Below are 113666 nucleotides of genomic sequence, written 5' to 3'. Positions count from 1 at the left end.
CCGAAACTGACGGCCAAAACGATCGCCAACCTGATGACCAAATGGGCCTGGGGCATCGAGATGCTGGGCGCGAAACGGCGCGAGTTCGGCAATATCGTGGGCCATGTTCAGGGCATCTCGGATGCCTCGTCGCTGGGCGCCTGGACCGCCGAACAGTTCGACCCCAGTCTCGACTGGAAGAAGATCGAGAAACTGATGGAGCAATGGGGCGGCAAGGTGATCCTGAAGGGCATCCTTGATCCCGAAGACGCCAAGATGGCGGCCAAGCTGGGCGCCGACGCCATCGTGGTCTCGAACCACGGCGGGCGGCAGCTGGACGGTGCGCTCAGCTCGATCCGGATGCTGCCGCGGATCATGGATGCGGTGGCCGGCGACGTCGAGGTGCATCTCGACAGCGGCATCCGCTCGGGGCAGGACGTCCTCAAGGCGTTGGCTCTGGGGGCCAAGGGCACCTATATCGGGCGCGCTTTCGTCTACGGGCTGGGCGCGATGGGCCAAAAGGGGGTGACCACCGCGCTGGAAGTGATCCAGAAGGAACTGGACACCACCATGGCCCTGTGCGGCGAGCGCAACGTGGCCGATCTGGGGCCGCACAACCTGCTTGTCCCGCAGGATTTCTGCGGCCGCTGGCAGGAATGACGCGGGAATCGTTTTTACCCCTTTCCAAATGGCCGGATTCGGTCTAAGGACGCCGCTTCACGCGGGGTGACAGCCTTGGAGGCACCCTGCCCTAACATTGGAGATTTATCATGGCTGGTGAGATTCCTGATCTCGTGGCTCTGGAACGGACGGGGACGGGCAAGGGCGCCGCTCGTCAGGCACGCCGCGACGGCATGGTTCCGGGCATCGTATTCGGTGGCGACAAAGACCCGCTGCCGATCCAGATTCCGTTCAACGAACTGTTCAAGCGCCTGAAGGCGGGCCGCTTCAAGTCGACCCTGTGGAACCTGAAGGTCGAAGGCCACGAAGACGTCCGCGTCATCTGCCGCGACGTGCAGCGTGACGTCGTCAAGGACCTGCCGACCCACCTGGACCTGATGCGCCTGCGCCGCACCAGCAAGATCGCGCTGTACATCCCGGTCGAGTTCATCAACGAAGACGCGGCCCCCGGCATCAAGAAGGGCGGCGTTCTGACCGTCGTCCGCCCCGAGGTCGAACTGGTCTGCACCGCCGGTGACATTCCGGAAAAGATCACCGTCGATCTGACCGGCCTGAACATCAACGACGTCGTGACCATTTCGTCGGTCGAGCTGCCCAACGGCACCAAGCCGACCATCGACCGTGACTTCGTGATCGCCAACATCTCGGCCCCGACCGGCCTGGTCACCGATGATGACGAAGAGGGCGAAGACGTCGCAGCCGATGCCGTCGAAGTCGTCGGAGAGGACAAGGAATAAATCCCATCCGGGAATTGTCCGAATTTTGAACGGGGCGCTGCAGGGCGCCCCGTTTTTTTTGTTTGAACCAACGATTGGGCTTGTTTACCTGATCGGTGCAACCAACATGCCGTGCAACGCAAGGAACCAAGGATGAAACTGTTCGTCGGACTGGGCAACCCGGGCGCGAAATACGCCAGGAACCGGCACAATATCGGCTTCATGGCCGTGGACGCCATCGCCGACGCGCACGGCTTTGGCCCGTGGCGGTCCAAGTTCCAGGGCGAGGTTTCCGAAGGCCGGCTTGGCCGCGAAAAGGTTCTGCTGCTCAAGCCGATGACCTACATGAACCGGTCGGGCCAGTCCGTGGGCGAGGCGATGCGGTTCTACAAGCTCGATTCGACCGACGTGACCGTGTTCCACGACGAGCTGGACCTGGCCCCCGGCAAGGTGCGCGCCAAATCGGGCGGCGGACATGCGGGTCACAACGGCCTGCGGTCGATCCATGACCATATCGGCGCGGCCTATGACCGGGTGCGACTGGGCATCGGGCATCCCGGCCGCAAGGAACTGGTCTCGGCCTACGTGCTGGGCGACTTCGCCAAGGCTGATTCCCAGTGGCTGGAAGACGTTCTGCGCGGGGTTTCCGATGGCGCCGTGCATCTGGCCGAGGGCGACACGGCCAAGTTCATGAATGCCGTCGCCCTGCGCACCGCGCCGCCGCGCAGCTCGACCACGCCCCCCAAGCCCGCGCCCAAACCGGCCGCCCAGCCCACCGCGCCCGAGGCCGACACGCGCACTGCGATGCAGAAGCTGCTGGACAAGTTCAAATAGGCCCCGAAACCTGCCGCAACGTAGCGATTGCGGATTGAACGGCATCGCGCTCCAATGCCGTCAAAAGGGGAGGGAAGCATGAAAACGGTCCTGAAATGGCTGCTGCGCATCGTGCTGATGCTGGTGCTGGCCGCCGCGGTCGTCGGCGTCTGGAAACGGGAAGAGATCCAGCGGTTGCTGGCCGTGAACTCTCTGTTTTCCGAGGAAAAGATCGTCCACAACTTCTCGCATATGGATCAGGCTTTTCTGACCGTCCCCCTGCCCCGCGGCAATGGCCCCACATGGGAGCTGCCCTATGGCCCCGCCTACGACCTGCCCGAGGGCGGCCGGGACTGGATCGAGCAGAGGGCCGTGACATCCCTGCTGGTGATGCAGGACGGCCAGATCCGGTTCGAAGAATACTATCTGGGCACCGGGCCGGATGACCGGCGCATTTCCTGGTCGATGGCCAAAAGCTATCTGTCGGCGCTGTTCGGCATCGTGATGAACGAAGGGGCCATCGCGTCACTGGACGATCCGGTGGTCAAATACGCGCCCAAGCTGAAGGGCAGCGCCTACGAATCCGCCACGATCCGCAATGTGCTGAACATGGCCAGCGGCGTGACTTTTGACGAAGACTACCTGGACCCCAATTCCGACATCAACCGGATGGGGCGCGTGGTCGCCCTGGGCGGAGAGCTGGATGATTTCGCCGCCTCGCTCAAGGACAGTTTCGCCGCCCCCGGCGAGGTCTGGCAATATGTCTCCATCGACACCCATGTCGTGGGGATGGTGATCCGCGGCGCCACCGGTCGCAGCATTCCCGACCTGCTGACCGAGAAAATCGTGCAGCCGCTGGGGTTGGAGCGTGACGGCTATTATGTCACCGACGGGGCCGGCGTGGCCTTCGTGCTGGGCGGGCTGAACTTCACCACCCGCGACTATGCGCGGTTTGGGCAGATGATCCTGCAGAACGGGCTGCGCGAGGGCCGCCAGATCGTGCCGGCCGAGTGGATCAAAGAATCGACCTGGCCCAGCGCTCCGACCGAACCGGGAAAGATCGGCTATGGCTATCAATGGTGGATCCCGGTCGGGGCGCACGAAGGCGAGTTTCTGGCCCGCGGCGTCTATGGGCAATACATGTATTTCGACCAACCCCGCGGCGTGCTGATCGTGGCCACGGGGGCTGATCGGAAGTTCCGCGAGCCCGGCGTCAACGAACAGAACATCGAAATGTTCCGCAAGATCGCCCAAAGCCTGTAAGATGGGGTCATGCAGAAACAGGACAGCATCAACGTATTGGGCGGGGTACTGGCCCCGTGTTCGCGGAAACCGCTGACCGGGTTCTTTCGCGACGGGGCGTGCAATACCTGCCCCGAGGATCGCGGCAGCCACACGGTCTGCGCGGTGATGACGGCCGAGTTTCTGGCCTATTCGAAATATGTCGGCAACGATCTCAGCACGCCCCGGCCCGAATTCGATTTCCCGGGCCTGAAGCCCGGCGACCGCTGGTGCCTGTGCGCCGGTCGGTTCCTGCAGGCGCATGACGAGGGCTGCGCGCCAAAGGTTCATCTCGAGGCGACTCACCAGCGCGCGCTGGAAATCGTGCCGCTGCACGTTCTGGCCACCCACCGCGCAGATGGCGGACGGTGAACCGGGAATGAAAAACCCGGCACGATCACAGCGTGCCGGGTCCAAGTCATCAGATTGGCCTCAGCCCGCGTCGCGACCCTCGGTATCGGACATGTCGAAGTTTAGGTACTTGGCAACCGTTTGAACATCCTTGTCGCCGCGTCCACACATGTTCATGCAGATGATGTGATCCCTGGGCAGATCCGGCGCGATCTTCATGACATGCGCCAGCGCGTGGCTGGGTTCGAGCGCGGGGATGATGCCCTCGGTCGCACAGCACAGTTGGAACGCCTCGAGCGCCTCTTTGTCGGTGATCGACACGTATTGCGCGCGCCCGATTTCGTGCAGCCAGGAATGTTCGGGGCCGATGCCCGGATAGTCGAGCCCGGCCGAAATCGAGTACCCCTCGAGGATCTGGCCGTCGTCATCCTGCAGCAGATAAGTCCGGTTGCCATGCAGAACACCCGGCCGGCCGCCGGTGAGCGAGGCGCAGTGCTCCATCTTTTCGTTGACGCCCTTGCCGCCCGCTTCGACGCCGATGATGTTGACCGATTTGTCGTCAAGAAACGGATAGAACAACCCCATGGCGTTCGAACCGCCCCCGATCGCCGCGATGATCGTGTCGGGCAGGCGCCCCTCGGCCTTCATCATCTGTTCCTTGGCTTCCTTGCCGATGATCGACTGGAAGTCGCGCACCATCGCCGGATACGGGTGCGGCCCGGCGACCGTACCGATGCAGTAGAAAGTGTCGCGCACGTTGGTCACCCAGTCGCGCAGCGCGTCGTTCATCGCGTCCTTCAGGGTGCCGCGGCCCGAGGTCACCGGAACCACCTCGGCCCCCAGCAAGCGCATGCGGAACACGTTGGGCGCCTGCCGCTGGACGTCATGCGCGCCCATGTAAACCACGCATTTCAGGCCGAACTTGGCGCAGACGGTGGCGGTGGCGACACCGTGTTGCCCGGCCCCGGTCTCGGCGATGATCCGGGTTTTGCCCATGCGGCGCGCCAGGATGATCTGGCCCAGCACGTTGTTGATCTTGTGCGCGCCGGTGTGGTTCAGCTCGTCGCGCTTCATATAGATCTTGGCACCGCCCAGATGCTCGGTCAGGCGCTCGGCATGATACAGGGGCGAGGGACGGCCCACATAGTTGGCCCACAGATCGTCCATCTCGGCCCAGAAACTCGGGTCGGTCTTGGCCTTCTCGTATTCCTCCTCCAGCGACAGGATCAGCGGCATCAGCGTTTCGCTGACGAACCGCCCGCCGAAGATGCCGAAGCGGCCGTTTTCATCCGGGCCGGACATGAAGGAATTGAACAGATCATTGGCCATGGTGGTCTCCATCATCTTGCCCAACGTTCATAGGTGCTGGCGGCAGGATTTGCCATCGCAAATCGCGGCAATCGGGGGGAGGCAAACCGGTCAGCCCGGCGACAAAGGCCCCGGGGGCGGTCATCGCGTCGCGCGAATGAAAGCTTCGATCCGAGCCGGGTCCTTGACGCCCGGCGCCGATTCCACGCCCGACGAGACATCGACCTGCCGTGCGCCGGTCATCCGCACCGCTTCGACCACGTTGTCAGGCGTCAGCCCCCCGGCCAGCATCCAGGGTCGGCGCCAGTATTTGCGCCCGGCCAGCAGCCGCCAATCGAAGGCCAACCCATTGCCCCCCGGAAGATCGGCGTTCCTGGGAGGCTTGGCATCGATCAGCAACTGGTCGGCCACATCGGAATAGAGGTCGATCGCCGCCAGGTCCGCCGCGTCCGCGATGCCGATGGCCTTCATCACCGGCAGGCCGTAACGGCTGCGGATCTCGGCGACGCGCGCGGGGCTTTCCTTGCCGTGAAGCTGAAGCATGTCCAATGGAACAGTCTCCAGAAGCCGGTCCAGCTCGGCATCGGTGGCATCGACCGTCAAGGCCACCTTGGCCACCCCTACGGGCACTTGGCTTGCCAAATCGCGCGCTGCGGCGGGTTCCAGATGGCGCGGAGATTTCGGAAAAAACACGAATCCCACATAGCGCGCGCCCGCGTCAACGGCAGCAAGCAACGCATCCGGAGCGGTCAGGCCGCAGATCTTGACGCTGATTTCGCCGGACATGAGGACGCTCAGCTGGCCTCATCCAGCAGGGCAAGCACGTCGTCTTCGCCTTGATTCTGCTTTTTCTTCAGCTTTTTGACCTCGCGCTCAAGCTTGCGCACCTCGGTGGACTTCACCGACGCATCACGGCGATGCTTGTGCTCGCGCAGCCACTCCCACAGGAAACCGATGACAAGGCCGGCCACCACGCCGCCCAGAACCACAAGAAACAGGGGCAGGTTCGTCGAAAGGTTGAAGCCCAGCAACTCGGCCAAGGCATCCGGCATCAGCTTCAGTTGAACCATTTGCCTGTTGGCCAAAGAGACCGAGACCAGAACGATTCCCAGCGCGGCCAGGAACCCGTATCGAATGTAGCGCATCATGAGGTCACGCCTTACCGTTCAAACGGTCCCTTAGCAACTTCCCCGTCTTGAAAAACGGCACGCATTTTTCCTCGACCTGAACGGTTTCACCGGTGCGCGGATTGCGGCCGACGCGGGCATCCCGTTTCTTCACCGAAAAAGCGCCGAAACCGCGCAGCTCGACACGGTCGCCACGTGACATGGCATCCGTGATTTCTTCGAAAACGGTATTCACGATCCGCTCGACATCGCGCTGGTACAGATGCGGGTTTTCGTCGGCAATCTTCTGAATCAGTTCTGAACGGATCATGCGTGCTACCCTCCCAGGTCACCGTGTCGTCTCGTCTACTGGTTTGGGCAGTATAGGAAAAAACGCCGGCATGGGGAACGCAAACTCTGGCCGTCCAAGGCGCAATTTGCAGAAAAGAACAGGAAATTCGCGCGCCCGCATGTAATTTCGGGCAATCAGGCACGAACCTAATGCCGATTAACCCGGATTTTCAGAACGCATTGATTCGAAAAAGAAACGGCCCCGCACGGATGTGCGGGGCCGCCAATTCGGGTCTGTGCCGATGGGCCGGTCTTAGTCGCCCGACTTCAACGCGGCGCCCAGAATGTCGCCCAGCGATGCGCCCGAGTCCGACGAGCCGTACTGTTGAACGGCCTCTTTCTCTTCGGCGATTTCGCGCGCCTTGATCGACAGGCCCAGACGGCGGGTCTTGCTGTCGACGTTGGTGACGCGGACATCGACCTTGTCACCGACCGAGAAACGCTCGGGGCGCTGTTCGGCACGGTCGCGGCTCAGGTCCGAACGGCGGATGAAGGACTTCATGCCTTCGTATTCCACCTCGATGCCGCCATCTTCGATCGCGGTCACTTCGACGGTGATGACCGAGCCACGCTTCACGCCGCCCACGGCTTCGGCGAACTTGTCACCGCCCAGAGCTTTGATCGACAGCGAGATACGCTCTTTCTCGACGTCAACTTCCGAAACGACCGCCTGAACGACGTCGCCCTTGCGGTAGTTCTGGATGGCATCCTCGCCGCGCTCGTCCCACGACAGGTCCGACAGGTGAACCATGCCGTCGATGTCGCCTTCCAGGCCGATGAACAGACCGAATTCGGTGATGTTCTTGACCTCGCCTTCGACCTGAGTGCCCTCGGGGTGGGTTTCTGCGAACACTTCCCACGGGTTGCGCTGAGTCTGCTTGAGGCCCAGAGACACGCGACGCTTGGCGCTGTCGATCTCCAGAACCATGACGTCGACTTCCTGGCTGGTCGAAACGATCTTGCCGGGGTGGACGTTCTTCTTGGTCCAGGACATCTCGGACACGTGCACCAGACCTTCGACACCGGGCTCCAGCTCGACGAAGGCGCCGTAATCGGTGATGTTGGTGACGCGGCCCTTGTGTACCGAACCCAGCGGGTATTTGGCGGCAACCAGATCCCACGGATCTTCCTGCAGCTGTTTCATGCCCAGGCTGATGCGGTGGGTTTCCTTGTTGATCTTGATGACCTGAACCTTGATGGTTTCGCCGATCGACAGGATTTCCGACGGGTGGTTCACACGGCGCCATGCCATGTCGGTGACGTGCAGCAGGCCGTCAACGCCGCCCAAGTCAACGAAGGCACCGTATTCGGTGATGTTCTTGACGACACCCTCGACGGTCTGGCCTTCGGACAGGTTGCCGATGACTTCGGCGCGCTGTTCGGCACGCGATTCTTCCAGGATGGCGCGGCGCGACACGACGATGTTGCCACGGCGACGGTCCATTTTCAGAATCTGGAACGGCTGCTTCAGACCCATCAGCGGGCCGGCGTCGCGCACGGGGCGCACGTCAACCTGGCTGCCGGGCAGGAACGCGACTGCGCCGCCCAAATCCACGGTGAAGCCACCTTTGACGCGGCCGAAGATGGCACCTTCGACGCGCTCGTCGTTGGCATAGGCTTTTTCCAGACGGTCCCAGGCCTCTTCGCGGCGGGCCATCTCACGCGAGATGACGGCTTCGCCACGGGCGTTTTCTGCGGCGCGCAGGTACACTTCGACCTCGTCGCCGACAGCGATTTCAGGGGCTTCGCCGGGATTTGCGAATTCTTTCAGATCGACCCGGCCTTCCATCTTGTAGCCGACGTCGATGATGGCCTGGCCCGCTTCGATCGCGATGACCTTGCCTTTGACAACCGAACCCTCTTCGGGGGTGTCCATTTCGAAGCTTTCGTTCAGGAGGGCTTCGAATTCCTCCATGGTTGCGTTAGCCATGTGGCGTTGTTTTCCTTTGCATAACGTTTTTTCTGGCCGAGCGGTTGTCTCCGCCGGTCTTGGAGTTGGTCCGGCAACCTGAAACAGTGCCACAAAACAAAGAGGGCCGGCTGTGTCCGACCCTGCTCGTCTCATTGTTTTATGGCTCAAATTGCCTTGTCGACGGGCGCTCTGTAGCAACTTGGCGGCCGTACCGCAAGGGTTTCCGGGCGATTCCGGCGCATTCGGCGATGCTATGCAGGCACGGGCGGTCACCCTGTCGTTCGCAGTCTGCAAATTCCAACGGTTTGTCCGCGATCTCAGCCGCCTGCGGGCAGCTTCTCCTGAATGACGGCGATCGCCTTTTCCAAAGCGGCCTCGATGCTCAGGTCCGTGGTGTCCAAAAGAACGGCATCGTCGGCCGGTTTCATCGGGGCCGTGCTGCGCTCGGCATCCCGCGCGTCGCGCTCGCGGACATCGGCCAGAACCTGCGCGCGGGTCACATCCGCGCCCTTCCCCACAAGTTCCAGATAGCGCCGTTCAGCGCGCACTTCGGGGCTGGCGGTGACGAACAGTTTCACCTCGGCCTCGGGGCAGATCACCGTGCCAATATCGCGCCCGTCCAGCACCGCGCCGCCGGCCCGTCGGGCAAAGCTGCGCTGGAAATCGACCAGAGCTGCGCGCACCTCGGGAAGCACCGCCACTTTCGACGCCGCCTGCGCGATCTCGGCGGTGCGCAGGTCGCCCTGCTCCAACTCCTCGGCCGTCAGGGACCGCGCCGCCTCGACCGGGTCGGTGCCGTCCAGCGTGCGCCGACCGACCGCGCGATAGAGCAACCCGGTATCCAGATGCGCCAGCCCGAAATGCGCGGCCACAGCCTTGGAGATCGTGCCCTTGCCCGCCGCGGCCGGGCCGTCGATGGCGACGGTAAAGCTCATGTGCGTTCGACCTTGGCACCCAGGCCGTTCATCAACGGCTCGAAGATCGGGAACGAGGTCGCAATGGGGCCGCCGTCATCGACCGAGACCGCCTGTTGCGCGCCCATACCCATCACCATGAACGACATGGCGATGCGATGGTCCAGAAAGCTTTCGCAGGTGCCGCCGCCGGGAACGCCGCCGATGCCCAGCCCGTCGACCGACCACCAGTCATCGCCCTCGTCAACCGTGACACCGTTGGCCCGCAAGCCACGCGCCATGGCGTCGATGCGGTCGCTTTCCTTGACGCGCAGTTCCTTGACGCCGCCCATCATCGTCTTGCCGGTGGCGTTGGCCGCAACCACCGACAGCACCGGGTATTCGTCGATCATCGAGGCTGCGCGTTCGGGCGGGACGTCGATGCCCTTCATGTCGGGCGAGTAGCGCGCGCGCAGGTCGGCGACCGGCTCGCCACCTTCCTCGCGCATATTCTCATAGGTCAGATCGGCGCCCATCTCGCGCAGCGTGGTGAACAGGCCGGCGCGCGTGGGGTTCAGGCCGATGCCGGGCACCAGAACGTCCGATCCCGGCGTGATCAGCGCCGCGCAGACCGGGAAGGCCGCGCTGGAGGGGTCGCGCGGTACGGCGATCACCTGCGGTTTCAACTCAGGCCGGCCGGTCAATGTGATGACCCGGCCTTCGTCGGTATCCTCGACGGTGATTTCGGCGCCGAACCCGGCCAGCATCCGTTCGGAATGGTCTCGGGTGGCTTCCTTCTCGATCACCACGGTCTTGCCGGGCGCGTTCAGGCCGGCCAGCAGAACGGCGGATTTCACCTGGGCCGAGGGCACCGGCACCTCGTACCACACCGGCACCGGATCGGCCGCGCCGACGATGGTCATGGGCAGGCGCCCGCCCGAGCGGCCCACGGCCTGTGCCCCGAACAGCGCCAACGGATCGGTCACCCGCGCCATCGGGCGCTTGTTCAAGCTGGCATCGCCGGTGAAGGTCGCGCTGATCGGGCTGGTCGCCATCGCACCCATGATCAGGCGCACGCCCGTGCCCGAGTTGCCGCAGTCGATCACCTGATCCGGCTCGGCAAAGCCGCCCACGCCGACGCCATGCACCGTCCACTCGCCATTCCCGTGCGAGATCACCTCGGCCCCGAAGGCGCGCATCGCCTTGGCGGTGTCCAGAACGTCTTCGCCTTCCAGCAGGCCCGAGATCCGGGTCTCGCCCACGGCCATCGCCCCGAGGATCAGAGAGCGGTGCGAAATCGACTTGTCGCCCGGCACTTCGGCCGTGCCGGTCAGCGGGCCGCAGGGATGCGAGGTCATCGGGATGGGCGTGCCGTGTCCGGACATGAGGGCTCCTTTTGCGCTATCAGTGCCCCTGCCGATTAGCGAATTGGCGCCGCAGCGTCCAGCCGCAATCACCCGTTGCGGCGGAAGGTCAGGTAGTGCGGCGTGCGGCCTTCACGCAGGGCCTTCTGCTCGTAGCGGGTGGAAATCCAGTCGTCCCATGGCTTGCGCCAATCCTCGGGACCCTCGGCCAGCCATTCGAAACCGGCGCGGGGCACCTCTTCGAGCGTCTGGCGGACATAGTCCGGGATGTCGGTTGCCACGCGGAAAATCGCGCCCGGTTTCAGCACACGTGCCAGCGGCTCCAGATGCTCGGGCGTCACGAAGCGGCGGCGGTGGTGCCGCTTTTTGGGCCACGGATCGGGATAGAGCAAAAACGCGCGCGAAATGCTGGCATCGGGCAGCACGTCGAACAGGTCGCGCACATCGCCGGGATGCACCGCCAGGTTGGACACCTTGGCCCGGCGGATCTTGCCCAACAACATGGCCACGCCGTTGATGAACGGCTCGGCCCCTATGATGCCGATATCGGGGTTCCGCTGTGCCTGATGCACCAGATGCTCGCCGCCGCCGAACCCGACCTCAAGCCATACCGGTTTGCCGCCGAACAGCGCGTCCAGGTCGATCGGGGTGCGGTCAGGGTTGCTGTCCCAGTCCACCGCGCCGGGCGACAGGGCGGCCAGGTCCTCGGACAGATAGGTCTTTTGGCTGGGCTTCAGGGTCTTGCCCTTGAAGCGGCCATAAAAGTTTCTGCGGGGGCGTTCGGGTGGCTGGGTGCTCATGCCGGTGCCCTTACTGCGGTAAGGTTTGCGTTGCAAGGGGCGGACCGCGCCGGACGGGCGCCCTTCGGAACGGAAAAGGCGCGCCACATCGGACGCGCCCTGCCGTAGACTTTTACGAAATGCCGGCTCAGACCGCCTTTTTCAGCGCCTGCGCCAGATCGGTCCGCTCCCAGCTGAAGCCGCCATCGGCTTCGGGGTCGCGTCCGAAATGCCCATAGGCCGCGGTGCGCTGATAGATCGGCCTGTTCAGTTGCAGATGTTCGCGGATGCCGCGCGGGGTCAGGTCCATCACCTGCCCGACGGCCCGTTCGATCTCGGCGTCGGCAACCTGTCCGGTGCCATGGGTGTCGGCATAGATCGACAACGGCTTGGACACGCCGATCGCATAGCTCAGCTGGATGGTGCAACGCTCGGCCATGCCGGCGGCCACGACGTTCTTGGCCAGATACCGCGCGGCATAGGCCGCCGACCGGTCGACCTTGGTCGGGTCCTTGCCCGAAAACGCCCCGCCCCCATGCGGAGCCGCACCGCCATAGGTATCGACGATGATCTTGCGCCCCGTCAGGCCCGCATCGCCATCGGGGCCTCCGATGACGAACTTGCCGGTGGGGTTCACATGCCATTCGGTCTGATCGGTCAGCCAGCCTTCGGGCAGGATGTCCCGCACATAGGGTTCGACGATCCGGCGGATGTCGTCCGAGGTCAGCGCTTCGTCCAGATGCTGCGTGGACAGCACGATCGAGCTGACGCCCACCGGTTTGCCATCGCGGTAGATCACCGACAGCTGCGACTTGGCGTCGGGACCCAGCGCAGGCTCGGCCCCGCTTTTGCGGACCTCGGCCAGGCGGCGCAGGATTGCATGCGCATACTGGATCGGCGCCGGCATCAAGGCCGGGGTCTCCGTGGTGGCGTAACCGAACATGATACCCTGATCGCCCGCGCCTTCATCCTTGTCGCCCGAGGCATCCACCCCTTGTGCGATATGCGCGGATTGTTCATGCAGCAGGTTCGTCACCTCGACCGTTTCGTGGTGGAACTTGTCCTGCTCGTACCCGATATCCTTGATGCAGGCGCGCGCGATCTCTTCGATCCGGCCCATGAAGTCATGGAGCCGCTCCTGATCCGACAGCCCGACCTCGCCCCCGATCACCACGCGATCGGTGGTGGCAAAGGTTTCGCACGCGACGCGCGCTTCGGGCTCTTCGCTCAGAAAGGCATCGAGGACTGCATCGGAAATACGGTCACAGACCTTATCGGGATGCCCTTCGGAAACGGATTCCGAAGTAAAGGTGTAGTTCTGTCGGGACATGAAAGCGCTCCATTAAGATTTTCCCCGTCACGCCAGGAAGCCGTTGTGACGGGCATCCGACGGGATACGCCCCCAGAAACAGGCGGTCAATCGGTAATTATTCGCGGACAGACCGAACGTTGCGCCCAAGCAGCACGAACAGGCCCGCCACAAGCAGAAACACCGGCAAATCCCCGATCCGCGAATAGGGGGTCGGCGGCAGCGGCGCCGGCAGGCCGGCATCGACATGCCCCGCCTGGCCCAGCGGCAGCGCAGCGGTCACGTTTCCCAGCGGGTCGATCATCGCCGAAACGCCGGTATTGGCGGACCGGGCCAGCGGCAGCCCCTGTTCGATCGCACGCATCCTGGCCTGGGCCAGGTGCTGGAACGGGCCCGACCGCGTTCCGAACCAGGCGTCGTTGGTGACCTGCAACAGCAGGCTGGGCCGTTCGGGCGCGGCGGCGATCTGCGGAAAGATGGCCTCGTAGCAAATCAGCGGCAGAACGGCCCCCAGATCTCCGGCCCGCAACAGGCGCGGACCGGGGCCGGCGCTGAATCCGCTTCCGGTCGTGGCGGCCAGGCCGCTCAGTCCGAATTGCTCCAGCAAATCGCCCAAGGGGATGTATTCGCCGAACGGCACCAGATGATGTTTGTCATACAGGCCTGCCCGCTTTCCGGTTTCATCCAGATACACCAGCGAGTTGTAGATGCGCGGCCCATCGGCCCGCTGTATCCCCAGAACCACCGGGCTGCCCTGCGCGGCATCGGCAATGGTGTCGAGATAGGGCTGCGCGCTGTCCAGCCAGGCCGGCACCGAGGTTTCCGGCCAGACGATCAGGTCGGGCCTGGGTTCGGCGGCCGTGAACTCGATCTGGCGCGCAAAGAACACGGGCGTGAAGGCCGGGTCCCATTTCTGGTGCTGCGGGGCATTTGGCTGGTTCAGGCGTACGGTCTTGCCGGTCTGGGCAACCGGTGGCCGCATGGCGGCATAGGCCGCAGCCAGCCCGGCACAGACCGCAATCGCGACCAGAGGCCCCATCGCATCCCGCGCCGGACGATCGCCAGCCAGCGCAGCGCCCAGCGGCAGAAACAACAACAGGGTCAGCGCACCCAGACCATAAGGACCGACCAGAGCCAAGACCTGCGCGGCATACGTATCCACCCAGATCTGCGCCAGACCCGCCCAGGGGAACCCCGTCAGAACATATCCGCGCGCAAACTCGGCCAGGGACACGGCCAGCGCCAGCAAAATGGCCCGGCGGACCGCCGTTCCCCGCCCCCGATGCGCCAGCCCGAACGCCAGCGCCCAGAACAGGGCCAGCCCGCCCGCCATGAACACAAGCGCAAACGGCGCCATCCAGCCATGGCGTTCGGGCTCGACCAGAAACGGCTCGACGATCCACGAAAGCGCATGCGCGAAATAACCGGTCGCAAAAAACCAGCCGACCGCGGCCGCGCGCGCGCGGGACTCGCTGGCCAAGAACAGCGGAGTCAACAGAACCAACGATACCGCGGTGGCCCACCAATACCCGAAGGGTGCCAGACCGAATGCGGCACCCACACCCAGACCGGAGGCCACCAGGTACCGCACGGCGCGCGACCACCGCTTTGCTGGGTTCATGCAGCCATGTCCGGCACCATCACGCGCAAACGCTTGATCCGGCGCGGGTCGGCATCGATCACCTCGAATTCCGGCCCGTCGGGGTGCTGGACCACCTCGCCCCGCGCCGGTACGCGCCCTGAAAGCATGAAGACCAGACCGCCCAGAGTTTCGATTTCTTCCTCGTCCACGTCCTCGTGATTGGTCAAAGACCGGCCGATCTCGGCCTCGAATTCCTGAAGCGGCGCCTTGGCCTGCACGATGTAGCAGCCGGGCCGCTCCTGGACCCACATCTGGTCTTCGTCGGCGTCATGTTCATCTTCGATTTCGCCGACGACCTGTTCGATCAGGTCTTCGATGGTCACCAGGCCGTCAACACCGCCATATTCGTCGATCACCAGCGCCATGTGGCGCCGCTCGGTCTGCATCTTGGCCAGTAGAACGCCAATCGGCATCGACGGCGGCACGAACAGAAGCGGCCGCAGCATCGAGCGCAGGTCGAACGGCGTGGTACCGCCATTGAACCCGTGGGTCAGCGCGAAATCCTTCAGGTGGACAAAGCCAAGCGGCGTGTCCAACGTGCCCTCATAGACCGGGATACGCGACAGGCCGCTCTCGCGGAAGACCTGCGCCAGTTCATCCTTGCCGATCGTTACGGGAACCGAGACGATATCTGCCGACGGAATGGCCACGTCCTCTACCCGCATCCGCCGCAGGTTGATCATGCCGCGTGGCTGCGCCGTTTCGGCCGCGTGCCCGTTGACCGCGCCGCCCTTGTCATCGCTGTTTGCAGAGAAGGCTTCCAGCAATCGCGAGAAAAGCCCGCTTTTCTCTTTGGTTTCGTCGCCGTTCCGGGAATGCGCGCTTTGCGCTGCTCCAGAACTGCCGTCTATGTCGCCCATTTTCCTGTTCCAGTTGATCGGGCACAAGGCCCCATGTCACGCATTATATGGGTTACCGATACCCATTTTGCCAAGTATTTCGATTTCGCACCGCTCCATCACAGTGGCGTCCTGGTCACGAACGTGGTCATAGCCCAACAAATGCAACATTCCGTGAACGATCAGATGCGTGACATGGTCGTCCATCGATTTTCCGGCCTCTTCCGCCTCGCGCCGGCAGGTATCGAACGAGATCGCGATGTCGCCCAGCGCGATCTCGCCCGTGAAATCCGGTTCCGGCAAAGGCGGGGTGGCACCCGGACTTTCGGGGGCCAGTTCCTCGGCCGGCCAGCTCAGCACGTTCGTGGGTGCGGGTTTGCCTCGGAATTCGGCATTCAGCCCGGCGATCCGGGCATCGTCGCAGCCCAGAATGCTGACCTCGCACAAATCGGCATCCAGCCCCAGATGCGCAAGCGTTGCCGAAACCGCCCGGCGGGACAGCGCCTCCAACCGCTGCCAGCGGGTATCCTCGATGGAGATCTCCAGGTTCATGTCGCACTGCTCCACGGCCGACGGGCTGTCGGATTTCAGCCGGCTTCCCGGCCCGAGTCGGCCTCATACGCCTCGATGATCGCGGCGACAAGCGGGTGGCGCACAACGTCCTTCGAGGTGAAGTAGTTGAAGCCGATGTTCGGGATCGTCTTCAGCAACCGTTCCGCATCGGCAAGCCCCGAGGCAACCCCGCGCGGCAGGTCGACCTGCGACCGGTCCCCGGTGATGACCATCCGGCTGCCCTCGCCCAAGCGGGTCAGGAACATCTTCATCTGCATGGTCGTGGCGTTCTGCGCCTCGTCCAGAACGACGAAGGCATTCGACAGGGTGCGTCCGCGCATGAAGGCCAGCGGCGCGATCTCGATCCGCTTTTCTTCGATCAGCTTGGCCAGTTGCTTGCCCGGCAGAAAGTCGTTCAACGCGTCATACAGCGGCTGCATGTACGGGTCGACCTTGTCCTTCATGTCGCCCGGCAGATAGCCCAGCTTCTCGCCCGCCTCGACGGCCGGGCGGCTGAGGATGATCCGATCCACGTGCCCGCCGATGAACATCGACACACCGACCGCCACGGCCAGGTAGGTCTTGCCCGTTCCGGCCGGCCCGATGCCAAAGGCAAGCTCGTTCTGGAACAGGGACTGGACATAGGCCCTTTGTGCGTCGGTCCGGGGTTCAACCAGCTTCTTGCGCGTCTTGATCTCGACCGGTCCGCCCTTGAACATCTCGAGCTGGTCGCCATCGCGCGCGCCGGTTCCATCCTCGGAGTTGCCCATCCGCAATTCGCGATCCACATCGGCGGCTGCGACATCGCGGCCACCTTCCAGCCGGGCGTACAGGGCCTGCAGAACCTCGATCGCCTGTTTCTGCGCCTCCTCGTCGCCCATCACCACCAGTTGATTGCCGCGGCGGACGATTTGAACGGTCAGCTTGCTTTCGATGTCAGCCAGATTGCGATCATATTCACCGCAAAGATCAATCAACAGCCGGTTGTCGGGAAATTCCAGAAACGCCTCGCCTTGGGGCATTTCGTCTTGCGGTGGGGTCAGGGCACCGATGGCCAATCCGTTCTCCTGTCTTGGCGTTGTCATCCCAAGCGTAGACAACAAGGATCGGTGGGCGCAAGCCACAGTTTCAGGAAATTGCTCGGGTGTGAACAAATCCGCCGACACCGAATGCGCGGGCACAATGCCCGACACGGTGTCAGAACCGATAGTTCAGACCAAACCTGAGCCCCTTGTAGCTGGGTGTGGATTTCGTCGAGAAACCCGAACCGAAATCGACGACTTTCGACTGGAATTGAACATACTCGATCTCACCGGTGACGGACCAGTTGTTGCCCAACTGGTGCTCGGCGCCGATGCTGGCCGTGAAACCGTTTCGGCTGTCGGTGTTGTCGAATGATTGCGTGGTCCCACCGCTGGTGATGCTGTTGGTGGTCGTGATGTCGCCATAGACCAGCCCCAACGTCAGGAAGTAAAGCACCGTGCCACTGGGGTTGGTCAGGCCGTTCTTGAAACGAACGGACATCACGTTGCTGATTTCCGACCCGCCGCGAACCACCGTACCGGCAATATCCGTCACCGTGTCATCGTCCAGACCGGACCAGTCGTACCCGACCTCGAAACCGTAGACATAATCTCGCCCCCCCGTGGCGGGAACGACACCGCGCCAACCACCGCGGATCCCGCCATAGTACCCATTCAGATCCAGCGCTCCGATGGGGAAGGTACGGATGGGCGTGGTCAGACCAAACCGATCTGACCCGCCAGCCCCATAGGCCCCGCTGATCCCGACATAGAAGGCGCTGACATCGTCCGCGTAGCGCTGAGGTCCGACCACCTGAGGATCGCGGACATTTCCGCCCAGGTCACCGGCCGTCGTCGACGTTCCGGCCATTGCCACCACAACCGCGCCTGCCAGAAACACCCTCGCCTGCTGTGCGTACGCGCCCCATGCTCGCTTCACTCGCCACCTCCTTCGCCCCGTGACGGACACCGCCCCAGAGCGCCTAATCCCAAACCGGGCCATGCCAGCCCAACACTCGACTGGCCCTCCTCGGATCATAGGAGCAAAGGCTAAATCAAGGGTAAATTTGGAAACAGCGTGTCAAATCCCCGGGTGCGGCAACCTTTCAACACCGGATCAGAGCAGCGCGCCCGCAAGCGAGTTCGCCCCCGACGCCGTGATCCGAACCGGCCGGAGATCGCCGGCGGACAGTTCGCCTCCGCTGACATGCACCGCGTGCAGGTACTCGGATTTTCCGACCATCTGTCCCGGCAGCCGGCCGGGTTTCTCGAACAGGACGTTCACGGTGCGGCCGACCATGGCATCCTGAACTTCGCGCTGGTGCCGGGTGATCAGGGCCTGCAGGCGCTGCAGTCGGTCGTCCGCCTCCTGCGGATCGACCTGCGGGCGCTCGGCCGCGGGCGTGCCCGGCCGGGTCGAGTACTTGAACGAATACGCATAGCCGTAGCGGACCTGCTCGACCAGATCCAACGTGGCCTGGAAATCCTCTTCGGTCTCTTCGGGAAAGCCCACGATGAAATCGCCCGACATCAGGATATCGGGGCGCGCTTCCCGGATCCGCTCGATCAGATGCAGATAGCTTTCGGCGGTGTGGCTGCGGTTCATCCGCTTGAGGATCTTGTCCGAACCGGACTGCACCGGCAGGTGCAGATAGGGCATCAGCTTTTCGCAGGTGCCATGCGCCTCGATCAGGTCGTCGGTCATGTCGTTGGGATGCGATGTGGTGAAGCGGATGCGTTCCAGCCCGTCGATCTTGTTCAATTCCCAGATCAGCCCGGCCAGGGTCATGTCACCGTTCGGACCTGCCCCGTGATAGGCGTTGACGTTCTGGCCCAGCAGCGTGATCTCGCGCACGCCACGTTCGACCAGGTCCTGCGCCTCACGCAGGATACGGTCGGCGGGCCGGCTGACCTCGGCCCCGCGGGTATAGGGCACGACGCAGAAGGCGCAGAACTTGTCACAGCCTTCCTGCACGGTCAGAAACGCCGTCGGGCCGCGCTTGGCCTTGGGTCGGTTCTTGAGCTTCTCGAACTTGTCCTCTTCGGGGAAATCGGTATCCAGCGCCTTTTCGCCCGCACGCGCCTTGGCTTCCAGTTCGGGCAGGCGGTGGTAGCTTTGCGGCCCGACGACCAGATCGACCAGCGGCTGCCGGCGCATGATCTCTTCGCCCTCGGCCTGCGCAACACAGCCCGCCACGCCGATCTTCAGATCGGGCTTTTCGGCCTTCAACCCCTTGAAGCGGCCCAGTTCGGAATACACCTTTTCGGCCGCCTTTTCGCGGATGTGACAGGTGTTCAGCAGGATCATGTCCGCATCTTCGGGCGACTGCGTTTCCACATAGCCCTGCCCGCCCAATGCCTCGGACATGCGTTCGCTGTCATAGACGTTCATCTGACAGCCATAGGTCTTGATATACAGCTTTTTCGGTTCGGACATGGGCTGGGCCTTTTGCGTTCGCTGGACCGGCGTCGTCTATACGCATCGAACGCCGCTTGCAATGCCGGCGCAATTACCCGAATTTGGCAGACAATTCCAGCGAGGCAGACACAAACAGGCGATGCAGCACGATTCTCTCGATGATTTCCTCGGATCCGGGCGGGCGGCCCTGTCCAAGGGGCCGGTGGCTCTGATCTTTGCCGAGGACGACGTGGAAATCGACGGCACGCTGCGCCATCACCTCGACCTCGGGTTCAAATCGGTGATCGCCTTCATGCCGTCGGATTTCGCGATGGCCCCCGACCTTGCCCAGCGCGTCCACCGGGTGTCCATGCGCTGCACCCCGCGCGAAGCGGTCTTTGACGCCATCAACCGCATCATCCGCGCGGCGCCGTCGATCTGGATGTATTACTGCTACAACTCGGAATACCTGTTCTTTCCCTTCTGCGAAACGCGCTCGATCGGCGAGATGCTGACCTTTCACGCCGAAGAACGCCGCGATGCGATGCTGTGCCATGTCATCGACATCTATGCCGACGACCTGAACGCACATCCCAACGGGGTCGCCCCCGATCACGCCATGCTGGACAGCACCGGATACTACGCCCACAGCCGGCACGACCGGGACGGCACCCCGCTGGAACGCCAGCTGGACATGTCGGGCGGGCTGCGCTGGCGGTTCGAGGACCGCATCCCCTACGAGCGGCGACGCATCGACCGCATCGGCCTGTTCAAGACCCGCAAAGGGCTGACACTTCTGCCCGATCACAGCTTCAACGAGCCCGAACACAACACCTATGCCTGCCCCTGGCACCATAACCTGACCGCGGCCATCTGTTCGTTCCGCGCGGCCAAGGCGCTGTGCAGCACGTCCGGGCCGGGCGGCCCGATCACCAGCTTTCGCTGGCCCAACTCGGTTCCGTTCCAGTGGAATTCCAACCAACTGCTCGAACTGGGCCTGATCGAGCCGGGCCAGTGGTTCTGAAGCCGCGCCTTCAGCGCCTCAGCAGGATCGGAAACCAGTCCTCGCGCAGGCGCTGCCCCGGCCGCATGTCATGTCCCGGAAAAGGTGGCGAGGTCCGCCCCGGACGCGCGACATAGCGCGCGTCATCGCCCACCAGACGCACCGAAAACGCCCGCCGACGCCGGTCCGAGCGGTTGCCCCGCGCGCCGTGCAGGGTGCGGAAATGAAAGGCGACCGCGTCGCCCGGCTCCATCTCGAACTCGACGATCCGCATGCCTTCGGCCTCGGGGTCGGGCACCGGGATGTACTGGCCTTCGTCGGGGAAAAACCCCTCCTCCGAAACCCAGCGCGTCGGCAGAACCTCTTTTTCCCACAGATGCGAGCCGGCGACGCACCGCAGCGTGGCCTCGCGCACCGGATCCAGCGGCGACCAGAAACTGATCGTCTGCCGCCCCTCGACGAAATAGTAGGGCCCATCCTGATGCCACGGCGTGGCCATCGAGGTGCCCGGCTCTTTCACCAGCACATGGTCGTGGAACATCTGCACGGTTTCGGACTGCATCAGGTCGGCAGCGACCTCGGCCAGGGGCGAGGACTGGATGACCTCCTGAAACTGCGGAATGCGCGACCAGTTGCAGTAATCGTCGAAGAACCGGCCCGTCTCACCCTCTTTTCTGTTTTCCGAGGCATAGGGGCCGGGCTGCTCCATGTTCAGGGCCACCCCATCACGCAGGGATTGGACGTGGTCGGCGAACAGGCCTTTGACAAGAACCACGCCGTCCTTCTGAAAGGCGTCGATCATCTGAGGGGTGACAAGGGGGTGTGGCATTGTGAACTCCGGCTGACGTGCGCGGCGATCTGTGCATGATCGACGGCTCGGTTCAACTGAAAGTTCCGGGATGCAATGCCGCAGCCGCCAAGGACGAAGCAGCCGGGCTCTTCAGGCTTTCTTGCGCAGACGGATGACCACATCGACGGATGCGATCTCGACCCCTTCGGGCGCCTTGGGCAGACGTTGGATCACCAACTGGTCCGAGGGCGCATCGCTCAGCCGGCCCTCGTCTTCCCAGAAGAAATGGGGGTGGTCATGGGTGTTGGTGTCGAAATAGCTTCTGGACCCGTCCACCGTGATCTCTTGCAGCACACCCGCATCGCAGAAGGCGCGCAGCGTGTTGTAGACGGTGGCCAGGGAAACGGAATCGCCCCTCTTCTTGGCCGACTCGAACAGGCTTTCGGCCGTGACATGGCGGTGCTGCCCGTCTCCGACAAGCAGTTCGGCCAAGGCAACCCGTTGACGCGTCGGGCGCAGCCCGGCGTGCACCAACCAGTTCGTCGCAATGTCCCGGCTTTGATCCGTCATGAATTCGCAATCCGATTGTCTGATCCAATATATAAGTGCCGTCCGTCGGCAATTTCAATTGAAATTCATTCGCAATCCGACCACCCCCATCCGCCCGATGTGTTCGGGCGCTCTTGCAGGACCTTGCAAACGGGTGCTAGACGAGGCCAGATTGAACCAACTGACCCCAGGCAGGAGACGCGGCAGAATGGCCCAATTCCCTAGCAGCTTTGACAAGGACGATCTGCTGAAATGCGCCCGCGGCGAATTGTTCGGCCCCGGCAACGCCCAGCTGCCCGCTCCGCCGATGCTGATGATGGACCGGATCACCGAGATCTCGGCCGACGGGGGCGCGCACGGCAAGGGCCATGTGGTTGCCGAATTCGACATCACCCCCGACCTGTGGTTCTTTGAATGCCACTTCCCCGGCAACCCGATCATGCCCGGCTGTCTGGGCCTGGATGGCCTGTGGCAGCTGACCGGGTTCAACCTGGGCTGGCGGGGCTGGCAGGGTCGTGGCTATGCGCTGGGCGTGGGCGAGGTCAAGCTGACCGGCATGGTGCGCCCCGACCGCAAGATGCTGACCTACTACGTCGATTTCACCAAGGCCGTGCAGACCCGCCGCCTGACCATGGGAGTGGCCGATGGCCGGGTCGAGGCGGATGGCGAAGTCATCTATCAGGTCAAGGACATGAAGGTTGCATTGTCCGAAAGCTGACCCCAGCTGACGGCAATCGACAGGGAACGGAACACAGGAGTACGCTTATGCGTCGCGTCGTCGTCACCGGATTGGGGATCGTGTCCTCGATCGGGAACAATGCCGAGGAAGTTCTTGCCTCGCTCAAGGCTGGCAAGTCGGGCATCGAGGCCAACGCGCAGATGGCCGAACACGGCTTTCGCAGTCAGGTCGCCGGATCGCTCAAGATCGACGTGGCCGAACATGTCGACAAGCGGGCCCTGCGCTTCATGGGCCCCGGCGCCGCCTATGCGCATATCGCGATGAGCCAGGCGATCGCCGATGCCGGCCTGGCCGAAGACCAGGTCGTGAACCCGCGCACCGGCCTTGTCGCCGGGTCGGGCGGACCGTCGACCAGCGCCATGCTGACGGCGCATCAGACCGTTCTGAAGACCGGTGCGACCAAGCGGATCGGCCCGTTCGCCGTGCCGAAATGCATGTGCTCGACCATCTCGGCAAACCTGGCCACCGCCTTCAAGATCAAGGGCATCAACTATTCGATCACCTCGGCCTGCTCGACCTCGCTGCACTGCATCGGCAATGCAGCCGAGCAGATCATGATGGGCAAGCAGGACGTGATGTTCGCCGGCGGCGGCGAGGAGCTGGACTGGACCCTGTCCTGCCTGTTCGACGCGATGGGCGCGATGTCGTCCAAGTACAACGACACGCCCCAGAAAGCCTCGCGCGCGTTCGATCAGGACCGTGACGGCTTTGTCATTTCCGGCGGCGGAGGCATCGTCGTGCTGGAAGATCTGGACCACGCACTGGCGCGCGGCGCCAGGATCTATGCCGAGGTGACCGGCTTTGCCGCGACGTCCGACGGCCATGACATGGTCGCCCCGTCGGGCGAAGGCGGAGAGCGGGCCATGCGCCTGGCCCTGCAGACCCTGCCCGAAGGCCGGAAGGTTTCGTATATCAACGCGCACGGCACCTCGACCCCGGTCGGAGACGTGGGCGAAGTCGAGGCCGTGCGCCGCATTTTCGGCGAGGGCAGCGTGCCGCCGATTTCATCGACCAAGTCGATGACCGGCCATGCGCAGGGCGCGGCGGGCGCGCTCGAGGCGATCTTCAGCCTGCTGATGCTGGAACATGATTTCATTGCACCGTCGATCAACGTCGACACATTGGCCGAAGGCATTCAGCCCGGCGAAATTGCCACGCAAGTGGTTGAAAACGCAGGTTTGGACAGTGTCATGACCAACAGCTTCGGCTTTGGCGGCACGAATGGCTCCATGATTCTGTCCAAGTATAACGGGTGATCGACATGTCGAACTGTCTGAAGGGAAAACGCGGCCTGATCATGGGCGTGGCCAATGACCGCTCGATCGCCTGGGGCATCGCCAAGGCCATGCACGAGGCCGGGGCCGAACTGGCCTTCACCTATCAGGGCGAAGCCTTCGGCAAGCGGCTTGAACCGCTGGCGCAAAGCCTGGGCAGCGACTTCATGGTCGATGCCGACGTGACCGACGACGCCTCGCTGGACCGGGCCTTTGGCGAACTGTCCGCGCGCTGGCCGACGATCGACTTTCTGGTCCACGCCATCGCCTATTCGGACAAGACCGAACTGACCGGCCGGTTCCTGAACACGACGCGGGCCAATTTCAAGCACTCGCTGGATGTGTCGGCCTATTCCTTAATCGAAGTCGCGCGTCGCGCCTATCCGATGATGAAGGACAATGGCGGCACCCTGCTGACCCTGACCTATCAGGGGTCGAATCGGGTGGTTCCCAACTACAACGTGATGGGCGTGGCCAAGGCGGCGCTGGAATCGGCGACCCGCTATCTGGCCAACGACCTGGGCCCGGACGGCATTCGGGTCAACGCGATCTCGCCCGGCCCGATGAAGACGCTGGCCGGGGCGGCCATCGGTGGTGCGCGCAAGACCTACAAGTTCTGCGACCAGAACGCGCCGCTGCGCTCGAACGCCACGCTCGAAGCCGTGGGCGGCACCGCCGTCTACCTGGCGTCGGATGCCGGCGCCTGCACCAGCGGCGAGATCATCCGCGTCGATGGCGGGTTCCACGTTCTGGGCATGCCGCAGCCCGATTTCATGTGACTCGATCTTTCCCTGCCGCCGCCAAGTTTTGACCAATTTTCGGCGGCAGGTTTCGGCACATGAGCAAACTTGACCGGATAATCGCCAGCAGCCCACGCGCGCAACAGACCCGTCGAAAGGATGGGTTCCTCGGCGAGCGTGCGCGCAAACTGCTGCTGACCCTCACGACACTGTTGATCCTGTGGGTGTTCTATACCCAACCGCAGCTGCGGTCTGCGGTTGGGTCGCTGTTGGATCTGGTACCCGGGTTCTAAGCCCGGATCGATCAGTTGACCGAAACGACCTCGATGTCGAAGGTCAGGTCCTGCCCGGCCAGCGGATGGTTGGCATCCAGCGTGACGGTGGTGTCGGTGGCCTCGACCACGGTGACCGGCAAGGCTTGTCCGTCCGGGGTCTGCATCTGCAACTGGGTGCCCGGGTCCAGCGGAATGTCGGCCGGAATGCCTTCGCGCGGGATGTCCTGACGCATCGCCGGGTTCACCGGGCCATAGGCGTCTTCGCACGCCACTTCGACCCGCTTCTTGTCGCCGACTTCCATCCCCGGCAGGGCCGAATCCAGCCCCGGAATGATCTGGCCGGACCCGACCGCGAATTCCAGCGGCTCGCGCCCTTCCGAGCTGTCGAAGACTTTGCCGTCCTGCAAAGTGCCGGTGTAGTGAATGCGAACGGTGTCGCCTTGTTTGATTGCGGTCATGGTGGCCTCCGGCCTTGAAGTAGAAAGAGCCGCCCAACCTAGAGCCTGCCGCGCCGTTGTAAACCCTTTTGCGCTTTTCCCACTTGAGCGGTTGTGCAAACCTGCGCGCAACCACGGCGGAGGATCACATGGCAATCAAGACCTGCGTTTTCGACGCATACGGCACCCTGTTCGACGTGGCCGCCGCGGCGCGGCAGGCGGCGGCCGAGCCCGGCTTTGAAGCGTTGCAGGCCAAATGGCCCGCGCTTGCCAATCACTGGCGCCTGAAACAGTTGCAATACACATGGCTGCGCGCCGTCGCCGACGCCCATGCCGATTTCTGGGACGTCACGCAGGACGGGCTGGACTGGGCGCTCGAGGCGACCGGTCTGCAGGGCGACCCGAACCTGCGCCAGCGCCTGCTGGATCTGTATTGGGAGCTTCAGGCCTACCCCGAAGTGCCCGCGATGCTGAAGGCCCTGAAATCCGGCGGAATGCAGACCGCGATCCTGTCGAACGGCTCGCCACCGATGCTTGACGCCGCCGTCCGGTCGGCGGGCATCGGCGCGTTGCTGGACGATGTGCTGTCGGTCGAAAGCGTCGGCGTGTTCAAACCCCATGCCAGGGTCTATGATCTGGTCGCCGAGCGGTTCGGCTGCGACCGGTCCGAGGTGCTGTTCGTCAGCTCGAACGGCTGGGACGCCGCCGGCGCCAGCGGATACGGCTTCGTCACGGCCTGGGTGAACCGCGCCGGCGAACCGATGGACCGGCTGCCCTGGACACCGGCGCATGTGCTGTCCGATCTGACGCGCATCCCCGAACTGGCGGGCTTGTGATGCCGCGTTTCACGACTGCCGATGGCCTGAACCTTTACTACGCGGACACCGGCCAGGGGCAGCCGCTGCTGTGCCTGGCCGGGCTGACCCGCAACAGTCTCGATTTCTCGTTCCTGGCACCGCATGTCGCCGATCTGCGCATGATCGCGCTGGATTACCGCGGCCGGGGGCAATCGGACCACGACCCCGACTACCGCAACTATACCGTCGCGCAAGAGGCGCAGGACGTGGTCGCGTTGTTGGACCATCTGGGACTCGACCGGGTCAGCATCCTGGGCACCTCGCGCGGCGGGCTGATCGCCATGACGCTGGCCGCCACCCATCCCGACCGTCTGGCCGCCGTGATCCTGAACGATGTCGGCCCGGTGATCGAACCGCAGGGCATCGCCCGGATCATCGACTATGTGGGCCGCAAGCCGGTGTCGAAAACGCTCGATCAGGCGGCTGCGGTCCTGAAACAGATGATGGAGCCGCAATTCCCCGGCGTTCCGCTTGCGGTCTGGCGCAAACAGGCCGCGTTCCAGTACGAGGAAACGGCCGATGGTTTGGCCCTGCGCTATGACCCGGCCCTGCGCACCGCCCTGCTGGAACAGATCGAAACCGGCGAAACCCCGGACCTGTGGCCCCTGTTCGACGCCTTGCACGACACCCCCACCGGCGTGATCCGCGGCGCCAACTCGGACCTTCTGAGCCGCGAAACGGTCGATGCCATGCGCGCGCGCCATCCCGGCCTGATCACGGGCGACGTGCCCGATCGCGGCCATGTCCCGTTTCTGGACGAGCCGCAATCCCTCGACATCATCCGCAAGACATTGGAACTGGCATGAGCACCATTGACCTGATCGAAGCCGCCGCCGACCATCTGTCCGGCCATGTGCGCAGGACGCCTCTGCTGACTTCGCCCTTTCTGGACCAGATCGCGGGGCGCCGGGTGCTGGTGAAACCGGAATGCCTGCAGCACACCGGCAGCTTCAAGTTTCGCGGGGCCTGGTCGGCCATTTCCGCGCTGGACGACGCGGCCCGCAAACGCGGCGTGATCGCCTATTCCTCGGGCAATCACGCGCAGGGGGTGGCACACGCGGCAACGCTGCATGGCACCCGGTCGGTCATCGTGATGCCCTCGGACGCGCCCCGGCTGAAGATCGAGAACACCCGTGCGCTGGGGGCCGAGGTGGTGCTGTATGACCGTGCCTCCGAAAGCCGCGAGGACATCGGCGAGGCACTGGCCGCCGAGCGCGGCCTGACCCTGATCCGCCCCTATGACGAACCGCAGGTGATCGCCGGGCAAGGCACCGTCGGCCTGGAACTGGCGCAGCAGGCCCGCGATCTGGGGGTCGAGACCGCCGATGTTCTGGTGTGCTGCGGCGGCGGGGGGCTGACCGCAGGCGTGGCCCTGGCGCTGGACCGGCACGCGTCCGGCCTGCGCGCCCGCCCTTGCGAGCCCGAGGGGTTCGACGATGTGAAACGCTCGCTGGCCGCAGGCTGCATTCAGGCGAATGCGGCCACCGCCGGCAATATCTGCGACGCGATCCTGACGCCGCAACCCGGCGAGATCACCTTTCCCATCCTCAACCGCCTGTGCGGGCCCGGTCTGGCGGTGTCCGAGGCCGAAGCGCTGCAGGCGATGGCCCAGGCCTTTCTGCGCCTGAAGATCGTGCTGGAACCCGGCGGCGCAGTGTCTCTGGCGGCGGCGCTGTTCCGAAAGGACGAGATCGCGGGCGATGCGGTGATCGTCGTGGCCTCGGGCGGGAATGTCGATCCGCAGGTCTTTGCCAAGGCGTTGGAATTCCTGACCTGACAGGCGGTCAGGCCAAATGCCATAAGGTGCGGCAAACGCTGCAGAAACCCAATAAAAGGTCGCCCAGATGCACATCGCGGATTTCGGAGAGGTCAAGCTGCACTATCACGAGGACGGAGACCCCAAAGGGGCGCCCGTCGTCTTTGCAAACTCGCTGGGGACCGACATGCGCCTGTGGGACCCGATCCTGCCGCTGCTGCCCGATGGTCTGCGCATCATCCGCTATGACAAGCGCGGGCATGGATTGTCTTCGCAGCCGCCCGGCCCCTATTCGATGGGCGCATTGGTGCGCGATGCCGAGCGGTTGCTGGATCACCTTCAGGTCCGCGACTGCGTCTTCGTCGGGCTGTCCATCGGTGGCATGATCGCTCAGGGACTGGCCGTGAAACGGATGGACCAGATCCGGGCGATGGTGCTGTCGAACACGGCAGCCAAGATCGGCACGCCGGCAATCTGGGCCGACCGGATCGCGGCCGCGCGCAAAGGCGGGATCGAAGCCCTGGCCGACGCGACGATGGAGCGGTGGTTCTCCAAGGCGTTCCGGTCCTCGCCGGACGTCCACCTGTGGCGCAACATGATGGTTCGGCAGCCACTCGACGGATATCTGGGCTGTTGCGCCGCGATATCGGGAACCGATTTCTACACGCCCACCAGCGGGCTGCGCCTGCCGACCCTGGGCATCGCCGGGTCCGAGGACGGATCGACACCCCCGGACCTTGTGCGAGAAACGGTCGATCTGATCCCCGGCTCGCGGTTCGAGTTGATCCGCAAGGCCGGGCACCTGCCCTGCGTCGAACGGCCCGGCGACTACGCGGCGCTGCTGTCGAATTTTCTGGCCGAAACCGGGCACGTCTGAGAAGGAGGCTCCGGTGGCGAAGTTTCTGTTGATCCACGGGTCATGCCACGGCGCTTGGTGCTGGCGCGACCTGATCCCCGAACTCAGGGCGCTGGGACACGGCGCGCGCGCCATCGACCTGCCCAGCCACGGCGCGGACCCGACGCCGGTATCGGCCGTCACCCTTGAGGGTTGCCGCGACGCGGTGCTTGCGGCGTCCACGCCCGACACCATCCTGGTCGGGCATTCCTGGGGTGGTTATCCGATCAGCGCGGCAGCCGACCATGCGCCCGACCGGATGCGGGCGTTGATATATCTGTGTGCCTACGTGCCCCGGCCCGGCTTTTCGATGATCGACATGCGCCGGCAGTCTCCGCGGCAACTCATTGCGGATGCCGTTGAAAAATCGGCCGATGGCCTGTCCTACACCGTCCTGCCGGAACGGGTGCAGGGCATCTTCTATCATGACTGCGCGCCCGAAACGGTGCGCTATGCCCTTGCGCGGTTGTGCCCTCAGGCCATCCGCCCCCAGGACACGCCATTGGACCTGAACGGCGGGTTTGCCCGCGTTCCCAAGGCCTATATCCGCGCCACCGACGATCGGACCATTCCACCGGAATACCAAGAGGACATGAGCCGGATCGCACCACCGGATCTGCGCCTTTCCATCGACAGTTCACACTCGCCCTTCTTTTCGCGACCCGGACATCTTGCACAGCAACTGAGCGAATTGGCCGCCCGGCTCCAGCGCCCGTGAAATGACCGTACGTCACACGCCGTTTGCCGCCGGAAACCCGCCCGAGCGGGTTTCCAGACCGGCATGGCCTCACTAGGCTCGGCCCGAAAAACAACGATTGGCACAGGCATGCGGCTTCCATTTCTTTTTGCGTTCGGAACCGTGATGATCGATGCAATGGGCATCGGTCTGATCATGCCGATCATGCCGCAGCTGATCGTCGAGGTGCAGGGCGGGTCTCTGGCCTCGGCCGCCATCTGGGGCGGCATCCTCAGCACCGCCTTCGCGGCCATGCAATTCCTGTTCGGTCCGGTTCTGGGAAATCTGTCCGATGCCTATGGGCGCCGGGTCGTTCTGCTGGTGTCGCTGCTGATGATGGCACTGGACTATGTGGTGATGGCGATTGCGGGCAGCATCTGGCTGCTGCTGGCCGGGCGCATTCTGGGCGGCATCACGGCGGCCACGCATTCCACTGCCGCGGCTTTCATTGCGGACGTGTCGAAACCCCAGGAAAAGGCGGCCAATTTCGGGCTGTTGGGCGCGGCGTTCGGGGTCGGCTTCGTGCTGGGGCCGCTGATGGGCGGGCTGCTGGGCGAATATGGCACACGCGCGCCATTCTGGGCCGCCGCGGGGCTGTCGGTGCTGAATTTCTGCCTTGGGTTGCTGGTCATGCCGGAAACGGTGACCGACAGAAACCGCCGCCCGTTTCAGTGGCGTCGCGCCCGCCCCGACAGCGCCCTGCGCGCGATCGCCGGCCTGCCCGGTATCCGGCCGCTGCTGTGGGTCTATTTCCTGTATTCGGTGTCGATCTATGTCTATCCGGCCATCTGGTCTTATTTCACGGTCGAACGGTTCGGCTGGTCGACCCAGATGATCGGGCTGTCTCTGGCCGTCTACGGGCTGGGCATGGCTGCCGTTCAGGGCGGGCTGATCCGCCCGGCCACCCGGTATCTGGGCGAGCGCAGGACGATCCTGCTGGGCATGGTGTTCGAGATCGTCAGCTTTCTGCTGCTGGGTTTTCTGACCAATGGCATCATCGCCCTGATACTGATCCCGATCACGGCCTTGGGCGCAATGGTCACCCCGGCGCTGCAGGCGCAGATGTCGCGCGCCACGCCGGATTCGCAACAAGGCGAGTTGCAAGGCGTGCTGGCCGCCCTGCACGCGCTGTCGATGATCCTTTCTCCACTGGTCATGACGGCGGTGTTCGCGCAATTCGCCCGGTCCGATGCCGCGCTCTATCTGCCGGGGGCGCCGTTCCTGCTGGCGATGGGCCTGATGCTGGCCGGGTTCGCGTTGTTTTTGCGCGCAAGGGCTTCCGATACGTAACAACGACATGGGAATGACGTTTTCCGTCTTGCAGCCCACGGCTTCAAACGCCACCGTGGCCCAAACCAAACGAGGGATCCATGCAGACCATCAAAGCCGCCGTATGCCGCGCCTTCAACGAACCGCTTGTCATCGAAGACATCCAGATCGCACCGCCCGGCATGAGCGAGGTCGAGGTCACGCTGGATGCGGTGGCGATCTGCCACTCCGACATCACCTATGCCAGCGGTGCCTGGGGCGGCTTTCTGCCCGCCGTCTACGGGCACGAGGCCGCCGGTGTGGTCTCGGCCGTCGGAGAAGCGAGTGGAGGGTTCAAGGTGGGCGATGCGGTCGTGGTGACCCTGATCCGCGCCTGCGGGTCCTGCCCTTCCTGCGCCAGCGGCAAGCCGGTGATCTGCGAAACGCCCTATGACACGGTCAAGGGCCCGCTGCGCACGGCGGATGGCGGGCCGCTGGAACAGGCGATGGCCTGTGGTGCCTTTGCCGAAAAGGTGGTGGTCAGCCACCGCCAGATCGTCAAGCTTCCCGACACGATGCCCAAGGACGTGGCCAGCCTGCTGTCCTGCGGGGTGATCACCGGCGTGGGCGCAGCGGTCAACGCCGCGCAGTTGCGCCCGGGTCAGGATGTTGTGGTCATCGGCGCCGGCGGGGTGGGCCTGAACGCCATCCAGGGCGCGCGGCTGGCCGGGGCCCGGCGGATCGTGGCCGTGGACATGACCGAGGAAAAGCTGGAAATCGCCAAGGAATTCGGTGCCACGCATGGGGTTCTGGCCACGCTGAAAGAACCGTGGAAGGCGGCCTACAAGGCGCTGGGCGGTCGCGGGGCCGATGCGGCTCTGATCACCGTCGGTGCGATCCCCGCCTATGATCAGGCGCCCCGCTATCTGGGTCGCGGTGGCAAGGCGGTGATGATCGGCATGCCGCATTCCGGCGCGCAATCCAGCTATGAGCCGGTCATTCTGGCGGCTTTGGGTCAGGGCATGGTCGGGTCAAAGATGGGCGACGTGGTGATCCAGCGCGACATTCCATGGATGATCGACCTGTACGAACAGGGGCGACTGAAGCTGGACGAGCTGATCTCGGGGCGCTGGACGCTGGAACAGATCAACGAGGCCATCGAGGACACCAAGACCGGGTCGGCCAAGCGCAACGTCATCGTTTTCGACCGGGGCTGACGGCTCCGGACCACCGGCGGGAGGAGACCGGATGAAACTGCAGGATCTCGACATAATCGTGACCGCCCCGCCCGCGCCGGGCTGGGGCGGGCGCTATTGGATTCTGGTGAAACTCACCACCGATACCGGCATCACGGGCTGGGGCGAATGTTATGCCTCTTCGGTCGGTCCCGAGGCGATGAAACACGTCATCCGTGACGTGTTCGACCGCCACATGGCCGGCGAAAACCCCGAGAATATCGAGCTGATGTTCCGTCGCGCCTATTCCAGCGGCTTCACCCAGCGCCCCGACCTGACCGTGATGGGCGCATTCTCGGGGCTGGAAATCGCGTGTTGGGACATTCTGGGCAAGGACCGGGACCGCCCGGTATACGCTCTGATCGGCGGCCGGATGAACGACCGCATCCGCGCCTACACCTATCTGTACCCGCTGCCCCAGCACAATCTGACCGATTTCTGGACCTCGCCCGAACAGGCCGGGGAAAGCGCCGCCGAAATGGTCCGGCGCGGCTTTACCGCGGTCAAGTTCGACCCGGCCGGCCCCTACACGATGCGCGGCGGGCATATGCCCGCCATGTCCGACATCTCGATGTCGGTGGCCTTCTGCAAGGCGATCCGTGACGCCGTGGGCGACAAGGCCGACCTGCTGTTCGGCACCCATGGCCAGTTCAACACCGCGGGCGCCATCCGCCTTGGGCAGGCAATCGAGCCTTTCTCGCCGCTGTGGTTCGAAGAGCCTACCCCCCCGGACATGATCGAGGACATGGCCCGCGTCGCCCGCAATGTCCGCATCCCCGTGGCCACGGGCGAGCGGATGACCACCAAGGCCGAATTCGGCGCGGTTCTGCGCGCCGGTGCGGCCGAGATCCTGCAGCCCGCCTTGGGTCGGGCCGGTGGGATCTGGGAGATGAAGAAGGTCGCCGCCATGGCCGAGGTCTTCAACGCGCAGATGGCGCCGCATCTCTATGCCGGGCCGGTGGAATGGGCCGCCAACGTCCATCTCGCGACTTCGATCCCCAACCTGCTGCTGCTCGAGACCATCGAAACGCCGTTTCATGACCGGCTGATCAAGGGCTCGATCCGGGTCGAGAACGGCTTTGTCGAGCCGCCTTACGCCCCCGGCCTGGGCATCGAGGTCGACGAGGAACTGGCCCGTGCACACCCCTATTCCGGCGACGGCCTGCACCTGCAGATGCAGGAAGACCCCTGCGATTATGTCAACGGCAATGCTTTCCAGGGCGGCGCCCCGGCAACCGAGGGGTGACAAGGCCGGGCGGCTTGGTGCATACAGGCCCGGCCCGATCTTCAGCGCTGCAAGGTGTATCGTGACCCGTCCAGAAACAGACCGAACATTTCAGCCCGCCGAACCGGCCTCGGACATGGCCGCAAGCGCGACTCAGGCCGCCGCGTTCCTCAAGACCCTGGCCCATGAAGGGCGGCTTATGATCCTGTGCCACCTGAGCGCCGGCGAAAAATCGGTGGGAGAGCTGGAAAAACTGCTGAATCTGCGGCAGGCCGCGGTCAGCCAGATGTTGGCGCGGCTGCGGGCCGAAGGGCTGGTATCGACACGACGTCAGGGCAAGACGGTCTTTTATTCACTTGCAGACGGAAACACTTCGCAGGTCATCGATCTGCTGTATTCGCTGTACTGCAAGCCGCAAAGCTGACCGGGATCAGCGCGAGACATACCCCGCGATCACCTGCATCAACTTGAACGCCGTCGCAGCGTCGTTTTCGACCACGGCCAGGAACTCTTCTTCGCCGATGCGCAGACAGGTCAGATCGGTTTCGGCCACCATGCTCAGCGCGCGGGGTTCCTTGCGGATCAACCCCAGTTCGCCGACCAGAGTGCCCGGCCCGACGCGGGTCACCAATTGGCCGGGGCCGCCCTCTTGCGGCAGGTACAAGCCCGCCTCGCCCTCGATGATCATATAGGCCCCGTCGGTAGGCTGATCGTCCTTCAGAAACACGACCTCTCCGGCGCTGGCGCGATACCATTGCGCCCCGAAGGCCAGCAGGCGCAGCTGCCGCCGATCCAACCCGGAAAACAACGGCGTCTGTTCCAGCGCGCGCAGCTTGCGGACCAGATCCGCCGAGGCCGCGCCTTCGCCTTCGGATTCGGATGCACCTTGATCTGACACGACCCGACCTTGCCGGATTTCGACATACATGTCGAACACGTCGGGGTTCTGGAACTGATCGTTCAGGTAGATGATCGTGGTGTCGGGCAGAAGCGCCCGCAGGTTCCGGAACACCGCGATCTGGGTTTCCATGCCATAGCTGGCCAGCGCGTTTTCCAGGATCAGAATGTCGGGCTTCTTGATCGTGGCGCGGGTGAAGGCCAGCGGCTCGGACAAGGCCGCCGGCAGGTTCTGCCCACCCAGCGCGACCGGGATGTCATAGATCAGTTCGATTACCATCGGGCGCGCGCCGTTTTCGGCCAGCACATCGGCGACCAGTTTGCGCACCTCGTCCGAGCGGGCGCCGCCGATCTGGCTGACCTTGCCGAACAGCGCGTTCTCCAACACCGTCAGGCCCGGGGCGAATTGGCCGGGATCCAGCGGCGCAAACACGTCGTTCAACCGCTCCATCAGCTTGTGCGAATGGCTGTGGCGCAATTCCAGAATGCGGTTCTTCAATTCGTCAGAAAAGGCCGGCCCGATCTGCTCGGCCGAGATCACGAACGGCACCGCCAGCAAGCTGGCCAGTTGTTCGTCATCCAGCCCGGCAGCCCCGCTCTCGCGCGTGCGTTCGACCAGTTCGACCGCCGCCTCATAGGTCGCGGCCTCGAGCCCCAGTTTCCGGAACAGCGGGTGGTCGGTTCCATCCAACCCGAAGATCTGCCGCAGCATTTCGATCACGTCGCGCGTCAGCGCCACCAGCGTCTCGTCCAGCCCCAGGTCGCGCAACTGACCCAGAAAGACGGTCTGCCGCGCCAGCAACTGCTGGGTCACCGGAACGCGCGGAACCGCAAACAGCAGGTTTTCGGCCACGGGCAGCGCCGAATTGTAGGACGCACGGTCAAACAGCAGCGCCTGCTGTTCAAGACCGGCCTTCCGAATGGCATCCTGCACCACCGGCCGCAGTTCGATCAATCGGGCGGCCAGTTCGGGGTGCAGGTCCTGATCGAACACCTGCTCGGCCCCGCGTTGGAACAGGGTCGGCCCCGAACCCATCCCCTCGATCAGCTTCAGCCACCACTCGCGCAGGTCCTGGGTGGTTTCAAACCCGGCCAGCGACGGATCCAGCCATTCGGCGTCGAGCGAATCGGGGCTGTTGCCGGCGCGCAGCGTTTCCTGAAAGTCGGGATCGTCGGGCGGAGGAGTCAACGGTCGCTGCCGCAACGGCATCATCACGTTGTCGCCGAGGGTCCCCTGAAACATCACCGGGCGCGAGGTCGCATGTCCGATCCGAGCGGCGATCACCGCCTGATGCAGGCCCGACAAGTCCCGCCCCGCGACCGTGACCTTGCCCGATCCGGGCAGGATCTCGCGCGTCAGCAGATCGGCCAGCGCGCGGCGGTCCTCCTCGCTGGGGGCGGCGATGCCAATGGTCCGGCCGGCACCGAAGGTCAGGTTCAGATCGTCCAGAATCTGGTTCCCGTCCAGATCGCGCACCGTCACCTGATCCAGCACGATGTCGCCCTTCAGGCGCGGAACGTCCTCGGGCGTGCCCTCGAACAGCCTTTCATCCAGCATCCCCTGGGGGGCGAAGCGTTCGATCACCACCTCCCACCGCAGCGACATGTCCTGGGTCTGGTTGTAGTAGGTCAGCAGTTCCTTCCAGGGCGAACTCAGGTCCTTGTACGCGGCCAGGGCGGCCACCAGCGCGCCCAACGATACCGCCCCCTGCAGCACCAGCAGACCGCCCACCAGGTAAAACATGAACGGCGTCAGTTGGGTGATGAAGTTGTTGATGAACTTCATGAAGAATTTTTTCTGGTAGATCTCGAACCGGATGCCGAACAACCGGCCCAGCTGCGCCGAGATCAACGCCAGGCGATAGCGCCACCCGCCGTTCTGGCGCAGGGTGGCCGCGCCGGCCGCGTTTTCGCCGATCTGGGCGGCCAGAACGCGGACTTGTTGAATGCGGCGCTTGTTGAGCAGGTTGATCTGCCGTTGCAGCCGCGGGATCAGCCAGGCCTGCACCGGGATCAGCGCCACCGCGGCCAGACCGAACCAGACGCTTTGCAGAAACAGGAAGGACAGGATGGTCAGCATCTGCCCGGCCTGCAGCACCGGCTGGCTGATCGCGTCTCCCATCAGGCCGCCCATGGGCTCGCTTTCGGCGGTGATCATCGACACCAGCTCGCCCTGGCTGACCCGTTCGAAATAGGGCTGCGGGAATCGCAGCGCCCGCCGGATCAGCCGATAGCGGAGCCGGCGCAGCATACGCTCGCTCAGGACGCCCTTCATGGTGTTGATGCGCATTTTCATCAGGCCATGCGCCAGAACGGCGGCCAGAAAGGCAAAACACAGGATGACCAGGAATGTCGTCTGTTCCAGGGCAAAGCCCCAGACCTCGACCACCTCGCTCGAGGCGCCGATCGCATCGTTGATGATGCGTTTGGGCAGTTCCAGCGTCAGATACAGCAGCGGGAAAAGGGTCGCCGTCACGGCCAACAGGATCAGCTGATCGCGTTTGGAGTACTTCCAGATAAACCCGAAAATCGAACGTTCTATGGCGCCTGCCCCTGCTGATGAACCAAAACTCGAAACTGGCAACGTTCGTTTGAACAAAGCAGGCCGAAGATACAGCATACGCAATCGGCGACGCAAACGGTTTCAGGTGCCGGGCATCGAATTCGGCTTGTGTGAACTAGTTCATTTGCGAACGCGGGAATTTGCACCTAATCTGCGGTGGGGATGATATCGGGAGGGTTCATTTGCCTGCCACATTGGGCACAGTGCTGCTTTTGGTTGCGTTGCTTCAAGTCAAGCACATGTTTGCCGACTTCTACCTCCAGACCCCCAAGATGTTGTCGGGGCGCGGGGTTTATTTCCATGCCGGGCGCGCCCAGCATGCGCTGGTGCATGTCATCGGCTCGGTCATCGTGTTCGTGATCTTCGGCGCCCCGTGGTCCTTCATTCTGGTGATCGTGGCGCTGGAATGGATCATCCACTTCAACATCGACTTCGCCAAGGCCAGTTATTCCGACAAGAAACAGTTGCAACCCAACCAGGCGGCCTATTGGCGCGCGGCGGGGCTGGATCAGTTTCTGCACAACCTGACCTATGTCGGCATGGCCTGGGCATGGGTCGAGTTCGTGCCCGGATGATCACAGTTCGACAGGCCGGTTGCGCTTGACCGGACGCAGCACGACATTCGTCTGCGCACTGGCAACCGCCGGCAACCGAAACAGGAAATTCTCGAGAAACCCATTGTAGGCCGCCAGGTCGCGGCACAGGACCCGCAGGTGGTAATCGGCCTGGCCGGTGGTGGAATAGCACTCCTGCACTTCTTTGCACATCTCGATCGCGCGGATGAATTCCACGATCCTGTCCGGGTCGTGACGGGTCAGATGCACATGCACGATCGCCTCGAATCCCAACCCCATCGCGGCCGGGTTCACGACCGCGCCATAGCGTTCGATGACACCCGCCTCTTCCAGCGCGCGCACCCGCCGCCACAGGGCCGAGGCCGACATGCCGACGGCATCCGCCAGATCGGCATTCGACATACGACTGTTCTTCTGCAAAAGCGCCAGAATGCGGCGATCTCTGTCGTCCAGTTCCAACATGCGACCAGTTTATTTCCAAATTTCCTGATTTGTGAACAAATTCTTCAGATAACGCCCCTCACGCCGGACAAAATGAAACGATTTTTCGCGCAGATCGGTCCAGTATTCTCGGGTTCAACCCAACGCGCGGACCCCAGCCATGAGCCACCACGACAGCGCCCTTCGGACCTATCAACTTGCAGACCGCTATGACCAGACCACCGGCCGGGTATTCCTGACGGGCACGCAGGCGCTGGCGCGCATCCTGATGGATCAGGCGCGGCGCGACCGCGATGCCGGGCTGAACACGGGCGGGTTCGTCTCGGGCTATCGCGGTTCGCCGCTGGGCGGGCTGGACCTGGAGCTGTGGCGCGCGCGCGAACGGCTGAAATCCGACCGCATTACGTTCATGCCCGCCGTGAACGAAGACCTGGGCGCAACCGCCGTTCTGGGCGCGCAGCAGGCGACGCTGGACCCGCAGTGCGAATTCGAAGGCATCTTCTCGATGTGGTACGGCAAGGGGCCGGGAGTCGACCGCTCGGGCGATGCGCTGAAGCACGGCAACGCCTATGGCTCGGCGCCCAAGGGCGGCGTGCTGGTCGTGGCCGGCGACGACCATGGCTGCGTCAGCTCCTCGATGCCGCACCAGTCCGACGTGGCCTTCATGGCATGGTTCATGCCCACGCTGAACCCCGCCTCGGTCGAGGAGTATCTAGAATTCGGCGAATACGGCTTTGCGCTGTCGCGGTTCTCCGGCACCTGGGTCGGGTTCAAGGCGATCTCGGAGACCGTCGAAAGCGCCCGCTCGGTCGAGCTGCGCCCCGACCGTCAGTTCATCCTGCCCGAGATCGACCTGCCCCCCGGCGGGTTGCACGTGCGCGCCGCCGACCTGCCCTCGCCCGAGATCGAGACCCGCATCCAGCACAAGCTGCGCGCCGTACGCGCCTTTGCCGAGGCCAACCCGATCGACCAGCGCATCTATGACATCGACCACGCCAAGTTCGGCTTCGTCACCACCGGCAAGGCGCATCTGGACCTGATGGAGGCGCTGCGCCTGCTGGGGCTGGACGAGGCCGCCTGCCGCCGTCTGGGCATCGACATCTACAAGGTCGGCATGGTCTGGCCGCTGGCCCGGCGCAACGCGCTGCGCTTCGTGAAGGGCAAGGCCGAGGTTCTGGTGGTCGAGGAAAAGCGCGGCATCATCGAAAGCCAGTTCAAGGAGTATTTCTATGACTGGCCCGGCGACAAGCCGCACAGGATGGTGGGCAAATACGACAGCCACGGTGAGCCACTGATCCCCTGGACGGGTGAACTCAGCCCGCTGATGCTGGTGCCCATCGTGGCCGACCGTCTGCACCGGTTTTTCCCCGAGGAAGGCCTGCCCGCCAAGGCCAAGGCGCTGACGGACCAGCCGCCGCAACTGATCAACGTTCCCGGCGCGACCCGCACGCCCTATTTCTGCTCGGGCTGTCCGCACAACACCTCGACCAAAGTGCCCGACGGCTCGATCGCGGGCAGCGGCATCGGCTGTCACGTCATGGCTTCGTGGATGGACCGCCACACCGTCGGCTATGCCCAGATGGGCGGCGAAGGCGTGCCGCATGTGGTGGCGTCCAAGTTCAACGGCGGCAAGCACATCTTCCAGAACCTCGGCGAGGGCACCTGGTATCACTCGGGCTCGCTGGCGATCCGGCAGGCGGTCGCGGCCGGGACCAACATCACCTACAAGATCCTCTACAACGACGCCGTGGCCATGACCGGTGGCCAGCCGGTGGACGGCCCGGTCAGCGTGGCCGGCATCGCCCAGACCTGCCGCGCCGAGGGAGTGGAACGGATCGCCATCGTGTCTGACGACATCTCGAAATTCCACCACGCGGATTTCCCGTCGGAAACCACGTTCCACGACCGGGCGGAACTGGACAGCCTGCAACGCGAACTGCGCGAGACGCCGGGCGTCACCGTCCTGATCTACGAACAGACCTGCGCCACCGAAAAACGCCGCCGCCGCAAGCGCGGCACGATGGAGGACCCCAAGCGGTTCGTCTGGATCAACGATCTGGTCTGCGAAGGCTGCGGGGACTGCTCGGTCGAATCCAACTGCCTGAGCGTCGAGCCGCGCGAAACCCCGTTCGGGCGCAAGCGCAAGATCAACCTGTCCACCTGCAACAAGGACTATTCCTGCCTGGGCGGCTTCTGCCCCAGTTTCGTCACCGTCGAGGGCGCCACGCGGCGCAAGCGCGCGGTCAAGCTCGAGCTGAGCGCGCTCGAGGCCGACCTGCCCACCCCGCAACTGCCACCACTTACCGAGCCGTTCGACCTGCTCGTCACCGGGGTGGGCGGCACCGGCGTCGTCACCGTCGGTGCGCTGATCACCATGGCCGCGCATCTGGAGGGCAAGGGCGCGTCGGTGCTGGATTTCACCGGGTTTGCGCAGAAATTCGGAACCGTTCTCAGCTATATCCGTCTTGGCACCGCGCCCGAGGCGCTGAACCAGGTGCGGATCGACCAGGGCAGCGCGGATGCGGTGATCGGCTGTGATATCGTCGTCAGTTCGGCCCCAAAGGCCTCGGCCCACTATCGCAAGGGCACTCAGGTCGTGCTGAACCGGGCCGAGATGCCCACGGGCGACCTGGTTCTGCGCCGCGACGCGCAGCTGAAAGTGGACGCGCGCGAGACCGCCATCGCGAATGTCGTGGGCCCCGATCATGTCAGCGGCTTTGACGCCAACGCCGCCGCCGAGGCGTTGCTGGGCGACGCGGTGTTCGCCAACGTCATGATGCTGGGCTATGCGTGGCAGAAGGGGCTGGTTCCCGTCTCCGAGTCTGCCCTTGGGCAGGCGATCCTGCTCAACGGCGTGGCGGTCGAGAAGAACCGGCTGGCCTTTGCCATCGGCCGCTGCATCGCGGCCGACCCCGCACGGCTGGACGGCTACACGGACCCGCGGCCCGAGGTCGAAACGCTGGACCAGATGATCGACCGGCGCGCGGCCTTCCTGACCGAGTATCAGAACGCGGCCTATTCCAAGCAATACACCGACCGTATCGCCAGGTTCCGCGCGGCCCAGCCCGAGGCACCCGAGGATCTGATCCGCGCCGTCGCGCGCAACCTGTTCAAGCTGATGGCCTACAAAGACGAGTTCGAAGTGGCGCGGCTGATGACCGGGGCGGCCTTCGCCAAGGAACTGTCGGAACAGTTCGAGGGCGATTTCAAGGTCAAGTATCACATGGCGCCGCCGCTGCTGGTCGGACCCAAGGATGCGCGGGGACGGCCCCAAAAGCGGGTTTTCGGTCCGTGGCTACGCTCCGCGATGGGGCATCTGGCCCGGTTCAAGTCGCTGCGCGGAACGGCCTTGAACCCCTTCGGCTACCATGGCGAGGCACGTATGCACCGGGAAACGCTGGCCTGGTACCAAGCGCTGCTGGACCGCGCCGAGCGCGAGTTCACGCCTGACCGACAGGCGGCCTGGACCGACGCTCTGGCTGCCGCGGACGAAATCCGCGGCTATGGCCCGGTTCGGGAAGAGGCCGTGCGCAAGGCCCGCGCCGTCGTGGAACAGGCCCTGTCCTAACCCAGAACCGAAAAGCTGCTTTCGGTGTTGATGGGCCTCTTTCGGGAATAGAAGCCTACGTCGATGGTGCGTTTGATATAGGGCAGTTCGAATTGCAGGGGCCGGGCGTCATGATCCGCCCCGCCCTCGCAATACTCGACCAGCGCCGCCATCATCTTGCCCGCGATCGGTGCGTTCTTGTACTGGTTCCCGCTGGTCCCGCAGGCCATGTAGAAGCCCGGCAGGCTGGATGTGTCATAAATCGGGATCCAGTCGGTCGAGGCGTCATACAGATCCACCACCCCGCGCATCCGCGAGGGGATGCCCAGGCTTGGCACCCGCTGCGCATAGCGCATGGCCTGCGTCGTCCACTGGTCGGTGAAGTCGTGGTTGTAGTGCACATCGTCCTCGCACCACTGATGCGGGTCGCATTCCGGGTCTTCCGAGCCGATCAGGATGTGGTTACCGTGTTCCGGCCGGCAGTAGCAGGCGATGTCGCTGTCCGACACGATGGTGCCCTGACGCTCGAAATCGAACCCTTCGGGCGCGGGAACGTGGACCACCTCCTGCCGCAACGGGCGGGTTTCGATGGTCATGTCATCCAGCACCCCGGCCATGCGGTTGATGATCGACGATCCCGGCCCGGCCACGTTGATCACCACCGGCGCGTGAATCTCTTCGCCCGAGGCCAGCCGGACGCCTTTGACCTTGCCACCTTCCTGCAAGATTTCGACGACCTCGGCCCCGGTCAACACCTGCGCACCGCGCTGCATCGCCGCCTGCATCAGGTTCTGCGCTGACAGGGCCGGATCGGTGACATAGCCAGCCTTGGGCCAGAACACCGCCCCCTGCATCTTGCTGCCATTGGGCTGACCAAAGGCTGGGTCGTCCATCCGTTTGGCCGGGGCGAAACTGTCCAGAGAATAGATCGGCAGGCGGTCGAGTATCCTTTCGGCGGACCATTCCTCAAACGGGCAATCCAACTCGGCGCTGTATTTCATGTGCTTTGACAGGTGGCCGTTGGCCTCAGTCTTCATGACAAGGCACCCGGTCTCGCGGAACTGCGCCAAATCGGCCCCGTCGGGCAGGCCCAGATACTCGGCCCAGTCGCGCCAGTAGTGATAGCCCTCCCATGCAAAGGCGGTGCCGTCGAAGGTGGAATAATGCATCCGGATGATCGCGCAGGACCCGGCGGTCGAGCCATGCCCCACCTGCGCGTTGCGGTCCAGCGACAGGGTCTTCCAGCCGCCCTTGGCCATCTCGAACGCGATGGCCGCCCCGATCACGCCGGTTCCGATGATGATTGCATCAGGCTGGCTCATGGCTTGATCCTCCCTCCCAGCAGCGCTTGGCATAGGCGCTGAATTCCTCGATTTCCTCGGGCCGCGGCTCGACCCCGGTAAAGACGTACAGGTAGTGCGGCACCAGAGACAGGCGCGTCGCCAATGGCTCGTTCAACTGCGCCAGATCATAGCCGATCTGCATGTAGTACAGCACGCGCGCGCGGGTCTCGGCCTCGACCGCCTCGTAGCCATGGCGGGCGAACATGGCGCGCAGCGCGGCCAGGCGTCGCGCATCGGACTGGTCCAGCATGCGCCGCACCTTGCCCGACCGCCGCGCCCAGTCGCGCACGGCAAAGTCCAGCGCCGTGTCGAACAGGGCGGTGTTGACCACGCAGCGATGCACGTTGCAGACGGCGGCGGTGATGGTCTCGGCCGGGGCCTCGGCCTGCGCGATCAGGGCGGCGGTGTTGGTGGCCTGCCAGCGATCCAACAGCGCATCCAGCAGCTGCTGCCGGGATTTGAAGTACCAGTAGAACGAGGACCGCGACACCGCCATGCGGTCGGCCAGGTTCAGAACCTTGACCTGCTCGACCCCGTCCGAGATCAGCACGTCCATCGCCACGTTCAACCAATCGTCGCGCGTGACCTTGACGTTGCCGACCAGAGGCTCGGCCTTGGGGTCGTCACGATGCAGGATGGGTTTGCTGCTCATCTCAACTCTCCGGCGGCGCGCCGCCTTCGGCGGTTCGGCGGGCGATGAAGTCGCGCATGGCGTCCAGACCCGGCTGGACGTGTTCGGGCGGTTCGAAATTGTTCAGAATGTCGCGCCAGACCCCGGTTGCCCGGTGGTTCGCATCGACCGATCCGCGTTCGGTCCAGGTGCCGAAATTCGCATAGTCATGCAGGAGCGGTTCGTAGAACGCGGTGGTGTAGCGTTCCATCGTCTGGCTGGCGGCAAAGAAATGGCCGCCGGGCTCGACCTCGCGCAAGGCAGTGTCGAACCCGATCTCTGCCGAACCCGCCTGAGCCCCGGCGCACAGCTCGGCCACCATGTTCAGCACCTCGGCATCGCAGACCAGCTTTTCGAATGACACGGTCAGCCCCCCTTCCAGCCACCCGGCCGAATGGATGATCACCGTGGCCCCTGCCATCAGGCAACCCCACAGCCCGAACTGGTTTTCATTCGCGGCCTGCACGTCATTGACGTTCGAGGCCGACCCGGCCGCCGACCGCCACGGCAGCCCCAGATGCCGCGCCAGTTGCCCCGCCGCCAGAGAGGCCTGGAAATGCGAGGGCGTGCCAAAGGCCGGGGCGCCGGATTTCATGTCCACATTGCTGGTGAAGGTGCCATAGCAGACCGGCGCGCCGGGTTTTGCCAGTTGGGTCAGCGTCAGGGCCGCCAGCGCCTCGGCATGGGACAGGGTGATCGCGCCCGCGACCGTGATCGGCGCCATCGCTCCCATCAAAGTGAACGGCGTGATGATTGACATCTGCCCGTGGCGCGCAAAATCGATCAGCCCTTGCGCCATCGGAATGTCCAGCGTGCGCGGGCTGTTGGTGTTGATGATCGTGTAGCAATGCGGGTGGGCGTGGAACTCGTCGTCCGACAGGCCCCGCGCGACTGCCAGCATCTGGAAACAATCCATCACCTGCGGCGTCCCGCGCGAGAAGAAGAACGGGAACTTGTCGGTCAACTCCACCTGCGCCTGCGTGGTGAAATAGTGGCGCAGGTGGGTCGGCACATCCTGCGGCTCGACCTGTGGCGAGATCATCTGGAACACGTCGAAATGATGCGTGAGCTTCAGAAACTCCAGGTAATCCTGCCCGCTGGCCGGGCGGCGGCCGCGTTCCAGATCGGTGGCATTGGGCGCCCCTGCGCCGGGCTGGAAGACAAGGCTGCCCAGTTCCAGCGTAAAGTCGCGATGCCGCGCCCCTGCCCGGCAGGCGATGGATTTCGGGGCCGAGGCCACCGCAGCCTCGACCAGATCGCGGCCGATGAACACCATTTCGCTGTCTTCATCCACCCGCGCGCCTGCAGCGGCAAAGAGGCGCCGCGCCTCGGGCAGCAGGACCTTGACGCCCAGTTCCTCGAGCGTGCGCAGAGCGGTTTCGTGCATGTCGGCGATCTGGTCGGCGGGAAAGACCTCCATCACCGGAAACGGGTTGCGCAACTGGCGATAATTCACGTCCCGCTGTGTCGCGGGTGCGTCCTCCGCACCCCGGCCGCGCCGCCGGCGATCCCTGCCCCGCGCCGCCACGATCAGCCCCGCATCGCCTTGCCTTCGGGGTCATAGGGCGACGGCGCGATCACCCGCGCAGACCGCTCGACCCCGACCACATGCACCGACAGTTCGGTGCCCGGCTGCGCCTTGTCGCGGTCCACCAGCGCCATGGCCAGCGACTTGCCGATATAGTGGCCATACCCGCCGGAGGTCACGAAACCCACGCGCTGGTCGCCGGCCCAGACAGGTTCGTACCCGCTGGCGTCGGCATCCAGCGCGTCCACCTCGAGCGTGACCTGAACCTGCGCCGGGCCGTTGCCCTCACGCTCGGCCAGAGCCGCGTCCTTGCCTACGAAATCCTTGTTCCAGTCGATCCAGCGGTCCATGCCAGTCATGCCGGGGGTGTAGGCCTGAGTGAATTCGGCCGACCAGATGCCAAAGCTTTTCTCCAACCGGGTCGAGAGCATCGCGTTGAAGCCGCATTCGCGGATGCCTTCGCTGGCCCCGGCCTCGAGCAGCGCGCGGCGCAGGGCGATATGGTCGCCATAGCGGCAGTTGATCTCGTAGCCCTTTTCTCCGGTCACCGACATGCGGGCGACGCGGGCGCGCACGAGGCCGAGATCGAAATCGCCGCACCCCATGAACTTCAAGCCCGAGATATCCTGTTCCGCCAGTTTTTCCACAACCGCCTGTGACTTCGGCCCGACCACGGCAAAGCCGCAATATTCTTCGCCCAAATCACGGATATTGACGCCATCCATCATGTGATCGTCGAACCACCGCATATGCCAGGCCCGCAGGTAATAGCTGCCCATGATCCACCAGGTCCCGTCGCCCCAGTTCAGCACCGTCAGATCGCCCTTCAGCCGCCCATCCTCACCCAACATCGGGGCCAGTTTCGCACGACCCGCGCCGGGGAGCTTGGAGGCCATTACCATATCCAGCCAGGCTTCTGCGTTCGGACCGGAAACCTCGAACCGCGAAAAGCCCGAAATATCCAGCAAGCCCGCACCTTCGCGGATCACTTTGCATTCCTCGGCCACGATGTCATGCGCGTTCGAACGCTTGAGCGTCGGGGTTTCCTCGAACCCTTTCGGCGCGAAATAAAGCGGTACTTCAAGATCCCAGCTGACGCCCCATTTGCACCCTGCCTCGGTCATCGCATCATGCGCCGGTGCCATTTTCAGCGGCCGTCCGGCGGGCAGTTGCTCGTTCGGATAGGTCATCACGAAACGGCGGGAATAGAACTGGCCCGTCGTCTCGCGGATGTAGCGCTTGTTCTGGGCATAGTCGCCATAGCGCGCCACGTCCATCGGCCAGGCGTCGGCCTCGGGCTCGCCATGGATCATCCATTCGGCCAGTGTCTTGCCGACGCCGCCGCCCTGCAGGAATCCGGCCATCACCGCGCAGGCGCTCCAATAGCCGCGCTTGCCCGGCACCGGACCGACCAGAGGGTTGCCGTCGGGCGAGAAGGTGAACGCACCGTTCACCCAGGTCTTGATGCCCACGTTCTGGATCGCCGGATAGCGCTGGAAGCCCAGCATCAGCTCGTTCTCGATGCGGTCCAGCTGTTCCTGGAACAGCTCCTCGCCATAGTTCCACGGCGCGCCGTCCATGGCCCAGTGCTCGTGATCGACCTCGTAGATGCCGACCAGAACACCCTTCTGGTCCTGCCGCATGTAGGTGAAGCCCTCGAGATCCACGGTCATCGGCATCTCGAAATCGGCCGCCGCGACCTCGGGCACCGTGTCGGTGATCAGATAGTGGTGTTTCAGCGGCGAGACCGGCAGTTCGACCCCTGCCATGCGCCCCACCTGCTTGGCCCACAGGCCAGCGGCGTTGACCACATGTTCGCAGGTGATCGTGCCCCGGTCGGTCACCACCTGCCAGCCATCGGCGGTCTGGATCAGTTCCTCGACCTTGGTTTCCTCGTAGTATTCCGCCCCGCGCTTTTTCGCGGCACTGGCATAGGCCTGCACGGTGCCGGTGGTGTCGATATACCCCTCGCGGTCGGCCCACATCGCGCCCAGAATGCCGTCGGTGGACATGATCGGGCAGCGTTTCTGCGCCTCTTTCGGGCTCAGCAATTCGCAATCGTCGATGCCGATGGACTGGAAGATGCGGTAGTTCGCCTGCAACCACTCCCACCGTTCGGGGGTTCCCGCCAGCGTCAGGCCACCGGTCATGTGCAGACCGATATTCTGGCCCGATTCCTTCTCGATCTCGCTCAGCAGGTCGATCGTGTAGGCCTGCAGCGCCGCCATGTTCGGATCGGCGTTCAGCGCGTGGATGCCTCCCGCCGCGTGCCACGACGACCCCGAGGCCAGCCGCCGGCGTTCCATCATGACCACATCCGACCAGCCGAACTTGGCCAGATGATACAGAACCGAGGCGCCGACAACGCCGCCCCCGATGACAACAACGCGATACTGCGATTTCATCCCGACCTCCCCTGGACGATTCCCAAAGGACGCTAGGGGCACTGTTCACTTCTGTCTAGACATTTCTGTACAGTGCTGTCAGGCGCTGGCGCTGGGCCGCGCCTGCACGCTGTCGAACCAGGCTCGGGTTGCCGTGTTGCCCTCGGGGACGCGCATTTTGATGACGCGGGCGAAATCCACGAACACGAAGGTCGAGATATCGGCCAGCGAAAACGCCTCGCCCGCGATGAAGGGGCTGTCTTGCAGGCGCTCTTCGAGCAGGTCGAAGAACGCCCCGACGCGCGCGAGGCCGCGTTCGGCCAGCTCCGGGATCTGCGCGTGGTTCTGCGGGCCGGGAATGGCGCGGTCCTTGAAGGCCGGATGCGTGTTGCGCAGCGCGTCGGCGATGGGCGCCCCGCCCTGTTGTTCGACGATCGCGTTCCACATCAGCACCAGACCTTTTTCGTCCGGTGTCCGCCCCATCAACGGAGGCTCGGGGAAGCGCGCCTCGAGATAGGCGGCGATGCCGAGGTTCTCGGTCAGAACGGTCCCCTCGTCGGTGACCAGAACCGGAATGGTGGCGCGGGGGTTCACCTTTCGGAACGCCTCGCTCAACTGCTCGCCCTTGGCGATCGAGATGTCGCGGGTTTCGATCTGCAGCCCTTTTTCGGCGATGAACATGCGGGCGCGGCGCGGGTTCGGGGCGGTCGAGCAATCGTAAAACAGCATGGGCGATCCTTTGCGTGAACGTCACGCGAAGGTTAGACCGCTCACCATGCCGGGATCGAGTCCCCGCGCAATGTGACCCTGCGGAACGCCGCTCAGCGCCGGTAGATGAAGCAGCGCCCTGGCACCGCGCCTTCGGGAAGGGGCTGTTCCGTCAGCGTCTCGAAATACATCCGGTCGCTCGAGACCATCAGCCCGCCCTCGGCCAGCAGCGGTTCGATCAGGGGCGACACAAAGCGGGCGAAGGCATCGTTCTTTTCGCGGTTGTGGCCGCCCAGATCGGCGTGGATCAGGCTGGCGGTCGCGCCGAACCGATCCAGCGCGGCGGGCAGAGTCTCGCGCACATCGCCCAGGATCAGACGGTCTTCGGGCGGGGTGGAATCGGGGTGCGAGGCCACGGCGCGCTCGAACACATAGACCGGGCGATCCTGGATGCGCTGGATCATGTGGTGATAGGTCCGCCCGTTGCCCAGCCCCAGCTCGAACACCGGACCCGCCATGCCCGACGTCTGGGCAATGGCCGCATCCAGGCAGGCCCGTTGCGAAACCATGCGGTCGATGAACAGGTCCAGGCGGCTTTGCTGATGTGGCACGATCTGATCTCTCCGTGATACCTTGCGGGCCCGCTGGCGCAGACCGGTCGGGCCTTGGATGACAAAAACTCAAGCCTTTGTGTAGGGACAATGCGCCAAGGGACGCGATTCCGCGACGTTTTCCCCCAAGAAGGTGTTTGACTAGTCGCCCCCGAGCGCGCGAAACTGCGACCAAAAAAACAGGGAGTTGATCAAAGCCATGCCCACCGGCGGCCAAACGGGCGGAACCCCCGCATGACGGTCTTGCTGTCTGTCCGAGACCTGAGCATCGGTTTCGGGGACGGGGATTCCGTCGTCAAAGATGTGAGCTTCGATGTCGAGGCCGGGCAGACGCTGGCCTTGGTCGGAGAGTCCGGGTCGGGCAAGACCATATCATGCCGGGCGGTGCTTCGTATCCTGCCCCGCGCGGCGCAGATCCGGAAGGGCACGATCACCTTCGGCACCGGACAGGATCAGCTTGATCTCGCCACGCTCGGCGAGCGCAGGATGCGCGACATCCGGGGGAACCGGATCTCGATGATCTTTCAGGAGCCGATGCGGTCGCTGTCGCCGCTGCACAAGATCGGCAACCAGGTCAGCGAAGTCCTGTGGCTGCACCGCGGGGCCTCGGAATCCGAGGCGCGCAAGGAAGTTCTGAAACAGTTTGAACGCGTCGGCTTTCCCGATCCCGCGCGGGCTTACGACTCGTATCCTTTTGAAATGTCAGGCGGGATGCGGCAGCGGGCGATGATCGCGATGGCCATGGTGGCCAAGCCCGACCTGCTGATCGCCGACGAGCCCACCACCGCGCTGGACGTGACGACACAAGCGCAGGTTCTGGGGCTGATCAAGGACCTGCAGCAGGAAACCGGGATGGCGCTGATCCTTGTGACGCATGACCTGGGCGTGGTGGCCAACATGGCCGAACAGGTGGTCGTGATGCACAAGGGCCGCGTGATGGAGGCCGGCCCCGCCGAGTTGATCCTGAGCGAACCGGCGCATCCCTATACGCAGCAGTTGTTCGACGCCGCGCCGGAAATCCCCGACAAGGATGCCGTGGGCATCCCCATGCCAAACGAGGATCTGATCCTCGAGATGAAGGGCGTGTCCAAGACCTACACGATGCGGTCGGGCCGCGGGTGGAAGGCCGACAAGCTGATCCACGCCTGTCGTGGCATCGACCTCAAGCTGGCGCGGGGCAAGACCCTGGCCGTGGTCGGCGAAAGCGGGTCGGGCAAGACCACGGCCGCGCGCATCGCACTGGGCGCCGAACTGCCCGATCCCGGCGGCGAGGTTCTGTTTCGCGCCACGTCGCAGGACGATCCGATCCGGGTGCACCAGATGACGCGCACCGAACGCACGCTGTTTCAGCGCAAGGCGCAGATGGTGTTTCAGGACCCTTACAGCTCGCTCAGCCCGCGGATGCGCATTCAGGACGCGATGACCGAACCACTCGAGATTCACGGGATCGGCACCCCGGCGGAGCAACGCGAAAAGGCGGCCGAGATGCTCAAACGCGTCGGGCTGAACGCCGACATGCTGAAACGCTATCCGCATGCCTTTTCCGGCGGCCAGCGCCAGCGCCTGTCGATTGCCCGCGCAATGATGCTGGACCCCACGCTGATCATCTGCGACGAACCGACCTCGGCACTGGACGTCTCGGTGCAGGAACAGATCCTGACGCTGCTCGAGGACCTGCAGGACAGCCTGAACCTGTCCTATTTCTTCATCTCGCACGACCTGGCGGTGGTGGCCCGCATCGCGGACGAGGTCGCCGTGATGCGGCAGGGGCTGGTGGTCGAACAGGCCCCGCCCGAGACCCTGTTCTACAACCCCCGTCACCCCTACACCAAGGCGCTGATCGCGGCCCAGCCCGAGCCCGACATCAACCGCCCCATCGACCTGAAGCTCGTTGCCCTTGGCGCCGGATCACCGGACAGTTGGGATGACGCCTTTCGATTTACAGACTCCGTGATACCTTCGCTGGTAGAGATGGAGCCCGGCCATAAGGTACGTTGCCATGTTTAAGACCCCTCGATTGCTGACGCTGGCCACCGTTCTGGCCTCTGCCTTCGGGCTTGCCGCTCAGGCGGACAACCTGCCTGATCTGCAGGAAAGCACGTTCTGGAAAACCGAGGTCGATGCCGGGAACCTGCCACCGATACAGGACCGTATCCCGCAAGAGCCGCTGATCGTCGACCTCGAGGCCAAGGGCCGCGCCTTCGGCAAACAGGGCGGCACCCTGCGCACCATGGTCACCCGGTCCAAGGACATCCGTCAGATGGTGGTCTATGGCTATGCGCGGTTGGTGGGTTATGACGCCGACTACAATCTGGTGCCCGACCTGCTGGCCAGCTACGAGAACGAGGACAACCGCAAGTTCACGCTGCATCTGCGCAAGGGCCACAAATGGTCCAATGGCGCGCCTTTCACGTCTGAAGATTTCCGGTACTGGTGGGAAGACGTGGCCAACAACGAACTGCTCAGCCCCTCGGGTCCGCCCGATTTCCTGCGGGTCGAGGGCAAATTTCCCACGGTCTCGTTCCCTGATGAGACGACGGTGATCTATGAATGGGAAGATCCCAACCCGAACTTCCTTCAGTCGCTGGCGCAGGCGCGTCCGCCCTTCATCTATCGGCCGGCCGAGTTCCTGAAACGCTATCACGAGAAATACGCCGACAAGGAAGAGCTTGCATTCCTGGTGGAAGATGCCCGCGTCAAAAGCTGGGCCGCGCTGCACAACAAGCTGGACAACCTCTACAAGTACGACAACCACGAACTGCCGACGCTTCAGCCCTGGCTGAATGCCAGCTCGGGCAAGAAGATCCGGCACAATTTCGTACGCAATCCCTATTATCACCGCATCGACGCCAAGGGCGTGCAACTGCCCTATATCGACGTGGTCGAGATGGAAATCGTCGCCCCCGGCCTGGTCGCGGCCAAGGCCAATGCCGGCGAGACCGATCTGCAGGGTCGCGGGCTTGATTTCCGCGATGCCTCGATCTTGAAAAAGGGCGAGGCGCAGGGCAACTACAAGACCTTTCTGTGGAAGACCGGTGTCGCCTCGCAGATCGCGATCTATCCCAATCTGAACTATGAAGACGAGGTCTGGCGCAACGTGCTGCGCGATGTGCGCGTCCGCCGGGCGCTGTCGCTGGCGATCGACCGGCAGACCATCAATCAGGCCCTGTATTTCAAACTGGCGCATCCGGCGGCCATGTCGGTGCTGCCGGCCTCGCCCTTCTACAGTGAAGAAAACGCGCAGGCCTGGGCACAGTTCGATATCGACCAGGCCAATGCCCTGCTGGACGAGGCCGGGCTGGACAAGCGCGACAGGAACGGCATTCGCCTGCTGCCCGACGGCCGCCCGATGGAGCTGGTGATCGAGACCGCCGGCGAACGGCAAGAGGTCGAGAACGCGCTGCAGATCGTCACCGACACCTGGCGCGACATCGGCGTCAAGCTGGTGATGCGGCCGCTGGACCGGGACATTCTGCGCAACCGGGTGTTTGCCGGAAACACGATGGCCTCGGTCTGGTACGGATGGGACAACGGGATCCCGCAGGTCTATACCTCGCCGCTGTACGTGGCGCCCACCGATCAGGTGTTCCTGTCCTGGCCGAAATGGGGCCAGCACTATCAGACGGGCGGCGGTTCCGGCGAGCCGCCCGATCTGCCCGAGGCGCAGCGCCTTCTGGAACTGGCCCACGACTGGCAGGTCGCCACCGACGACGACCAGCGCCGCGCCGCGTGGGAAGAAATGCTGAAAATCCACGCCGATCAGGTCTATGCCATCGGCATCCTGAACGGGGCACCGCAACCGATCGTGGTGTCCAACCGTCTGCGCAACGTGCCGCAACAGGCGATGTGGGCCTGGGACCCGGGCGCGCATTTCGGGGTGCACCGTCCCGACGAATTCTTCTTCGCGGACTGACGGGGGCCGGCCGATGATCATGCTCCGCTATGCGGTGTATCGCTTTTTCACGATGCTGCTGACGCTTCTGGTGGTGTCGGTGATGATCTTCGTGATCATCAACCTGCCGCCGGGCGACTATCTCAGCAACCAGATCGCGGAGTTGCAGGCCTCGGGGCAGTCGGCGGGCGTGGCCAAGGCCGAGTTCCTGCGCAAAGAATATGCGCTGGACCGGCCGATGTGGCAACAATACCTGATCTGGATGGGGTTCTTCCCCGGCCCGCACGGGTTCGAAGGGCTGTTGCAAGGCAACTATGGCTGGTCCTTCGAATTCGACCGCCCCGTGGCCGAGATCGTGGGTGATACGCTGTGGCTGACGGTCGTGGTGAACCTGGCCGCCATCCTGTTCGTCTATGCGGTGGCCCTGCCGCTGGGCGTGATGGCGGCGGCCAAGTCCCGGACCTGGGTCGATTACACGACCGCTTTCGTGGGCTATCTGGGGCTGGCCACGCCCAACTTTCTGCTGGCGCTGATCCTGTTCTATTACGGCCACCGCTATTTCAACCTGCCCATCGGCGGGTTGATGGACCCGGTCTATGAAGGCCAGCCGATGAGCTGGGACAAAATGAAGTCGATCCTGGTGCACCTGATCGTGCCCACTTTCGTGATCGGGACCTCGGGCGCCTCGGCGATGATGCAGCGCCTGCGCGCCAACATGCTGGACGAGTTGGGCAAGCCCTATGTCGAAACCGCCATCGCCAAGGGCATGGCGCCGTCGCGGATGCTGACGAAATACCCGCTGCGCGTAGCCTTCAACCCGTTCGTGGCCGATATCGGCAACCTGCTGCCCTCGATGGTGTCGGGCTCGGTTCTGGTGTCGGTGGTGCTGGGCTTGCAGACCATCGGCCCCACCCTGCTGACGGCGCTGAAGACACAGGACCAGTTCCTGTCGGCCTTCATCCTGATGTTCGTGGCCCTGCTGACCCTGATCGGCACCATGATATCCGACATCCTGCTGGTCATGCTTGACCCGCGCATCCGCTACGAAGGGCGTGAGGCATGAGCAGACTTCCCGATGGCCGCTATGTCGATGACGCCCCCTTCGACCCGCAGGCCGCCCTGCAGGAGCTGGAGCGCAAGGACCTGGACGCCCCCAACTGGGTGCTGGTCTGGCGCAAGTTCAAGACCCACCGGCTGGGCCTGATCTCGGGCATCTTCCTGCTGTTGTGCTACCTGATGCTGCCCTTTGCCGGGTTCATTGCGCCCTACGGGCCGAATGACCGCAACGGCGAACACCTGTACGCCCCGCCTCAATCGATAAACTGGTTCCACGACGGAGAGTTCATCGGGCCCTTCGTCTATCCGACCGTGGCCGAGGCCGATCTGGAAACCTTCCAGTGGAAATTCGTGACCGACACGGACGACCCGCGCAAGATCCGGTTCTTCTGCGAGGGTTCGGAATACAAGCTGGCCGGGTTGATCCCGACCGACACGCATCTGTTCTGCCCGCCCGAGGGCACGACCCTGTTCCTGTGGGGGTCCGACCGGCTGGGCCGCGACGTGTTCAGCCGCATCCTCTATGGCGCGCAGCTGTCGCTGACGGTGGGCCTGATCGGCATTTCGGTCTCGTTCTTCCTGGGCATCCTGTTCGGATCGCTGGCCGGCTATTTCGGCGGGCGGATCGACTGGGTCATCAACCGCGTGATCGAGATCCTGCGGTCGCTGCCCGAACTGCCCCTTTGGCTGGCGCTGTCGGCGGCGGTGCCGTCGAACTGGTCGCCGGTGGCGGTGTTCTTCATCATCTCGATCATCCTCGGCATCCTCGACTGGCCCGGTCTGGCCCGTTCCGTGCGCGCCAAATTCCTGTCGCTGCGCGAAGAGGAATATGTGCGCGCCGCCGAGATGATGGGCGCCAGCTCTGGCCGGGTGATCCGCAAGCATCTGCTGCCCAACTTCATGTCGCATCTGATTGCCTCGGCCACACTGTCGATCCCGGCCATGATCCTGGGGGAAACGGCGCTCAGCTTCCTCGGCCTCGGACTGCGGGCACCGGCGGTCAGCTGGGGCGTGATGCTGAACGACGCGCAGAACCTTGCCTCGATCGAGATCTATCCATGGACGGCCATCCCGATGCTGCCGATCATCGTGGTGGTGCTGGCCTTCAATTTCCTGGGTGACGGGCTGCGCGACAGCCTGGACCCCTATCAACAATGAGCCTGCTGGCGGCGCTTCCGCCGGCCGAGGCCTATCGGGTCAGCGGGACCGGTGCGCTTGCCAGCGCCTTTGCCGTCTCGAACCTGGCCACTGCCAGCTTCGCCGCCGTCGGGATCGAACTTGCCCGGTTCATGCAGGCCGCCAACCTTGCCGCCACGGCGCCGGCCGTGTCGGTCGATCGGCGCCTGGCGTCCCTCTGGTTCGGGTATTCCTTCAAACCCGACGGGTGGGAAATGCCGAACCTCTGGGATCCAATCGCCGTCGACTATCAGGCCGCCGACGGCTGGATCCGGCTGCACACCAACCTGCCGCATCACCGGGCGGCCGCGCTCAGAGTGCTGGGCACCCCGGCCGACCGCACTGCGGTGACGCAGGCCATCCGCGGCTGGTCGATCTCGGACCTGGAAACCCGGATCGTGGCCGAGGGCGGCGTTGCGGCAGCCATGCGCAGCCGCACCGAGTGGCTCGACCACCCGCAGGGCCGCGCCGTCGCCCGCGACCCCTTGATCGGCTGGCACGGTCCGCGCCGGATCACTCTGCGCGACCGGCCCCGGGCAACCGCTGCCCGCCCCTTGTCGGGGCTGCGGGTTCTGGACCTGACCCGCGTTCTGGCCGGGCCGGTCTCGACCCGGACGCTGGCGGGGTTCGGGGCGCAGGTGTTGCGGATCGACCCTTCGGGCTGGGACGAGCCCGGGGTGATCCCCGACATCTCACTGGGCAAGCGCTGTGCCTATCTGGATCTGAAATCGCCGGCAGGAATGGATCGACTGCAGGAGCTGCTCGCCCAAGCCGACGTGTTCGTGCACGGCTATCGCCCGGGGGCGCTGGACGCACTGGGCCTCGACAAGGCCAAACGCGACGCGATTGCCCCCAACCGCATCGAGGTCACGCTGAACGCCTACGGCTGGCAGGGGCCTTGGGCGACCCGGCGCGGGTTCGACAGCCTGGTGCAGATGAGCGCGGGCATCGCCGATGCCGGCCGCCTGTGGGCCAAGGTTGAAAAACCGACCCCGCTGCCGGTTCAGGCTTTGGACCACGCGACCGGCTACCTGATGGCCGCCGCCGTCCTCTCGGCCCTGACCGAGGCCACCCTGGGCCGTTCCATCATGGATGCCCGGCTGTCGCTGGCCCGCACGGCCGAACTTCTGGCCAGCCTCGCCAAGACCGAGACCACCGAAGACATCACCAAGCCCGCCCCTGCGGACTATGCCCAAGACACCGAGCAATCGGGGTGGGGGCCGGGTCATCGCCTGAAGCCCGCACTGAACGTGGGGCCAGCCGGCATGCGCTGGCCGCTGCCCGCGTCCCGGCTGGGCACCTCCGATCCCGTGTGGGAGCCGTCCTGACATACGCGCGACCGCCGCGCGGCACGCGCGGCCCGGCCCAACGCCTCGGCGGTGTCTCTTAAAAGACGCCGGGCCGAGGGGGCGGGAGCCGCTTGGTCAGCGATCGTCGCCGCCCGGTCCGATATCATCCAGATAGTCTTCGTCGATCGCGGCCTGAACCGCACCGGTCACCGCCTCGCGCTGCTGCGGCGTCAGGTCGCCGGCCTCCTTGCCATCGGCCAGTCGCACCGTGACTTCGCGGTGGGCGAACTTGATGCCTTCGCGCGCGAACAGTTCCCTGATCTCCTGATAGACCCGCTTGCGCACCAACCATTGATCGCCCGGCTTGGTCATGAACTTGACCCGGATGATCATCGCGGAATCCTGCATCTCGATCACGCCCTGCGATTTGAGAGGCTGGATGAAATTGTCGCCGATCACCGGGTCGCTCAGCAATTCCTGCCCCAGCTTCTTGATCAGCTTGCGCACCTTTTCGACATCGGTGTCATAGGTCACCCGCAGCGGCAACTTCATGATGACCCAGTCGCGGGAATAGTTGGTCAGCACCTTGATCTCGCCGAAGGGAATGGTGTTCAGCGCCCCAAGATGGTGGCGCAGTTGCATCGACCGGACCGAGATCTTTTCAACCGTCCCCTTCACGTCGCCGATATCAACGTATTCGCCCTTGCGGAACGCATCATCCAACAGAAAGAACGCGCCCGAAAAGATGTCCCGCACCAGCGTCTGCGCCCCAAAGCCCACCGCCAGACCGACGACACCGGCACCGGCAAACAACGGGCTGACATTGATGCCGACCTCCATCAGGGCAATCAAACCGATCGAGACCACCACAATGGCCAGAATGGCGCCACGGAACAGCGGAAGCAGTGTTGCCAGCCGGCTCTGACCGCTTTCGCCGCCCTCGTCGCCCAATTCGGCCTGACCGCCACCATCCTCGACCTCTTCGGCGATTTTCGTGTCGATCCAGATGCGGAAGAAATGGAACAGGATATATCCGATGAACAGGATCACCATCACGTCCAGCGCGCGTCCGACGGGCAGATCCTCGCTCCAACTGGCATCTGGGTTCCAGATCACCACCAGCGCATAGATGCCGACCACGAAGGCCAGAATGCCGGCCACGCGCCGGGCCAGATCCTCGTAGGTGACCAGCGCGTGGCGCCGCTGCTCGGCCTCGGGCGTTTCCGAAGTCTGCCGCGCCTCATCATCCGTGTCGGCCTCGGCGTTCATCGCCTCGATCTGGCGATTGCGGTCGAAATACCGTTCCAGAACATAATTCATGGCCCCATAGGCGATGACCACGGACATGAAGATCAGATAGCTGCTGGCCACGATCGGAATCGAATCCTCGGTTTCCAGAACCAGATCCACCGCCAGCTTGAACCAGCTGAACACCAGGTAGATAATCAGCACCGGCGCCCAGCCGAAGGATACGAAGCGCAGCAGCCACGACACCTGGTCCGGCCTGCGCCCGCCCCGGATCGCGTTCGAGATCGCCCGCGCATTGAACAGGATCATCAGGATGTTTCCGACCAGCCCGATCAGGGTCAGGGTGCCATAGACCATGGCATAGACGTTGTAGTTGAGGCCGAAATCCGCCACCCAGGTCGAAAACAGAACCGCGGTGATGTCGTAGGTCGCCAGCACCGAGGCCCAGATGTACAGCCGCTTGGCGTCCCGGTCCGAAAACGGCGGCAGGCGATATTGGCTGAGATAGGGTGACAACACCATCCGCCACAGGTCCGAAACCGTGCGCGACAGGAAAAAGGCCGTGAAGATCGCGGTAATCGTGAACTGGATGGAAATATCCTCGGCCTCGCCGAAAACCAGATAGCCCACCAACAGCGCCATCAGCATGGCAAAGACGGTGGCCCCGATTCCCATCAGGAACCGGAACACCAGGAACGGCATCTTTTCTCGATACCCTTGCGGGTTTTCCTTGATCCGGGCGACGACCCACCGTCGGGCAAAACGCTTGCCGTACAGTTCGATCGACAGCCACCGGCCCAGCAGCAGGAACAGGATGTTCCAGCCCAGAACCTCGACATAGGTCATGATCCGGCCGTCGGGGCTGGTCTGTTCCAGGATGTATCGCACCTCGAAGATCGAATAGGGCAACGCCTCGAGCCGCGACCGGACGGCCTCGCTGAATTTGGCGACGCGCTCCTGCGCCTTCATCAACTGCGAGCTTTCCGACATCGGATCATGCGGCGCGTCCTCGGCCCGAGCGGTGGCCCCTGCACCCGAGGGCACCACATTTCCGGCACTGTCGATCACGATGACGCTGGCCCCCGCCTCGGTCGCCGCGCGGATGGCGGCGGCAATGTCCGAGTCACTGCTTGTCCCGGTCTGGTCGTCCGACCCCGTCGGATACCCCGGAATCAGCGGGGTCTGGGCCGAAGCCTGCATCGCACCTGCGACCATCATCGCCCAACACAGGCACATCACGCGGACAAGAACTGTCAAATTCATGGGGCTCGGCATCCAGTTTCATTTCGGCTGTCCGGCAGCCTACAGGCGCGCGCGGCCCTGTTCAAACCATCCGGCCGGGATTTCCCGACAACGTGTAGTGGCGTGTTTTTTGCAACATTCCTGACGGCCGGCATATTTTCAAATGCCTGATATCCGAGTAACACATCCGAAACCGGCCATCCCGCGCCTGCAAACACGTTTCGGGTTCATGTCGGCAGATGCCCGAGGGCTGTTGCCAAATCGCAATGCCTGACGCATTTGCGGCGCTGAAACAGCGCCTTTGGCAAGCGGACCCGGAAAAGATAAGCTATCAGGTGCGAACGCGCGGAAAATGCACCGAGACCAATGAAACGGGCGAAGGCATGGGCCTAGGCACAAAAGACCAAATCACCGGCCGCGCGCCGCGCATCCTGTTCTACAGCCACGACACGTTCGGTCTGGGCCATCTCAGACGTTCGCGCGCTCTGGCATCCGCGATCACCCAGGCCGATCCGCAGGCCTCGGCGCTGATCCTGACCGGATCCCCGGTCGCCGGCCGGTTCACCTTTCCACGACGCGTCGACCATGTGCGCCTGCCCGGCGTGACCAAACGCGCGGATGGCTCCTATGCGGCGCAGACCATCGGCATGGGCATCGACGAAGTGACCGAATTGCGGTCAGGCCTGATCCAGACCGCCGTGCGCCAGTTCGACCCCGACGTTCTGATCGTCGACAAAGAGCCCACCGGGTTCCGCGGCGAACTGCTGCCGACGCTTGAACACCTGCACGAAACCGGCCATGCCAAGTTGGTTCTGGGCCTGCGCGACGTACTTGATGAACCCGAAGTTCTGGCCGCCGAATGGGCCCGCAAGGATGCCGTTGCCACGACCGAGAAATTCTACCACGAAATCTGGGTCTATGGTCTGCGTTCGGTCTATGACCCGACCCGGGGTCTGCCGCTCAGCCCGGCGACCCAGGCCCGCATTCACTGGACCGGCTATCTGCGCCGCGATCTGGGACCGCTCGGCACTCCGCCGGATCAGCCCTACATCCTGATCACGCCCGGCGGCGGAGGGGATGGCAAGGCCATGGTCAACCTTGTGCTGTCGGCCTACGAGCAGGACCCAGACCTGTCGCCGCGCGCCGTGCTGGTCTATGGCCCCTTCCTGTCGGGCGAGTTGCGCGACGACTTCGAAGCCCGTGTCGCGGCCCTGAACGGGCGGGTGACGGCGGTGGGGTTCGAATCGCAGATCGAGACCCTGTTCGCGGGTGCGGCGGGGGTGGTCTGCATGGGCGGCTACAACACCTTCTGCGAGGTGTTGTCGTTTGACAAACGCGCGGTGATCGTTCCGCGCACCACGCCGCGGCTGGAACAATGGATCCGCGCCTCGCGCGCCGAAGACCTGGGCCTGGTCCGCATGCTGGACGAAACCCGCGATGGATTGACGCCCCAGGCGATGATCGCCGCCATCCGCGACCTGCCGAACCAGCCGCTGCCATCGCAGGCGATCCGCGCGGGCCTTCTGGACGGGCTGGACTATGTGACCGGCCGCGTCGATGCCCTGCTGTCGCAGGAACGGGAGCGCGCCACCGGATGAGCAGATCCGCACCCAGGCTGGCGGTGTTGGTCAAGGGCTGGCCACGCCTGTCCGAGACGTTCATCGCCCAGGAACTGGTCGCCCTGCAGGAGGCGGGCCACGAGTTCGACATCTGGTCGCTGCGCCACCCGACCGACACCAAACGCCACCCGCTGCATGACCGGTTCGCCGGCACGGTCCATTACCTGCCGGAATATCTGTACCAGGAACCCGAACGGGTCTGGGCGGCGCGCCGGGCCGCGCGGGCCATGCCGGGATACGACCGCGCCTATCGGCAGTGGCGGCAGGATTTGCGGCGCGACCCCACGCACAACCGCATCCGCCGGTTCGGTCAGGCCTGCGTTCTTGCCGCCGAACTGCCCGCCGAGACCCGCGCGCTGTATGCGCATTTCATGCATACGCCGTCCTCGGTCGCGCGCTATGCCGCGATCATGCGGGGCCTGCCGTGGAGCTTTTCGGCCCATGCCAAGGACATCTGGACCTCGCCCGACTGGGAAAAGCGCGAAAAGCTGCAGGCCAGCACCCACGGCGCGGCATTCGGCGCCACCTGCACCGCCGTCGGTGCCCGCCACCTGCGCGAGCTGGCCGACGATCCGGCCCGGGTCGATCTGATCTATCACGGGCTGGACCTGTCGCGGTTTCCGCCCGCCCCCGACCGCCCGTTGCGCGAGGTCGGCGCGCCGTTCCGCATGCTCTCGGTGGGCCGGCTGGTCGAAAAGAAAGGCTTTGACCGTCTGCTGCAGGCGCTGGCGCTTTTGCCTGCCGACCTCGACTGGCACTGGACCCATATCGGCGGTGGCGCCTTGTCGGACGGCCTGCGAGACCTGGCCGCAACCCTGGGTCTGTCGGACCGCATCACCTGGCGGGGCGCCTGCGACCAACCCGAGGTGATCGCGGCCATGCGCACGGCCGACCTGTTCGTTCTGCCCAGCCGCATCGCGGCGGATGGCGACCGGGATGGTCTGCCCAACGTGTTGATGGAGGCCGCCTCTCAGACGCTGCCGATCCTGTCCACGCCGATTTCGGCCATCCCCGAATTCATCCAGAGCGGGGTACACGGGATTTTGTCCGCCGACACGCCAGACGCACTGGCGGATGCGATCTCGGCACTGGCGGCAGACCCCGCGAAAGCCGCGGCGATGGCCGACGCGGCCCATGACCGGTTGATTTCCGAATTCCGCATGGAACCCGGCATCGCACGGCTGTCGGCCCGGCTGCGGGCGTTGTGCGCGGACCGGGACTGATGACGCGGGTCGCCTTCTACGCACCGATGAAAGCGCCGGACAGCCCGGTGCCGTCGGGCGACCGGCAGATGGCCCGCAACCTGATGGCCGCAATCGGGGCCAATGGAACACCGGTCGATCTGGTCTCGCGCCTGCGCATCTATGACAAGACGGGGGACGCATCGGTCCAGGCCGCGCTGCGTCGGGCCGCCCGATCCGAGGCCGAACGGTTGATCGCCGACCTGCCCGGCGATACCCGCCTGTGGGTGACCTACCACAACTATTACAAGGCGCCCGATCTGCTGGGGCCCGTGGTGGCCAAGGCCCGCGGCATTCCTTACGTGCAACTGGAAAGCACCCGCGCCCTGTCGCGCCTGACCGGGCCATGGGCCGGGTTCGCCCGCGCCGCCCATGACGCATGCGATGCAGCCCGGGTGATCTTCTATCACACGGCGAACGACTTCATCACGCTGAAGCGGGAAAGACATGGCGATCAGGCGCTGATCGAACTGCCCCCGTTCCTGCCGCGTACGGATCTGCCGCCCCTGTCGCGCTGCGACGGCCCGATGCTGGCCGTGGGCATGATGCGGCCGGGCGACAAGCTGGCCTCGTATGCGATCTTGGCCCAGACGCTGGCCCTGCTGAAAGGCGACTGGTCGCTGGACATCGCCGGCGACGGCCCGGACCGGCCGCAGGTTCAGGCCCTGATGGCCCCTTTCGGGGCGCGGGTGCGCTTTCTGGGGCAATTGGACGCCCCCGCGATGCAGGGCGCCTATGCGCGCGCCGCGCTCTTGGTCTGGCCGGGCGTGAACGAGGCCTACGGCATGACCTATCTCGAGGCGCAGGCCGCCGGAGTGCCGGTGGTGGCGCAGGATCGCCCCGGCGTGCGGGACGTGCTGGCGCCGTCGCACTATCCCAAGCCGGAGGACGGGCCGCAGGCGCTGGCCGCCCGCATCGACGTGTTGCTGGCCGACTCCGATCTGCGCCGGGCCGAGGGCGCAAGGGCCCGTCAGCGCATCGCCGACCGCCACCTGATGCCGGCGGCCTCGGACCGGTTCTGGGCCGGCGTCGCGCCCCTGCTGGAGGACCGCACGTGACACGTCTGGCCCTGCTGCGACACGGTCATACCGCCTGGAACCGCGCCGGCCGCATTCAGGGGCGCAGCGACATTCCTCTGGACGACGAAGCCCGCGCCCAACTGTCCGGCCTGCGCCTTCCGCCCCCTTGGGACAAGGCGGAGTTGTGGTCCAGCCTGCTGAGCCGCGCGACCGAAACGGCGCAATTGGTCGCGGGGCGGGCGCCGCGGACCGACCCGGCTCTGACCGAGATGGACTGGGGCGACTGGGAAGGACAGCGCGGTCTGGACCTGATCGCCGACCTCGACAGCGGTTACCGCCATATCGAGGATTGGGGCTGGGCCTACCGCCCCCCCGGCGGCGAAAGCCCGGCCGAGCTCTGGGCGCGGCTGGAACCCTGGCTGGCCGGTCTGCAAACCGATGCGGTCGCCGTTTGCCATATCGGGATCATGCGCGTCATTCTGGCCCGGACCTGGGGGTGGGAGTTTGCCGGCCCCGCGCCATTCCGCATCAAACGCAACCGCCTGTATGTCGTCGATCTGGACCGGATGCAGCCCGAACCCGAACCGGTCCGCCTGACCCCGCGCGAGGACATGCCATGAACGTCATGATCGCCGTCACCCATCTGTTGGGAACCGGGCATCTCAGCCGGGCGCTGACGCTGGGGCGGGCTTTTGCCCGGGCCGGGCACGCGGTCACGGTGGTCTCGGGCGGGATGCCCGCGCCGCAACTGGATCGTACCGGCCTGAGCCTTGTGCAACTGCCGCCGCTGCGCTCGGATGGCACCGATTTCACGCGGCTGCTGACCGAAAGTGACCAGCCCGCCGACGCCAACTATCTGGCGCAACGGACCGCAATGCTGGTGGATGCGGTGCAATCCGGTCGGCCCGACATCCTGATGACCGAGCTGTTCCCCTTCGGCCGCCGCAGCCTGAGCGCCGAGTTTCTTGCCCTGCTGTCGGCGGCTAGGGACCTGCCGGCGCGGCCGGTTGTCCTCAGTTCGATCCGCGACATCCTGGCACCGCCTTCCAAGCCCGCAAAGGCCGAACGGGCCGACGAGATCGTGGCCGAATTCTTCGACGGCGTGCTGGTGCATTCCGACCCGCAAGTCACACCCCTTGGCGTCAGCTGGCCGGTGTCTGAGCGGCTGGAAAGCCGCCTGCACTATACCGGTTTCGTCGCCCCGCCAGCGCCGCTGCCCCATTGCGACGGCATCGGCAAAGGCGAGGTTCTGGTAAGCGCCGGCGGCGGATCGGTGGGGCAGCCGATCTTTCGCGCGGCCATCGAGGCCGCCCGAAAGATGCCAGGCAGCCGCTGGCGGCTGCTGGTCGGCGGCGGCGACGCCGCTGTCCGCATGGAGGAACTGCGCACACGCGCCCAAGGCTGGCCGATCACGATCGAGCCGGTCCGCCCGGATTTTCGCAACATGCTGCCTCTGGCCGGGGCATCGGTCGGCATGTGCGGGTACAACACCGCGATGGACCTGTTGCAGGCGGGTACGCCGGGCGTCCTGATCCCGTTCGATGACGGCAAGGAGGTCGAACAGACCCTGCGGGCCCGCAGCCTCGCCCATTTGCCCGCCTTGCGCGTATTGTCCTCGGCGGAGCTGACCGGAGACGCCTTGGCCCGTTCGGTCGCAGCCGTCATGGACGAGGGCCGCCGCAGTCCGGCCAGGCAAGGTTTTGACGGTGCGCATCGGACGGTCCAAATCGCCCTGCAACTGCGGGAGGCGCGCGGATGACCTGGGACTGGACCCCGTTGGCGGAGGAACTTCGCGCCTGGGGACAGGCAGGGCAGACGCTGCCGCTGTGGTGGCGCGACGATGATGCCGTGGCGGCGACGCCGCAACTCGAACGCCTGTCGGACCTTTCGCGGCGGCTGGGCCTGCCGGTTCATCTGGCCGTCATTCCGCAGGCGGCCCGGCCGGATCTTGCCGCGCTGGTCGCTCAAACGCCCGAGCTGATTCCGGTGGTTCATGGCTGGGCCCACCACAACCACGCGCCTGCCGGTGAAAAAAAGGCCGAATTCCGCCTGCACCGCCCGCTGGAGGCCATCAAGGACGACGCCCGCCGTGGCCTTGCGCAACTGTGCGACCAGTTTCAGGATCGGCTGCGCCCGATGTTCGTGCCGCCTTGGAACCGGATCGCGCCCGAAGTCGCCGCGACGCTGCCCGAACTGGGCTATCGGTTCCTGTCGACGGCGACGCCGCGTGCCCAAAGGCTGGCAGCGCCGGGGCTGGAGCAAGTCAACACCCATCTGGACCCGATCGACTGGCGCGGCATACGCGGGCTGGCCGACCCAGACGCGCTGATTGGCCAAACCGTTGCGCTGCTGCGCGACCGCCGGCTGGGCCGCGCGGACCCCCAGGAACCTTTTGGCGTGTTGACCCACCATTTGGTCCATGATCAACAGATCTGGGATTTCACCGAAGCGCTGCTGATGCAGCTACTGCAGGGTCCGGTCCGTATCTGGACGGTACCCGTGCACTGAACGACCAAGGGAGACCCCGATGAGCCGACTGGATTCCATGCTGCGCCGTCTGACCGCCCAGCGCGACGGGTTGAACTGGGCCGCGGCGCAGATCGTGGATCTGGACGGCGACGTGCTGGACATGGGTCTGGGCAATGGCCGCACCTTCGATCATCTGCGCGAAATCCTGCCCCAAAGACGCATCTGGGTGATGGACCGGGTGCTACAATGCCACCCCGACAGCACGCCCCCCGCCGAGGATTTCCTGCAGGGCGAGGCCGAGCCGATGTTGGCCAAGCTGGCCGATCGCGGCCCGTGCGTAGCGCTGGCGCATTACGATTTCGGACGCGGCATCAAGCACGAAGACGTGGCCGAAGCCGCCCGGCTCAGCCCGCTGATCGCCCGGGTCATGGTTCCCGGCGGCTACCTGATCTCGGGTCAGCCGTTGGTAGGGTTCGAACAGATACGCGGGCCCGAAAGCATCGCGCCCGACCGCTATCTGTTCTATCGCGCCTGATCAGGCCACGCGGCGCCCGCGTGACCATACCGCGCGCAGCGCCGGCACTGTGTCCCGCATCCGGAACCGGATCAGATCGCCGCGCATTCCGACTTGAATCGCGCCCCGATCCGTCAACCCGGCCGCCCGCGCCGGGGCCAGGGTCACGGTCTTCAATCCGCGCGCCATGTCCCCCCACATTCGGCCCAGCTGCACGGCAGACAACAGCAAGGCCGAGGGCACATAGTCGGACGACAAGATGTCCAGATATCCGCGTCGGGCCAGGTCGCGCGCCGCCACGTTGCCGGAATGCGATCCGCCTCGGATCACGTTGGGCGCCCCCATCATCACCTGAATACCCAGGTCATGGCAGGCGCGGGCGGCCTCGACGGTGGTGGGGAACTCGGCCAGGCGAATGCCGTGACCCGCCGACACCTGCACCTGCTCGAGCGTGGTGTCGTCATGGCTGGCCAGAACCGCCCCGAACCGGCGCGCGGCACGCACGGCTTCGTGTTCGTGCCGGTCTCCGTTGCGGTCCCGCAGGGCCTTCAATTGGGCGACATGCTGCAGGAACATGTCGTCGTCCATCGCGTATTTACCCTTCAGATAGGCCTCGAACTTGGACAGGTCGCGGAATTGGCGCTGCCCCGGCGTGTGATCCATCAACGAGACGATGCCAACCCGGTCCTCGGGGCCGAAATCGTCCAACTCCTCGATCAGGGTTTCCGAGCAGACCTCGGCCCGCAGATGCAGAAAATGGCTGATCTTCAGTGCGTCCTGCGCCCGCAGATCCCACAGCTCGCGCGAGAGGCCGCGCGCATAGGGCAGATACCGCCGCGCACCCGACGGGATCGACCCGACCCGCATCGCATCGAACACCGTGGTGATGCCGGTGCCGGCCAGTTCGGCGTCATGTGCGATGATCGCGGCGGCATGGGGCCAGTCGACGCCCGGCCGCGGCTGGATGTGGCGCTCGAGATTGTCGGTATGCAGTTCGACCAGACCGGGACCGACGAAATCTCCCTCGCAATCGATTGCACCCTTTGGAACCTGAGGGCAGGGATCGACCGCGACGATGGTTCCGCCGGCGACCCGGACACAGCCGCGTACGATCTCGTCGGGCAGAACAAGCGCGGCATTGGCAAGGATCAGTTCATCTGTCATCGGAATTTCACACGGTTTGTTCTAACAAGAGGCCACGCAACAGGAGGCCAAGGTGAGATACAGGCGCTACGCGATCTATTTCGTTCCCCCCCGCAACGCGGATTGGGCCGCATTCGCAACGGCCTGGCTGGGCTGGGACGCCGAGACCGGGACCGAGGTTGGGCACCCTGCGGTCGATGGTCTGGATATTGCCAGCATCACCGAGGTTCCGCGCAAATACGGCCTGCACGCGACGTTGAAGCCGCCCTTTCGCCTGCGCGCCGGGCAGACGCTGCCCGCGCTCGAGGCCGCCTGCGCGCGCCTCGCGGCGGCACGGCGCGCGCTGACACTGGACGGGTTGGAAATCGCCCGGCTGGGCCGGTTCCTGGCCCTGCGCCCCGTGGGTGATACCGACGCGCTGAACGCGCTGGCCGCGGCCTGCGTCCGCGATCTGGACGGGTTTCGGGCCCCCTTGACCGATGCGGATCTGGCCCGCCGGCGCGCGGCCCGCCTGACGCCCGCGCAAGAGGCCAACCTGGCGGCCTGGGGCTATCCTTACGTGCTGGACGCCTTTCGGTTTCACATCACCCTGTCCGGCAAGCTGGACAAGGACACCCTTGCCCGAACCCAAGCGGCTCTGGAGCACCACCTTGCCCCCTTGTTGCCCGCCCCGTTCCACATTCCGGATCTGGCGCTGGTCGGCGAGGCCGAGGACGGGCGGTTTCACGTGATCCATCGCTATGCCCTTTCGCCCTGAAGCTGCTGCAGGATCTGATCGACGGTCCGCGCCAGCGGGCCGGAATTGTCCACGGTGATCACCCGCCGCAAGCCGTCCGGCAGCGGGGTCCCGGCCCGCCCCAACCGATCGGCCTGCGCGGACGTGCTTTCCCGCCCGCGATCTCTGAGCCGTTGCGCCAGAACCTCGGGGGCGGCCGTCAACGAGACGACCACCAGATCCTTGAACACGTCCTGCGCCTGCGTCAGGACCGAACGGGACAGGTTGACCAGAACGCCACGGGCCGCGCGCCGCCGGTCCAGGATCGAGGCCGGGATTCCGTAGAGCAACCCGTGCGCGGACCAGTGCAGTGCAAAGGCACCGTCGGACGCCATCAGATGGAACTGCGCCTCGGTCACGCGATCAAAGTCCTCACCCTGTTCGCCCATGGGTCGGGTGATCACCCGCCGAACCCGGCAATATCCCGGTTCCCGGTCCAGAAGTGCCCGGATCACGCTGTCCTTGCCCACGCCGGACGGCCCCACTACGGCAATGACCGGCGCCAGGCTCATTTCATCCGCTCCGGCGCGAATCTCGAGACATCCACCGCCCTGTCACAGACCCGATCGCGCGCCTCGGCGTCATGGAATATGCCGACGATGGCGGCCCCGCGCGCCTTTGCCTCGTCGATCAGCGACAACACGGTTTCGCGGTTCTCGGCATCCAGGCTGGCGGTCGGCTCGTCCAGCAACAGCGCCGGATAGTCATGCGCGAAGCCACGGGCGATGTTCACCCGCTGTTGCTCGCCGCCCGAAAAGGTCGTGGGGCTCAGCCCCCACAGATTTTCGGGAATGTTGAGCCGCCGCAGCAATGCGCTGGCCCGGCTGCGTGCGGCCTGCCGATCCACGCCCAGCGCCAGCAGCGGCTCGGCCACGACGTCCAGCGTCGGCACCCGCGGCACCACGCGCAGAAACTGACTGACATAGCCCAGGGTTTCGCGGCGCAGTTGCAGGATCTCGCGCGGTTGGCCCCGAGCGACGTCCAGGCCACCCACCCGCACCTGCCCCGAGGCCGCCAGGTAATTGCCGTAGATCACCCGCATCAGCGTGGACTTCCCGGCCCCGCTGGCGCCGGTCAGGGCCACGCATTCCCCGGCCCCGACCCGCAGCGACGCGCCAGCCATCACCGGGATCACGGCGCCGCCCTGGTTGTGCAGGATGAAACTCTTGCTCACATCGGTCAGTTCGATCATCGCGGTTGTTCCTTTCGCTGGGAGTCAGACCTGCAGAACGCTGGATACAAGCAGTTGCGTATAGGCATGCTGCGGGTCGTCCAGCACCTGATCGGTCAGCCCTGCCTCGACCACCTCGCCATCCTTCATCACCATCAACCGATCCGCCAGCAGCCGCACCACGGCCAGATCGTGGGTGACGATGATGGCGCTCAGCCCCATCTCGCGCACCAGACCGCGCAGCAGATCCAGCAGCCGCGCCTGTACCGAGACGTCCAGCCCGCCGGTCGGTTCATCCATGAAGACCAGCCTCGGACCGGTCACCAGGTTGCGCGCGATCTGCAACCGTTGCTGCATGCCGCCCGAAAACGCGCTGGGGCGGTCGTCCACGCGGCTTTCCGCTATCTCGACCCGGCCCAGCCAATCCAGGGCCTGCCCGCGGATCTGACCATAGTGCCGGCTCCCCACGGCCATCAGCCGCTCGCCGATATTGCCGCCGGCGCTGACCGACATGCGCAGCCCGTCGCGGGCATGCTGATGCACAAAGGCCCAATCCGTGCGCCCCAGCATCCGGCGGTCCGGCTCCGACATCGTGACCGTATCCACCGGCCCGTCGGCGCGGGTATCAAAAATCACCTGCCCGGCATCCGGTTCCAGATGCCCGACCAGACAGTTCAGCAGGGTCGATTTGCCCGACCCGCTTTCGCCGACGATCCCCATCACCTCGCCGGGGTAGAGGTCGAAACTGACATCCCGGCAGCCGATCCGCGCGCCATAGCGCTTCTCGATGCCTTTGACCTGCAAGAGCGGGGTCATGCCGTGCCCTCCTGCGCCAAACGGCCTTGGTGTCCGGCCTCGCGGCGGGACCGACAGTAATCGGTGTCCGAACACACGAACATCCGGTTGCCTGCATCGTCCGTAATTACCTCGTCCAGGTAACTGTCTTCGGCCCCACACAGATTGCAGGCGTGATCGGCCTTGCTGGCCTCGAACGGGTAGTCCTCGAAATCGAGGCTGACCACCCGCGTATGCGGCGGCAGTGCATAGATCCGCTGCTCGCGCCCGGCCCCGAACAGCTGGATCGCGTCCATCTCCAGTTTCGGATTGTCGAATTTCGGGATCGGAGACGGGTCCATCACATAGCGGTCGGCCACCCGGACCGGATAGGCATAGGCCGTGGAAATCGCGCCGTGCTGGCTGATGTCTTCGTAGAGTTTCACATGCATCAACCCGTATTCCTGCAGGCTGTGCATCTTGCGCGTCTCCGTCTCGCGCGGTTCCAGAAACCGCAACGGTTCGGGGATCGGGACCTGATAGACCAGGATCTGATCGGCGCGCAGCCGGGCCTCGGGGATACGATGGCGGGTTTGGATGATGGTGGCCTTCCCGGTCTCTTCGGTCGTGGCCACGCCCGCGGTCTTTTCAAAGAACTTTCGGATCGACACGGCGTTGGTCGTGTCATCGGCGCCCTGATCGATGACCTTGAACACATCATCCGGGGTCAGCGTCGCGGCCGAGACCTGAACCCCGCCCGTGCCCCAGCCATAGGGCATGGGCATCTCGCGGCTGGCAAATGGCACCTGATAGCCGGGCACCGCCAAAGCCTTGAGAATGGCCCGGCGGATCATCCGCTTGGTTTGTTCGTCCAAATATGCGAAGTTATACTCATTCATTTGATGTATCACTTTCGGTTCTTGGTGGTGTTGTGGACGGTTATTTGGTTGCTTCGGCCTTGGGGGTCGCCTTGTTGTATTTTCTCTGGCGCAGGGTTCATGCCCGGCGAAGGCGCCAGGCCATGCGGCGCGACACGCGTGGCGAATGGTCCGCGATTGGTACGGCCGCACCACGCCGGGCTGCGGCTGGCAGGACATCTCGGCCGGCGGACAGGATGCAGGAAGGTCACTGAAGTCATTCGGCGGCCTCGCGTGCTTCCAGACGTTCTTCGGCCTCGCGGCGCAATTTGCGCACCAGCTCCAGTTCGGACTGGAAATCTACGTAGTGCGGCAGCTTGATATGCTCCAGAAAGCCGGTCGCCTGAATGTTGTCGGCATGGCTGAGGACGAACTCCTGATCCTGCGCCGGAGCGCCCAGATCGTCTTCGCCCAATTCCTCCCAGCGCAAGGCGCGGTCCACCAGCGCCATGGCGATGGCTTTGCGCTCGGACTGGCCGAAGACCAGCCCATAGCCGCGTGTGAACTGCGGCGGCTCGGTCTTTGATCCCTTGAACTGGTTCACCGTTTCGCATTCGGTCAGGACGATCTCGCCGATCTCGATCGCGAAACCCAGTTCGGGAATCTCCATCTCGACAGCGACGGTGCCGATGCGCAGCTCGCCCACGAAAGCGTGGTTGCGGGCATAGCCGCGCTGGGTCGAATAGGCCATGCCCAGCACGAACCCCTCGTCCCCGCGCGTCAGTGCTTGCAGGCGCAGGGGGCGGTCGGCCGGGAACTCCATCGGTTCGCGCGTCAGGTCACCGGGCGGTTCATCGCTGGCGGGTTCGTCCTGGATCAGGCCTTCGTCCTTGAGGAATTCGGTGATGTGCGGGGTCGGCTCGTGACGCGGCGCGGCGGAGGGGGCCGCGGGCACCGCGCCATCGGCGGCCAGTTTGAAATCCAGCAGACGGTGCGTGTAGTCGAATGTCGGGCCCAGAACCTGCCCGCCCGGCGCATCCTTGAACGTGGCCGAGATCCGGCGGTCGCAGGCCATGCCGCCGGTATCGACCGGGGTCGAACAACCAAACCGCGGCAGGGTGGTACGGTAGGCGCGGATCAGAAAGATCGCCTCGATCAGATCACCGCGCGCCTGTTTGATCGCCAGTGCGGCCAGATCGGGATCGTAGAGAGAGCCCTCGGCCATCACGCGGTTCACCGCAAGGCTGAGCTGTTCGCGGATCTGCGCCAAGGACAATTCAGCCACGCCAGGATCGCCACGGCGTTCCTCGGCCAGCCAGGCATGGGCGTTTTCAATCGCCTTTTCGCCCCCTTTGACGGCTACGTACATGGCCTAACCCTTTGGCTCGATGCGGGTGCTGCGCGGCAGGGCCGCGACCGTATCCCCGCAGGTGAAGAAGAAATCGCACCCCAAGGGGTACAGGTCCGAATTGGCCTGCAGCGCCGCGACATCGGGCAGGGCAAGGCGTGCAGTGTCGCGAATGCCGGGCCCTCGCAGGGTGGCGCCGGATTGGTGCAATACGCCGCACTCCACGATCAGGGTGGCGGATCGGTCCGGATATTCCGGCGTGCCGATCCGGTACTGTTCCAGCGGCATCAGATCCTGCCAGAGACCGACGGCGAAGTCCGCCTGCGCGGCGGGCACGAGGGGCGCGCCGGTATGGAAGGTCAGCCACTGGCGAACGGCCGGGCTGTCGGCCGCGCCCGCCAGATAAACACCCGTGTCCGGGTCGCTCAGCGTCAGCAGCAGCGTTCCCGCAGCGACCGACAGGCCCTCGGGCGGAGTCGCGCCGACCAGCTGCCGAATCTCGCCCGGCCGCGCCATCACGGTCATGGCCGCACGAAAGGCGTGGGCCGCCTGAACCGGCGCATCGGTGAAGCCGCCTGAAAAACGGGTCTGTGGGGTCATTGATCTTCTCCCCGAACCATCGTGAAGAACTCGACCTTGGTGGCCGCGGCCTTGGCGGCCCGGGCCGATCTGGCCGCCTGAACCTGACGGGTCAGCGGCTCCAGGATTTTCGCCCGCACGGCGTCCGCGTCCCCGGTCTGCATCAGCGCGTCGATCAGAGCGGCGGTTTCGGCATGGGTCTTGTCGCGCCCCTGCACATATCCGTGGCCCTCGGTTCCGTCAGGCAGAACCAGAGCGCAGCGCGTGACCGTCATCTCACCCAGGTTGAAGGGCGCGCCCGTGCCGCCTGCCCGGCCGCGCACCATGACGCCGCCGATCTCGGGCGTGCGCAGCCATTGGAATTCGGGACGCGCGCCATAGTCCGACCACAAGGCCGCCAGCGCCTCGGCCGGCGCACGTGCCAGAAGGCCCAGCCAGGCCCGTCGATCACCGTTCGCGATTTTTGTCTGATCCGCCATCAAAGCCTCTTGGCCAAGTTGTCTACAACTACTATACAACTAGACAAATCATAGCGGGGCAAAGGGTGACTCGCAACGAATATGCTGTGAAGTTTTGATGACATGAGCCAAACACCGATCTGGAAGACCATCGCGCTGGCGCTGACCGCCGACATTGCCGAGGGGCGCTTTGCCACCGGCGACCGCCTGCCGACCGAGGCGCAGTTGGCCGCAACCCACGGCGTGAACCGCCACACGGTGCGCCGGGCCCTGGCCGAACTGGCGCGGCAGGGGCTGGTGCATCCACGTCGCGGGGCCGGCGTGTTCGTTTCGGCAGCAGCGACCGACTACCCGATCGGCAAGCGGGTCCGGTACCACCAGAACATCTCGGCCAGCGGCAAGATTCCGGGCAAGCGGGTGCTGTCGCTGATCACCCGCGCCGCCGACAAGACCGAGGCCGAGGCGCTGAACCTGGCCCCCGGCGACCCGGTGCATGTCTATGACGGGTTGTCGCTGGCAGATGGCCAGCCGATCGCGGTGTTCCAAAGCGTCTTTCCCGCCGCGCGCCTGCCCGACTTGCCCGAAGCGCTGGCCGAGAACGGCTCGGTCACAAGGGCGCTGCGGCGCTGCGGCGTGGCGGACTATACCCGGATCTCGACCCGCCTGACCGCCCGCGCGGCCGATGCGGTTCAGGCCCGGCACCTGCACCTGATCGAGGGCGCGCCGGTTCTGCATTCTGTCGGCATCAACGCCGATCCGCAGGGGCATCCGGTTGAATACGGCAAGACCGTCTTTGCGGGCGAACGGGTCACTCTGACGCTGGATGACGATCACGGGTGATGCCGGTCAATCCTCGTATTTCTCCAGAAACGCCTCGGCGGGCAATGCGCGGAAATCCGGCAGCGCCGCACGCAGGCGGGCAGTGTCCCAATCCCACCAGGCCAGAGCCATCATCCGCTCGGCGACGTGTTCGGGGAACCGGCGGCGGATGGGTTGGGCGGTGACACCCCCGACGATGGTATAAGGCGGCACATCCTTGGTCACGATCGCCCCGGAGGCGACGACTGCCCCGTGCCCGATCGTCACCTCGGGCTTGATGATGGCCGCATGGCCGATCCAGGTGTCGTGCCCGATATGCGCCAGCCGCCCGGCGCGCAGCGCGAACCAGTCCGCATCGTCCTCGGCATCGTCCCAATAGTCGGCCGAGCGGTAGTGGAAGTGATGCAGCGACGCTTTCTCGATCGGATGGTCGGTGGCGCCGATCCGGGTGAAACTGGCGATATTGGCGAATTTTCCGATCCGGGCATTGGCGATGTCGCAGGTGCGGTCACAATAGGAATAGTCCCCAAACACCGAATTCGTCACCCGCGTTCCGGCACCGATTTCGACAAAGGCGCCAAAGCAGCTGCCGGTTATCCGGCAATCGGGGTGGATGACGGGCTGGTCCGGTCGCAAGCGCGCCATGATCTGCAAGTCCTCGTATGCGGTTCAAGGCAACATCAGGGGCTTGGCCTGCGGGTCGCGCGGTTTGCGCGCCTTGGGCGGCCCGCCCTGGATCAGCCGCCTGCGCAGCCAGCCTGAGAACCAGTCCATCAGCATGACCATCAGGATAACCAATACGATGTAATAGGCCACCTCCTCCCAGTCTTTCTGGGTGATGATCGCCTGAGTCAGCAACAGACCGATCCCGCCACCGGTGATCGCCCCGATCACCGTCGCGCTGCGGGTGTTGGATTCCAGGAAGTACAGGACCTGGCTGAGCAGTACCGGCGTGATCTGCGGGATCACCCCGAACCGATATTTCTGCGGCGCGTTGGCCCCGGTGGACTGCACGCCTTCGATTTGTTTCTGGTCGACATTTTCCAGCGCCTCGGAGAAGATCTTGCCGAAGGTACCGGTATCGGTGACCAGGATGGCCAGCGCCCCGGTCAGCGGCCCGGGCCCGAAAGCGCGCGCCAGAACCACCGTCCAGATCAGGCCATCCACCCCGCGCAGAAAGTCGAAGACGCGGCGCGCCATGAACCGGGCCGAGCGTACCGGGTTGAAGTTCCGCGTCGCCACGAAGGCCAGCGGCAGGGCGATCAGCGCGGCGCCGAATGTCCCCAGAAAGGCCATCAGGATGGTTTCGAAAATCGCCCAGGCCACGTCCTGATGGCGCCACATCTTGTTGGTCCAGAAATCGTTGAATATGGCCCCGGCCTGACCGCTGGCGGCCAGCCCAGCCAACTGGGCAAAAGACTTGCCGTGATAGGGGCTGTCCAGCGTGAACCAGAACAGCTCCCAGCCGGTGAAGTACCGAAACACCTCGGCCCGGTTGCGCGTCACGGTCAGGCGCCCGGCATCGGTGGTGATCGCCAGCCGGTTGCGCGACAGGCTGATCCATTCGGGCACGGCATTCGAAGGCAGTTCGGCCTGCACTCCCGTCGACCGGCTGGGCGTGGCGCGCACCGTTCCATAGCCGGGGATGTCATACTCGACGGTTTCCGGCCCGAAGCGAACGACATGGCCACCCTCAAGGTCGATCACCGTGGTGTCGCCGAGGGTCACCCAGTCGGGCGCCTGACCCTCGGGATAGGCGCCCTTGCGCTCGCCCTCGATGGCGACCGACACGGCGCCGGTGCGGTTGTCGCGGGTCACATGGGTCTTGTAGCTAAAGCTGTCCGAAATCAAGGTCCGGCCGTTCTCCCAGTTCGCCCTCCCGGCAAGTCCGGGCATGTCGAAGGCGAAGAACACATAGGTCAGATAGACCAAAACCAGGCCGGGCAGCGCCAGACTGATGATGCGTTTGCGCGCGAACAGGCGGTCGGCCCCGGCTTTCAGCGCCCCGTGGGGCCGATCGGTGGCAAAAGTCGTCATGCGGCGGTTCCTTTCTGCGTGCCCTCGGTCAGGTGGGTCCGCACAGATCCCGAAATCTGGTCGACGATCACGATCGTGGCAAACAGCAGAAGAAAGATCGCCGCGGCGTCGTCATACCGCCCCTGTCCCCAGGACATCGCGTTGCGCAGCTCATAGCCAAGGCCGCCCGCGCCCACGAAACCCAGAATGGCCGAGGCGCGGATGTTGATTTCGAACCGCAGCAGGGCATAGCTGACATAGTTCGGGCCGACCTGCGGGATCACGCCCAGAACCATCCGCTGCGTCCAGGTGGCGCCGACCGACTGCAGCCCCTCGACCGGCTTCAGCGACGCGTTTTCGTTGACCTCCGAGAACAGCTTGCCCAGCGCACCGGCGGTGTGGATGGCGATGGCGATCATGGCCGGAACCGGACCGCCGCCCAGCACGAAGATCAGAACCAGCGCGATCACGATCTCGGGGACGGCCCGGCAGATATCGGCAAGGCGGCGAAACAGCGGGATCAGCCGGGGCCAGGGCGCCAGCCCCCGTGTCGAGACAAGCGCCAGAAATGCGCCGGCCAGCGTGCCGACCAGTGTGGCCGCCGCCGCGATGTTCAACGTTTCGACCAAGGCCGGAAAATACGTGACAAGGTTCGCGGGCATGTCCGCGATCTTGTCCCACGCCTCGGACAGCACCTCGGCCGGATAATCCAGAACGCGGTGCAGACCGTCGGTGAAACTGCCGGCGTTGCGCCTGTCGGCGGTGCGGAACCCCGCGGCCATCAAGGCCACGAACAGGATCAGAAGAATTCCGCCATAGACGCGCTTTCGGCGGGTCATCGCGACATAGCCGTCGCGGACATCATCCACGCTTTGGGCGCCGGCGGTCAGATCTGTCATGGAATTCTCCCGAATGGACGGCGAGGCCCGGCCTCAGGCCGGACCCCGGGACTGCAAGACTTGGCGTCAGTTCGACTTCAGCTTGCGGGCCTCGATGATGCTTTCATAGGCCGCGTGGGTGATCGGTTCGAACCCCTTGGTTTCACCTGCGGCGACGGCATACAGACAGTCACTGTCCTTGTCGGCCAATCCGGCCATCAGCGCGGTCATATTCGCCTTGACCTCGGCCGGCAGCGCCTTGCGCAGCACGATCGGACCTTCGGGGATGGGTTTCGAGCGCCAGATCTCGACCAGATCGTTCATGTCCACCAGACCGGCATCGACCGCCTTGCGCAGCGCACCCGAGTTGTAGCCGTCTTCCCATTCACCCAGACCGTCGGCCCAGGTCACGCCGGCATCCACGTCGCCATTGCTGACGGCCACGATGGTCTGTTCGTGCCCTCCGGTGAACTTGACCTCGCCGAAATAGTCGCCCGACTCCATCGTGGCGCCGATGGCCTGCGGGATCTCGATCGACGGGATCAGGTAGCCCGAGGTCGAGTTGGGATCGCCGAAGCCGAAGACCTTGCCCTTCATGTCGGCCAGCGACGCGATGCCGCTGTCCTTGCGGGCGAAACCGATGGAATGATAGCCGAACCCGCCATCGGTGTTGACCTTGACCAGAACCGGCTCGACCGCCTCGGGGTCGCTCAGATAGGTCTTGGCATAGGCCGAGGCCCCCAGCCAGGCCATGTCGATCGTACCGCCCAGCAGGCCCTGGATCACGCCGTCGTAGTCAGCCGGGGCGAACAGCTTGGTTTCGACGCCCAGCGTGTCCTCGGTGTACTCACGCAGACATTCGTTGTTGTTCAGCCGGTCCTGCGCGTTTTCTCCGCCCAGGATGCCGATACGGAATTCGCTGATCTCCTCGGCCGTGGCAGGTGCGCTCAGGGCAGTGGTCGCGACCAGGGCGGCAGCAAGTTTCTTCATCTGTGTCTCTCCGGGTTGATTGGCCCACCCCGTTTATCGGGCCGGGCGATGAATGAGGTGATTGGGGCTCAGATCGTGGCCTCGGCTTCCATCAGAGCCCGCCGAGCGGCATCCAGCGTTTCGATCTCGGTCGAGGTCGCGGCCTCGGAGAAGCTGGCATCAGCGCCGTAGATCTCGCGGGCGACACCGGTGGTCAGCTGCTCGGGCAGGCCGTCGAACACGATGCGCCCGTCGCGCATGCCGACCACGCGGTCGCAATAGCGGCGTGCGGTGTCCAGCGTGTGCAGATTGGCGATCACGGTACGGCCGTCCTCTTCGTGGATGCGGCGCAGGGCCTGCATCACGACTTGCGCATTCATCGGGTCCAGCGAGGCGATGGGTTCATCGGCCAGGATGATCTTGGGGTCCTGCATCAGCGCTCGCGCGATGGCGACACGCTGCTGCTGCCCGCCCGACAGCGCCTCGGCCCGTTTGGGGGCATGTTCGGCGATGCCAAGGCGGTCGAGAATGTCGATGGCGCGGTGGATGTCCGCGGTCGGGAACAGGTTGAACAGGGTGGCCAGGGTCGAGTGCCGGTTCAGCGTTCCATGCAACACGTTCGAAACCACGTCCATGCGAGGCACGAGGTTGAATTGCTGGAAGATCATCGCGCAATCGGCCTGCCACGCGCGTTTTTCGCGGCCTTTCAGCGTGGTCACGTCGCGCCCGTGAAACAGGATCTGCCCGGCGCTGGCATCGGTCAGGCGGTTGATCATACGCAGCAGGGTGGACTTGCCCGCGCCCGACCGCCCGATGACCCCGATCATGCATGGCTTGTCGACGTCCAGCGTTGCGGTGTCGACGGCGGTATTGTCGCCGAAGCGCTTGGTCAGTTTTTCGATGCGCAGCACGTGCCACCCCCAGTTCATGATGGAGGTCGTCTACAGCTGGTGCTCAACGGTGATGTGTCGTTCCGGTGAAGCTTTTGTAACGGGCTGAAAGCTGATGGCCTATGCAAGGGCTGGGCAATGCCGCTCGTCCCGTCTATACGCGGGCTCAACACCTGAACCGTCAGATCTGTCACATGAGGCCGCCATGAGCTTTGACCGCAAGATCAAGATCGCACCGTCGATCCTGTCCGCCGATTTCGCCAATTTCGGACAGGAAATCCAAGCTATCGAGGCCCAGGGCGCCGACTGGGTCCATGTTGACGTGATGGACGGGCATTTCGTACCGAACCTCACCTTCGGCCCACCGGCAGTCAAAGCCTTCCGCCCACATGTCAAGACGGTGATGGATGTGCACCTGATGATCACGCCGGTCGATCCCTACATCCAGGCCTATGCCGATGCCGGCGCGGACTATCTGACGGCCCATGTCGAGGCCGGCCCCCACACGCACCGCACGTTGCAGGCCATCCGTGCGGCGGGCATGAAGGCAGGCGTGGCGCTGAACCCGGGCACTCCGGCCGAAGCGGTCGAGCACCTGCTGGATCTGGCCGATCTGGTCTGCGTGATGACGGTGAACCCCGGCTTTGGCGGGCAGAAATTCATCGACATGACCGCGAAGGTCCGCCGCCTGCGCGAGATGATCGGCGACCGCCCGGTGCATATCGAAATCGACGGGGGGGTCGACCCCGCGACCGCCCCGCTGGTCGCAGCGGCCGGTGCCGACGTTCTTGTTGCCGGTTCCGCAGTCTTCAAGGGCGGGTCGGTTTCAAACCCGGACGTCTATGGCCAGAACATCCGCGCCATTCGCGCCGCGGCCGAAGGCCACGCGGTCTGACGGAGGCTCCCGCCAGTCGTCGACGTTTTTGGCAAAACGTCTCCTCCTGTTGGGCCCGGCATCGCGCATGGCGCGATGCCGGGCCCAAGGCCGCAAGCGGGATCGGCGCAGCCGATGTCGCGCGGGCGCGGGAGCGTTTTGCCGGCCCTGCCCCTAGGCCAGTTGATCCGCGAAATGCGTCAGCAGCCTGTGTTTTAGAATCTTGCCCGTGGGCGCGGCCGGCAGTGACGTGACCAGCACGATCCGGCTGGGCCGTTTGTAACCCGCAAGACGTTCCGCCACGAACTCCGCCAACTCTGCCTCGGAAACAGCGCCGGTTTCTGCCACCTGAACAAAGGCCAGCACCTGTTCGTCGCCGCCCACCCGGTGCCCGACCACCGCAGACTGGATCACCTGCGGATGGTCGTTCAGCGCGGCCTCGACCTCGGGCGGATAGACGTTGAAGCCACCGTGAATGATCAGTTCCTTGGCGCGGCCGACGACGTGCAGATTGCCCTTCGCGTCGAGGCGGCCGAGGTCACCCGTGCGCAGCCATCCCTGGGCCAGCACCCGGCCCGTTTCTTCCGCATTGCGATAGTACCCTTTCATCACATGCGGGCCGCGCGTCAGGATTTCGCCCACGCCACCTCCGCCGCCGGGTATGGTTTCGTCAATGCGCAAATCGACCCCCGGCAAGGGCGGGCCGACCGAGATATCCGGATCCCCGATCCGGTTGTGCGAGGCGCAGATCCCCGCCGTGCTTTCGGTCATGCCATAGCCATTCTGCAGCGCGACGCCATAAAACGCCTCGGCCTTGCGTTTCCACGCCGGATCCAGCGGGGCGGCCCCGGACGAGGTGTAGCGCAGGGCGCCCGAAGGCAACCGCTCCAACCCCTGTTCCTTGGCATATTGCATCAGCAGCGCATGCATCTGCGGCACACCCGAAAACACCGTGACGCCCGCATTCAACGCGGCAAAGGCGCGGTCCGCCGCGAACCGGGCATCCAACTGGACGAAGGCCCCGGCCAGAGCCGATCCGGTGACGATCGAGGCCAGTCCGAAGATGTGCGAAATCGGCAGCACGCCATAGACCACGTCATCCTGCGTCAACCCCCGGAAATTCGCCGAGGTCAGCCCGCCGAACCGCAGGTTTTCGTGGGTCAGCATCACGCCCTTGGGCGTTCCGGTCGTGCCGGTGGTGAACAGCATCGCCGCGACATCCGCCAGATCGGGGTCGGGCGCGCTCGGGTACGGCGCGGCCAGATGCATCTGCCCGAAGGCCCCGGAAACAGGCCGGGCCCTGGCAGTTTGCGCATGGTCGCGCGCTTCCGGCGACGCGGCCGATGTGAACAGGATCACCGCCGGGGTGACGTGATCCACGATGCGCGCCAACTCAGCCGCGGTCTGGCGGGCGTTCACAGGCACCACGCAAGCGCCAATCCGGGAACAGGCAAACAGCGCGGCCACCGCCGTACAGCAATTCTCGAGCACCAGCATGACCCGATCGCAGGGGCGCACCCCCGAGGCCAGCAGGATATCCGACAGCTCGGAAATCGCGCGGTCGAGGTCGGCAAAGCTCCAATCAGCGCCGAACCCGTCGGCAAAGGCGCGGGCCCGCGGGCGGGTCCGGATCTGGGCATCCGGATAGTCGTGCCATTTGTTCATGTCCCTTCGCCCTCCCCTGCGCCGGAACCCGTTTTTCGCTCAGCGTTTCGTGGTGCGCTTGAACACCCCCGCCGCCGTTGCGATCAGGGTTCCGTCGTCGCCGTGCAACTCTCCGGTCACATAGGCCAGCGTGCGCCCGCCACCCGTTGCGCGCCCCGTGGCCGTCACGCGCCCCTGACGCACCGCCGCCACATAGCTTGTGTTCAGTGACAGGGTCAGAACCAGCGGATGTTCGTCCCGGTCGAACCAGGCCGAGGCGGTGTTGCCGCAAGCCACGTCCAGCAGCATGGCGATGATGCCGCCATGCAGGATGCCCTGGCTGTTCAGGTGATCCGCCCGGATGGTCAAATGGCACCGGGCATGGCCGTCGGAGTCGGACAGATCCACCTCGAACCCGATCGCGTTCTGACAGCCCGACCGCCGGACCTTTGGGTCGCCTTCAGGCCGCGCCGAGTGCAATGAACCGCTCCAAATGATGATCCGCGTCGCCGAACCTGTGATCCGACATGACGATCCGCTTGGCAATATGCGCCAGCTCATATTCCTGCGTCAAGGCGATGCCGCCATGCATCTGGATCGTTTCCTCGGCCACCAACCGGCCCACCCGCGACACCAGGTTGCGGGCCGCGGCGATCTGCCGGTCGCGATCGGGTGCTTCAAGGTGACCGGCCGCGTTGATCACCGCCGAGCGCGCCTGTTCCAGCTCGATCAACATGTCCGCGAACCGGTGCTGCAGGGCCTGAAAGGTCCCGATCGGGCGGCCGAACTGCTTGCGCGTCATCAGGTATTGCCGCGTCAGTTCCACCGCGCTTTCCATCGCGCCCAGAACCTCGGCGACCAGCGCGACATTGGCTGCGGCCACAACGTTCATCAGCGGCTCGAACCCCTGCCCCGCGGCGCCCAGACGCGCGGCTTCCGGCAGGCGCACTTCGTCCAGAGTGACCTCGGCCGCGCGGCCCCCGGCCAGCATCGGATACCCGCGCAAGCCCAGACCCGGTGTGCCAGCAGGCACCAGAAACAGCGAAATACCGTCCAGATCGAACGGCCCGCCGGTTTCACGCGCGGATATGATCAGATGCCCGGCGGCCTCGGCATTCACGACCACGGCCTTGCGCCCGTTCAGGATCAGGTCCGTACCGTCGGTCCGCACGGTGGTCTCGACCCGGCTCAGGTCATACCGGCTGGCAGGCTCACCATGCGCCAGCGCCAGATGCAGCGCGCCCGAGATCACCTGATCCAGCAGGGTCCGTTGATCGGGGCTGCCCACCTGCGCGATCAGCCGACCGCCCAGAATGCAGCTGTCCAGAACCGGCTCGACCACCCCGGCCCGGCCCAGTTCCTCGAACACGGTGGCGATGTCAAAGCCCGCCCCGCCGAACCCGCCATCCGCTTCGTCGAACAACGCGCCCAGAACGCCCAGATCGGCCAGTTCGCGCCAGATGTCGGCGCTGAACCCCGCCGCGCTGGCCAGAATGTCGTTGCGCACCGGAGTCGTATATCGGTCGGCCAGATAGCGCCGCAGCGTGTCCTGCAGCATCTGCCGTTCTTCGGTCAGGTTGAAATCCATCTCAGCCCCCCATCTTGACCTTGGCGATGATCCCGCGTTGGATCTCGTTCGACCCGCCGAAGATCGACAGTTTCCGGTTGTTGAAATACTGGGCGGCGACCGGCGCGGCATAGTCCGGCCCGATCGGGTCGTTGTCGCCCGCCACCGCCTCGGAGGCGAAAGGCATCGCATAAGGCCCCACCGCGCGGCGGGCCAGGTCGTTGATCTCCTGCCGGATGATCGTGCCCTTGACCTTCAGCATCGAGCTTTCGACCCCCGGTGCCTGTCCGGCCGCAGCCTTGCTGATGATGCGCATGTTGGTGGTGGCCATGGCCATCAGGTCGATCTCGACCCGCGCCAGCCGAGCGGCGAAATGCGGGTTCTCGATCAGGGGGCGGCCATTTGCGGTTTCGATCCGGGCAATCCGTTTGACCATGTCCAGCCCCGCTTGGCTGAAGCCGACACCGGCAATGTTGGTGCGTTCATGCGTCAGCAGATACTTGGCATAGGTCCAGCCCTTGTTCTCTTCGCCCACCAGGTTTTCGACCGGGACACGCACATCGTCAAAGAACACCTCGTTGACCTCGGGCGTTCCGTCCAGCAGGACGATGGGGCGCACCTCGATCCCTGGCGTGTTCATGTCGATCAGCAGGAACGAGATCCCCTCCTGCGCCTTTGCCTCGGGGTCGGTGCGTACCAGGCAGAAGATCCAGTTGGCGTATTGCGCCAGCGTGGTCCAGGTCTTCTGGCCATTGACGACATAGTGGTCGCCGTCCCGCACCGCGCGGGTCTTCAGCGAGGCCAGGTCCGACCCGGCACCCGGCTCGGAATAGCCCTGGCACCACCAATGTTCACCATTCAAGATGCGCGGCAGGAAATAATCCTGCTGCGCCTTCGAGCCGAATTTCTGCAGCACCGGCCCCAGCATCGACAGGCCAAACGGCACGATACGCGGTGCATAGGCGGCGGCGCATTCCTCCTCGAAGATATGGCGCTGAATCGCGTTCCACTCGGCGCCGCCAAACTCCTTCGGCCAGTTGAAATTCAACCAGCCGCGCGCGTTCAGCGTGGCGTGCCACCACTCATACCCATCCTTGCCGATGTTCCGGCCAGCCCGGATCTTGTCCGAGATCTCCTTGGGCAGTTTCTCGGCCAGAAAACCGCGAACCTCGTCGCGAAAGGCCTTCTCCTCGTCCGTATAACTCAAGTCCACAGCCACCCTCCTCCTCGACGCGATCGGAACCTTGCCTGCTCGGCCCCACGGGCCGGGCTGCGCCGGGCCGGCCCTCGATGGGCTGGCCCGGCGCCCCTTTCTTCAATAGATCTCGAACAGACTGGCCGCGCCCATTCCGCCGCCGATGCACATGGTCACAACACCCAGCTTGGCCCCACGCCGACGCCCTTCGCGCAGCAGATGGCCGACCATCCGCGCGCCGGTCATGCCGAACGGATGCCCGATGGCGATCGAGCCGCCGTTCACGTTGCATTTCTCGTCATCGATCCCCAGACGGTTGCGGCAGTACAGCGCTTGCGAGGCGAAGGCCTCGTTCAACTCCCACAGATCGATGTCCTCGACGCTCAGACCATGCCGTTCCAGCAGGCGCGGCACCGCAAAGACCGGGCCGATGCCCATCTCGTCGGGCTCGCACCCCGCCACGCAGAACCCCTTGAACGCGCCCATGGGCTCCAGCCCCCGACGCTCGGCCTCGGCGCTGTCCATCACGACCACCGCGGCTGCGCCGTCCGACAGCTGGCTGGCATTTCCGGCAGTGATGTAGTTTCCGGGGCCGCGCACCGGCTCGAGTGAGGCCAGCCCTTCCAGGGTCGTGTTCGGCCGGTTGCATTCATCCCGGTCCACGGTGACCTGCCGGTGCGAGACCTCGCCGGTCTCTTTGTCCTTGACCGCCATGGCGGTCTGCATCGGCACGATCTCGTCGTCGAACTTGCCCGCCGCCTGCGCCGCCGCGATGCGCTGTTGCGACCGCAGACCATAGGCGTCCTGTTCTTCGCGGCTGATGCCATAGCGCTCGGCCACGATGTCGGCGGTCTCGATCATCGTCATGTAGATCGCCGGCTTGTGCTCCTGAATCCACGCCTCGGGCACAGGGCGGGTCTTCGGCTGAACCAGCGAGATGCTCTCGACACCGCCGGCCACGATGGGACCCGCGCCGCCCTCGGTGATGGCCTGCGCCGCCAGCGCCACGGTCTGCAGCCCCGACGAGCAGAACCGGTTCACGGTCATGCCCGAAACGCTGACCGGCAGCCCGGCCCGGATGGCGATCTGGCGGGCGATGTTGCCGCCGGTCTCGCCTTCGGGGAAACCGCAACCGATGATGCAATCCTCGATCTCGGCTCCATCCAGCCCCGAGCGTTCGACCGCGGCCTGAACCGCGTGGCCGCCCATCGTGGCGCCGTGGGTCATGTTGAATGAGCCCCGGAACGACTTGGCCGGCCCGGTGCGCGCGGCGCATACGATTACGGCTTGTTTCATCACTCGGCGTCCTTGTTCAGATCGTCAAAGCTGCGGCCCTCGGCCACCAGTTTTTCCAGCAGCGGCGCGGGTTGCCAGAAATAGTCATCCTCGGCCGACCAGGCGCGGATGTCGTCCAGAATACCCGGCAGGCCCTGCAGATCGGCCCATTTCAGCGGCCCGCCGCGATAGCGCGGGAACCCATAGCCATAGAGCAGCACCACATCCACGTCCAAGGGGCGGCGGGCGATGCCCTCGCCCACCACCTTGGCGGCCTCATTGACCATCGAGACCATATATCGCCGCACGATCTCGTCATCCGTGAACGTGCGCGGGGTGATGCCCTGCGCCGCGCGGTCGGCCGCGATCAGGTCCAGAACCTCGGGGTTCGGCGTGCCGCCGCGCTTGCCTTTTTCATAGACATAGAAGCCCTTGCCGGTCTTCTGCCCGAAATGCCCGGCCTCGCACAGTTTGTCGGCATAGCTGCTGTCGCGGGCGCGCGGGTCCAGCCCCTCGGCGCGTTTGCGTTTGCGCACCGCCCAGCCGATATCCAACCCGGCCAGATCGGACACGGCGAACGGCCCCATGGCAAAGCCGAAATCGGTCAGCGCCTTGTCGATCTGGAACGGGCTTGCCCCGTCCAGAACCATGTGGTCGGCGCAGGTGCGATAGGTGCTGAGGATCCGGTTGCCGATGAACCCGTCGCACACCCCCGCCCGCACCGAGACCTTCTTCAGCCGATGCCCCAGCGCAAAGCCGGTGGCGACCACCTCGGGCGCGGTCTTGTCGGCCACCACGATCTCGAGCAGCTTCATCACATGGGCGGGCGAGAAGAAATGCAGCCCGATCACGTCCTGCGGGCGCTTGGTGGCGGCGGCGATCTCGTTGACGTCCAGATACGAGGTGTTGGTCGCCAGAACCGCCCCCGGTTTGCAGACCGCATCCAGCTGGGCAAAAACCTGTTTCTTGACGTCCATATCCTCGAACACGGCCTCGATCACCAGATCGACGGCGCTCAGCGCGTCATAGCCGGTGGCAAGCTGCAGCTGGTCCGACAGGATCGCGTCGTGCTGCTGCTGGCTGATCTTGCCGCGCTTCAGGGCCCCGGCCAGGTTTCCGGCGATCCGGTCCTTGGCGGCATGGGCGGCCTCCTGCGTCATCTCCAGCAAGGTCACGGGCAGACCTGCCAACAAGGCGGCGGTGGCGATCCCCGCGCCCATCGTGCCGCCGCCGATGACCCCGATCTGATGCACCGGGCGCGGCTCGACCCCTTTCAGTTCGGGCAGCTTGCCCACGGCGCGTTCGGCAAAGAAGGCGTGGATCAGGCCCTTGCGCTGATCCGATTCCATCAACTGCATGAACAGTTCCCGCTCGCGCGCCATGCCCTCGGCAAAGCTGGGCGCCTCGCAGGCGGCTTGCACGGCGCGCACGGCAACGGCGGGGGACAGCTGGCCGCGGCCCTTCTTCAGAACGGCCTCGTAGACCGCATCGAAATCGACGGGGTCCGGCGCGGGCATCTCTCCGACCGCGCGGCGGGGCGCGCCCGAGTCGAGCAACTCCTGCGCATAGGCCAGCCCGATCTCGCGCGGGTCACCATCCTGCACCTTGTCGATCACGCCCAGCTTCAGCGCCTCGTCGGCGCGGACATGGCGGCCGGTGGTGATCATGTCCAGCGCGGCCTCGACCCCGGCCACGCGCGGCAGACGCTGGGTACCCCCGGCACCGGGCAGGATGCCCAGATTGACCTCGGGCAGGCCGACCTTGGCCGAGGGAACCGCGATGCGGTAGTGGCTGGACAGCGCAACCTCGAGCCCGCCGCCCAGCGCCGTGCCATGCAACGCCGAAACCACCAGCAGGGGCGAGGCCTCGATCCGGTCGCACAGGCCCGGCAGCCACGGTTCCTGCGGGGGTTTGCCGAACTCGCGGATGTCGGCCCCCGCGAAATAGGTCCGGCCCTTACCGTAGATCAGCACCGCCTTGGCGCCCTCGGCCTCGGCCCGTTCGATCCCGGCCAGCAGGCCCCGACGCACATCCACGCCCAGCGCATTGACCGGCGGGTTGTTCGCCGCCAGCACCGCGATATCGCCAATCCGTTCGTATTCCACCGCCTCGGACATCAGACTTGGTCTCCTCTTGCCAACCCCAGCTTGTTCCGCATTGCGGAACAATATTCCGCAACAGATTGAACCCGTCCGCGCGCGGGTTCAACCCCTTATACCCGACTGCGCCGCCGGGCCGCATTTGTTGCCGGCCAGCAGGACCCAAACAACTTGTGAACCGGATCGCGGAAAACCGTGCTAGGCTTTGCCGACCCGGCCAATGAATTCGGCCCGGAACGAAAACAGATTGCAGAACAGGGAGTTTTGAAATGTGTGACGTTTGCGTAATGAACGCGGTGAAAGACCGGATGCTGTCCCGCCGTTCCTTTTTCAAGGCTGGCGCGGCGATGGCGGCAGGCACGGCGCTTGGAACGGTGGCAGCACCCCCAGCGCTGGCCGCAGGCCATGGCGAGGTGCTGGACATGACCCATGTCTACGATGCCGACTTCCCCACCTATTTCGGCCAGCCGGGGATCGAGGCGACCCAGGCCTTCAATTTCAAGGAACATGGCTTCAACCTGTTCAACCTGGCCGTCAACGAACACACCGGCACGCATGTCGATGCCCCGCTGCATTTCTCGGCGGATGGACAGTCGGTGGACGAAATTCCGGTGTCGAACCTCGTCTGCCCTCTGTGCGTGGTGGACATTGCCGCCCGCGCGGCCGAGGACCCGGATGCGCAGGTCACGCCCGATGACCTGAAGGCGTGGATCGCCGCAAATGGCGACATTCCCGATGGCGCCTGCGTCGCCATGCATTCGGGATGGGCCGCCAAAACCGCGACTCCCGAATTCCGCAACGCCGACGGCGACGGCAAGATGCATTTCCCCGGCTTCCACGTCGAAGCGGCGCAGATGTTGATCGAAGGAACCGGCGCGGTTGCGCTGGCCGTCGACACGCTGTCGTTGGATCACGGCCCATCGGCCGATTTCGTGACGCATTACGCGTGGCTGCCCACCAACCGCTACGGCATCGAGAACCTGGCCAATCTCGACAAGGTGCCCGCCAGCGGAGCGACGCTGGTTGTCGGCGCGCCGGCCCATCGTGGCGGGTCGGGCGGCCCGGCGCGCATCTTTGCGATGGTCTGAGCATGGCAACGGTTCGCTCGTTGACAGGCGAAGAGGTCAGCGCCGAGGCGCTGGCCGTCTTCGATGACATCCGCGCCACCCGCAACACCGATTACATCAACAATTTTTGGCGCGCTCTGGCCCATGACCCGGCGCTGCTGAAAGCGACGTGGGAGCGACTCAAGACCGTCATGGCCCCCGGCGCGCTGGACCCGTTGACAAAGGAGATGCTGTATGTGGCGGTTTCGGTCGCCAACAATTGCGAATACTGCGTGCATTCCCACACTGCCGCAGCCCGCGCCAAGGGCATGACCGACCAGATGCAGGCCGAGCTGTTGGCGGTGATCGCGATGGCCAGCCAGACCAACGCGCTGGCCACCGCCTTGCAGGTGCCGGTCGACGACCGGTTCAAGGCCTGAAATCCTGCATCCTGCGCGCAGATTTGCATCAGACGCACGGCGGGTATTCGGGCAGAACCCTAGCTGCACCGCAGCATCGGGTCTAACTACGCAGGGTCAACTTCAGACCAGAGGGGTTCTGCCTATGGCACATACGACGCGCCGCCCGGCGGTCTTTAACCTGCTGTCGGCCGTGGCCGATGTGTTTCACGGCATCTACGAAGCGCTGATCCGCTTGGGCGAGGCCAACGCCAAAGTCGTCAAGATCAAGCAGTTGCACGCGCTGAGCGACGAAGAACTGGCCGCGCGCGGCCTCAAGCGCGAAGACATCGTTCGCCTGGTGATGGCGGGCGTCTACTAGGACACGCCCGCATCCTGCATCTCGGCCACGGCCTGCGCGGCCTTGGCATAGGCGGCTTTGCACAGATCAAAGTCCGCTTCGGTCAGCGCCAGGGACGGATAGGTCTTGCCCGGCGACTTGAACATCCCGTTCTGCATCAGAACCGCATTGAACCGGTTGGCCTTTGCCGTGTCCGCGCGGACCACATCGCGATAATCCCGCACCTTTGCTTCCGTGAACACGATTTCGAACAGGGTCGGATCGCCGATAATTCGATGGGCGATCCCCTGCCTGGTCAGCGCGGCCGAGGCCATGTCCATCAGACGCTGACCATTGGCACGCAGCCGGTCGTACTGACCGGGACGGCGCAGCACCTCCATCGTCTTGAGTCCGGCCACCGCGTCCACCGGATTGCCCGACAGGGTCCCCAGCTGCATCAGCCATTTCTCAGGCCCAACGGCAGGTTTGTCGAAATGGGTCATGATCTCGGCCCGCCCGGCGATTGCGGCCAGCGGACAGCCGCCGCCGATGATCTTGCCCAGCGTGGCGATGTCGGGGGTCACGCCATATAGCTCCTGCGCGCCGCCATAGGCGAAACGAAACCCGGTCACCACCTCGTCGAAGATCAGCACGATGCCGTACTTGTCGGCCTCGTCCCGCAGAAGCTGCAAGAAGCCGGGTTCGGGCGGGATGATGCGTTGCAGCGGCTCGACGATGATACCCGCAACCTGGTTGCCGTGCTCGGCCAGCAGCGAGCGGATGTAGTCCGGGTCGTTGAACGGCGCGATCAGCATTTCGGCCTGAACGCTGGCCGGTATGCCCGCGCTGTCGGGAACCGCCTGCGGGAAATTCACCATCCGTGACGGGGCCAGGCTCATCTGTGCCTCGGCGCTCATGCCGTGATAGCCACCTTCGAACTTCACGATCTTGTCGCGGCCGGTAAAGGCGCGGGCCAGCCGGATCGCGTACATGTCGGCCTCGCCGCCGGACGAGACATAGCGGATCTGATCGGCGCAGGGCACGGCGGCGCAGATTTCCTCGGCCAGTTCGACCGCGCGCGCGTTGTTGGCGAAGAACGTCATGCCCTTGGGCAACTGTTCGGCGACGGCCTCCAAGACCTCGGGGTGGCCGTGGCCCAGCAGCATCGGCCCCGAGCCGATCAGCAGGTCGACATATTCTTTGCCGTCTTCGTCCCAGACGCGGCTGCCCCGGCCCTCTCGGATGAAGACCGACGGGTCGAAATTGCCAAAGCCGCCGCCGGGCAGCACCGCGCGGGCGCGCTGGCCCCAATCGGATTGGCTGAGATGTCGCGGCATGGTCGCCTCCCTAATCCAGTATCACGTCCGGCGCGCCCAGGTATTCGCGGTCGGGCGCAACCCCCAGGCCGACCCCGTCGGGCGGCGCGATGCAGCCGTCCTTGCGGGTTGGGCCATCCGGCGCTAGCCGCGGCGCGACATAGCCCGACAGGTCGCACACGTTCATCAGGCGCGCGGGTTCAGTGGCCGCGCCCAGATGCAGCAGGGCGGCGGTGGTGATGTCAGACCCCCAGGTGTCTTCGACGCACATCTTCGCCCCCAGATGCAGGCACAGATCACGCGCGCAGCGCGCCGCCGACAGCCCGCCGAATTTCGACAGCTTCACCGCGACCGCGTCCATGCAGCCCAGCGCATGCGCGGCCAGCAGGCTGGCGGTGTCGTGTGCGCTTTCGTCCAGCTTCATCGGCAGGCCGGTGGCGGCGCGCACGCGGGCGCAATCCTCGATCGTGGCACAGGGTTGTTCCAGCATCACATCCAGATCCGCAACCGCCCGCCCCACCCGGCTGGCATCCAGAGACGTGGCGCCGCAGTTCCAGTCGCCATAGACCAGCGGCCCGTCGCCCACCGCCTCGCGCACCAGACGCAGGCGTTCGACATCGGCCTGCCAATCGGCATCCGCGCCCAGCTTGACCTGGAACTGGGTGATGCCCTGCGCCTGCGCCTCGCGGGCGATGCGGACCATCTCGGCCGGGGCGATGCAGGTGATCGAGTGATAGAGCGGCATCGTCTGCGCCCGCCGACCGCCCAGCAGCGCGTGCAGCGGCAGCCCTGCCACCTGCCCCGTCAGATCCCACAGCGCGATGTCGATCGCCGATTTGGCATAGACATGCCCCGGCAGGTGCCGGTCCAGCCGCGCCATCAACGCCTCGGGTCCGATCGGGTCGCCGCCCAGCAGAACCGCGGCCATGTCCTGAACCGCCGGGGCCACGCCGCGCGCATAGGCGGGCAGGTAATGCGGAATCGGGCAGACCTCGCCCCAGCCGGTCAGATCGTCATCGGTGTCCAGCGCCAGAACCACCGTTTCAACCGTGTCGCAGGCCTTGCCGTCGGCCATGTAATAGGCCTGATGGCTGGTCAGCGGCACATGCCAGAGCGAAATGCGGGTGATGCGGGTCATCGGTACACGGCCTTGGGATCGCCCAGTGCATCTTCATCCGGGGCCACGCCGAGGCCGGGGGCCTCGGGCAGTTCAAGATGGCCCTGGCGGTTGCGTGGGCCGCGCCCGCCCGCAACGTCCAGCGTCAGCATGTCCTGACAGGCCCAGACGCCAAGGCGGTTGTGGTCGGGGATGGTGGCGACCAGATGCAGCGCCTCGGTATCGGCCAGAACCGAGCCGCCGGTGGCCATCACATACATGTCGATGCCATGCGCCAGCGCGATGTCCCGCATCCGAGCAGCCTTGGTCAGGCCGCCGACACGGTTAAGCTTGATTCCGAAGACCTCGGCCAGCCCGTCGCGGGCAATGCGCGCGGCGTCCTGCAGGGTGACCAGGCTTTCATCCACGCTGACCGGCGCGGAATGCAGGGCCCGGATGGCGGCGATGTCGTCCAGCGTCTCGCCGGGTTGCTCGAACATCACGCCCAGATCCTCGGTGGCCTTCATCACCCGCAGCGCCTGTTGCCGCGTCCAGGCGCGGTTGACGTCATAAAGGATGCGCTCACCCGCCGGGCGGTGTGCCTCGACATCGCGGATGCGTTCTATGTCACGCTCCACGTCGCCGCCCACTTTGACCGAGTGCACCCAATAGCCGCGACCGCGATAGCGATCCATCACCGCGCGGGTTTCCTCGACGGTCTTGGCCCCGACCGAGGAGGCGATCGGCGCGGGGCTGCGCGACCCGCCGCCCATCAGATCGGCAATCGGCAACCCGGCCGCCTGTCCGGCAATGTCCCAGCAGGCCATGTCGATCGGCGATTTGGCATAAAGATGCCCGGGCAGCGCGTGGTCCATCGCCCGCTCGACCTCCAGAACCCGGCGCGGGTCCAGCCCCAGGACGAAGGGCGCCATGGTCTCGATCCCCGCCCGGATGCCCGGCCCATGCGCGGGCACATAGGTGTGGCCCCAGGGCGTGCCCTCGCCCCAGCCGGTCAGGCCGGCATCGGTTTCGATCTTGACGAAGGTGGCATCCAGCACCTCGAGTTTCAGACGTCCGCCGGACAGCCAATAGGGATGTTCAAGCGGCAGATCGACGTGAAAGACCGAGATGCGGGTGATCTTCATGCGGCGTCCATCCTTGGCAGGTCGTTCAACCCCTCGCCCCGCCACAGCACGAATGCCAGGATCGGCTGATCTCCCGTGGACATGGCGTGGCTTTGCCAACTGGCGTGCAGCCGCGTGCCTTCAGCGCCCACAAAGGCCCGATCTCCGTCAACCTTGAAGACCGCGCCGCCCGCCAGCGTCAGATACAGTTCTTCTGCCTGGTGGCTGTGCCAGCCATAGTCCAGCCCGGCGCCCCAATAGGCGACATAGCCCCGCAGCTGGGTCGAATGGAAATGACCGGTTGGCCCGAACAGCTCGAAATACCCATACCGATTGCGGAAATCCGCACCGACCTCAACCTCGGTATAGGTGCGTTTCCAGTGGGCAAGATGCGCCGCCGACCGGATCGCCTGAACCAACCCCGATGTCCGGGGTGATCCGGGTTGATCCAGCGCCTGCACCAGCGGCGTGGCGGGGATCGCTCGCGGCTGCAAACCGGTTGCGGTCAGGTCGGTGGGCCAGTTTCCGAATTCGGACAGCGCCGGCAGGGTCTGATGCAGGTGCCGAGCGGCTTCGAGAACGTTTTCCAGGGTCATGGGATCACCACGATGTTGCCGGTATGACGCTTGTCGATGAAGGCCTGCTGGGCCTCTCGCAGCTCAGTCAACGGGTAAGTGGCGGCCAATGCTGGCTTGATTTGCCCATTTTCTATGTATTTCACGACATCAAAGAAGTTCTGCGGCGTGTTCACGGTCGACCCGGTAAAGGTCAGATCGCGCAGATAGAAGGTGCGCAGGTCGAGTTGCACGATCGGACCGGCAATTGCGCCCGAACAGGTATAGCGCCCGCCACGCTCCAGCATGTCGATCAGTTTGGGCCACATCTCTCCGCCCACGACGTCGGCGACGACGGTGATCCGTTCGCCTTTCAGCTCGGCCCGCAGGTTCCCGGGGTTGCGCGGCAGAATGCGATCCGGGCCCAGTTTGGCGACCTCGGGGTGTTTGGCCGCGCTGGCCATGGCGATCACGCGGGCGCCGCGCAGCTTGGACAGCTGGATCAGCGCCCCGCCCACACCGCCCGAGGCACCGGGGATCAGAACCGTGTCGCCCTCGCCGACCTGCGCCCTATCCAACATGCCCTCGGCCGTCACGTACGAGCAGCTGAAGGTCGCCAGTTCGGCATCGCTCAGGTCGGAGTCGACCGGCGCCACGCCGCGGATGTCGGCCTTGGTGTATTCGGCAAAGCCGCCGTCGCATTCCGAGCCGAAATATCCGGCCTTGTCGCGGTTCATCGGATCGGACCAGTCGCGCAGCCAGCCCGCCACGATCACCCGCCGGCCGATGATCGCAGGATCGGCCCCCTCGCCCACGGCCACGACCGTGCCGACCGCGTCCGCGCCCTGAATGCGCGGGAAGGTCAGGGGCGCGCCGCCCCAGGTGCTGTCGGCGTCATCCACCTGAGAATAGGCGCTGCCGGTGGTTGCCTCGTCCACCGCCTTGGAATACCAGCCGGTGCGGGTGTTCACATCCGTGTTGTTCAGCCCGCAGGCGCCCACCTTGATCAACACCTCCATCGGGCCGGGTGTGGGCGTGGGCCAATCTTCATGCCATTCGTATTTGTCCAGATCGCCATGCCCGGTCAGGACCATGGCCTTCATCGTCTTCGGGATCATTCCGCAGCCTCCATCGCGGTATCGGTTCGGGGCCGGAGGCTTTGCGGGTCATAGGCGGGCGCGCCCAGGATCTGCCCGCGACGCGGCACGCCCGCGATCACCACCTGCACTTCGGTTCCCGGCACATTGGCCAGCGGTTTGACATAGGCGAAGGCAAGGATCTTGCCGACCGTGTGCCCGTAGGCCACCGAGGCGGTGGAGCCCACGACCTGGCCGTCCAGCAGGACCGCCTCGCCGCCGTGCCCATCGTTCTGACCATCCGGTTCGATCTCCAGATAGACGCAGACCCAGCGCAGATCGGGGTTCAGAGTCTGGTCCTTGCCCAGGTAGTCCTTGTCGGTGCGGGCAAAGCGCAGCACGTCGGCCTCGGCCAGGGTGACCTCGTTGGTCAACTCGCCCGCGCCCTTGAAGGCCTTCTCCATCCGCAGCGCGTTCATCGCGAACGACCCGTAATCGGCGATGCCATGCGGCGCGCCCGCGGCCCAGAGCGCATCATAGACGGCCAAGGCGCTGTCACGCGGCATGTGCAGCTCCCATCCCAATTCACCGGCATAGGACATGCGGAAAGCCCAGAGCCGGTGACCCGCCACGTCGATTTCCTGCGCTGTCAGCCATTTGAAACCGGTATTGCTCAGATCGGCTTCGGTGCAGGCGGCCAGAACCTCGCGCGCCCGGGGGCCATTGAGGCTGAGCGCGGCCCAGTCGTCGGATCGCAGGATGATCTCGACGTTGTCTTCGTCGCGTTGCTGGTTCAGGTGATCCAGCAGGCGCTGCTCGAAGAAGGCGGCACAAACGAGGTAGTACCGGTCCTCGGCCAGTTTCACGACCGTGGTCTCCAGCTCGATCCGACCACGGCGGTTCAGCATGTGGGTCAGCGCGATGCCGCCCACCTTTTGCGGCAGGCGGTTGGCAACCAGCCGGTCCAGCAGGGCCCTGGCATCCGGGCCGCTGACTTCGACCTTGGTGAAGGCCGAGATGTCCATGATGCCGACCGCCTCGCGCACGGCGCTGCATTCGGCGGCGACCATGTCATGCACCACATTGCGGCGGAACGAATAATGGTCGCGCTGTTCAACGCCATCCCTTGCGAACCAGCGGGGGCGTTCATGGCCATAGACCTCTTCGAACACCGCCCCCTTGGCATTCAGCCGGTCATACAGGGGGGACGGCTTGATCGGCCGCCCGGCAAGACGGTTGAAATGCGGAAACGGAATTTCGTGGCGCAGCTTGTAATCCTCATGCGCCTTGGTGACCTGCCAGTCCTTGGTGGCATAGGCCCCGAACCGGCGCGGATCATAGTCGCGCATCGAAATGTCGGCCGCCCCATGCACCATCCACCGCGCCAGTTCGCGCGTAAGCCCCGGGCCCCAGCCGATGCCGATCTGCGTGCCGCAGCAGCACCAGTAATTCTTCACCCCCGGCGCCGGGCCGATCAGCGGATTGCCGTCGGGTGGGTGCGAGATCGCCCCGTGAACCTCGCGCTGGATGCCCAGATCGGCGAAAATCGGCATCCGGTTCAGGCTCTCTTCAAGCCACGGCATGACCCGGTCGTAATCGGCATCGAACAGCCAGTTTTCATAGTCCCACGGGCAGTGGTCATGCCAGACCGAGTTCGAATTCTCCTTCTCGTAGATCCCGATCAGCCCGCGCTTCTGCTCCATGCGGATATAGCCCGAGACCTTGCGATCATCGCGGATCACCGGCAGCTCGTGGTCGAGGTCCTGGAACTGTGGCACCGGTTCGGTCACGAAATAGTGGTGGGTCATCGAGGTCATCGGCAGTTGCAGGCCCGACCATTCGCCCATCTGCCGGGCATAGGTGCCGCCCGCATTCACCACGTGTTCGCAGCGGATCGTGCCCCGTTCGGTCTCGACCACCCATTCGCCATTGGCCGCCTGGGTGATGTTGGTGGCCCGGCAGCGGCGGATGATCCGCGCGCCCAGCTGACGCGCCCCCGCCGCCATGGCCATGGTCACGTTCGTCGGGTCCACATGCCCGTCATCCGGCGTGTGCAGCGCGCCCAGAACCCCGTCGAGGTTGTAGAACGGGTGCAGTTCGGCCACGCGGTCGGGGCCGACCAGCTCAATGTTGAAGCCCAGCGACCGGCCCACCGACAGGGTGTGGCGCAGCCAGTCCATCTCGTCTTCGGTATAGGCCAGCCGGAACGAGCCGCATCCATGCCATGTCACCGCCTGCCCGGTCTCGGTCTCGAGCGCACCGGAATAGAGCCCGATGTTGTAGTCCACGCATTTGCCCAGACCAAAGGAACTGGTCGAGTGGGTGATCTGCCCGGCTGCGTGCCAGGTGCTGCCGCTGGTCAGCTCGGCCTTTTCCAGCAGAACGACATCCGTCCAGCCCTCATGCGCCAGGTGATAGGCCAGACCAACGCCCATAACACCTCCGCCCACGATCACCACGCGGGCCTGTGACGGCAGCTCCTTCCCGGACATGATTTTTCCTCTCACCGAGTCGCATTTCTTCTCGACAGGCTAAGGTCACATTTGTACCATCGTCAATCATGAATGACACAAATGTATCAACCACCGTTCTTGACCGGCTGACCCGTGAATGGCACGCCCTGACGCCCGAGGCGCAGAAGGCCGCCCGTTATGTGCTGGAGAACCCAACGGATGTGGGCGTTTCGACCGTGCGCGAGATCGCCGAGGCCGCGAACGTGAAACCCAACACCTTCGTCCGCATGGCGCGGCAGGTGGGGTTCGAGGGCTACGAGGATTTCCGCGCGCCATTCCGCGACGCCATCCGCCGAGGCACCGTGTCGTTCCCCGACCGCGCCCGCTGGCTGCAGGAGATCGGCAAATCCGGCGAGCTGGGCGGCCTCTATGCCGACATGGTCGGGGCAGCGATCCGAAACATCGAAGAAACCTTCGCGGGGATCGACGCCACCCGGTTGCAGGCGGCGGCCGAGGCGATCTGGACATCACGGCAGGTGTTCACGCTGGGTGTCGGCGTCAACAACGCGAACGCGCGCAACTTTACCTATCTGGCCTCGACCGGGATGAAGCAGTTCCACGCCATCCCCCGGCCCGGTTCGACCCCGGTGGACGATCTGGCCTGGGCCGATGAACAGGACGTGCTGATCGCGATGACCTGCCACCCCTACCGGACCGAGGTGATCGAGGCGGTGAAGCTGGCCCGCGAACAGGGCATGACCGTGGTCGGCATATCCGACAGCCCCGCCAGCCCGGTCATTCTGAACGCGCAACATGGGTTTGTCGTCGCCGCCGACACGCCCCAGTTCTTTCCGTCATCGGTTTCGACCATCGCGTTGCTGGAGACGCTTCTGTCCTTCGTGGTCGCCCTGTCCAGCGATGAAATCGTCGAGCGTGTCGAGCGGTTTCACCGCCGCCGGCACCAACTTGGCCTCTATGCGGAGGAGCCTGAATGACCGCACCGCTGACCCGCTCGCTGGAAGCCCGCTACTACACCGACCCGGCGGTATTCGAGCGAGAGAAACAGGGCCTTCTGGCCCGCACCTGGCAATTTGCCGGCCATGTGGCGCAGGTGCGCGAGCCGGGCGACTATTTCGCCTTTGAAATCGCAGGCCAGAACCTGTTCTGCATCCGCGGGCGTGATGGCAAAATCCGCACCTTCTACAATGTCTGCCAGCACCGCGCGCATGAGATGGTGACCGGGGCCGGCAACACCCGCGTCGTCGTCTGCCCCTATCACGCATGGACCTATGAACTCACCGGGCAACTGCGCGCCGGGCCGAACATCAAGTCGGTTCCGGGCTTCGACCGCAGCGCGATCTGTCTGACCCCGGTGCGGACCGAGCTGTTCAACGGTTTCATCTTCGTCAACCTCGACGATGACGCTGCCCCGATGGACCACTGGTACCCCGGCGTGCGTGCGGAAATTCGCGCCTTTGTCCCGCAGATCGACGATCTTGAGCCGCTGGAATGGGTCGAAATCCCCGAGAACTGCAACTGGAAGGTCAGTATCGAGAACTACTCGGAATGCTATCACTGCCCGACCAATCACCCGACCTTTGCCACAGGTGTGGTCAAACCCGAAACCTATGACATTCAACCCGACGCAGGCGGCGGATACGTCCTGCGCCATACGACCGAGTGTCAGAGCCTCGACAAGATGACCTATCCCATCGACCTTTCGGTGCCCCATGCGGGCGACTATCAGTCGTGGTTTCTGTGGCCGATGTTCTCGTTCCAGTGCTATCCCGGCAATGTGCTGAACACCTATCACTGGCGCGCGCAGGATGCCGATCACTGCACCGTCTGGCGCGGATGGTACACCGAGGGCGGGTCCGAAAGCGCGGTGATCCGCCAACTGGCGGTGCAGGACCGGGAAACCACGGTCGAAGAAGACATCCGGCTGGTTGAAAGCGTGCATCGCGGCTTGAAATCGCGCGGCTATCGCCCCGGCCCGCTGGTGCTGGACCCGGCTTGCGGCGTAATGTCGGAACACTCGATCGCCCGCTTGCAGCAATGGATGCGCGAGGCGGTGGATACAGATGCGAGCGGAGTGGACGATGTCCGACATCTTTGACGAAGACCTGTTCCTGAAGGGACTGGCGCAGCGCAAGGCGACGCTGGGCGACGAATACGTGGAAAAGAACCTGGCCGCGGCGGATGATTTCACCCGCCCGTTTCAGGAGGCCATGACCGCCTGGTGCTGGGGCTTTGGCTGGGGGGACGAGGTGATCGACCCCAAGACCCGCTCGATGATGAACCTGTCGATGATCGGCGCCCTGGGCAAGATGCACGAGTGGGAGATCCACTGTCGTGGAGCCTTGAACAACGGCGTCAGCAAGGAGGAAATCCGGGCGATCATCCATGTCGTCGGTATCTATTGCGGCGTCCCGCTGGCGCTGGAATGCTTTCGCGTGGCACGCAAGGTTCTGACCGAAGCCGGTCAGCTTTAGCCGGTTCCTGCCCCGAAGATCGAGATCGCCCGCCTTCATGCGGGTTTTCTCATGTCGGCACAAATACGTTACTGAATTTCGATTTGGCGCACGATTGCGTTACATTTTCCTTGCCGCGAATCGCTTCCGGGCGTATTACCCGACCAAGCGGTCACTTTTTGACCCGGACGCAAGACACGAGGTTCTGACGCATGGACGCTTTCATCTGCGACGCACAGCGCACCCCGATCGGACGCTATGGCGGGGCTTTGTCCCAGGTTCGCACCGACGATCTGGCCGCAATCCCGCTGGCTGCGCTGAAAGAGCGGAACCCGCAGGTGGACTGGGCCAGCCTGGATGACGTGATCCTGGGCGATGCCAACCAGGCCGGCGAAAGCAACCGGAACGTGGCGCGCATGGCCGCCCTGCTGGCCGGTTTCCCGGTTCAGGTGCCCGGCACCACCATCAACCGCCTGTGCGCCAGCGGCATGGATGCGGTCGGCATGGCCGCGCGGGCCATCAAGGCGGGCGACTATGACATGGCGATCGCCGGTGGCGTCGAAAGCATGTCGCGCGCGCCCTTCGTGATGCCCAAGGCCACCAGCGCCTTTTCCCGCGCCAACGCGGTCTATGACACCACGATCGGCTGGCGTTTCGTAAACCCTAAGATGCAGCAGATGTACGGCACGGATTCGATGCCGCAGACCGCCGACAACGTGGCCGAGGACTATGACATCAGCCGCGCCGATCAGGATGCCTTTGCCGCGCGCAGCCAGGCCCGCTGGGCGGCCGCGCATCAAGCCGGCGTTTTTGCCGAGGAAATCACCCCCGTCACCATCCCCCAACGCAAGGGCGACCCGCTGTTGGTGGACACCGACGAACATCCCCGCCCCGGCACCACGGCCGAAAAGCTGGCGGGCCTGAAAGGCGTCAACGGGCCGGACAAGACGGTGACGGCGGGCAACGCCTCGGGCGTCAATGACGGCGCTGCGGCCATTCTGCTGGCCAACGAGGCCGCCGCGCAGAAGAACGGCCTGACCCCGATGGCCCGCGTCGTGGGCATGGCAGTTGCCGGGGTCGAACCCCGTGTCATGGGGATCGGTCCGGTTCCGGCCACCCGCAAGGTGCTGGCCCGCACGGGGCTGAGCATCGAGCAGATGGATGTGATAGAATTGAACGAGGCCTTCGCCGCCCAGGGTCTGGCCACCCTGCGTGAACTTGGCGTGGCCGATGACGCCCCCCATGTGAATCCCAATGGCGGCGCCATCGCCATCGGCCATCCGCTGGGCATGTCCGGCGCGCGGCTGGTCATGACGGCGGCCTATCAGCTGCGCCGCACCGGCGGGCGCTATGCCTTGTGCACCATGTGCGTGGGCGTAGGCCAGGGCGCCGCGCTTATTCTTGAACGCGTGTAAGGGAGGAGACCCGACATGTACGCTCAGATGATCAAGACGGCAGGAACAGGCGTCAAATCCCGCGAGGAAATGACCGAGCAGGAACGCGCCTTTCAGGACAAGATCGACGCCGACATCAAGATCGAGCCCAAGGACTGGATGCCCGACGACTATCGCGCGACGCTGATTCGCCAGATCGGCCAGCACGCCCATTCCGAGATCGTCGGCCAGCTGCCCGAAGGCAACTGGATCACCCGCGCGCCCACGCTGGAACGCAAGGCGATCCTGCTGGCCAAGGTTCAGGACGAGGCCGGGCATGGCCTGTACCTGTACTGCGCCGCCGAAACCCTGGGCGTCAGCCGCGACGAACTGACCGAGATGCTGCTGGACGGGCGGATGAAATACAGCTCGATCTTCAACTATCCCACGTTGAACTGGGCCGATATCGGCGCGGTGGGCTGGCTGGTCGACGGGGCGGCGATCATGAACCAGGTGCCGCTGCAGCGCACCTCGTACGGGCCGTATTCGCGGGCGATGATCCGCATCTGCAAGGAAGAAAGCTTTCACCAGCGCCAGGGCTATGACGCGATCCGCAAGATGGCCGAGGGCACGCCCGAACAGCGCAAGATGGCGCAGGACGCGCTGAACCGGTTCTGGTACCCGTCGCTGATGATGTTCGGCCCGTCCGACAAGGACTCGGTGCATTCGGCCCAGTCGATGGCGTGGAAGATCAAGATCAACACCAATGACGAACTGCGCCAGAAATTCGTGGATCAGACCGTACCGCAGGCCGAGTATCTGGGCCTGACCATCCCCGACCCCGACCTGAAATGGAACGAAGAGCGCGGGCATTACGATTTCACCCAACCCGACTGGTCGGAATTCTTTGACGTGATCAAGGGCAACGGCCCCTGCAACACCGACCGCCTGGCCGCCCGCAACAAGGCCTGGGACGACGGCAAATGGGTGCGTGATGGTCTGCTGGAACATGCCCGCAAGAAACGCGCCCGCAAGGTCGCAGCCGAATAACCCACCCGATAGGAGGACACCTGATGAAAAACGAATGGCCCCTGTGGGAAATCTTCATCCGCGGCCAGCACGGCATGAGCCACCGCCATGTCGGCTCGCTGCACGCGCCCGACGCCGAAATGGCGATCAAGAACGCCCGCGACGTCTATACCCGCCGCAACGAGGGCGTCTCGATCTGGGTGGTCGAGGCCAACAACATCACCGCCAGTTCGCCCAGCGACAAAGGCCCGCTGTACGAGCCCAGCGAAAGCAAGGTCTATCGTCATCCGACCTTTTTCGACATCCCCGAAGAAGTGGGGGCGATGTGATGACCCGCGACGAGACATTCCTGCAATTCCTGCTGCGGATGGGCGACAACACGCTGATCCTGGGCCATCGCGTCAGCGAATGGTGCGGCCACGCGCCGGTTCTGGAAGAGGACATCGCCCTGGCCAACACCGCGCTGGACCTGATCGGCCAGACGCAGATGTGGCTGGGCCTGGCCGGAGAGGTCCAGGGCGAAGGCAAGTCTGCCGATGATCTGGCCTTTCTGCGCGACGCCTGGGATTTCCGCAACGTGCTGCTGGTCGAGGTGCCCAACGGCGACTTCGGCCGCACCCTTATGCGCCAGTTCCTGTTTGATGCGTGGCACTCGATCATGCTGGGCCGGTTGCTGAAATCGTCCGATGACCGGGTCGCGGCGATTGCCGAGAAGGCCAGCAAAGAGGTCGCCTATCATCTGGAACGGTCCAGCGACACGGTGGTCGGGCTGGGCGACGGCACCGAGGAAAGCCACAGGCGCATGCAGGAGGCGCTGGATTACCTCTGGCCCTATGTGGGCGAGATGTTCGCCAGCGACGAGGTCGATGCCGAGATGGCCGCCGCGGGCGTCGCCCCCGATCCGGCCAGCCTGCGCGAGGAATATGACTCGCTTGTTCAGCGCGTACTGACCGAGGCCACCCTGACCATTCCCGACAGCCGCTTTGCCCACAAGGGCGGCCGCGACGGGCGCATGCATACCGAACATCTGGGCCACCTGTTGACCCAGATGCAATGGCTGCAGCGGGCCTATCCGGGCGCAACCTGGTAAAGGCCGATGGATCGCGCCACCGTAGAGCAGGTCTGGGAATGGCTCGACGCCGTGCCCGACCCCGAGATCCCCGTGATCTCGGTCGTCGATCTGGGCATCGTGCGGGACGTGACCTGGGAGGGCGACACGCTGAAGGTTGCCGTGACGCCCACCTATTCGGGCTGCCCGGCGACCTCGGTCATCGCGATGGACATCGAAACCGCCCTGCGCGACCACGGTATCGACAAGATCAAGTTGGAAACCCGCATCTCTCCGGCCTGGACGACCGATTGGCTCAGCGACAAGGGGCGTGCGAAGCTGAAGGACTATGGCATCGCGCCGCCGCAGCCCGCAGGCGGACCCGACCGCTGCCCGCATTGCGGCAGCACGGCAGTGGAAAAGGTCAGCCAGTTCGGCTCGACCCCGTGCAAGGCGCATTGGCGCTGCACCGACTGCCGGGAACCCTTCGACTATTTCAAGTGCATCTGAGGAGGACCGGATGGCACGTTTTCACGATCTGGAAGTCACCGACATCCACAAGACCATCCGCGACGCGGTCGTGGTGACGCTGAAGCCGGTGAACGGCGCGGCCGAGGAATTCGACTTTGTCCAGGGCCAGTACCTGACCTTCCGCCGCGAATTTGACGGGGAAGAGCTGCGCCGCTCCTACTCGATCTGCGCAGGCAAGGATGACGGCGTTCTGCAGGTGGGCATCAAACGGGTCGAGGGCGGCGCCTTTTCGACCTGGGCCAACACCGAGCTGAAAGTGGGCGACAGGCTGCAGTCGATGCCGCCGATGGGGGCCTTCCACACGCCGCTGGATCCGGCCGCGCACCGGCAGTATCTGGGCTTTGCCGGCGGGTCGGGCATCACGCCGGTGCTGTCGATCCTCAAGACCACGCTGGCGCGCGAGCCGCATTCGCGCTTCACGCTGGTCTATGCCAACAAGGGCGTGAACACGATCATGTTCCGCGAAGAGCTGGAAGACCTGAAGAACCAGTACATGGGCCGCCTGAACGTGATCCATATCCTGGAAACCGACGCGCAGGAGATCGACCTGTTCACCGGGTTGGTGACCAAGGAAAAATGCGCCGAACTGTTCCAGCATTGGATCGACGTCGAAAACACCGACACCGCCTTCATCTGCGGCCCCGAGCCTATGATGCTGGGCATTGCCGAGGCGTTGCGCGAACACGGGCTGGACGACAGCCAGATCAAGTTCGAGCTGTTCGCCAGCGCCCAACCCGGCCGCGCCAAACGCAAGCAGGGCGATGCGGCAACAGCTGCACAGGCCAACCAGACCCAGGCGCGGGTCACGCTGGACGGCGCCACCCAGACCATCACCATGCCCAAAGACCAGACCATTCTGGACGCGGCGCTGGAAAACGCGATGGACGCCCCCTATGCCTGCAAGGCCGGGGTCTGTTCGACCTGCCGCTGCAAGGTGATCGAGGGCGAGGTCGAGATGGTCGCCAACCACGCGCTCGAGGATTACGAGGTCGAGAAAGGCTATGTGCTCAGCTGCCAGGCCTACCCGCTGACCGACAATGTCGTCGTCGACTACGACCAGTAAAGGGACAGGGACCATGGCCGAAGACATGAGCATCGAAAGCTACCTGGCGGCAGGCGGCGTTCTGACCAACCCGACCAACGTGCCGCCCCGATACCGGGCCGAGCTGATGAAGCTGATGGCGACCTTCGTCGACAGCGAACTGGCCGGTGCGGCGGGGTTTGCGGACATCATCAACCACGGCCCGGGCATCAAGGAACGCATCGCGGCGGCAAAGATCGTTCTGGAAAAGACCGACAATGCCGATCGCGTCCTGAAGATCATGGGCGAGTTCGGCGCGGATACCGACCGCTATGCCACGCATCACCCGTGGACCGCGCGGCTGGATCGTGCCGCCGATATCGGGGCCACGCGCAGCGAACATGACATGCGGCTTGCGGTCTTCAACTATCCGATCGAAGGCTGGACCGATGCGGTGGTGATGAACCTGCTGATGAGCCGGGCCGTGGGCGTGCAACTGGCCGAGTTCGCGCTGGTGTCCTATCAGCCGCTGGCCGAGGCGTTCCGCGCCATCGCCCCGATCGAGGCGCATCACGGTGAATTGGCCCTGGAAGGCGCGGTCAAGCTGTTGGAACAGGGCGCGGCGCCGGCGATGCAGGACTCGGTCGATTACTGGTGGCCCCGCGTGGCCGCAAGTTTCGGCGCGGGCAACCCCGAGCGGATGGAAAAGCTGCGCCAGATGGGCCTGCGCCGGGCTTCGGGGGCCGAACTGAAGAACCGCTGGCTGGCCGAGGCCGCCGAGGTCGTCACGCGGCTGGGCCTGCGTACCCCGTGATCACCGCCCGCTGGGGCGGCTGATCAGGCCGTATTTCAGGGCAAGCGATCGCAGGCCGCGACGCCGTGGCCGGGCCACCTTGCCCGTGCCCGCGTCACGCGCACCCGCTTTGCGGTTGAATTCATAGACGTCGATGATGCGCTCGGCGCAGCCGCAGGCCTCGCCCATCCCGATCTTGGCGAAATAGAATTTGTCGAAACGTTCCGGGTTTTGCATGGCGCCCTCCGACCGCAAGTAAACGCCGGGACACAAGCAAAAGCCAAATCACATTGCCGGCAGGGCCAGAGCTACAGCGCCTTGACGCCCGAAAGGGTCAGGTTGCTGACCAGCGCGGCATAGTCCCGGCGTGCCTGCGCATCGGCGCCGGAATTCCACATGTAATACCAGTTCAGCATGCCGAAGACCGACATCGTGGCCGACCGCAGCTTGGCCCCGTCGCCCTGGAACACTTCGGGCGCGACCTCGGACAGGATCGCGCTGAGGAAACTCACCATGTCGCGCTGATACCCGCGCAACAGGCGCTGCTGATCCTCGGGCAGGGCCGACATGCCGCTGGTCTGGACCCGGTGCTCGTCATCCACGCCCTGATAGGCCAGCAGGATCTCGGCCACCACGCGGTGCAGCTTTTCGGGCGGGCTGAGGCCGTCCATCTCGAGCCCGCAGATCAGGTCGCGCAGTTCCCGCAGATAGGTCTCGAGAATGTCGAACAGGATCGCGTCTTTGCTGTCATAATAGTGATAGATGTTGGCCTTCGAGATCCCGCATTCGCGCGCAAGCTGGGTCATCGAGGCGCGGTCGAACCCTTCGCGGGCAAAGACCCGCGCCGCCGATTTCAGGATCTGCGCGCGTTTCTGGTCGTGATCTTTTGCAATCGTACGGGCCAAACCTCACTCCTTGTCTCGGTTGTCGACGACGCGCTTGGCCTTGCCCTGGCTGCGCTCGACATCGCCGGGGTCCCCTACAACGATCTCGGTGGAAACGCCAACGATGTCCTTGATCCGCTTGGTCAGCATCCGCGCGGCGGCGGTCTTGCTGAGTTCATCCGCCGCGTCGGGCATCGCCTCGACATAGACGCGCATCGCGTCCATGCGGCCGGATTTGTACAGCTCGATCTGGTAATGCGCGGCGATGCCGCCGGTGGCCATGACTTGCTCCTCGATCTGGCTGGGGAAGACGTTGACCCCGCGCAGGATGATCATGTCGTCGCTGCGGCCGGTGATCTTCTCCATCCGCCGCATCGAGCGTGCGGTGCCCGGCAGCAGCCGCGTCAGGTCGCGGGTGCGGTAGCGGATCATCGGCAGACCTTCCTTGGTCAGCGTGGTAAAGACCAACTCGCCCATTTCGCCGTCGGGCAGAACCTCGCCGGTCTGCGGGTCGATGATCTCGGGGTAGAAGTGATCCTCCCAGATGACCGGGCCGTCCTTGGTTTCCACGCATTCGTTGGCGACGCCCGGCCCCATGATCTCGGACAGACCGTAGATGTCGACCGCGTGCATGTCAAAGGCCTGCTCGACCTCTTTGCGCATCGCATCCGTCCAGGGTTCGGCCCCGAATACGCCCACCGACAGAGAGCTTTCGCGTGGATCCATCCCGACCTTGTGATACTGCTCGAGGATGTTGAGCATGTAGGACGGCGTGACCATGATGCCGTCGGGTTTGAAATCGGTGATCAGGGCCACTTGTTTCTCGGTCTGCCCGCCGGACATGGGAACGACCGTGGCGCCCAGCCGCTCGATTCCGTAATGCGCGCCCAGACCGCCGGTGAACAGGCCATAGCCATAGGCGTTGTGGATCATGTCGCCCTTGCGCAGACCGCTGGCGCGCAGGCTGCGGGCCACCAGATCGGCCCAGTTGTCGATGTCGTTCTTCGTATAGCCCACCACGGTCGGCTTGCCCGTGGTGCCGGACGAGGCATGCAGGCGGATGATCTGCTCGCGCGGCACGGCAAACAGGCCGAACGGATAGTGGTCACGCAGATCGTTCTTGTAGGTGAAGGGGAACTTGGCCAGATCGCTCAGCGTCTGCAGATCGTCGGGATGCACCCCGGCCTCGTCGAACCGCTGCTTGTACATTGGCACGTTATCATAGGCATGGCGCAGCGACCATTTCAGGCGGTCCAGCTGCAAGCTGCGGATTTCATCGATCGACGCGATCTCGATCGGGTCAAGATCCGCTTTGTTCGGGGTCAGATCCTTCATGATGTCCTCCTCACCTCAAGATTCTGGAAACAGGGTGCCATTGATCGCGCGGGAAAAGCCCCGGAACTCGGCGATCTTGCGGCCGTCCTGGTTGGTCACTGTCACGTCATAGATGCCACTGCGGCCGGTCAGGCTCTGCTCGGTCGCGCGGGCGGTCAGCCGGTCGCCCAGCCGGCCCGGCGCGACATAGCTGATCAAGTTGTGCTGGGCCACGGTCGACTGGTTGCGGCTGTTGCAGGCAAAGGCAAAGGCGCTGTCGGCCAGCATGAAGGTCACGCCGCCATGGCAGATCCCGTGCCCGTTGCAATGGTGCTGCTGCACGGTCAGCGCCAGCGTCGCGGTGCCCTCGTCGACCTCGACCAGGTCCATCCCGGCCCATTTCGAGGCATGGTCCTGCGCCCACATCGCGGCGGCGGCTTTTTCGGCGCGTTCTTTCGGCGTCATGCTCATTTGCCCCGAAACTCCGGGCTGCGCTTTTCCAGAAAGGCTGCGACGCCTTCGGCATAGTCGGCGGATTCACCGCAGATCTTCATGGCGTCGGCCTCGATCTCCAGATGATCGGTCAGGCTGTTGGTCGCGGCGGCCTGGATGGTCTGCTTGGTCAGACCCAGGCCCAGCGTCGGGCCGTTCGACAGACGCTCAGCCAAGGCGCGCGCCTCGGTCATCAGATCGGCATCGGGCAGGGCTTTCCAGATCAGCCCCCAGTCCTCGGCCGTCTTCGCCATCAAGGGCTCGCCGGTCAGGGCCAGCCCCTTGGCCCGCGCCTCGCCCAGCAGATGCGGCAGGTGCCAGCTGCCTCCGGTATCGGGAATCAGCCCGACCTTGGCGAAGGACTGGATGAATTTCGCAGACTCGGCGGCCAACACGATATCGCAGGCCAGCGCCAGATTGGCCCCCGCGCCCGCGGCCACGCCATTGACCGCGCAGATCACCGGAAAGTTCAGCGACCGGATCAACCGCACCAGCGGCGCATAGAAGGTGCGCACCGTGTGGCCCAGATCTGGCGGGCCGTCCATTTTCGACGGGTCGCGATCGGCCAGATCCTGCCCCGCGCAGAACCCGCGCCCAGCCCCGGTCAGCAGGATCGCCCGCGCGCCCTCGTCGCGCGCGCCTTCGATGGCGCGGCGCAGGGCGTGGTGCATTTCCTCGGTGAAACTGTTCAGGCGATCAGGGCGGTTGAGGGTGATTTCCACATAATTTCCACGCCGCTGCGCAAGAATCGTATCGCTCATGGGCCGCTCGCTTTGCATTCGTTTCGATATTCTTCTTGCATTAACCGAACGGTTGGTCAATAAATTTCTCCGACGAAGTGCCGAATCCGGCTTTCGGCCGGTTGATGGTTACAAAAGTGACCATTAACGCATTAATGACTCATGTTTTGGAGGAGGAAACCAGTCATGAAACTCAACGGGATCAAAACGCTGTTGGCGACTGCTGCCCTGGCAGTGTCTGGCGGCGTGGCATTTGCGGCGGATTACACCCTGACGATTTCCAGCTGGGCGCCGCCGACCCACGGGATCAACGCCAAGATGTGGCCCAAATTCGTCGAGATGGTCGAAGAGGCCACCGACGGCAAGGTGACCGCCGAGCTGAAGCTGGGCATCGCCCCGCCCCCGGCCCAGATGGACCTGATCATGGACGGTGCAGCGGATGCGTCGATCATCTTCCACGGCTATCAGCCGGGCCGTTTCGTGACCACCAAACTGATCGAACTGCCGGGCTATGAAGGCTCGGCCGAGGCCGCCTCGGTGGCATACTGGCGCGCCTATGACAAGTATCTGAAGGCGGCCGACGAACACCGCGGCGTCAAGGTCATCGCCCTGCATACCCACGGCCCGGCCCAGCTGCACACCAGCAGCCCGGTGACCTCGCTGGACCAGATCTCGGGCCTCAAGGTGCGGATCCCCGGTGGCGTCGGTGGTGACGTGGGCGCCGCGCTGGGTGCGACCGGCATCCAGGTTCCGGCCCCCAAGGTCTATGAGACGCTGGCCTCGAAGGCCGCCGACGGCGTGGTCATGCCGTTCGAATCGCGCAAGGGCTTCAAGCTGACCGAGGTGGCCCCGAACGTCTATGAGATGCCGGGCGGCCTGTATCGCGGGTCGTTTGCCTTCATCATGAACGAGGACACCTTCGCCGACCTGCCCGAGGACTTCCAGAAAGCGCTGGAAGAAAACGTGTTTGGCGAACCGCTGAGCCGCGAAATCGGCAAGATCTGGGACGAGATCGACGCCATCGGCCGGGAAGCGACCGAAAACACCGAGGGCAACGCGATCCATGAGGCCAGCGCCGAGGACATGGAGAAGTTCTCGAAGATCGCCGAGGACGTGCGCGCCAAGGTGATTGCCGAGGTCAACGAAGCCGGCGTCGATGCGCAAGCCGCCTATGACATGATCAAGTCGGAAATGTCCTCGAACTGATCCCTGATGCGGGGCGGCACTGGCCGCCCCCACCCAGCCCCACCCGGAGCCACCCGATGACCCCTCTCATCCAGCTTGTACGGCGCGCCAGCGTCCTGCCGGTGATCGTCGCCTGCACGGCCCTGTTCATCCTGATGGTGATGACCTTCTGCGACGTGATCCTGCGGTCAGTCTTCAATGCACCGATCGAGGCCGCCACCGAACTGACGCGGATCCTGATGGCTGTTCTGGTGTTCTCGGTGCTGCCGATCATCTCGGTCACCAACGGGCATATCGCCGTGGACCTGACCGACGGTATCTTCCACCGCCTGCGGCTCAGCCGCCTGCGCGATGCTGTGATCTATGTCCTCAGCGGCGCCATGCTGTATTGGCCGGTCCAGCGCGTGTGGATTTTGGCCGAACGCGCCCGCGACTATGGCGATGTCACCGAATACCTCGGCATCCCGACCTACCTCGTCGGCTGGTTCATCACTGCGTCGGTGGCGATCACCGCCGTGGTGATGATCCTCACCGGACTGCTGCACCTGTTTGCCCCCAAGACCCTGACGGAATCCACTCAATGACCGCTGCTCTCATCGGATTTGCCCTTGTCCTGATCCTGGTGCTGATGCGCCTGCCCATCGTCTTTGCCATGGGGCTGGTCGGCACGTTGGGCTTTGCGTATGAACGCGGCGGCTCGATCTTTGACGAGCGCGGGCTGAAGGCCGCGATGTCGATGGTCGGCCGCCAGATCACCGATACCGCGCAGGATTACGGCCTGTCGGTCGTGCCGCTGTTCATCCTGATGGGCCTGTTCGTCAACAAGGGCGGCATGGCGCGCGAGCTTTATGCCGTTTCCAACGCCTTTCTGGGGCATATGCGCGGCGGCATCGCCATGGCGACCGTCGCGGCCTGCGGCGGGTTCTCGGCCATCTGCGGATCGTCGCTGGCCACCGCCGCGACCATGTCCAAAGTCGCGATGCCGCAGATGCGCCGCTATGGCTATTCCGACGAACTGTCGACCGCCTCGATCGCGGCCGGCGGCACGCTGGGCATCCTGATCCCGCCCTCGGTCATCCTGGTCATCTACGGGCTGCTGACCGAAACTTCGATCGGCAAGTTGTTCATGGCCGGCATCATCCCCGGCATTCTGGGCATCCTGTTCTACCTGTTCGCCGTGCGCTGGACCGTCTGGCGCAACCCTCAGGCCGGCCCGGCTGGTGAACGCGCCAGCTGGGGCGAGCGCATCAGCGCGCTGGGGTCCGTCTGGGCGGTGCTGCTGCTGTTTTTCCTGGTGATCGGCGGGCTGTATGGCGTGTTCGATTTCGAACCGCTGAATCTGACCTTTTCGCCGACCGAGGCCGCAGGCATGGGCGCCGCCGGCGCCTTTCTGATCGCGCTGTTCCGCGGCGGGCTGACCGTGGGATCGACCTTCGAAGTGCTGAAGGAAACCTGCTTTACCGCCGCCGCGCTGTTCGCGGTGCTGATCGGCGCGCAGATCTTTTCGAACTTCATCAACCTGGCCGGCCTGCCCGAGGCGCTGATCGCCATGGTCACCGCCTATGACGTGGCACCTTTCGTCGTGATCCTGATGATCCTGGGCATCTACATCATCCTGGGCTGCGTGTTCGAATCCCTGTCGATGCTGCTGCTGACGGTTCCGATCTTTTTCCCGCTGGTGACCTCGCTGGGCTATGACCCGATCTGGTTCGGCATCGTCGTGGTAGTGGTGACCGAGATTTCGCTGATTACCCCGCCGGTGGGCCTGAACGTGTTCATCCTGAAAGGCGTGGTGGGCGACGTGTCGACCGGCACGATCTTTCGCGGCGTGACCCCGTTCTGGGTGGCCGACATCTTCCGCCTGGCGCTGATCGTTCTGGTTCCGATCGTGGTTCTGTACCTGCCGCAACAGATGGGCGCGTTGGGTCATTGAGCACATTTCGCCGCGCAAGGCGGCCCCAATACAGGAGCACTTCATGTCTCTGAAACAGATTTCCAGTTTCGCCGCGGGCCAGTGGGTTGCGCCCGGCGCCGGGGCCCGCACCATCGCCTCGGCCATCACCGGAGAGCCCTTCGCCACCGCCGGCAACGACGCGCTGGACGTGCAGGCGATGCTGGCCCATGCCCGCGATGTGGGCGGGCCTGCCTTGCGAAGGCTGACTTTCCATGAACGCGCCAAGATGCTCAAGGCGCTGGCGCAGGCGCTGTCGGAACGCAAACAGGCGCTCTATGACCTGAGTTTTGAAACCGGTGCCACGCAGAAGGATCATCTGATCGACATCGATGGCGGTATCGGCACCATGTTCGTCTTTGCCTCGAAAGGGCGGCGCGAGATGCCCGACGGCCATGTCTATCTGGATGGCGATGTCGAGCAGCTGTCGCGGAACGGCACCTTCCTGGGCCAACATGTCTGCACCCCGCTGCAGGGCGTCGCGGTGCATATCAACGCCTTCAACTTCCCGGTCTGGGGCATGCTGGAGAAACTGGCCCCCACCCTGCTGGCCGGGGTTCCGGCGATCGTGAAACCCGCCACCAACAGCTGCTATGTCACCGAATTGGCCGTGCGGATCATGCTCGACAGCGGCATCCTGCCCGACGGCGCACTGCAGCTGGTCTCGGGCGGGCTGGGCGACATGCTGGATCATCTGACCTGTCAGGACGTGGTCAGCTTTACCGGATCGGCCGACACCGCGATGAAGCTGCGGCAGAACCCGGTGATCGTGACCAACTCGGTGCGGTTCGTGGCCGAGCAGGACAGCCTCAACGCCTCGATCCTGGGCCCCGACGCGGCACTCGGCACGCCCGAATTCGACCTGTTCGTCAAGGAAGTCGTGCGCGAGATGACGACGAAGGCCGGACAGAAATGCACCGCCATTCGCCGCATCATCGCCCCCCAGGCGCAGGTCGAGGCGCTGATCGCCGCGATCTCGGCCAAGTTGGCGCAGACCACGATCGGCGATCCGCGGCTGGAGACCACGCGCATGGGCGCGCTGGTGTCGAACGGGCAAAAGGCCGACGTTCTGGCCAAGGCCCGCCTGATCGGGCAAGAGGCACAGCGCGTATTCGGCGACCCGGATGCCTTCGAAGTGGTCGGCGCCGATGCCGAAAAAGGCGCCTTCGTCCCGCCGATGCTGTTTCATTGCGCCGATCCCGATGCCGCCCGGCACGTGCATGACACCGAGGCGTTCGGCCCGGTCTCGACCATCATGGGCTATCGCGATCTGGACCACGCCATCGCGCTGGCCAATCGCGGCCGGGGGTCGCTGGTCACCTCGCTGATCACCCATGACCCCGAGGTCGCGCGCCAGGTGGTGATGGGCGCGGCCGCCTTCAACGGGCGGATCTACATCAACGACCGCGACTCGATGCAGGAATCCACCGGCCATGGCTCGCCCCTGCCGCACATGGTCCATGGCGGCCCCGGCCGCGCCGGCGGCGGTGAAGAGATGGGCGGCGTACGCGGCGTGAAACACTACATGCAGCGCACGGCCCTGCAGGGCTCGCCCCGGATGCTGGCGACGATCGGCGCGAAATGGATCCCCGGCGCGCCCGAGATCCAAGGCCCCGCGCATCCCTTCACCCGCAAGTTCACGGAGCTGCAGATCGGCGAGACGCTGCACACGGTGCCCCGAACCATCACGCTGGACGACATCGAACATTTCGCCCATTTCACCGGCGACACCTTCTATGCCCACATGGACGAGGACGCGGCGGCCAGAAACCCGTTCTTTCCGGGCCGCGTGGCGCATGGCTATCTGCTGCTGAGCTTTGCCGCCGGCCTGTTCGTCGAGCCGAACGAAGGGCCGGTGCTGGCCAATACCGGGCTGGACGGCCTGCGCTTCATGAAGCCGGTCGTGGCCGGCGACTGCATCAAGGTCCGGCTGACGGTCAAGCAAAAGACCCGCCGCACCGACGACTATGGCGAGGTGCGCTGGCACGTGACCCTGACCAACCAGGATGACGAGAAGGTCGCCGAATACGAACTGCTGACCATGAACGCCTACTGAGCGCACGGCAAAGTGTTTTTCTTGCACCGCCGGGCCGGATAGACTGGGCGCATGACCAACGCGCATCCTTGGTTCACCCAGGCCGTCGCCGAACTGGCCGACCCGCAGAATCAGCGGGTCTGGTCGATCATCGTGTCGCTGTTCGGCGACATGGCGCAGGAGCGCGGCGCCAAGATCTCGGGCGGGGCGCTGGGCCGCATCATCGAACCGATGGGCATCAAGCCCGAGGCGATCCGCGTGGCCCTGCACCGTCTGCGCAAGGATGGCTGGATCGAGAGCGACCGGGTCGGGCGCGTTTCGATGCATTTCCTGACCGAATATGGCCGCACGCAGTCGGCCCGGGTCACGCCGCGCATCTATGCGCGTGACCCCGCGCCGGATACGCCGCTGCACCTGCTGATCGCCGAGGATGGCACCGGCACCCGGCTGCTGGAAGACATCCTGCTCAGCCACGACTACACGCCGATCGGGCGCAACGCCGCGTTGGGATCGGGGGCACCGCCCGTGGACCAGGACGATCTGCTGATCCTTGAGGTCACCGCCCGCTCGGTCCCGCGCTGGGTGCATGAAAAGCTGTTCCCGCCTGATCTGCGCGCGGCTTGCCGGTCCCTGCACGAGGCCGTGCGCCACGTGTCCCACGGCCGCCCGGCCAGTTGGGAGCCCACGCCCTGTCAGGTCGCCACGCTGCGCACGTTGATCGTGCACCGGTGGCGGCGCGTCGTTCTGCGTCTGCCCGACCTGCCCGACGGATTCTGCCCGCCGGACTGGACCGGCCCGGCCTGTCGCACGCAGGTGTTCCGCCTGCTGGACCAACTGCCGCGCCCCCTGCCCGCCGACCTGAATGACTGTCCGTCGTCAGAGTTTTTCGGACAGCGCAAGCAGTTTCGTAACGGAGGCTCTGGTTCGGTTTCTGTCTGAGTTTAGGCGGCAGCGGCTTGATGTTGCAACCGGCGTTTT

Annotated in this window: 111 protein-coding genes and 1 riboswitch (1 of these 112 running past the window's edge); of the genes, 54 read left to right on the top strand and 57 right to left on the bottom strand. The window is 64.7% G+C overall.

The genetic code is table 11. The features are described from left to right. The 5 genes from F3H26_RS08660 to F3H26_RS08640 all read left to right on the top strand — a co-directional run. Positions 1-639, top strand: the 3' portion of a protein-coding gene (locus tag F3H26_RS08660) for an alpha-hydroxy acid oxidase (RefSeq protein WP_149775656.1). It extends 528 nt beyond the left edge of the window; only the last 639 of its 1167 coding nucleotides appear in the window; the start codon falls outside the window, past its left edge; it ends in the stop codon at positions 637-639. Positions 640-749: 110 nt separating this feature from the next. After that, entirely contained in the window at positions 750-1397 is a 648-nt protein-coding gene (locus F3H26_RS08655) for a 50S ribosomal protein L25/general stress protein Ctc (protein WP_149775655.1), read from the top strand. 132 nt (positions 1398-1529) lie between these two features. Beyond that, the gene (gene pth / locus F3H26_RS08650) at positions 1530-2210 is read left to right on the top strand and encodes an aminoacyl-tRNA hydrolase (protein WP_149775654.1); all 681 of its coding nucleotides are present in this window, start codon (positions 1530-1532) and stop codon (positions 2208-2210) included. Positions 2211-2288: 78 nt separating this feature from the next. Then, entirely contained in the window at positions 2289-3452 is a 1164-nt protein-coding gene (locus F3H26_RS08645; RefSeq protein WP_149775653.1) for a serine hydrolase domain-containing protein, read from the top strand. 9 nt (positions 3453-3461) lie between these two features. Beyond that, a complete protein-coding gene (locus F3H26_RS08640) occupies positions 3462-3842 on the top strand; it encodes a DUF2237 family protein (RefSeq protein ID WP_149775652.1) in 381 nt (126 codons plus the stop codon). Between the two features lie 60 nt (positions 3843-3902). Here the strand turns inward: F3H26_RS08640 and trpB are convergent, their stop codons facing one another. The 15 genes from trpB to miaB all read right to left on the bottom strand — a co-directional run bounded on the left by trpB (position 3903) and on the right by miaB (position 19335). Further along, positions 3903-5150, bottom strand: coding sequence for a tryptophan synthase subunit beta (gene trpB / locus F3H26_RS08635; protein ID WP_149775675.1), 1248 nt, complete (start codon positions 5148-5150; stop codon positions 3903-3905). A gap of 120 nt (positions 5151-5270) precedes the next feature. Next, complete coding sequence (locus F3H26_RS08630) at positions 5271-5915, bottom strand: phosphoribosylanthranilate isomerase (protein ID WP_149775651.1); 645 nt, start codon at positions 5913-5915, stop codon at positions 5271-5273. 8 nt (positions 5916-5923) lie between these two features. Continuing rightward, positions 5924-6274: a LapA family protein gene (locus tag F3H26_RS08625; protein WP_188127732.1), complete on the bottom strand. Its 351-nt coding sequence runs from the start codon at positions 6272-6274 to the stop codon at positions 5924-5926. Positions 6275-6281: 7 nt separating this feature from the next. Further along, complete coding sequence (gene ihfB, locus F3H26_RS08620; RefSeq protein ID WP_149775649.1) at positions 6282-6566, bottom strand: integration host factor subunit beta; 285 nt, start codon at positions 6564-6566, stop codon at positions 6282-6284. Positions 6567-6839: 273 nt separating this feature from the next. Then, the gene (rpsA, locus tag F3H26_RS08615; RefSeq protein ID WP_149775648.1) at positions 6840-8516 is read right to left on the bottom strand and encodes a 30S ribosomal protein S1; all 1677 of its coding nucleotides are present in this window, start codon (positions 8514-8516) and stop codon (positions 6840-6842) included. A 299-nt stretch (positions 8517-8815) separates the two neighbouring features. After that, a complete protein-coding gene (gene cmk / locus F3H26_RS08610; protein ID WP_149775647.1) occupies positions 8816-9433 on the bottom strand; it encodes a (d)CMP kinase in 618 nt (205 codons plus the stop codon). Beyond that, the gene (gene aroA / locus F3H26_RS08605; protein ID WP_149775646.1) at positions 9430-10776 is read right to left on the bottom strand and encodes a 3-phosphoshikimate 1-carboxyvinyltransferase; all 1347 of its coding nucleotides are present in this window, start codon (positions 10774-10776) and stop codon (positions 9430-9432) included. Before aroA ends, cmk begins: the two co-directional genes overlap by 4 nt. A gap of 68 nt (positions 10777-10844) precedes the next feature. Beyond that, complete coding sequence (gene trmB, locus F3H26_RS08600; RefSeq protein WP_188127727.1) at positions 10845-11555, bottom strand: tRNA (guanosine(46)-N7)-methyltransferase TrmB; 711 nt, start codon at positions 11553-11555, stop codon at positions 10845-10847. A gap of 127 nt (positions 11556-11682) precedes the next feature. Further along, a complete protein-coding gene (metK, locus tag F3H26_RS08595) occupies positions 11683-12864 on the bottom strand; it encodes a methionine adenosyltransferase (RefSeq protein ID WP_149775644.1) in 1182 nt (393 codons plus the stop codon). 5 nt (positions 12865-12869) lie between these two features. After that, positions 12870-12919, bottom strand: a riboswitch (SAM-SAH riboswitch). A gap of 42 nt (positions 12920-12961) precedes the next feature. Next, complete coding sequence (gene lnt / locus F3H26_RS08590; RefSeq protein ID WP_149775643.1) at positions 12962-14464, bottom strand: apolipoprotein N-acyltransferase; 1503 nt, start codon at positions 14462-14464, stop codon at positions 12962-12964. Then, the gene (locus F3H26_RS08585; RefSeq protein ID WP_149775642.1) at positions 14461-15345 is read right to left on the bottom strand and encodes a hemolysin family protein; all 885 of its coding nucleotides are present in this window, start codon (positions 15343-15345) and stop codon (positions 14461-14463) included. The genes lnt and F3H26_RS08585 overlap by 4 nt, the downstream gene beginning before the upstream one ends. A 36-nt stretch (positions 15346-15381) precedes the next feature. Beyond that, positions 15382-15876: an rRNA maturation RNase YbeY gene (gene ybeY / locus F3H26_RS08580; RefSeq protein WP_149775641.1), complete on the bottom strand. Its 495-nt coding sequence runs from the start codon at positions 15874-15876 to the stop codon at positions 15382-15384. 35 nt (positions 15877-15911) lie between these two features. Then, positions 15912-16934: a PhoH family protein gene (locus F3H26_RS08575; protein WP_149775640.1), complete on the bottom strand. Its 1023-nt coding sequence runs from the start codon at positions 16932-16934 to the stop codon at positions 15912-15914. 139 nt (positions 16935-17073) lie between these two features. Next, the gene (locus F3H26_RS08570) at positions 17074-17838 is read right to left on the bottom strand and encodes an outer membrane protein (protein ID WP_223162466.1); all 765 of its coding nucleotides are present in this window, start codon (positions 17836-17838) and stop codon (positions 17074-17076) included. Positions 17839-18015: 177 nt separating this feature from the next. Further along, a complete protein-coding gene (gene miaB / locus F3H26_RS08565; protein ID WP_149775639.1) occupies positions 18016-19335 on the bottom strand; it encodes a tRNA (N6-isopentenyl adenosine(37)-C2)-methylthiotransferase MiaB in 1320 nt (439 codons plus the stop codon). A 121-nt stretch (positions 19336-19456) separates the two neighbouring features. On the opposite strand from miaB, the gene F3H26_RS08560 reads away from it, so the two are divergent. Then, positions 19457-20320 (top strand): hypothetical protein, encoded by an 864-nt coding sequence (locus F3H26_RS08560; protein ID WP_149775638.1) that lies wholly within the window; start codon positions 19457-19459, stop codon positions 20318-20320. Positions 20321-20330: 10 nt separating this feature from the next. On the opposite strand, the gene F3H26_RS08555 is transcribed toward F3H26_RS08560, so the two are convergent. Together F3H26_RS08555 and irrA are read right to left on the bottom strand one after the other, a co-directional pair. Beyond that, positions 20331-21128, bottom strand: a complete 798-nt coding sequence (locus tag F3H26_RS08555) for a phytanoyl-CoA dioxygenase family protein (RefSeq protein WP_149775637.1) — start codon at positions 21126-21128, stop codon at positions 20331-20333. Positions 21129-21239: 111 nt separating this feature from the next. Beyond that, the gene (irrA, locus tag F3H26_RS08550) at positions 21240-21659 is read right to left on the bottom strand and encodes an iron response transcriptional regulator IrrA (protein WP_149775636.1); all 420 of its coding nucleotides are present in this window, start codon (positions 21657-21659) and stop codon (positions 21240-21242) included. Between the two features lie 187 nt (positions 21660-21846). Here irrA and fabA point away from each other — a divergent pair, with 187 nt between their 5' ends. Genes fabA through F3H26_RS08530 form a run of 4 tightly spaced genes read left to right on the top strand, consistent with a single transcriptional unit; the run spans position 21847 to position 24684 of the window. After that, a complete protein-coding gene (fabA, locus tag F3H26_RS08545) occupies positions 21847-22356 on the top strand; it encodes a bifunctional 3-hydroxydecanoyl-ACP dehydratase/trans-2-decenoyl-ACP isomerase (protein WP_149775635.1) in 510 nt (169 codons plus the stop codon). Between the two features lie 47 nt (positions 22357-22403). Then, positions 22404-23633, top strand: a complete 1230-nt coding sequence (fabB, locus tag F3H26_RS08540) for a beta-ketoacyl-ACP synthase I (protein ID WP_149775634.1) — start codon at positions 22404-22406, stop codon at positions 23631-23633. A 5-nt stretch (positions 23634-23638) separates the two neighbouring features. Continuing rightward, entirely contained in the window at positions 23639-24430 is a 792-nt protein-coding gene (locus F3H26_RS08535; protein WP_149775633.1) for an enoyl-ACP reductase FabI, read from the top strand. Positions 24431-24489: 59 nt separating this feature from the next. Further along, on the top strand, positions 24490-24684 hold the full coding sequence (locus tag F3H26_RS08530) for a hypothetical protein (RefSeq protein ID WP_149775632.1): 195 nt from the start codon (positions 24490-24492) through the stop codon (positions 24682-24684). A gap of 11 nt (positions 24685-24695) precedes the next feature. On the opposite strand, the gene F3H26_RS08525 is transcribed toward F3H26_RS08530, so the two are convergent. Further along, positions 24696-25124: an FKBP-type peptidyl-prolyl cis-trans isomerase gene (locus F3H26_RS08525; protein WP_149775631.1), complete on the bottom strand. Its 429-nt coding sequence runs from the start codon at positions 25122-25124 to the stop codon at positions 24696-24698. Between the two features lie 128 nt (positions 25125-25252). On the opposite strand from F3H26_RS08525, the gene F3H26_RS08520 reads away from it, so the two are divergent. The 9 genes from F3H26_RS08520 (at position 25253) to F3H26_RS08480 (ending at position 33479) form a co-directional block, all read left to right on the top strand. Continuing rightward, positions 25253-25939 carry a haloacid dehalogenase type II gene (locus F3H26_RS08520; protein WP_149775630.1) on the top strand — a complete coding sequence of 229 codons (687 nt, stop codon included), beginning with the start codon at positions 25253-25255 and terminating at the stop codon, positions 25937-25939. After that, positions 25939-26766 carry an alpha/beta fold hydrolase gene (locus F3H26_RS08515; RefSeq protein WP_149775629.1) on the top strand — a complete coding sequence of 276 codons (828 nt, stop codon included), beginning with the start codon at positions 25939-25941 and terminating at the stop codon, positions 26764-26766. Before F3H26_RS08520 ends, F3H26_RS08515 begins: the two co-directional genes overlap by 1 nt. Continuing rightward, on the top strand, positions 26763-27737 hold the full coding sequence (locus F3H26_RS08510; protein ID WP_149775628.1) for a threonine ammonia-lyase: 975 nt from the start codon (positions 26763-26765) through the stop codon (positions 27735-27737). Before F3H26_RS08515 ends, F3H26_RS08510 begins: the two co-directional genes overlap by 4 nt. 67 nt (positions 27738-27804) lie before the next feature. After that, positions 27805-28593 carry a 3-oxoadipate enol-lactonase gene (gene pcaD / locus F3H26_RS08505; protein WP_149775627.1) on the top strand — a complete coding sequence of 263 codons (789 nt, stop codon included), beginning with the start codon at positions 27805-27807 and terminating at the stop codon, positions 28591-28593. 13 nt (positions 28594-28606) lie between these two features. Continuing rightward, positions 28607-29329 (top strand): alpha/beta fold hydrolase, encoded by a 723-nt coding sequence (locus tag F3H26_RS08500; protein ID WP_149775626.1) that lies wholly within the window; start codon positions 28607-28609, stop codon positions 29327-29329. Between the two features lie 108 nt (positions 29330-29437). Beyond that, a complete protein-coding gene (locus F3H26_RS08495; protein WP_149775625.1) occupies positions 29438-30637 on the top strand; it encodes a TCR/Tet family MFS transporter in 1200 nt (399 codons plus the stop codon). An 80-nt stretch (positions 30638-30717) separates the two neighbouring features. Then, complete coding sequence (locus tag F3H26_RS08490; RefSeq protein WP_149775624.1) at positions 30718-31812, top strand: Zn-dependent alcohol dehydrogenase; 1095 nt, start codon at positions 30718-30720, stop codon at positions 31810-31812. 31 nt (positions 31813-31843) lie between these two features. Further along, complete coding sequence (locus tag F3H26_RS08485) at positions 31844-33076, top strand: mandelate racemase/muconate lactonizing enzyme family protein (RefSeq protein WP_149775623.1); 1233 nt, start codon at positions 31844-31846, stop codon at positions 33074-33076. A 115-nt stretch (positions 33077-33191) separates the two neighbouring features. Further along, positions 33192-33479, top strand: coding sequence for an ArsR/SmtB family transcription factor (locus tag F3H26_RS08480; protein WP_149775673.1), 288 nt, complete (start codon positions 33192-33194; stop codon positions 33477-33479). A gap of 6 nt (positions 33480-33485) precedes the next feature. Here the strand turns inward: F3H26_RS08480 and F3H26_RS08475 are convergent, their stop codons facing one another. Continuing rightward, positions 33486-36572: a cyclic nucleotide-binding domain-containing protein gene (locus F3H26_RS08475; RefSeq protein ID WP_223162465.1), complete on the bottom strand. Its 3087-nt coding sequence runs from the start codon at positions 36570-36572 to the stop codon at positions 33486-33488. Between the two features lie 125 nt (positions 36573-36697). Between F3H26_RS08475 and F3H26_RS08470 the strand changes: the two genes are divergently transcribed. Next, positions 36698-37090 (top strand): DUF3307 domain-containing protein, encoded by a 393-nt coding sequence (locus F3H26_RS08470; RefSeq protein WP_149775622.1) that lies wholly within the window; start codon positions 36698-36700, stop codon positions 37088-37090. Here the strand turns inward: F3H26_RS08470 and F3H26_RS08465 are convergent, their stop codons facing one another. Further along, positions 37091-37552: an Lrp/AsnC family transcriptional regulator gene (locus F3H26_RS08465; protein WP_149775621.1), complete on the bottom strand. Its 462-nt coding sequence runs from the start codon at positions 37550-37552 to the stop codon at positions 37091-37093. A 139-nt stretch (positions 37553-37691) separates the two neighbouring features. On the opposite strand from F3H26_RS08465, the gene F3H26_RS08460 reads away from it, so the two are divergent. Then, positions 37692-41099: an indolepyruvate ferredoxin oxidoreductase family protein gene (locus F3H26_RS08460; RefSeq protein ID WP_149775620.1), complete on the top strand. Its 3408-nt coding sequence runs from the start codon at positions 37692-37694 to the stop codon at positions 41097-41099. Here F3H26_RS08460 and F3H26_RS08455 read toward each other — a convergent pair. From F3H26_RS08455 to F3H26_RS08430, 6 genes are all read right to left on the bottom strand, one after another. Beyond that, a complete protein-coding gene (locus tag F3H26_RS08455; protein WP_149775619.1) occupies positions 41096-42400 on the bottom strand; it encodes an NAD(P)/FAD-dependent oxidoreductase in 1305 nt (434 codons plus the stop codon). The genes F3H26_RS08460 and F3H26_RS08455 overlap by 4 nt on opposite strands. Then, positions 42387-43073, bottom strand: a complete 687-nt coding sequence (locus tag F3H26_RS08450; RefSeq protein WP_149775618.1) for a TetR/AcrR family transcriptional regulator — start codon at positions 43071-43073, stop codon at positions 42387-42389. The genes F3H26_RS08455 and F3H26_RS08450 overlap by 14 nt, the downstream gene beginning before the upstream one ends. Before the next feature lies 1 nt (position 43074). Next, positions 43075-44619, bottom strand: coding sequence for a trimethylamine methyltransferase family protein (locus F3H26_RS08445; RefSeq protein WP_149775617.1), 1545 nt, complete (start codon positions 44617-44619; stop codon positions 43075-43077). Between the two features lie 2 nt (positions 44620-44621). Then, the gene (locus F3H26_RS08440; RefSeq protein WP_149775616.1) at positions 44622-47024 is read right to left on the bottom strand and encodes a GcvT family protein; all 2403 of its coding nucleotides are present in this window, start codon (positions 47022-47024) and stop codon (positions 44622-44624) included. Positions 47025-47102: 78 nt separating this feature from the next. After that, positions 47103-47732 carry a glutathione S-transferase family protein gene (locus tag F3H26_RS08435; protein ID WP_149775615.1) on the bottom strand — a complete coding sequence of 210 codons (630 nt, stop codon included), beginning with the start codon at positions 47730-47732 and terminating at the stop codon, positions 47103-47105. Between the two features lie 92 nt (positions 47733-47824). Next, positions 47825-48322, bottom strand: coding sequence for a class I SAM-dependent methyltransferase (locus F3H26_RS08430; RefSeq protein ID WP_149775614.1), 498 nt, complete (start codon positions 48320-48322; stop codon positions 47825-47827). Positions 48323-48556: 234 nt separating this feature from the next. On the opposite strand from F3H26_RS08430, the gene F3H26_RS08425 reads away from it, so the two are divergent. The 5 genes from F3H26_RS08425 to F3H26_RS08405 are packed head-to-tail and all read left to right on the top strand — an operon-like array spanning position 48557 to position 55774. Then, positions 48557-50329, top strand: a complete 1773-nt coding sequence (locus F3H26_RS08425; protein ID WP_149775613.1) for an ABC transporter ATP-binding protein — start codon at positions 48557-48559, stop codon at positions 50327-50329. Beyond that, a complete protein-coding gene (locus F3H26_RS08420; protein ID WP_149775612.1) occupies positions 50322-52235 on the top strand; it encodes an ABC transporter substrate-binding protein in 1914 nt (637 codons plus the stop codon). The genes F3H26_RS08425 and F3H26_RS08420 overlap by 8 nt, the downstream gene beginning before the upstream one ends. Before the next feature lie 13 nt (positions 52236-52248). Next, a complete protein-coding gene (locus F3H26_RS08415; protein WP_149775611.1) occupies positions 52249-53277 on the top strand; it encodes an ABC transporter permease in 1029 nt (342 codons plus the stop codon). Beyond that, positions 53274-54428: an ABC transporter permease gene (locus tag F3H26_RS08410; protein ID WP_149775610.1), complete on the top strand. Its 1155-nt coding sequence runs from the start codon at positions 53274-53276 to the stop codon at positions 54426-54428. Before F3H26_RS08415 ends, F3H26_RS08410 begins: the two co-directional genes overlap by 4 nt. Further along, complete coding sequence (locus tag F3H26_RS08405) at positions 54425-55774, top strand: CoA transferase (RefSeq protein ID WP_149775609.1); 1350 nt, start codon at positions 54425-54427, stop codon at positions 55772-55774. The genes F3H26_RS08410 and F3H26_RS08405 overlap by 4 nt, the downstream gene beginning before the upstream one ends. Positions 55775-55870: 96 nt before the next feature. Here F3H26_RS08405 and F3H26_RS08400 read toward each other — a convergent pair whose 3' ends face one another. Then, the gene (locus F3H26_RS08400) at positions 55871-58246 is read right to left on the bottom strand and encodes a mechanosensitive ion channel family protein (protein WP_149775608.1); all 2376 of its coding nucleotides are present in this window, start codon (positions 58244-58246) and stop codon (positions 55871-55873) included. 362 nt (positions 58247-58608) lie between these two features. Here F3H26_RS08400 and F3H26_RS08395 point away from each other — a divergent pair, with 362 nt between their 5' ends. Genes F3H26_RS08395 through F3H26_RS08365 form a run of 7 tightly spaced genes read left to right on the top strand, consistent with a single transcriptional unit; the run spans position 58609 to position 65108 of the window. After that, the gene (locus F3H26_RS08395) at positions 58609-59823 is read left to right on the top strand and encodes a glycosyltransferase family protein (protein ID WP_188127726.1); all 1215 of its coding nucleotides are present in this window, start codon (positions 58609-58611) and stop codon (positions 59821-59823) included. Continuing rightward, positions 59820-61067, top strand: coding sequence for a glycosyltransferase (locus F3H26_RS08390; protein ID WP_149775607.1), 1248 nt, complete (start codon positions 59820-59822; stop codon positions 61065-61067). Before F3H26_RS08395 ends, F3H26_RS08390 begins: the two co-directional genes overlap by 4 nt. Next, a complete protein-coding gene (locus F3H26_RS08385; RefSeq protein WP_149775606.1) occupies positions 61067-62143 on the top strand; it encodes a glycosyltransferase family 4 protein in 1077 nt (358 codons plus the stop codon). The genes F3H26_RS08390 and F3H26_RS08385 overlap by 1 nt, the downstream gene beginning before the upstream one ends. Further along, the gene (locus tag F3H26_RS08380; RefSeq protein WP_149775605.1) at positions 62140-62724 is read left to right on the top strand and encodes a histidine phosphatase family protein; all 585 of its coding nucleotides are present in this window, start codon (positions 62140-62142) and stop codon (positions 62722-62724) included. Before F3H26_RS08385 ends, F3H26_RS08380 begins: the two co-directional genes overlap by 4 nt. After that, a complete protein-coding gene (locus tag F3H26_RS08375) occupies positions 62721-63863 on the top strand; it encodes a glycosyltransferase family protein (RefSeq protein WP_149775604.1) in 1143 nt (380 codons plus the stop codon). The genes F3H26_RS08380 and F3H26_RS08375 overlap by 4 nt, the downstream gene beginning before the upstream one ends. Then, positions 63860-64612, top strand: coding sequence for a polysaccharide deacetylase family protein (locus F3H26_RS08370; RefSeq protein ID WP_149775603.1), 753 nt, complete (start codon positions 63860-63862; stop codon positions 64610-64612). Before F3H26_RS08375 ends, F3H26_RS08370 begins: the two co-directional genes overlap by 4 nt. Before the next feature lie 19 nt (positions 64613-64631). Further along, positions 64632-65108 carry a class I SAM-dependent methyltransferase gene (locus F3H26_RS08365; protein WP_149775602.1) on the top strand — a complete coding sequence of 159 codons (477 nt, stop codon included), beginning with the start codon at positions 64632-64634 and terminating at the stop codon, positions 65106-65108. Here the strand turns inward: F3H26_RS08365 and F3H26_RS08360 are convergent, their stop codons facing one another. Continuing rightward, positions 65109-66251 carry an alpha-D-ribose 1-methylphosphonate 5-triphosphate diphosphatase gene (locus tag F3H26_RS08360; RefSeq protein ID WP_149775601.1) on the bottom strand — a complete coding sequence of 381 codons (1143 nt, stop codon included), beginning with the start codon at positions 66249-66251 and terminating at the stop codon, positions 65109-65111. Between the two features lie 52 nt (positions 66252-66303). Between F3H26_RS08360 and F3H26_RS08355 the strand changes: the two genes are divergently transcribed. Further along, entirely contained in the window at positions 66304-66987 is a 684-nt protein-coding gene (locus F3H26_RS08355) for a DUF1045 domain-containing protein (protein ID WP_149775600.1), read from the top strand. Here F3H26_RS08355 and phnN read toward each other — a convergent pair. From phnN to phnG, 7 genes are all read right to left on the bottom strand, one after another. Then, the gene (phnN, locus tag F3H26_RS08350; RefSeq protein WP_149775599.1) at positions 66969-67517 is read right to left on the bottom strand and encodes a phosphonate metabolism protein/1,5-bisphosphokinase (PRPP-forming) PhnN; all 549 of its coding nucleotides are present in this window, start codon (positions 67515-67517) and stop codon (positions 66969-66971) included. The two genes, F3H26_RS08355 and phnN, sit on opposite strands and share 19 nt — an antisense overlap. Next, complete coding sequence (phnL, locus tag F3H26_RS08345; protein WP_149775598.1) at positions 67514-68197, bottom strand: phosphonate C-P lyase system protein PhnL; 684 nt, start codon at positions 68195-68197, stop codon at positions 67514-67516. Before phnL ends, phnN begins: the two co-directional genes overlap by 4 nt. A 24-nt stretch (positions 68198-68221) precedes the next feature. Further along, a complete protein-coding gene (phnK, locus tag F3H26_RS08340; protein ID WP_149775597.1) occupies positions 68222-68992 on the bottom strand; it encodes a phosphonate C-P lyase system protein PhnK in 771 nt (256 codons plus the stop codon). After that, the gene (locus F3H26_RS08335) at positions 68989-69849 is read right to left on the bottom strand and encodes an alpha-D-ribose 1-methylphosphonate 5-phosphate C-P-lyase PhnJ (RefSeq protein WP_149775596.1); all 861 of its coding nucleotides are present in this window, start codon (positions 69847-69849) and stop codon (positions 68989-68991) included. The genes phnK and F3H26_RS08335 overlap by 4 nt, the downstream gene beginning before the upstream one ends. A gap of 235 nt (positions 69850-70084) precedes the next feature. Further along, positions 70085-71176, bottom strand: a complete 1092-nt coding sequence (locus F3H26_RS08330; RefSeq protein ID WP_149775595.1) for a carbon-phosphorus lyase complex subunit PhnI — start codon at positions 71174-71176, stop codon at positions 70085-70087. Positions 71177-71179: 3 nt separating this feature from the next. Then, positions 71180-71755: a phosphonate C-P lyase system protein PhnH gene (phnH, locus tag F3H26_RS08325; RefSeq protein ID WP_149775594.1), complete on the bottom strand. Its 576-nt coding sequence runs from the start codon at positions 71753-71755 to the stop codon at positions 71180-71182. After that, complete coding sequence (gene phnG, locus F3H26_RS08320) at positions 71752-72213, bottom strand: phosphonate C-P lyase system protein PhnG (RefSeq protein ID WP_149775593.1); 462 nt, start codon at positions 72211-72213, stop codon at positions 71752-71754. The genes phnH and phnG overlap by 4 nt, the downstream gene beginning before the upstream one ends. A gap of 102 nt (positions 72214-72315) precedes the next feature. Here phnG and phnF point away from each other — a divergent pair, with 102 nt between their 5' ends. Continuing rightward, positions 72316-73032: a phosphonate metabolism transcriptional regulator PhnF gene (gene phnF, locus F3H26_RS08315; protein ID WP_149775592.1), complete on the top strand. Its 717-nt coding sequence runs from the start codon at positions 72316-72318 to the stop codon at positions 73030-73032. A gap of 6 nt (positions 73033-73038) precedes the next feature. On the opposite strand, the gene F3H26_RS08310 is transcribed toward phnF, so the two are convergent. From F3H26_RS08310 to phnC, 5 genes are all read right to left on the bottom strand, one after another. Further along, positions 73039-73656, bottom strand: a complete 618-nt coding sequence (locus F3H26_RS08310) for an LbetaH domain-containing protein (protein ID WP_149775591.1) — start codon at positions 73654-73656, stop codon at positions 73039-73041. A 24-nt stretch (positions 73657-73680) separates the two neighbouring features. Continuing rightward, positions 73681-75048, bottom strand: a complete 1368-nt coding sequence (gene phnE / locus F3H26_RS08305) for a phosphonate ABC transporter, permease protein PhnE (protein ID WP_149775590.1) — start codon at positions 75046-75048, stop codon at positions 73681-73683. Beyond that, positions 75045-75926 (bottom strand): phosphonate ABC transporter, permease protein PhnE, encoded by an 882-nt coding sequence (gene phnE / locus F3H26_RS08300; protein WP_149775589.1) that lies wholly within the window; start codon positions 75924-75926, stop codon positions 75045-75047. The genes phnE (F3H26_RS08305) and phnE (F3H26_RS08300) overlap by 4 nt, the downstream gene beginning before the upstream one ends. A gap of 66 nt (positions 75927-75992) precedes the next feature. After that, positions 75993-76895, bottom strand: coding sequence for a phosphonate ABC transporter substrate-binding protein (gene phnD, locus F3H26_RS08295; RefSeq protein ID WP_149775588.1), 903 nt, complete (start codon positions 76893-76895; stop codon positions 75993-75995). A 68-nt stretch (positions 76896-76963) separates the two neighbouring features. Beyond that, positions 76964-77785 (bottom strand): phosphonate ABC transporter ATP-binding protein, encoded by an 822-nt coding sequence (gene phnC, locus F3H26_RS08290; RefSeq protein WP_149775670.1) that lies wholly within the window; start codon positions 77783-77785, stop codon positions 76964-76966. A 184-nt stretch (positions 77786-77969) separates the two neighbouring features. Between phnC and rpe the strand changes: the two genes are divergently transcribed. Beyond that, entirely contained in the window at positions 77970-78659 is a 690-nt protein-coding gene (gene rpe, locus F3H26_RS08285; RefSeq protein ID WP_149775587.1) for a ribulose-phosphate 3-epimerase, read from the top strand. A gap of 153 nt (positions 78660-78812) precedes the next feature. On the opposite strand, the gene F3H26_RS08280 is transcribed toward rpe, so the two are convergent. The 6 genes from F3H26_RS08280 to F3H26_RS08255 form a co-directional block, all read right to left on the bottom strand. Further along, positions 78813-80303: a class I adenylate-forming enzyme family protein gene (locus tag F3H26_RS08280; RefSeq protein WP_149775586.1), complete on the bottom strand. Its 1491-nt coding sequence runs from the start codon at positions 80301-80303 to the stop codon at positions 78813-78815. 39 nt (positions 80304-80342) lie between these two features. Further along, complete coding sequence (locus F3H26_RS08275) at positions 80343-80762, bottom strand: PaaI family thioesterase (protein WP_149775585.1); 420 nt, start codon at positions 80760-80762, stop codon at positions 80343-80345. Next, entirely contained in the window at positions 80743-81870 is a 1128-nt protein-coding gene (locus F3H26_RS08270) for an acyl-CoA dehydrogenase family protein (RefSeq protein ID WP_149775584.1), read from the bottom strand. Before F3H26_RS08270 ends, F3H26_RS08275 begins: the two co-directional genes overlap by 20 nt. A gap of 1 nt (position 81871) precedes the next feature. Then, positions 81872-83062 (bottom strand): acyl-CoA dehydrogenase family protein, encoded by a 1191-nt coding sequence (locus F3H26_RS08265; RefSeq protein WP_149775583.1) that lies wholly within the window; start codon positions 83060-83062, stop codon positions 81872-81874. 102 nt (positions 83063-83164) lie between these two features. Further along, positions 83165-84340, bottom strand: coding sequence for an acetyl-CoA C-acyltransferase (locus tag F3H26_RS08260; RefSeq protein WP_149775582.1), 1176 nt, complete (start codon positions 84338-84340; stop codon positions 83165-83167). Beyond that, a complete protein-coding gene (locus F3H26_RS08255) occupies positions 84340-86436 on the bottom strand; it encodes a 3-hydroxyacyl-CoA dehydrogenase NAD-binding domain-containing protein (RefSeq protein WP_149775581.1) in 2097 nt (698 codons plus the stop codon). The genes F3H26_RS08260 and F3H26_RS08255 overlap by 1 nt, the downstream gene beginning before the upstream one ends. 251 nt (positions 86437-86687) lie before the next feature. On the opposite strand from F3H26_RS08255, the gene F3H26_RS08250 reads away from it, so the two are divergent. From F3H26_RS08250 to F3H26_RS08240, 3 genes are all read left to right on the top strand, one after another. Next, a complete protein-coding gene (locus F3H26_RS08250) occupies positions 86688-87506 on the top strand; it encodes a cyclase family protein (protein WP_149775580.1) in 819 nt (272 codons plus the stop codon). A 2-nt stretch (positions 87507-87508) separates the two neighbouring features. Further along, the gene (locus F3H26_RS08245; RefSeq protein WP_149775579.1) at positions 87509-87904 is read left to right on the top strand and encodes a carboxymuconolactone decarboxylase family protein; all 396 of its coding nucleotides are present in this window, start codon (positions 87509-87511) and stop codon (positions 87902-87904) included. Positions 87905-88028: 124 nt separating this feature from the next. Further along, positions 88029-88244, top strand: coding sequence for a DUF1127 domain-containing protein (locus F3H26_RS08240; protein ID WP_149775578.1), 216 nt, complete (start codon positions 88029-88031; stop codon positions 88242-88244). On the opposite strand, the gene F3H26_RS08235 is transcribed toward F3H26_RS08240, so the two are convergent. Genes F3H26_RS08235 through F3H26_RS08210 form a run of 6 tightly spaced genes read right to left on the bottom strand, consistent with a single transcriptional unit; the run spans position 88241 to position 95860 of the window. Then, positions 88241-89539 (bottom strand): aspartate aminotransferase family protein, encoded by a 1299-nt coding sequence (locus F3H26_RS08235; RefSeq protein ID WP_149775577.1) that lies wholly within the window; start codon positions 89537-89539, stop codon positions 88241-88243. The two genes, F3H26_RS08240 and F3H26_RS08235, sit on opposite strands and share 4 nt — an antisense overlap. Positions 89540-89549: 10 nt before the next feature. Beyond that, positions 89550-90656: a mandelate racemase/muconate lactonizing enzyme family protein gene (locus tag F3H26_RS08230; RefSeq protein ID WP_149775576.1), complete on the bottom strand. Its 1107-nt coding sequence runs from the start codon at positions 90654-90656 to the stop codon at positions 89550-89552. After that, the gene (locus F3H26_RS08225; protein WP_149775575.1) at positions 90653-91759 is read right to left on the bottom strand and encodes a mandelate racemase/muconate lactonizing enzyme family protein; all 1107 of its coding nucleotides are present in this window, start codon (positions 91757-91759) and stop codon (positions 90653-90655) included. The genes F3H26_RS08230 and F3H26_RS08225 overlap by 4 nt, the downstream gene beginning before the upstream one ends. Beyond that, a complete protein-coding gene (locus F3H26_RS08220) occupies positions 91756-92334 on the bottom strand; it encodes a dimethylsulfonioproprionate lyase family protein (RefSeq protein ID WP_149775574.1) in 579 nt (192 codons plus the stop codon). Before F3H26_RS08220 ends, F3H26_RS08225 begins: the two co-directional genes overlap by 4 nt. Then, complete coding sequence (locus F3H26_RS08215; RefSeq protein ID WP_149775573.1) at positions 92331-93410, bottom strand: alcohol dehydrogenase family protein; 1080 nt, start codon at positions 93408-93410, stop codon at positions 92331-92333. The genes F3H26_RS08220 and F3H26_RS08215 overlap by 4 nt, the downstream gene beginning before the upstream one ends. After that, entirely contained in the window at positions 93407-95860 is a 2454-nt protein-coding gene (locus F3H26_RS08210) for an FAD-dependent oxidoreductase (protein ID WP_149775572.1), read from the bottom strand. The genes F3H26_RS08215 and F3H26_RS08210 overlap by 4 nt, the downstream gene beginning before the upstream one ends. A gap of 68 nt (positions 95861-95928) precedes the next feature. Between F3H26_RS08210 and F3H26_RS08205 the strand changes: the two genes are divergently transcribed. From F3H26_RS08205 to F3H26_RS08160, 10 genes are all read left to right on the top strand, one after another. Further along, positions 95929-96816 (top strand): MurR/RpiR family transcriptional regulator, encoded by an 888-nt coding sequence (locus F3H26_RS08205; protein WP_149775571.1) that lies wholly within the window; start codon positions 95929-95931, stop codon positions 96814-96816. Beyond that, positions 96813-97937, top strand: a complete 1125-nt coding sequence (locus tag F3H26_RS08200; protein WP_149775570.1) for an aromatic ring-hydroxylating oxygenase subunit alpha — start codon at positions 96813-96815, stop codon at positions 97935-97937. The genes F3H26_RS08205 and F3H26_RS08200 overlap by 4 nt, the downstream gene beginning before the upstream one ends. Beyond that, positions 97921-98313: a carboxymuconolactone decarboxylase family protein gene (locus F3H26_RS08195; RefSeq protein WP_149775569.1), complete on the top strand. Its 393-nt coding sequence runs from the start codon at positions 97921-97923 to the stop codon at positions 98311-98313. The genes F3H26_RS08200 and F3H26_RS08195 overlap by 17 nt, the downstream gene beginning before the upstream one ends. Before the next feature lie 191 nt (positions 98314-98504). Continuing rightward, the gene (pcaF, locus tag F3H26_RS08190; protein ID WP_149775568.1) at positions 98505-99707 is read left to right on the top strand and encodes a 3-oxoadipyl-CoA thiolase; all 1203 of its coding nucleotides are present in this window, start codon (positions 98505-98507) and stop codon (positions 99705-99707) included. Positions 99708-99722: 15 nt separating this feature from the next. Then, positions 99723-100715: a 1,2-phenylacetyl-CoA epoxidase subunit PaaA gene (paaA, locus tag F3H26_RS08185; RefSeq protein WP_149775567.1), complete on the top strand. Its 993-nt coding sequence runs from the start codon at positions 99723-99725 to the stop codon at positions 100713-100715. 23 nt (positions 100716-100738) lie between these two features. Continuing rightward, complete coding sequence (gene paaB / locus F3H26_RS08180) at positions 100739-101023, top strand: 1,2-phenylacetyl-CoA epoxidase subunit PaaB (RefSeq protein ID WP_005978248.1); 285 nt, start codon at positions 100739-100741, stop codon at positions 101021-101023. Continuing rightward, complete coding sequence (gene paaC, locus F3H26_RS08175; RefSeq protein ID WP_149775566.1) at positions 101023-101784, top strand: 1,2-phenylacetyl-CoA epoxidase subunit PaaC; 762 nt, start codon at positions 101023-101025, stop codon at positions 101782-101784. Before paaB ends, paaC begins: the two co-directional genes overlap by 1 nt. Before the next feature lie 6 nt (positions 101785-101790). Further along, positions 101791-102252: a 1,2-phenylacetyl-CoA epoxidase subunit PaaD gene (gene paaD / locus F3H26_RS08170; RefSeq protein ID WP_149775565.1), complete on the top strand. Its 462-nt coding sequence runs from the start codon at positions 101791-101793 to the stop codon at positions 102250-102252. 10 nt (positions 102253-102262) lie between these two features. Continuing rightward, on the top strand, positions 102263-103336 hold the full coding sequence (locus tag F3H26_RS08165; RefSeq protein WP_149775564.1) for a 2Fe-2S iron-sulfur cluster-binding protein: 1074 nt from the start codon (positions 102263-102265) through the stop codon (positions 103334-103336). 13 nt (positions 103337-103349) lie between these two features. Next, on the top strand, positions 103350-104108 hold the full coding sequence (locus tag F3H26_RS08160; RefSeq protein WP_149775563.1) for a Phenylacetic acid catabolic protein: 759 nt from the start codon (positions 103350-103352) through the stop codon (positions 104106-104108). Here the strand turns inward: F3H26_RS08160 and F3H26_RS08155 are convergent, their stop codons facing one another. The 5 genes from F3H26_RS08155 to paaG all read right to left on the bottom strand — a co-directional run bounded on the left by F3H26_RS08155 (position 104109) and on the right by paaG (position 107538). Then, positions 104109-104324, bottom strand: a complete 216-nt coding sequence (locus F3H26_RS08155) for a hypothetical protein (protein ID WP_149775562.1) — start codon at positions 104322-104324, stop codon at positions 104109-104111. 71 nt (positions 104325-104395) lie between these two features. Next, positions 104396-104992 carry a TetR/AcrR family transcriptional regulator gene (locus F3H26_RS08150; protein ID WP_149775561.1) on the bottom strand — a complete coding sequence of 199 codons (597 nt, stop codon included), beginning with the start codon at positions 104990-104992 and terminating at the stop codon, positions 104396-104398. Positions 104993-104995: 3 nt separating this feature from the next. Then, positions 104996-106306 carry a phenylacetate--CoA ligase PaaK gene (paaK, locus tag F3H26_RS08145; RefSeq protein ID WP_149775560.1) on the bottom strand — a complete coding sequence of 437 codons (1311 nt, stop codon included), beginning with the start codon at positions 106304-106306 and terminating at the stop codon, positions 104996-104998. A 15-nt stretch (positions 106307-106321) separates the two neighbouring features. Next, positions 106322-106750 carry a hydroxyphenylacetyl-CoA thioesterase PaaI gene (gene paaI / locus F3H26_RS08140; RefSeq protein WP_149775559.1) on the bottom strand — a complete coding sequence of 143 codons (429 nt, stop codon included), beginning with the start codon at positions 106748-106750 and terminating at the stop codon, positions 106322-106324. A 2-nt stretch (positions 106751-106752) separates the two neighbouring features. Next, complete coding sequence (gene paaG / locus F3H26_RS08135) at positions 106753-107538, bottom strand: 2-(1,2-epoxy-1,2-dihydrophenyl)acetyl-CoA isomerase PaaG (RefSeq protein ID WP_149775558.1); 786 nt, start codon at positions 107536-107538, stop codon at positions 106753-106755. Between the two features lie 165 nt (positions 107539-107703). Here paaG and F3H26_RS08130 point away from each other — a divergent pair, with 165 nt between their 5' ends. From F3H26_RS08130 to F3H26_RS08110, 5 genes are read left to right on the top strand one after another with little or no spacing between them, the layout of a single operon-like run. Then, positions 107704-108723, top strand: coding sequence for a TRAP transporter substrate-binding protein (locus F3H26_RS08130; protein WP_149775557.1), 1020 nt, complete (start codon positions 107704-107706; stop codon positions 108721-108723). A gap of 56 nt (positions 108724-108779) precedes the next feature. Next, positions 108780-109286, top strand: a complete 507-nt coding sequence (locus tag F3H26_RS08125) for a TRAP transporter small permease (protein WP_149775556.1) — start codon at positions 108780-108782, stop codon at positions 109284-109286. Then, the gene (locus F3H26_RS08120) at positions 109283-110635 is read left to right on the top strand and encodes a TRAP transporter large permease (RefSeq protein WP_149775555.1); all 1353 of its coding nucleotides are present in this window, start codon (positions 109283-109285) and stop codon (positions 110633-110635) included. The genes F3H26_RS08125 and F3H26_RS08120 overlap by 4 nt, the downstream gene beginning before the upstream one ends. 43 nt (positions 110636-110678) lie before the next feature. Next, on the top strand, positions 110679-112709 hold the full coding sequence (paaZ, locus tag F3H26_RS08115; protein ID WP_149775554.1) for a phenylacetic acid degradation bifunctional protein PaaZ: 2031 nt from the start codon (positions 110679-110681) through the stop codon (positions 112707-112709). Between the two features lie 51 nt (positions 112710-112760). Then, entirely contained in the window at positions 112761-113627 is an 867-nt protein-coding gene (locus F3H26_RS08110; RefSeq protein ID WP_223162464.1) for a PaaX family transcriptional regulator C-terminal domain-containing protein, read from the top strand. The last annotated feature ends 39 nt before the right edge of the window (positions 113628-113666 follow it).

It is taken from the genome of Ruegeria intermedia, assembly GCF_900129345.1.
In the GTDB taxonomy this organism is placed as follows: Bacteria; Pseudomonadota; Alphaproteobacteria; order Rhodobacterales; family Rhodobacteraceae; genus Ruegeria; species Ruegeria intermedia.
The sequence above is the reverse complement of the archived record's forward strand: the minus strand, read 5'-3'. Positions and strand labels throughout refer to the sequence as shown.

Coding starts and splice junctions, on each gene's coding strand:
- F3H26_RS08655 (WP_149775655.1), top strand. CDS start 750: ATGGCTGGTGAGATTCCTGATCTCGTGGCTCTGGAACGGACGGGGACG.
- pth (WP_149775654.1), top strand. CDS start 1,530: ATGAAACTGTTCGTCGGACTGGGCAACCCGGGCGCGAAATACGCCAGG.
- F3H26_RS08645 (WP_149775653.1), top strand. CDS start 2,289: ATGAAAACGGTCCTGAAATGGCTGCTGCGCATCGTGCTGATGCTGGTG.
- F3H26_RS08640 (WP_149775652.1), top strand. CDS start 3,462: ATGCAGAAACAGGACAGCATCAACGTATTGGGCGGGGTACTGGCCCCG.
- trpB (WP_149775675.1), bottom strand. CDS start 5,150: ATGGCCAATGATCTGTTCAATTCCTTCATGTCCGGCCCGGATGAAAAC.
- F3H26_RS08630 (WP_149775651.1), bottom strand. CDS start 5,915: ATGTCCGGCGAAATCAGCGTCAAGATCTGCGGCCTGACCGCTCCGGAT.
- F3H26_RS08625 (WP_188127732.1), bottom strand. CDS start 6,274: ATGCGCTACATTCGATACGGGTTCCTGGCCGCGCTGGGAATCGTTCTG.
- ihfB (WP_149775649.1), bottom strand. CDS start 6,566: ATGATCCGTTCAGAACTGATTCAGAAGATTGCCGACGAAAACCCGCAT.
- rpsA (WP_149775648.1), bottom strand. CDS start 8,516: ATGGCTAACGCAACCATGGAGGAATTCGAAGCCCTCCTGAACGAAAGC.
- cmk (WP_149775647.1), bottom strand. CDS start 9,433: ATGAGCTTTACCGTCGCCATCGACGGCCCGGCCGCGGCGGGCAAGGGC.
- aroA (WP_149775646.1), bottom strand. CDS start 10,776: ATGTCCGGACACGGCACGCCCATCCCGATGACCTCGCATCCCTGCGGC.
- trmB (WP_188127727.1), bottom strand. CDS start 11,555: ATGAGCACCCAGCCACCCGAACGCCCCCGCAGAAACTTTTATGGCCGC.
- metK (WP_149775644.1), bottom strand. CDS start 12,864: ATGTCCCGACAGAACTACACCTTTACTTCGGAATCCGTTTCCGAAGGG.
- lnt (WP_149775643.1), bottom strand. CDS start 14,464: ATGAACCCAGCAAAGCGGTGGTCGCGCGCCGTGCGGTACCTGGTGGCC.
- F3H26_RS08585 (WP_149775642.1), bottom strand. CDS start 15,345: ATGGGCGACATAGACGGCAGTTCTGGAGCAGCGCAAAGCGCGCATTCC.
- ybeY (WP_149775641.1), bottom strand. CDS start 15,876: ATGAACCTGGAGATCTCCATCGAGGATACCCGCTGGCAGCGGTTGGAG.
- miaB (WP_149775639.1), bottom strand. CDS start 19,335: ATGTCCGAACCGAAAAAGCTGTATATCAAGACCTATGGCTGTCAGATG.
- F3H26_RS08560 (WP_149775638.1), top strand. CDS start 19,457: ATGCAGCACGATTCTCTCGATGATTTCCTCGGATCCGGGCGGGCGGCC.
- F3H26_RS08555 (WP_149775637.1), bottom strand. CDS start 21,128: ATGCCACACCCCCTTGTCACCCCTCAGATGATCGACGCCTTTCAGAAG.
- irrA (WP_149775636.1), bottom strand. CDS start 21,659: ATGACGGATCAAAGCCGGGACATTGCGACGAACTGGTTGGTGCACGCC.
- fabA (WP_149775635.1), top strand. CDS start 21,847: ATGGCCCAATTCCCTAGCAGCTTTGACAAGGACGATCTGCTGAAATGC.
- fabB (WP_149775634.1), top strand. CDS start 22,404: ATGCGTCGCGTCGTCGTCACCGGATTGGGGATCGTGTCCTCGATCGGG.
- F3H26_RS08535 (WP_149775633.1), top strand. CDS start 23,639: ATGTCGAACTGTCTGAAGGGAAAACGCGGCCTGATCATGGGCGTGGCC.
- F3H26_RS08530 (WP_149775632.1), top strand. CDS start 24,490: ATGAGCAAACTTGACCGGATAATCGCCAGCAGCCCACGCGCGCAACAG.
- F3H26_RS08525 (WP_149775631.1), bottom strand. CDS start 25,124: ATGACCGCAATCAAACAAGGCGACACCGTTCGCATTCACTACACCGGC.
- F3H26_RS08520 (WP_149775630.1), top strand. CDS start 25,253: ATGGCAATCAAGACCTGCGTTTTCGACGCATACGGCACCCTGTTCGAC.
- F3H26_RS08515 (WP_149775629.1), top strand. CDS start 25,939: ATGCCGCGTTTCACGACTGCCGATGGCCTGAACCTTTACTACGCGGAC.
- F3H26_RS08510 (WP_149775628.1), top strand. CDS start 26,763: ATGAGCACCATTGACCTGATCGAAGCCGCCGCCGACCATCTGTCCGGC.
- pcaD (WP_149775627.1), top strand. CDS start 27,805: ATGCACATCGCGGATTTCGGAGAGGTCAAGCTGCACTATCACGAGGAC.
- F3H26_RS08495 (WP_149775625.1), top strand. CDS start 29,438: ATGCGGCTTCCATTTCTTTTTGCGTTCGGAACCGTGATGATCGATGCA.
- F3H26_RS08490 (WP_149775624.1), top strand. CDS start 30,718: ATGCAGACCATCAAAGCCGCCGTATGCCGCGCCTTCAACGAACCGCTT.
- F3H26_RS08485 (WP_149775623.1), top strand. CDS start 31,844: ATGAAACTGCAGGATCTCGACATAATCGTGACCGCCCCGCCCGCGCCG.
- F3H26_RS08480 (WP_149775673.1), top strand. CDS start 33,192: ATGGCCGCAAGCGCGACTCAGGCCGCCGCGTTCCTCAAGACCCTGGCC.
- F3H26_RS08475 (WP_223162465.1), bottom strand. CDS start 36,572: ATGCTGTATCTTCGGCCTGCTTTGTTCAAACGAACGTTGCCAGTTTCG.
- F3H26_RS08465 (WP_149775621.1), bottom strand. CDS start 37,552: ATGTTGGAACTGGACGACAGAGATCGCCGCATTCTGGCGCTTTTGCAG.
- F3H26_RS08460 (WP_149775620.1), top strand. CDS start 37,692: ATGAGCCACCACGACAGCGCCCTTCGGACCTATCAACTTGCAGACCGC.
- F3H26_RS08455 (WP_149775619.1), bottom strand. CDS start 42,400: ATGAGCCAGCCTGATGCAATCATCATCGGAACCGGCGTGATCGGGGCG.
- F3H26_RS08450 (WP_149775618.1), bottom strand. CDS start 43,073: ATGAGCAGCAAACCCATCCTGCATCGTGACGACCCCAAGGCCGAGCCT.
- F3H26_RS08440 (WP_149775616.1), bottom strand. CDS start 47,024: ATGAAATCGCAGTATCGCGTTGTTGTCATCGGGGGCGGCGTTGTCGGC.
- F3H26_RS08435 (WP_149775615.1), bottom strand. CDS start 47,732: ATGCTGTTTTACGATTGCTCGACCGCCCCGAACCCGCGCCGCGCCCGC.
- F3H26_RS08425 (WP_149775613.1), top strand. CDS start 48,557: ATGACGGTCTTGCTGTCTGTCCGAGACCTGAGCATCGGTTTCGGGGAC.
- F3H26_RS08420 (WP_149775612.1), top strand. CDS start 50,322: ATGTTTAAGACCCCTCGATTGCTGACGCTGGCCACCGTTCTGGCCTCT.
- F3H26_RS08415 (WP_149775611.1), top strand. CDS start 52,249: ATGATCATGCTCCGCTATGCGGTGTATCGCTTTTTCACGATGCTGCTG.
- F3H26_RS08410 (WP_149775610.1), top strand. CDS start 53,274: ATGAGCAGACTTCCCGATGGCCGCTATGTCGATGACGCCCCCTTCGAC.
- F3H26_RS08405 (WP_149775609.1), top strand. CDS start 54,425: ATGAGCCTGCTGGCGGCGCTTCCGCCGGCCGAGGCCTATCGGGTCAGC.
- F3H26_RS08400 (WP_149775608.1), bottom strand. CDS start 58,246: ATGAATTTGACAGTTCTTGTCCGCGTGATGTGCCTGTGTTGGGCGATG.
- F3H26_RS08395 (WP_188127726.1), top strand. CDS start 58,609: ATGGGCCTAGGCACAAAAGACCAAATCACCGGCCGCGCGCCGCGCATC.
- F3H26_RS08390 (WP_149775607.1), top strand. CDS start 59,820: ATGAGCAGATCCGCACCCAGGCTGGCGGTGTTGGTCAAGGGCTGGCCA.
- F3H26_RS08385 (WP_149775606.1), top strand. CDS start 61,067: ATGACGCGGGTCGCCTTCTACGCACCGATGAAAGCGCCGGACAGCCCG.
- F3H26_RS08375 (WP_149775604.1), top strand. CDS start 62,721: ATGAACGTCATGATCGCCGTCACCCATCTGTTGGGAACCGGGCATCTC.
- F3H26_RS08370 (WP_149775603.1), top strand. CDS start 63,860: ATGACCTGGGACTGGACCCCGTTGGCGGAGGAACTTCGCGCCTGGGGA.
- F3H26_RS08365 (WP_149775602.1), top strand. CDS start 64,632: ATGAGCCGACTGGATTCCATGCTGCGCCGTCTGACCGCCCAGCGCGAC.
- F3H26_RS08360 (WP_149775601.1), bottom strand. CDS start 66,251: ATGACAGATGAACTGATCCTTGCCAATGCCGCGCTTGTTCTGCCCGAC.
- phnN (WP_149775599.1), bottom strand. CDS start 67,517: ATGAGCCTGGCGCCGGTCATTGCCGTAGTGGGGCCGTCCGGCGTGGGC.
- phnL (WP_149775598.1), bottom strand. CDS start 68,197: ATGATCGAACTGACCGATGTGAGCAAGAGTTTCATCCTGCACAACCAG.
- phnK (WP_149775597.1), bottom strand. CDS start 68,992: ATGACCCCGCTCTTGCAGGTCAAAGGCATCGAGAAGCGCTATGGCGCG.
- F3H26_RS08335 (WP_149775596.1), bottom strand. CDS start 69,849: ATGAATGAGTATAACTTCGCATATTTGGACGAACAAACCAAGCGGATG.
- F3H26_RS08330 (WP_149775595.1), bottom strand. CDS start 71,176: ATGTACGTAGCCGTCAAAGGGGGCGAAAAGGCGATTGAAAACGCCCAT.
- phnH (WP_149775594.1), bottom strand. CDS start 71,755: ATGACCCCACAGACCCGTTTTTCAGGCGGCTTCACCGATGCGCCGGTT.
- phnG (WP_149775593.1), bottom strand. CDS start 72,213: ATGGCGGATCAGACAAAAATCGCGAACGGTGATCGACGGGCCTGGCTG.
- phnF (WP_149775592.1), top strand. CDS start 72,316: ATGAGCCAAACACCGATCTGGAAGACCATCGCGCTGGCGCTGACCGCC.
- F3H26_RS08310 (WP_149775591.1), bottom strand. CDS start 73,656: ATGGCGCGCTTGCGACCGGACCAGCCCGTCATCCACCCCGATTGCCGG.
- phnE (WP_149775590.1), bottom strand. CDS start 75,048: ATGACGACTTTTGCCACCGATCGGCCCCACGGGGCGCTGAAAGCCGGG.
- phnE (WP_149775589.1), bottom strand. CDS start 75,926: ATGACAGATCTGACCGCCGGCGCCCAAAGCGTGGATGATGTCCGCGAC.
- phnD (WP_149775588.1), bottom strand. CDS start 76,895: ATGAAGAAACTTGCTGCCGCCCTGGTCGCGACCACTGCCCTGAGCGCA.
- rpe (WP_149775587.1), top strand. CDS start 77,970: ATGAGCTTTGACCGCAAGATCAAGATCGCACCGTCGATCCTGTCCGCC.
- F3H26_RS08280 (WP_149775586.1), bottom strand. CDS start 80,303: ATGAACAAATGGCACGACTATCCGGATGCCCAGATCCGGACCCGCCCG.
- F3H26_RS08270 (WP_149775584.1), bottom strand. CDS start 81,870: ATGGATTTCAACCTGACCGAAGAACGGCAGATGCTGCAGGACACGCTG.
- F3H26_RS08260 (WP_149775582.1), bottom strand. CDS start 84,340: ATGAAACAAGCCGTAATCGTATGCGCCGCGCGCACCGGGCCGGCCAAG.
- F3H26_RS08255 (WP_149775581.1), bottom strand. CDS start 86,436: ATGTCCGAGGCGGTGGAATACGAACGGATTGGCGATATCGCGGTGCTG.
- F3H26_RS08250 (WP_149775580.1), top strand. CDS start 86,688: ATGTGTGACGTTTGCGTAATGAACGCGGTGAAAGACCGGATGCTGTCC.
- F3H26_RS08245 (WP_149775579.1), top strand. CDS start 87,509: ATGGCAACGGTTCGCTCGTTGACAGGCGAAGAGGTCAGCGCCGAGGCG.
- F3H26_RS08240 (WP_149775578.1), top strand. CDS start 88,029: ATGGCACATACGACGCGCCGCCCGGCGGTCTTTAACCTGCTGTCGGCC.
- F3H26_RS08235 (WP_149775577.1), bottom strand. CDS start 89,539: ATGCCGCGACATCTCAGCCAATCCGATTGGGGCCAGCGCGCCCGCGCG.
- F3H26_RS08230 (WP_149775576.1), bottom strand. CDS start 90,656: ATGACCCGCATCACCCGCATTTCGCTCTGGCATGTGCCGCTGACCAGC.
- F3H26_RS08225 (WP_149775575.1), bottom strand. CDS start 91,759: ATGAAGATCACCCGCATCTCGGTCTTTCACGTCGATCTGCCGCTTGAA.
- F3H26_RS08220 (WP_149775574.1), bottom strand. CDS start 92,334: ATGACCCTGGAAAACGTTCTCGAAGCCGCTCGGCACCTGCATCAGACC.
- F3H26_RS08215 (WP_149775573.1), bottom strand. CDS start 93,410: ATGATCCCGAAGACGATGAAGGCCATGGTCCTGACCGGGCATGGCGAT.
- F3H26_RS08210 (WP_149775572.1), bottom strand. CDS start 95,860: ATGTCCGGGAAGGAGCTGCCGTCACAGGCCCGCGTGGTGATCGTGGGC.
- F3H26_RS08205 (WP_149775571.1), top strand. CDS start 95,929: ATGAATGACACAAATGTATCAACCACCGTTCTTGACCGGCTGACCCGT.
- F3H26_RS08200 (WP_149775570.1), top strand. CDS start 96,813: ATGACCGCACCGCTGACCCGCTCGCTGGAAGCCCGCTACTACACCGAC.
- F3H26_RS08195 (WP_149775569.1), top strand. CDS start 97,921: ATGTCCGACATCTTTGACGAAGACCTGTTCCTGAAGGGACTGGCGCAG.
- pcaF (WP_149775568.1), top strand. CDS start 98,505: ATGGACGCTTTCATCTGCGACGCACAGCGCACCCCGATCGGACGCTAT.
- paaA (WP_149775567.1), top strand. CDS start 99,723: ATGTACGCTCAGATGATCAAGACGGCAGGAACAGGCGTCAAATCCCGC.
- paaB (WP_005978248.1), top strand. CDS start 100,739: ATGAAAAACGAATGGCCCCTGTGGGAAATCTTCATCCGCGGCCAGCAC.
- paaC (WP_149775566.1), top strand. CDS start 101,023: ATGACCCGCGACGAGACATTCCTGCAATTCCTGCTGCGGATGGGCGAC.
- paaD (WP_149775565.1), top strand. CDS start 101,791: ATGGATCGCGCCACCGTAGAGCAGGTCTGGGAATGGCTCGACGCCGTG.
- F3H26_RS08165 (WP_149775564.1), top strand. CDS start 102,263: ATGGCACGTTTTCACGATCTGGAAGTCACCGACATCCACAAGACCATC.
- F3H26_RS08160 (WP_149775563.1), top strand. CDS start 103,350: ATGGCCGAAGACATGAGCATCGAAAGCTACCTGGCGGCAGGCGGCGTT.
- F3H26_RS08155 (WP_149775562.1), bottom strand. CDS start 104,324: ATGCAAAACCCGGAACGTTTCGACAAATTCTATTTCGCCAAGATCGGG.
- paaK (WP_149775560.1), bottom strand. CDS start 106,306: ATGAAGGATCTGACCCCGAACAAAGCGGATCTTGACCCGATCGAGATC.
- paaI (WP_149775559.1), bottom strand. CDS start 106,750: ATGACGCCGAAAGAACGCGCCGAAAAAGCCGCCGCCGCGATGTGGGCG.
- paaG (WP_149775558.1), bottom strand. CDS start 107,538: ATGAGCGATACGATTCTTGCGCAGCGGCGTGGAAATTATGTGGAAATC.
- F3H26_RS08130 (WP_149775557.1), top strand. CDS start 107,704: ATGAAACTCAACGGGATCAAAACGCTGTTGGCGACTGCTGCCCTGGCA.
- F3H26_RS08125 (WP_149775556.1), top strand. CDS start 108,780: ATGACCCCTCTCATCCAGCTTGTACGGCGCGCCAGCGTCCTGCCGGTG.
- F3H26_RS08120 (WP_149775555.1), top strand. CDS start 109,283: ATGACCGCTGCTCTCATCGGATTTGCCCTTGTCCTGATCCTGGTGCTG.
- paaZ (WP_149775554.1), top strand. CDS start 110,679: ATGTCTCTGAAACAGATTTCCAGTTTCGCCGCGGGCCAGTGGGTTGCG.
- F3H26_RS08110 (WP_223162464.1), top strand. CDS start 112,761: ATGACCAACGCGCATCCTTGGTTCACCCAGGCCGTCGCCGAACTGGCC.